The sequence below is a fragment of the Paenibacillus favisporus genome, from assembly GCF_040545415.1.
Classification (GTDB): Bacteria; Bacillota; Bacilli; order Paenibacillales; family Paenibacillaceae; genus Paenibacillus_AQ; species Paenibacillus_AQ favisporus.
Window position 1 is genome coordinate 115,343 of the sequence record NZ_JBEPLV010000001.1, and the last position, 115,343, is coordinate 230,685.

The 115,343-nt window shown below is 55.2% G+C and carries 99 protein-coding genes, 2 riboswitches and 1 other annotated feature (2 of these 102 running past the window's edge); of the genes, 75 read left to right on the forward strand and 24 right to left on the reverse strand.

Annotated features, from left to right (window positions below):
- A protein-coding gene (gcvPA, locus tag ABID47_RS00585; RefSeq protein ID WP_354494497.1) for an aminomethyl-transferring glycine dehydrogenase subunit GcvPA crosses the window boundary here: on the reverse strand, positions 1–1,135 show its 5' portion. It extends 218 nt beyond the left edge of the window; the window shows 1,135 of its 1,353 coding nt (coding positions 1–1,135); it begins with the start codon at positions 1,133–1,135; its stop codon lies off the left edge, out of view.
- A 57-nt stretch (positions 1,136–1,192) separates the two neighbouring features.
- A complete protein-coding gene (gene gcvT / locus ABID47_RS00590; RefSeq protein WP_354494499.1) occupies positions 1,193–2,299 on the reverse strand; it encodes a glycine cleavage system aminomethyltransferase GcvT in 1,107 nt (368 codons plus the stop codon).
- A 279-nt stretch (positions 2,300–2,578) separates the two neighbouring features.
- Positions 2,579–2,674: riboswitch (glycine riboswitch) on the reverse strand.
- A gap of 259 nt (positions 2,675–2,933) precedes the next feature.
- Here gcvT and ABID47_RS00595 point away from each other — a divergent pair.
- From ABID47_RS00595 to ABID47_RS00625, 7 genes are all read left to right on the forward strand, one after another.
- Positions 2,934–3,773, forward strand: a complete 840-nt coding sequence (locus ABID47_RS00595) for an ROK family protein (protein ID WP_354494501.1) — start codon at positions 2,934–2,936, stop codon at positions 3,771–3,773.
- A gap of 109 nt (positions 3,774–3,882) precedes the next feature.
- Positions 3,883–3,996, forward strand: a riboswitch (glycine riboswitch).
- 173 nt (positions 3,997–4,169) lie between these two features.
- A complete protein-coding gene (gene sdaAB / locus ABID47_RS00600; RefSeq protein ID WP_354494503.1) occupies positions 4,170–4,844 on the forward strand; it encodes an L-serine ammonia-lyase, iron-sulfur-dependent subunit beta in 675 nt (224 codons plus the stop codon).
- A gap of 7 nt (positions 4,845–4,851) precedes the next feature.
- Positions 4,852–5,772 carry an L-serine ammonia-lyase, iron-sulfur-dependent, subunit alpha gene (gene sdaAA, locus ABID47_RS00605; RefSeq protein WP_354494505.1) on the forward strand — a complete coding sequence of 307 codons (921 nt, stop codon included), beginning with the start codon at positions 4,852–4,854 and terminating at the stop codon, positions 5,770–5,772.
- A 48-nt stretch (positions 5,773–5,820) separates the two neighbouring features.
- The gene (gene gcvH, locus ABID47_RS00610) at positions 5,821–6,213 is read left to right on the forward strand and encodes a glycine cleavage system protein GcvH (protein WP_076169681.1); all 393 of its coding nucleotides are present in this window, start codon (positions 5,821–5,823) and stop codon (positions 6,211–6,213) included.
- A 443-nt stretch (positions 6,214–6,656) separates the two neighbouring features.
- A complete protein-coding gene (gene pulA, locus ABID47_RS00615) occupies positions 6,657–8,993 on the forward strand; it encodes a type I pullulanase (RefSeq protein ID WP_354494508.1) in 2,337 nt (778 codons plus the stop codon).
- A gap of 288 nt (positions 8,994–9,281) precedes the next feature.
- A complete protein-coding gene (locus ABID47_RS00620; protein ID WP_145023379.1) occupies positions 9,282–9,740 on the forward strand; it encodes a cupin domain-containing protein in 459 nt (152 codons plus the stop codon).
- Between the two features lie 368 nt (positions 9,741–10,108).
- On the forward strand, positions 10,109–10,741 hold the full coding sequence (locus tag ABID47_RS00625) for a 50S ribosomal protein L25 (protein WP_354494510.1): 633 nt from the start codon (positions 10,109–10,111) through the stop codon (positions 10,739–10,741).
- Between the two features lie 180 nt (positions 10,742–10,921).
- On the opposite strand, the gene abc-f is transcribed toward ABID47_RS00625, so the two are convergent.
- Together abc-f and ABID47_RS00635 are read right to left on the reverse strand one after the other, a co-directional pair.
- On the reverse strand, positions 10,922–12,895 hold the full coding sequence (abc-f, locus tag ABID47_RS00630; RefSeq protein WP_354494512.1) for a ribosomal protection-like ABC-F family protein: 1,974 nt from the start codon (positions 12,893–12,895) through the stop codon (positions 10,922–10,924).
- Positions 12,896–12,985: 90 nt separating this feature from the next.
- The gene (locus ABID47_RS00635) at positions 12,986–13,135 is read right to left on the reverse strand and encodes an RAxF-45 family protein (protein WP_279628456.1); all 150 of its coding nucleotides are present in this window, start codon (positions 13,133–13,135) and stop codon (positions 12,986–12,988) included.
- Between the two features lie 271 nt (positions 13,136–13,406).
- Here ABID47_RS00635 and ABID47_RS00640 point away from each other — a divergent pair, with 271 nt between their 5' ends.
- From ABID47_RS00640 to ABID47_RS00655, 4 genes are all read left to right on the forward strand, one after another.
- Positions 13,407–14,480: an undecaprenyldiphospho-muramoylpentapeptide beta-N-acetylglucosaminyltransferase gene (locus ABID47_RS00640; protein WP_354494515.1), complete on the forward strand. Its 1,074-nt coding sequence runs from the start codon at positions 13,407–13,409 to the stop codon at positions 14,478–14,480.
- Between the two features lie 144 nt (positions 14,481–14,624).
- Positions 14,625–17,945 (forward strand): DEAD/DEAH box helicase, encoded by a 3,321-nt coding sequence (locus tag ABID47_RS00645; RefSeq protein ID WP_354494517.1) that lies wholly within the window; start codon positions 14,625–14,627, stop codon positions 17,943–17,945.
- Positions 17,946–18,170: 225 nt separating this feature from the next.
- Complete coding sequence (locus tag ABID47_RS00650; protein ID WP_354494519.1) at positions 18,171–19,253, forward strand: hypothetical protein; 1,083 nt, start codon at positions 18,171–18,173, stop codon at positions 19,251–19,253.
- Positions 19,254–19,624: 371 nt separating this feature from the next.
- Entirely contained in the window at positions 19,625–21,565 is a 1,941-nt protein-coding gene (locus tag ABID47_RS00655) for a DUF2207 domain-containing protein (protein WP_354494521.1), read from the forward strand.
- Between the two features lie 219 nt (positions 21,566–21,784).
- Here ABID47_RS00655 and trhO read toward each other — a convergent pair whose 3' ends face one another.
- On the reverse strand, positions 21,785–22,687 hold the full coding sequence (trhO, locus tag ABID47_RS00660; RefSeq protein ID WP_116229425.1) for an oxygen-dependent tRNA uridine(34) hydroxylase TrhO: 903 nt from the start codon (positions 22,685–22,687) through the stop codon (positions 21,785–21,787).
- Positions 22,688–23,159: 472 nt separating this feature from the next.
- On the opposite strand from trhO, the gene ABID47_RS00665 reads away from it, so the two are divergent.
- Complete coding sequence (locus ABID47_RS00665) at positions 23,160–24,860, forward strand: DUF4127 family protein (protein ID WP_354494523.1); 1,701 nt, start codon at positions 23,160–23,162, stop codon at positions 24,858–24,860.
- 161 nt (positions 24,861–25,021) lie between these two features.
- On the opposite strand, the gene ABID47_RS00670 is transcribed toward ABID47_RS00665, so the two are convergent.
- The 7 genes from ABID47_RS00670 to ABID47_RS00700 form a co-directional block, all read right to left on the reverse strand.
- Positions 25,022–25,867, reverse strand: coding sequence for a carbohydrate ABC transporter permease (locus tag ABID47_RS00670; protein WP_076169692.1), 846 nt, complete (start codon positions 25,865–25,867; stop codon positions 25,022–25,024).
- Between the two features lie 27 nt (positions 25,868–25,894).
- Positions 25,895–26,797, reverse strand: a complete 903-nt coding sequence (locus tag ABID47_RS00675; protein ID WP_105444443.1) for a carbohydrate ABC transporter permease — start codon at positions 26,795–26,797, stop codon at positions 25,895–25,897.
- Positions 26,798–26,890: 93 nt separating this feature from the next.
- Positions 26,891–28,270: an ABC transporter substrate-binding protein gene (locus ABID47_RS00680; protein ID WP_354494526.1), complete on the reverse strand. Its 1,380-nt coding sequence runs from the start codon at positions 28,268–28,270 to the stop codon at positions 26,891–26,893.
- Positions 28,271–28,515: 245 nt separating this feature from the next.
- Positions 28,516–29,811, reverse strand: a complete 1,296-nt coding sequence (locus ABID47_RS00685) for an extracellular solute-binding protein (RefSeq protein WP_354494528.1) — start codon at positions 29,809–29,811, stop codon at positions 28,516–28,518.
- Between the two features lie 29 nt (positions 29,812–29,840).
- The gene (locus ABID47_RS00690) at positions 29,841–30,824 is read right to left on the reverse strand and encodes a substrate-binding domain-containing protein (RefSeq protein WP_354494530.1); all 984 of its coding nucleotides are present in this window, start codon (positions 30,822–30,824) and stop codon (positions 29,841–29,843) included.
- Positions 30,825–30,829: 5 nt separating this feature from the next.
- Positions 30,830–32,629 (reverse strand): cache domain-containing sensor histidine kinase, encoded by a 1,800-nt coding sequence (locus ABID47_RS00695; RefSeq protein ID WP_354494532.1) that lies wholly within the window; start codon positions 32,627–32,629, stop codon positions 30,830–30,832.
- Positions 32,626–34,242: a helix-turn-helix domain-containing protein gene (locus tag ABID47_RS00700; protein WP_354494534.1), complete on the reverse strand. Its 1,617-nt coding sequence runs from the start codon at positions 34,240–34,242 to the stop codon at positions 32,626–32,628. The genes ABID47_RS00695 and ABID47_RS00700 overlap by 4 nt, the downstream gene beginning before the upstream one ends.
- Positions 34,243–34,479: 237 nt before the next feature.
- Here ABID47_RS00700 and ABID47_RS00705 point away from each other — a divergent pair, with 237 nt between their 5' ends.
- The 6 genes from ABID47_RS00705 (at position 34,480) to ABID47_RS00730 (ending at position 42,042) form a co-directional block, all read left to right on the forward strand.
- The gene (locus ABID47_RS00705; protein WP_152398507.1) at positions 34,480–35,490 is read left to right on the forward strand and encodes a LacI family DNA-binding transcriptional regulator; all 1,011 of its coding nucleotides are present in this window, start codon (positions 34,480–34,482) and stop codon (positions 35,488–35,490) included.
- Between the two features lie 244 nt (positions 35,491–35,734).
- Positions 35,735–37,060 carry an ABC transporter substrate-binding protein gene (locus ABID47_RS00710; RefSeq protein WP_354494536.1) on the forward strand — a complete coding sequence of 442 codons (1,326 nt, stop codon included), beginning with the start codon at positions 35,735–35,737 and terminating at the stop codon, positions 37,058–37,060.
- Positions 37,061–37,180: 120 nt separating this feature from the next.
- Positions 37,181–38,077, forward strand: a complete 897-nt coding sequence (locus ABID47_RS00715) for a carbohydrate ABC transporter permease (protein WP_354494538.1) — start codon at positions 37,181–37,183, stop codon at positions 38,075–38,077.
- 15 nt (positions 38,078–38,092) lie between these two features.
- Positions 38,093–38,932 (forward strand): carbohydrate ABC transporter permease, encoded by an 840-nt coding sequence (locus ABID47_RS00720; RefSeq protein ID WP_076169701.1) that lies wholly within the window; start codon positions 38,093–38,095, stop codon positions 38,930–38,932.
- 43 nt (positions 38,933–38,975) lie between these two features.
- Positions 38,976–41,177 carry an alpha-L-rhamnosidase-related protein gene (locus ABID47_RS00725; protein ID WP_354494540.1) on the forward strand — a complete coding sequence of 734 codons (2,202 nt, stop codon included), beginning with the start codon at positions 38,976–38,978 and terminating at the stop codon, positions 41,175–41,177.
- A gap of 259 nt (positions 41,178–41,436) precedes the next feature.
- On the forward strand, positions 41,437–42,042 hold the full coding sequence (locus ABID47_RS00730) for a pentapeptide repeat-containing protein (protein WP_354494542.1): 606 nt from the start codon (positions 41,437–41,439) through the stop codon (positions 42,040–42,042).
- A 37-nt stretch (positions 42,043–42,079) separates the two neighbouring features.
- Here ABID47_RS00730 and ABID47_RS00735 read toward each other — a convergent pair whose 3' ends face one another.
- Both ABID47_RS00735 and ABID47_RS00740 read right to left on the reverse strand, forming a co-directional pair.
- Positions 42,080–42,490: a GNAT family N-acetyltransferase gene (locus ABID47_RS00735; protein ID WP_354494544.1), complete on the reverse strand. Its 411-nt coding sequence runs from the start codon at positions 42,488–42,490 to the stop codon at positions 42,080–42,082.
- Between the two features lie 144 nt (positions 42,491–42,634).
- Positions 42,635–43,384, reverse strand: coding sequence for an SDR family NAD(P)-dependent oxidoreductase (locus ABID47_RS00740; RefSeq protein ID WP_354494546.1), 750 nt, complete (start codon positions 43,382–43,384; stop codon positions 42,635–42,637).
- Between the two features lie 370 nt (positions 43,385–43,754).
- Between ABID47_RS00740 and ABID47_RS00745 the strand changes: the two genes are divergently transcribed.
- From ABID47_RS00745 to ABID47_RS00780, 8 genes are all read left to right on the forward strand, one after another.
- Positions 43,755–44,828 carry a lactonase family protein gene (locus tag ABID47_RS00745; protein ID WP_354494548.1) on the forward strand — a complete coding sequence of 358 codons (1,074 nt, stop codon included), beginning with the start codon at positions 43,755–43,757 and terminating at the stop codon, positions 44,826–44,828.
- 162 nt (positions 44,829–44,990) lie between these two features.
- Positions 44,991–45,308 (forward strand): metal-sensitive transcriptional regulator, encoded by a 318-nt coding sequence (locus tag ABID47_RS00750; RefSeq protein WP_089550326.1) that lies wholly within the window; start codon positions 44,991–44,993, stop codon positions 45,306–45,308.
- Between the two features lie 203 nt (positions 45,309–45,511).
- Positions 45,512–45,712 (forward strand): cation transporter, encoded by a 201-nt coding sequence (locus tag ABID47_RS00755; protein ID WP_145157913.1) that lies wholly within the window; start codon positions 45,512–45,514, stop codon positions 45,710–45,712.
- A 28-nt stretch (positions 45,713–45,740) separates the two neighbouring features.
- Positions 45,741–48,221 (forward strand): heavy metal translocating P-type ATPase, encoded by a 2,481-nt coding sequence (locus ABID47_RS00760; RefSeq protein ID WP_354494551.1) that lies wholly within the window; start codon positions 45,741–45,743, stop codon positions 48,219–48,221.
- Complete coding sequence (locus tag ABID47_RS00765; protein WP_354494553.1) at positions 48,218–49,111, forward strand: hypothetical protein; 894 nt, start codon at positions 48,218–48,220, stop codon at positions 49,109–49,111. Before ABID47_RS00760 ends, ABID47_RS00765 begins: the two co-directional genes overlap by 4 nt.
- A gap of 62 nt (positions 49,112–49,173) precedes the next feature.
- The gene (locus tag ABID47_RS00770) at positions 49,174–49,830 is read left to right on the forward strand and encodes a nitrite reductase (RefSeq protein WP_354494555.1); all 657 of its coding nucleotides are present in this window, start codon (positions 49,174–49,176) and stop codon (positions 49,828–49,830) included.
- A gap of 136 nt (positions 49,831–49,966) precedes the next feature.
- Positions 49,967–50,668: an RNA polymerase sporulation sigma factor SigK gene (gene sigK / locus ABID47_RS00775; protein WP_076169711.1), complete on the forward strand. Its 702-nt coding sequence runs from the start codon at positions 49,967–49,969 to the stop codon at positions 50,666–50,668.
- A 394-nt stretch (positions 50,669–51,062) separates the two neighbouring features.
- Complete coding sequence (locus tag ABID47_RS00780) at positions 51,063–52,295, forward strand: MFS transporter (RefSeq protein WP_354494557.1); 1,233 nt, start codon at positions 51,063–51,065, stop codon at positions 52,293–52,295.
- A 53-nt stretch (positions 52,296–52,348) separates the two neighbouring features.
- Here ABID47_RS00780 and ABID47_RS00785 read toward each other — a convergent pair whose 3' ends face one another.
- Entirely contained in the window at positions 52,349–52,711 is a 363-nt protein-coding gene (locus ABID47_RS00785; RefSeq protein WP_116229443.1) for a winged helix-turn-helix transcriptional regulator, read from the reverse strand.
- Between the two features lie 331 nt (positions 52,712–53,042).
- A complete protein-coding gene (locus tag ABID47_RS00790) occupies positions 53,043–54,059 on the reverse strand; it encodes a LacI family DNA-binding transcriptional regulator (RefSeq protein ID WP_354494560.1) in 1,017 nt (338 codons plus the stop codon).
- Positions 54,060–54,464: 405 nt separating this feature from the next.
- On the opposite strand from ABID47_RS00790, the gene ABID47_RS00795 reads away from it, so the two are divergent.
- The 8 genes from ABID47_RS00795 to ABID47_RS00830 all read left to right on the forward strand — a co-directional run bounded on the left by ABID47_RS00795 (position 54,465) and on the right by ABID47_RS00830 (position 63,844).
- Positions 54,465–55,601 (forward strand): ABC transporter substrate-binding protein, encoded by a 1,137-nt coding sequence (locus ABID47_RS00795; RefSeq protein ID WP_354494562.1) that lies wholly within the window; start codon positions 54,465–54,467, stop codon positions 55,599–55,601.
- Between the two features lie 16 nt (positions 55,602–55,617).
- Complete coding sequence (locus tag ABID47_RS00800; protein ID WP_116229445.1) at positions 55,618–56,559, forward strand: carbohydrate ABC transporter permease; 942 nt, start codon at positions 55,618–55,620, stop codon at positions 56,557–56,559.
- A 15-nt stretch (positions 56,560–56,574) separates the two neighbouring features.
- On the forward strand, positions 56,575–57,399 hold the full coding sequence (locus ABID47_RS00805) for a carbohydrate ABC transporter permease (protein ID WP_200631319.1): 825 nt from the start codon (positions 56,575–56,577) through the stop codon (positions 57,397–57,399).
- Positions 57,400–57,431: 32 nt separating this feature from the next.
- Positions 57,432–58,733, forward strand: coding sequence for an alpha-galactosidase (gene melA, locus ABID47_RS00810; protein WP_354494565.1), 1,302 nt, complete (start codon positions 57,432–57,434; stop codon positions 58,731–58,733).
- Positions 58,733–59,686 carry a carbohydrate kinase family protein gene (locus ABID47_RS00815; RefSeq protein WP_354494567.1) on the forward strand — a complete coding sequence of 318 codons (954 nt, stop codon included), beginning with the start codon at positions 58,733–58,735 and terminating at the stop codon, positions 59,684–59,686. The genes melA and ABID47_RS00815 overlap by 1 nt, the downstream gene beginning before the upstream one ends.
- Before the next feature lie 140 nt (positions 59,687–59,826).
- Complete coding sequence (locus ABID47_RS00820) at positions 59,827–61,365, forward strand: right-handed parallel beta-helix repeat-containing protein (protein ID WP_354494569.1); 1,539 nt, start codon at positions 59,827–59,829, stop codon at positions 61,363–61,365.
- Between the two features lie 256 nt (positions 61,366–61,621).
- Positions 61,622–62,593, forward strand: a complete 972-nt coding sequence (locus ABID47_RS00825) for a D-2-hydroxyacid dehydrogenase (protein ID WP_354494571.1) — start codon at positions 61,622–61,624, stop codon at positions 62,591–62,593.
- A gap of 114 nt (positions 62,594–62,707) precedes the next feature.
- Entirely contained in the window at positions 62,708–63,844 is a 1,137-nt protein-coding gene (locus ABID47_RS00830; protein WP_354494573.1) for a glycerate kinase, read from the forward strand.
- Positions 63,845–64,063: 219 nt separating this feature from the next.
- Here the strand turns inward: ABID47_RS00830 and ABID47_RS00835 are convergent, their stop codons facing one another.
- Positions 64,064–64,417, reverse strand: a complete 354-nt coding sequence (locus ABID47_RS00835; RefSeq protein ID WP_076169723.1) for a LytTR family transcriptional regulator DNA-binding domain-containing protein — start codon at positions 64,415–64,417, stop codon at positions 64,064–64,066.
- A 222-nt stretch (positions 64,418–64,639) separates the two neighbouring features.
- On the opposite strand from ABID47_RS00835, the gene ABID47_RS00840 reads away from it, so the two are divergent.
- Positions 64,640–65,221 (forward strand): NADPH-dependent FMN reductase, encoded by a 582-nt coding sequence (locus ABID47_RS00840; protein ID WP_354494575.1) that lies wholly within the window; start codon positions 64,640–64,642, stop codon positions 65,219–65,221.
- 158 nt (positions 65,222–65,379) lie between these two features.
- Here ABID47_RS00840 and ABID47_RS00845 read toward each other — a convergent pair whose 3' ends face one another.
- Positions 65,380–66,453, reverse strand: a complete 1,074-nt coding sequence (locus ABID47_RS00845) for a M42 family metallopeptidase (RefSeq protein WP_354494577.1) — start codon at positions 66,451–66,453, stop codon at positions 65,380–65,382.
- Between the two features lie 511 nt (positions 66,454–66,964).
- On the opposite strand from ABID47_RS00845, the gene spoVAC reads away from it, so the two are divergent.
- From spoVAC to ABID47_RS00995, 30 genes are all read left to right on the forward strand, one after another.
- The gene (gene spoVAC, locus ABID47_RS00850) at positions 66,965–67,468 is read left to right on the forward strand and encodes a stage V sporulation protein AC (RefSeq protein WP_076169727.1); all 504 of its coding nucleotides are present in this window, start codon (positions 66,965–66,967) and stop codon (positions 67,466–67,468) included.
- On the forward strand, positions 67,465–68,487 hold the full coding sequence (gene spoVAD, locus ABID47_RS00855; RefSeq protein WP_354494579.1) for a stage V sporulation protein AD: 1,023 nt from the start codon (positions 67,465–67,467) through the stop codon (positions 68,485–68,487). The genes spoVAC and spoVAD overlap by 4 nt, the downstream gene beginning before the upstream one ends.
- A 3-nt stretch (positions 68,488–68,490) precedes the next feature.
- On the forward strand, positions 68,491–68,841 hold the full coding sequence (spoVAE, locus tag ABID47_RS00860; RefSeq protein ID WP_076169729.1) for a stage V sporulation protein AE: 351 nt from the start codon (positions 68,491–68,493) through the stop codon (positions 68,839–68,841).
- Between the two features lie 285 nt (positions 68,842–69,126).
- Positions 69,127–70,083, forward strand: coding sequence for an AAA family ATPase (locus tag ABID47_RS00865; RefSeq protein ID WP_076169730.1), 957 nt, complete (start codon positions 69,127–69,129; stop codon positions 70,081–70,083).
- Positions 70,084–70,086: 3 nt separating this feature from the next.
- Complete coding sequence (locus ABID47_RS00870; protein WP_435530593.1) at positions 70,087–71,331, forward strand: DUF58 domain-containing protein; 1,245 nt, start codon at positions 70,087–70,089, stop codon at positions 71,329–71,331.
- A complete protein-coding gene (locus ABID47_RS00875; RefSeq protein WP_354494584.1) occupies positions 71,328–73,559 on the forward strand; it encodes a transglutaminase TgpA family protein in 2,232 nt (743 codons plus the stop codon). The genes ABID47_RS00870 and ABID47_RS00875 overlap by 4 nt, the downstream gene beginning before the upstream one ends.
- Before the next feature lie 119 nt (positions 73,560–73,678).
- The gene (locus tag ABID47_RS00880; protein ID WP_145023448.1) at positions 73,679–74,206 is read left to right on the forward strand and encodes a YqeG family HAD IIIA-type phosphatase; all 528 of its coding nucleotides are present in this window, start codon (positions 73,679–73,681) and stop codon (positions 74,204–74,206) included.
- Positions 74,203–75,330 (forward strand): ribosome biogenesis GTPase YqeH, encoded by a 1,128-nt coding sequence (gene yqeH, locus ABID47_RS00885; RefSeq protein WP_076169733.1) that lies wholly within the window; start codon positions 74,203–74,205, stop codon positions 75,328–75,330. The genes ABID47_RS00880 and yqeH overlap by 4 nt, the downstream gene beginning before the upstream one ends.
- A gap of 55 nt (positions 75,331–75,385) precedes the next feature.
- Positions 75,386–76,258, forward strand: a complete 873-nt coding sequence (locus ABID47_RS00890; RefSeq protein WP_251677281.1) for a shikimate dehydrogenase — start codon at positions 75,386–75,388, stop codon at positions 76,256–76,258.
- Between the two features lie 42 nt (positions 76,259–76,300).
- Positions 76,301–76,591, forward strand: a complete 291-nt coding sequence (gene yhbY / locus ABID47_RS00895) for a ribosome assembly RNA-binding protein YhbY (protein ID WP_076169735.1) — start codon at positions 76,301–76,303, stop codon at positions 76,589–76,591.
- 15 nt (positions 76,592–76,606) lie between these two features.
- A complete protein-coding gene (gene nadD / locus ABID47_RS00900; RefSeq protein WP_145157954.1) occupies positions 76,607–77,209 on the forward strand; it encodes a nicotinate-nucleotide adenylyltransferase in 603 nt (200 codons plus the stop codon).
- Complete coding sequence (yqeK, locus tag ABID47_RS00905; RefSeq protein ID WP_354494588.1) at positions 77,181–77,759, forward strand: bis(5'-nucleosyl)-tetraphosphatase (symmetrical) YqeK; 579 nt, start codon at positions 77,181–77,183, stop codon at positions 77,757–77,759. Before nadD ends, yqeK begins: the two co-directional genes overlap by 29 nt.
- Positions 77,756–78,103: a ribosome silencing factor gene (gene rsfS, locus ABID47_RS00910; RefSeq protein ID WP_116229461.1), complete on the forward strand. Its 348-nt coding sequence runs from the start codon at positions 77,756–77,758 to the stop codon at positions 78,101–78,103. Before yqeK ends, rsfS begins: the two co-directional genes overlap by 4 nt.
- The gene (locus ABID47_RS00915; protein ID WP_116229462.1) at positions 78,100–79,020 is read left to right on the forward strand and encodes a CvfB family protein; all 921 of its coding nucleotides are present in this window, start codon (positions 78,100–78,102) and stop codon (positions 79,018–79,020) included. The genes rsfS and ABID47_RS00915 overlap by 4 nt, the downstream gene beginning before the upstream one ends.
- Before the next feature lie 48 nt (positions 79,021–79,068).
- Positions 79,069–79,836 (forward strand): class I SAM-dependent DNA methyltransferase, encoded by a 768-nt coding sequence (locus ABID47_RS00920; protein WP_354494591.1) that lies wholly within the window; start codon positions 79,069–79,071, stop codon positions 79,834–79,836.
- Between the two features lie 181 nt (positions 79,837–80,017).
- On the forward strand, positions 80,018–80,737 hold the full coding sequence (locus tag ABID47_RS00925) for a 3-ketoacyl-ACP reductase (protein ID WP_076170139.1): 720 nt from the start codon (positions 80,018–80,020) through the stop codon (positions 80,735–80,737).
- A 346-nt stretch (positions 80,738–81,083) separates the two neighbouring features.
- Complete coding sequence (locus tag ABID47_RS00930) at positions 81,084–81,932, forward strand: PHP domain-containing protein (RefSeq protein ID WP_354495652.1); 849 nt, start codon at positions 81,084–81,086, stop codon at positions 81,930–81,932.
- Positions 81,933–81,945: 13 nt separating this feature from the next.
- On the forward strand, positions 81,946–82,587 hold the full coding sequence (locus ABID47_RS00935) for a DapH/DapD/GlmU-related protein (protein ID WP_354494593.1): 642 nt from the start codon (positions 81,946–81,948) through the stop codon (positions 82,585–82,587).
- Positions 82,588–82,609: 22 nt separating this feature from the next.
- On the forward strand, positions 82,610–83,311 hold the full coding sequence (locus tag ABID47_RS00940; protein WP_145947435.1) for a GntR family transcriptional regulator: 702 nt from the start codon (positions 82,610–82,612) through the stop codon (positions 83,309–83,311).
- A 59-nt stretch (positions 83,312–83,370) separates the two neighbouring features.
- Positions 83,371–83,796 (forward strand): phosphonate C-P lyase system protein PhnG, encoded by a 426-nt coding sequence (gene phnG / locus ABID47_RS00945; protein ID WP_354494594.1) that lies wholly within the window; start codon positions 83,371–83,373, stop codon positions 83,794–83,796.
- Positions 83,797–83,807: 11 nt separating this feature from the next.
- Positions 83,808–84,416, forward strand: a complete 609-nt coding sequence (gene phnH / locus ABID47_RS00950) for a phosphonate C-P lyase system protein PhnH (RefSeq protein WP_354494596.1) — start codon at positions 83,808–83,810, stop codon at positions 84,414–84,416.
- On the forward strand, positions 84,404–85,552 hold the full coding sequence (locus ABID47_RS00955) for a carbon-phosphorus lyase complex subunit PhnI (RefSeq protein ID WP_354494598.1): 1,149 nt from the start codon (positions 84,404–84,406) through the stop codon (positions 85,550–85,552). Before phnH ends, ABID47_RS00955 begins: the two co-directional genes overlap by 13 nt.
- Entirely contained in the window at positions 85,543–86,406 is an 864-nt protein-coding gene (locus ABID47_RS00960; protein WP_354494600.1) for an alpha-D-ribose 1-methylphosphonate 5-phosphate C-P-lyase PhnJ, read from the forward strand. The genes ABID47_RS00955 and ABID47_RS00960 overlap by 10 nt, the downstream gene beginning before the upstream one ends.
- Entirely contained in the window at positions 86,403–87,248 is an 846-nt protein-coding gene (locus ABID47_RS00965) for an ATP-binding cassette domain-containing protein (RefSeq protein WP_354494602.1), read from the forward strand. The genes ABID47_RS00960 and ABID47_RS00965 overlap by 4 nt, the downstream gene beginning before the upstream one ends.
- A complete protein-coding gene (gene phnM, locus ABID47_RS00970) occupies positions 87,235–88,521 on the forward strand; it encodes a phosphonate metabolism protein PhnM (RefSeq protein ID WP_354495654.1) in 1,287 nt (428 codons plus the stop codon). The genes ABID47_RS00965 and phnM overlap by 14 nt, the downstream gene beginning before the upstream one ends.
- Positions 88,469–89,215 carry a phosphonate C-P lyase system protein PhnL gene (locus ABID47_RS00975; protein ID WP_354494604.1) on the forward strand — a complete coding sequence of 249 codons (747 nt, stop codon included), beginning with the start codon at positions 88,469–88,471 and terminating at the stop codon, positions 89,213–89,215. The genes phnM and ABID47_RS00975 overlap by 53 nt, the downstream gene beginning before the upstream one ends.
- Positions 89,216–89,511: 296 nt before the next feature.
- The gene (locus tag ABID47_RS00980) at positions 89,512–90,570 is read left to right on the forward strand and encodes a phosphate/phosphite/phosphonate ABC transporter substrate-binding protein (protein ID WP_354494606.1); all 1,059 of its coding nucleotides are present in this window, start codon (positions 89,512–89,514) and stop codon (positions 90,568–90,570) included.
- A gap of 48 nt (positions 90,571–90,618) precedes the next feature.
- Positions 90,619–91,407: a phosphonate ABC transporter ATP-binding protein gene (gene phnC, locus ABID47_RS00985; RefSeq protein ID WP_354494608.1), complete on the forward strand. Its 789-nt coding sequence runs from the start codon at positions 90,619–90,621 to the stop codon at positions 91,405–91,407.
- Complete coding sequence (locus ABID47_RS00990; protein WP_354495656.1) at positions 91,379–92,185, forward strand: PhnE/PtxC family ABC transporter permease; 807 nt, start codon at positions 91,379–91,381, stop codon at positions 92,183–92,185. Before phnC ends, ABID47_RS00990 begins: the two co-directional genes overlap by 29 nt.
- Positions 92,182–93,054 carry a PhnE/PtxC family ABC transporter permease gene (locus ABID47_RS00995; protein ID WP_435530580.1) on the forward strand — a complete coding sequence of 291 codons (873 nt, stop codon included), beginning with the start codon at positions 92,182–92,184 and terminating at the stop codon, positions 93,052–93,054. Before ABID47_RS00990 ends, ABID47_RS00995 begins: the two co-directional genes overlap by 4 nt.
- Positions 93,055–93,182: 128 nt before the next feature.
- Here the strand turns inward: ABID47_RS00995 and ABID47_RS01000 are convergent, their stop codons facing one another.
- Entirely contained in the window at positions 93,183–93,341 is a 159-nt protein-coding gene (locus ABID47_RS01000) for an asparagine synthase (RefSeq protein WP_076169753.1), read from the reverse strand.
- 424 nt (positions 93,342–93,765) lie between these two features.
- Between ABID47_RS01000 and ABID47_RS01005 the strand changes: the two genes are divergently transcribed.
- Positions 93,766–95,379: a type 2 periplasmic-binding domain-containing protein gene (locus ABID47_RS01005; protein ID WP_354494610.1), complete on the forward strand. Its 1,614-nt coding sequence runs from the start codon at positions 93,766–93,768 to the stop codon at positions 95,377–95,379.
- A gap of 104 nt (positions 95,380–95,483) precedes the next feature.
- Here the strand turns inward: ABID47_RS01005 and ABID47_RS01010 are convergent, their stop codons facing one another.
- From ABID47_RS01010 to ABID47_RS01020, 3 genes are all read right to left on the reverse strand, one after another.
- Positions 95,484–96,458: a phosphotransferase enzyme family protein gene (locus ABID47_RS01010; protein WP_354494612.1), complete on the reverse strand. Its 975-nt coding sequence runs from the start codon at positions 96,456–96,458 to the stop codon at positions 95,484–95,486.
- A 73-nt stretch (positions 96,459–96,531) separates the two neighbouring features.
- Positions 96,532–97,395, reverse strand: a complete 864-nt coding sequence (locus ABID47_RS01015; protein ID WP_354494614.1) for an AraC family transcriptional regulator — start codon at positions 97,393–97,395, stop codon at positions 96,532–96,534.
- Positions 97,396–97,552: 157 nt separating this feature from the next.
- Complete coding sequence (locus ABID47_RS01020) at positions 97,553–99,853, reverse strand: helix-turn-helix domain-containing protein (RefSeq protein WP_354494616.1); 2,301 nt, start codon at positions 99,851–99,853, stop codon at positions 97,553–97,555.
- Positions 99,854–100,031: 178 nt separating this feature from the next.
- Positions 100,032–100,267, forward strand: a binding site (T-box leader).
- Between the two features lie 110 nt (positions 100,268–100,377).
- Here ABID47_RS01020 and leuS point away from each other — a divergent pair.
- Positions 100,378–102,822, forward strand: coding sequence for a leucine--tRNA ligase (gene leuS / locus ABID47_RS01025; protein ID WP_354494618.1), 2,445 nt, complete (start codon positions 100,378–100,380; stop codon positions 102,820–102,822).
- Here the strand turns inward: leuS and comER are convergent.
- Positions 102,819–103,652, reverse strand: a complete 834-nt coding sequence (gene comER, locus ABID47_RS01030; protein ID WP_354494620.1) for a late competence protein ComER — start codon at positions 103,650–103,652, stop codon at positions 102,819–102,821. The two genes, leuS and comER, sit on opposite strands and share 4 nt — an antisense overlap.
- A gap of 194 nt (positions 103,653–103,846) precedes the next feature.
- On the opposite strand from comER, the gene ABID47_RS01035 reads away from it, so the two are divergent.
- The 7 genes from ABID47_RS01035 to ABID47_RS01065 all read left to right on the forward strand — a co-directional run bounded on the left by ABID47_RS01035 (position 103,847) and on the right by ABID47_RS01065 (position 113,900).
- Positions 103,847–104,512: a ComEA family DNA-binding protein gene (locus ABID47_RS01035; RefSeq protein WP_354494622.1), complete on the forward strand. Its 666-nt coding sequence runs from the start codon at positions 103,847–103,849 to the stop codon at positions 104,510–104,512.
- A gap of 107 nt (positions 104,513–104,619) precedes the next feature.
- Complete coding sequence (locus ABID47_RS01040) at positions 104,620–105,138, forward strand: deoxycytidylate deaminase (RefSeq protein ID WP_076169763.1); 519 nt, start codon at positions 104,620–104,622, stop codon at positions 105,136–105,138.
- A 195-nt stretch (positions 105,139–105,333) separates the two neighbouring features.
- Complete coding sequence (locus ABID47_RS01045) at positions 105,334–108,033, forward strand: ComEC/Rec2 family competence protein (RefSeq protein WP_354494624.1); 2,700 nt, start codon at positions 105,334–105,336, stop codon at positions 108,031–108,033.
- Positions 108,034–108,396: 363 nt separating this feature from the next.
- The gene (locus ABID47_RS01050) at positions 108,397–108,945 is read left to right on the forward strand and encodes an RNA polymerase sigma factor (RefSeq protein ID WP_076169765.1); all 549 of its coding nucleotides are present in this window, start codon (positions 108,397–108,399) and stop codon (positions 108,943–108,945) included.
- The gene (locus tag ABID47_RS01055; protein WP_354494627.1) at positions 108,942–110,195 is read left to right on the forward strand and encodes a zf-HC2 domain-containing protein; all 1,254 of its coding nucleotides are present in this window, start codon (positions 108,942–108,944) and stop codon (positions 110,193–110,195) included. Before ABID47_RS01050 ends, ABID47_RS01055 begins: the two co-directional genes overlap by 4 nt.
- 377 nt (positions 110,196–110,572) lie before the next feature.
- On the forward strand, positions 110,573–111,592 hold the full coding sequence (gene holA, locus ABID47_RS01060) for a DNA polymerase III subunit delta (RefSeq protein WP_116229471.1): 1,020 nt from the start codon (positions 110,573–110,575) through the stop codon (positions 111,590–111,592).
- A 199-nt stretch (positions 111,593–111,791) separates the two neighbouring features.
- The gene (locus ABID47_RS01065) at positions 111,792–113,900 is read left to right on the forward strand and encodes a multicopper oxidase family protein (RefSeq protein WP_354494629.1); all 2,109 of its coding nucleotides are present in this window, start codon (positions 111,792–111,794) and stop codon (positions 113,898–113,900) included.
- 52 nt (positions 113,901–113,952) lie between these two features.
- On the opposite strand, the gene ABID47_RS01070 is transcribed toward ABID47_RS01065, so the two are convergent.
- The gene (locus ABID47_RS01070; protein ID WP_251677256.1) at positions 113,953–114,846 is read right to left on the reverse strand and encodes a LysR family transcriptional regulator; all 894 of its coding nucleotides are present in this window, start codon (positions 114,844–114,846) and stop codon (positions 113,953–113,955) included.
- 220 nt (positions 114,847–115,066) lie between these two features.
- Between ABID47_RS01070 and murA the strand changes: the two genes are divergently transcribed.
- Positions 115,067–115,343 carry the beginning of a UDP-N-acetylglucosamine 1-carboxyvinyltransferase gene (gene murA / locus ABID47_RS01075; RefSeq protein ID WP_145131641.1) on the forward strand. It continues 1,019 nt past the right edge of the window, so only the first 277 of its 1,296 coding nucleotides appear in the window; the start codon lies at positions 115,067–115,069; the stop codon falls past the right edge of the window.

Here is a 115,343-nt window from a genome sequence, read left to right on the forward strand (position 1 = left end):
AGGGCATGCTTACCCCTGAAATGCTACCCAGCCGGCGTGCGGCGTAATGGCTCTTCTGCAGATTCAGCTGGCCGACCTCGATCATGCCCTGCTTGCCCATGACCGACAGGTATACGGATGCGCAGAGGGCGAGCAGCGCCTGGTTGGAGCAGATGTTGGACGTCGCTTTCTCGCGGCGGATATGCTGCTCGCGGGCCTGCAGCGTCAGAACGAAGCCGCGCTTGCCGTTCCGGTCGACGGTCTGGCCTACGATCCGTCCGGGCATGCGGCGCATATGGTCCTGCGACACGGCAAAGAATCCGCAGGTTGGCCCGCCCAAGGAAGATGAGATGCCGAGCGGCTGCGCGTCGCCGACGACGATGTCGGCTCCGAGCTTGCCCGGCGCTTCGAGAATGCCGAGGGAGATCGGGTTGGTGCTGACGACCATCAGCCCTTTGCTGGCATGGATGAGGTCACCGATGGCGGCCAAATCCTCGATCGCTCCGAAGAAGTTCGGGCTCTGCACGAGTACGGCGGCCGTTTGATCGGTCACGGCTTCAGCCAGCTCGGTCAGGTTGGTGACGCCGTTTGCGGAAGGGACCTCCACGACGTCGAGACCGAGCCCTTTGGCATACGTGCGGACAACCTGACGGGCCTCCGGATGCACCGTGCTGGACACGAGCAGCTGCTTGCGCTTTGTGGCGGCGCTGGCCAGCGAGCCGGCTTCAGCGAGGGCGGTGGCCCCGTCATACATACTCGCATTGGCGACGGCCATGCCGGTCAGCTCGCAAATGTAAGACTGAAACTCGAAGATCGCCTGCAGCTCGCCTTGGCTGATTTCCGGCTGATACGGCGTGTAGGCCGTGTAAAATTCGGAACGGGACACGACATGGTTGATGACCGAAGGGATGTGGTGATCGTAAATTCCCGCGCCCAGAAAGCTGGCATATTGGTCCGTATTTGCATTTTTAGCGGCAAGCTCCGACAGGTGCGTCGTCAGCGCGTATTCATTCAGTCCCGGGGAGATGGGCAAGTCCCCTTTGAAACGGATTTCTTCAGGAATGTCCTTGAACAAGTCCTCCAGAGTGGAGACGCCGATCGTATCCAGCATTTCCTGCTGGTCCTGTTCGGTCATAGGCAGATAACGGTGTTTCAAGTGGAGTCAGCTCCTTTAGGTTAGGTTGAAAATCGTATCATGCTGTTAGCCTGCTATTTATTTGCGCTCGCGTTTGTAGAAAGGAGTACTTACGACCTTGGCTTTGAGCCGCTTGCCCCGGACGTCGACTTCCACTTCGGTTCCAAGGGCGGAATAGCCGCTTTGCACGAGCGCGAGCCCGAGATTGCGCTTCAGCGTCGGGGACTGGGTTCCCGTCGTCACTTCGCCGATCTGCTCATCTCCCGCATATACGGGATAATGGGAGCGGGGGATGCCCCGGTCGATCATTTCGATGCCGACCAGTTTGCGCGGCACGCCGGAGTCTTTTTGCTGCTGCAGGGCCGCCTTGCCGATAAAATCGGCCGCTTTGCCCAGCTTGACGAAGAAGCCGATGCCGCCTTCGAGCGGGGAGATGTCCTTGGACAGCTCCTGTCCGTACAGCGGCAGCTTCGCTTCAAAGCGAAGCGTGTCGCGGGCGCCGAGCCCTGCCGGAATCAGGCCCGCACTCTCGCCTTGCTCGAGCAAGCCGCTCCAGACTGCAGGAGCATCCTGTGCGGCAAGGTAGATCTCAAAGCCGTCTTCCCCCGTATAACCGGTGCGGGAAATCAACGTGCTAGCGCCGAACAGCTTCACATTTTGGATAAAATGAAACGGGGCGAGCTGCCCCAGATCAGCATCGACGAGCGGCTGCAGCACTGCTTCAGCCTTCGGCCCCTGGAGAGCCAGCAGTGCAGTTCCATCGGACTCGTTCACCATGTTCACGCCGTCCGGCCGGTGCTCCTGAAGCCAGGACCAATCCTTGTCGATATTGGAGGCGTTCACAACCAGCATGTAGGACTCCACACCCAGCTTGTAGACGAGCAGGTCGTCGACAACGCCCCCGTCCGGATAGCACAAAGCGCTGTACTGCGCCTGACCCGGCTCGAGAACCGAAACGTCATTGACGGTCACGAGCTGGAGAAAATCCTCCGATCCCGGGCCGTCCACCTTGAATTCGCCCATGTGGGAAACGTCGAAGAGCCCGGCGGCCTCGCGGACCGCCTCATGCTCTTTGTGGATGCCGCTGAACTGGACGGGAAGCTCCCAGCCGCCAAAATCTATGCAGCGGACGCCGGGAACCTGTGCATAGAGCGGAAAAAGCGGTGTTCTTTTCAATTCGGACATGAGTCACCTCGGTTTTCACGTGTTACCACGGATTGTTTAGGCTTTTCAACATAAAAGTTCTTTCAAGCAGCACAAAAAGGACAGGGCGAAAGAATAAGCATGCGTGCTCGCATACTTTCTTTCAAGCTCTGTCCTTGGTACCTGAGAGTTACCTTACGGATGCCGGTGAATGGAGCGGCCCGGGACTTCACATGCGAAATTCGGGCTCCACATCAACCCCGGGCAACAAGCAAGTTTCCCCTTGGGTGATTCTTACGTTCAGAATTCTCTCCAGAGATGCGTCCGGTAATCGTCCTTTTGCCTGAGAGATTCACCCGGGTCCGGGCTTACTCCTTCGGCGTTACTGCTCGCAGTAATCTCTCCCATTACCATCATCCGCTATACGATTGTTTGTTCACGACATCATAAAGCTCGAATCAAATGTTCGAGTTCGTTCTATATATTATTAATACTCAAAGTACAAACCGGTGTCAACAACATTATCATAATGCCTATTTACGAATATTACAATGAATTTATGATGATAATGTTCGATTTTGGGCATTTTGGTCCAAGCGGTACACTGAGGGGAATGTATCGTCCCAGAGCTGTCCGCCGAAGGTGAAGCGAATCAGGATGTTTGGAAGGAGCTGTGATGATGAAGAACGTAGTAGGTGTCGATATGGGATGTACGAAAATGCTGATGGTTGCCGAGGTGGATGGACAGCTTGTCGAGCACAAGGTCTCCACCGGGCTGGATTGTTCGCTGGAATATCTGGCGGGGGAGATTGACCGTTTTATAGCAGGGCTCCCGTATGAGCCGGAGGGGCTGGGAATCGCGCTTCCGGGACTCGTAGAGGGAGACCGCCGCCTGCAGTTTTCCGATATCCGCGCGCTGTGCGGGGTGACGGCTGACGATTTTGCCAAAGGGCGCTTTCGCTGCCGTCTGATCAATGACGTGAAAGCGGCGACGGTTGCCGAGGCGGCCAACTATCCGGAAAAGGATACGGTCGCGGTGATGATGGCCGGCTCGGGGCTGGCGCTCGGGGTCTACTCCAAACAGCGGATGTATACCGGCGCAGGCGGGTTTGCCGGGGAGCTGGGCTACACCGTCATTGCGACTGAAGCCGGGCCGCGCAAGGTGGACGAATTGGCGGGCGGCATTGGCATTCTCGATAAGGCTGGCTGCGATATCGACGCCTTCCTCGCCAAAATCCGGGATGGAGACGGCGATTCGTTGGCCTTGCTGGAACGTGCGGGTTTTTACTGCGGGCTGGCCATCACCAACGTGCTGCACCTGTTTAACCCGGACGTTCTGGTGATTGGCGGCAGTACCTCCACCTATCCGGGATATATGGACAACGCTTTGCGAACGGCCGAGAAGCATACGCTGCCGGACATGTTCCAAGCGTGCTCCTTCGCATCCCCGAAAGACGGCAAGCGGATCGCAGCGCTCGGAGCGATGCAATTTTTGCGTACAGGGATGGAGTTTTAGACGAGGCCGCATATGTTATATTGACACCCGTATTCGCTCTGCTTTATTCTTAGTTCAGAGTTTAGAAAAGTAGAGCGGATGCTTGGAAAGTAATTGAATATTCAGCGGATGAACGCGCGCGGGAGAGACCGCCCATCGTATAAGGGCGGCACCGAAGGAGCAAGCTGCAGGTAGGCACATGCAGGCAGCTAATCTCTCAGGTACAAGGAACCGCCGCTGGACGCGGCTCTGGAGAGAGCTATACGGCCACCCAAGGGGAACGCGGCGCACGATGCCGCACAAACTCTCAGGTACAAGGGACAGAGAAAAGGTGCTGACGCCTTTTTTGCTGTCCTTTTTTCTGTCTAATTCATCGCAAAGCGCGTCGAAAATAGCTAACGGGGAGCGTAGAACGAAGTGAGATTTAAAAATGTGTTTTCCATCATCGGTCCCTCCATGGTGGGGCCTTCCAGCTCGCACACTGCGGGAGCGGTACGCATCGGCAGAGTGGCGCGTCAGCTGCTGGGCAGCCAGCCGGAGACGGCCAAGATGACGCTGTTCGGTTCTTTTGCAGAGACGTATTGGGGACATGGAACCGATTTGGCGCTGACCGCCGGGCTGATGGATTATGAAACGGATGATCAGCGGATTCCGCAGGCGGACGTGCTGGCCGAAGAAGCCGGCATGACCCTGGAATGGGTTCAGGGCCGGGGCAACGGACCTCATCCGAACTCGGTCAAAATCCTGCTGACCGGAGGCGGCCGGACCGCTGAAATCGTAGCCGCCTCGATTGGCGGCGGGACGATCGCGGTATATTCGCTGAACGGTTTTGACGTGCAGATCACGGGCGAATACCCGACCCTGGCGGTGAAGCATTCCGACAGCCAGGGCGTTCTTGCCAACATGACCGCGCTGCTCAGCCGGGACGGATATAATATCGGATATATGGATGTGGATCGCAAGGGACGCAGCGGGGATGCGATGACCGTGTTCGAGCTGGATTCCGCTCCGGAGGAGAGCACGATTCAGGCCATCCGCAAGCTTCCCCACATCAAGGAAGTCACGATGATCGATTTGACCAAAAGGAGCTAACCATCATATGAGATTCGAGACCCTCGAACAGCTGGCGGACATTTGCCGCCAGGAGAACAAGACGATTGCCGAGGTTATGCTTGAGGATCAGGCGCGCGAAACGGGCGTCTCCCGAGAGGAAGTATTCCGGCAAATGGCCGAATATTACGGTGTGATGAAGGAAGCGGTGCGCCAGGGGCTCACCGGCAACACCAAGTCGCGGAGCGGGCTCACCGGCGGCGATGCCAAAAAGGTGTCCGATTATATGCAGCAGAGCGAAACATCGCTCGGCGGCCCTGCGGCCGAGGCGATGGCCTACGCGCTGGCGGTGTCGGAAGTGAACGCCTCGATGGGACGCATTATCGCGACGCCGACGGCTGGCTCGTGCGGAATCATCCCCGGCGTATTCGTCAGCGCCCAGGAACGCTTCGGCTGGGAAGACGAACATTTGGTCAAGGGCTTGTTCTGTGCCGGCGCCATAGGTTATGTTATAGCCAACAACGCCTCGATCTCGGGGGCAGAAGGCGGCTGCCAGGCGGAAGTCGGTTCGGCGATCGGCATGGCCGCGGGTGCGATGGTCGAGCTGCGCGGCGGCACGGCCCAGCAGGCTGTTCATGCTGTTGGCCTGGCGCTGAAGAACTGCCTCGGCCTGATCTGCGATCCGGTCGCCGGGCTGGTGGAAATTCCCTGCATCGTCCGGAACGGGCTGGGGGCCGTCACCGCCCTGGCGGCTTCGGACATGGCTCTTGCCGGCGTTGGCAGCGTTATCCCGGCCGATGAAGTGATCGGCGTCATGCTGGAGGTCGGAAGCGCCATGCCGGCCAAGCACCGCGAGACCGGGAAGGGCGGACTCGCCCAGACGCCAACTGGCCGCAAGCTGACCAAGGAACTGGTGGAACAGCGGCGCAGAAAGGCCAAAGAAGCCAAAGCGCCTGCCAAGGAAGACTAACCTATTAACGGCAGTCCCAAAATTGAAATCAAAGGAGACGCGAAATCGATGAGCAATGTGAAGGAGAACCGTTGGTACAGCAAGGATCATGAATGGGTGGAAAAGGCAGGCGGATCTGTGGTCCGCATCGGGATCAGCGACTTTGCCCAGCACCAGCTGGGGGACATCGTGTTTGTGGAGCTGCCGGAAGCCGGCGCCGACGTAGCGGCCGAAGAGAGCATCGGAACGATCGAGTCGGTCAAAACCGTGTCGGATCTGTTCAGTCCGGTGAGCGGCAAAGTGACCAAAATCAACGATGCGCTGGAAAGCGAGCCGGAGCTCGTCAACAGCGAGCCGTACGACGGAGGCTGGATGATCGAGGTAGAGGTTGAAGGAGATTTGGACGAGCAGCTGCAATCGCTGCTGACGGCAGAGCAATATGAGCAATTTTTGAACGAATAATAACGATATAAAAGTCAGGGGCTGGGGCACATCGTGCCGCAGCCTCTTTGATTTTATACGACGATTTTATACGACGGCCCGTTATCCCGGCACAGCTTATTGCACCTGCAGTGCGGGTTATTTTCTTAACTATTCCTTCAAGCCAGCTTATTTATGACCAGGGTTCGGTTTGTCGATAACAAGAATAAGAGGAGGGTACATACGCCGCTAAATGGAAGCTGCCATGCATCTATTATTCTATGAATTTGAAAGAACCGTGCAACTATGGGGTAAATGCTAGCGTACAAGCATATAATGATTTAACCATGCAGTCACAGCTGTCCCGTAAATTTGGGCAGGGAAAAGCTTATAGAACCCCTTACAAATGGCAAGAAAGTAACATAGGATGTAGTGAAAGCGATTTTTTGAGGCATTTATTCAGGTAAACCATGGTGGTGAGATGAATGATGATGAATAACGTGGAAATATATGAAGGCGGCGACCTGGGATGTCATTATACGCATCTTGAAAGTATATTCAAAGTTTGGGCGCCGACGGCGGCGAAGGTAACCCTCGCCTTGTACGACGACGCGGGAACTTATGACGGCGGAGCGCTTACCGATCACGCCGGAGGGTTCGAAATCGGCATGAGACGCGGGGAAGGCGGCGTATGGTCACTTCATTTCAGAGGCGATTTGGCCGGAAAATATTATATGTACAAGGTGGAGCACCCGGACGGACGGGAAGTTTATGCGGCCGATCCTTACGCCCGGGCGGTCAGTGCCAACGGGCAGCGGACGGCGATCGTCGACGTGAAGGCCGCAAGTCCGGAGGGCTGGGAAGAGGATGAAACTCCCGGTCTTCTGGGGGTGGAAGACTCGGTACTCTATGAACTGCATGTCAGGGATTTTTCGATCAGCCCGGATTCCGGGCTCCAGTATAAAGGCAAGTTCAAGGCGTTTACGGAGACAGGCGTGCAGGACGCAGCCGGCAGCCGGCTAGGTATCGATCATTTGGCTGAACTCGGCGTGACACATGTCCATCTGCTGCCGATTTTTGACTATGCGACGGTGAACGAGCTGACGGTCGATGATCCGGACTCGGCGGAACCGAAATTCAACTGGGGTTATGATCCCCAGCATTACAACGTACCGGAAGGCTCCTACGCGACCGACCCGTCAAGCCCCGAAGTCCGGATCCGGGAGTGCAAGGAGATGATCATGGCGCTTCACCGCAAAGGAATCCGGGTCGTGATGGATGTGGTGTACAATCATACCTACTCTGCGGGGGACGGCCTGTTTGAGAAGCTTGTGCCGGGTTATTTTTACCGGACCGATGCGTCAGGGCGGTTCAGCAACGGCTCCGGCGTCGGGAACGAGCTGGCAACCGAGCGCCCGATGGTCCGCAAATACATCAAGGATTCCCTGCGCTATTGGGCGGAAGAATACCATATCGACGGATTCCGTTTTGACCTGATGGGTCTGATCGACACGGACACGATCGCGCAGATCACCGAGGAGCTCCGCCGCGAGCATCCGGGACTGCTGATTTACGGGGAGCCTTGGACAGGCGGTGAAACGCCGCTGAAGCAGCAAACCTTGAAAGGATCCCAAAGGGGCAAAGGCTTTGCCGTTTTCAACGACAATTTCCGGGGGGCCATCAAGGGAGACAGCGACGGTGCAGGAAAGGGCTTTGCCACGGGGCAGCCTGGCAAGGAAGCGGCGGTATTGGCCGGCGTTCAAGGGGCGATCGACGATTTCACCGGATCACCTACGGAGACGATCAACTATGTGACGGTTCACGACAACCTTAACCTGTGGGATAAAGTACTGATAACGCAGGGACTGGGAGGTGATCTGATCCGGGGTATCGATAACGGCCAACTTGCCGGAGGGGGGAGCCTCGAAGAAGCTGTCGCAGCCACCGATCCTTACCGGAGCATCGACCAGGACCGGCTGCTGGAGAATGAAAGCGTCCGGAGAGCGCTGCTGGCCAACGGCATCGTGCTGACTTCTCAGGGGATTCCGCTCATTCATGCGGGTGACGAGATGCTCCGCAGCAAATTCGGCGACCACAACAGCTACCGGAGCGGGGATGCGATCAACGCCATCCGCTGGAGCAACAAGTCCCGGTTCCTGCCGGTATTCGAGTATTACCAGGGGCTGATCGCGCTTCGCCGTGCCCACCGGGCGTTCCGTATGACCGACAAGGAGCAGATCAAACGGAGCATGGAGGTCATGCGCTGCGACGGCAATGTCGTCGCTTACCGGCTGAAGGATCATGCCAACGGCGATACGTGGAAAAATATCATCGTCATCTATAACGGAAACGTTCGGGAGGCGCAGGTCGACATTCCGTTTTCCATCACCGGCTGGAAGGTGGCCGTCAAAAATCTTCAGGCCCGGAACGGGGCGCTGGAGATGATTGTCGACGAAACGGTGAGCGTTCCAGGCCTGTCGGTCATGGTTCTGTATGAGGAAGAAGGCGGCCGTCCGCGCCCGCTCAAGACGGTGGAGCTGCATTATGAGCGCCAGGACCGCAAATATGACGGCTGGAACTTATGGGTATGGGGCAGCGGCATGCGGGAACGCCGGGTCGATTTTGACCGGATGGAGGACGGTCGCGCTGTGGCGACGATATATGTCCCGCTGAACGTGCAGGAAATCGGATATATCGTGCGGCTGAACGAGTGGGAGGCGAAGGACTGCGACCAGGACCGGTTTATCAAGCTCGGATGGCATCACAGCAAGCTGAAGGTGCTTGTCCGGAGCGGATCGGACGACTGGAAGATGATCAGCTGACGCCCGGGTGCCGGGAGGAGTGCGGCCGGCTATGTAAGGGGGGCTGGCTGAAGCGTACGGCAACCTGGGAATGGGGCAGCTTCACAGGTTGGAAGGTTTGGCCGCTTTAGAAGCTTGCGAGGCTTAGAAGCCTAGAAGCTTGGGGCGACGGTATTACGGAAATATGGAGCTTTCTTTTTCTGTATCCGGGGATAGGGATGCATGCATTTTACAAAAACGGGTGATTCCTATAAAGTAAAGTGAGATTCCCTTGGATAGGGTGATATATACAGAGAAAGAAGGCTTACGATGACCGAGAAACTGCTGTCGCCTCTGGTGAAAACCTTTGACATGCTGCCCCATCCCGAGGGTGGGTGGTACAAGGAGTTATGGAAGGCGTCCTTTGAAATCCCCAAAGACGTGCTGGATCCCAAGTATTCGGGTTCGCGCCCTTCGGCGACTTCGATTTATTTCCTGCTGCATCCGGAGGAATCCTCCGCGTGGCACCGCGTTTATTCCGATGAATTGTGGCTGTGGCATTCCGGCAGTCCGCTCGAGCTGCTGCTCGGAGGCGATGGGGAACAGCCGGGCGGGGAGACCAAAATCATTTTGGGAATGGACGTCGAGAAAGGCCAGGTGCCGCAGGCGCTCGTTCCGGCCAATGTCTGGCAGGCGGCCAAGCCGCTGGGCGACGAGCCGGTGTTCGTCTCCTGCGTCGTTTCCCCAGGCTTTCATTTTGACGATTTTACGATGATATCCGGAAAATAAAACCTTCGGCAGCGGCATGTCCCGCTTCGCCGGGCCAGCCCAAATCCCGCACGGTTGCAATGACCGATGCGGGATTTTTGGTGTTATTGGAGACGATAACCTTCGGGAGCCGGGCATTTTTATAGCGTTAGAGTCAAGCTACAGTTAAAAACCGTCTAGCTTCCTTCAAAGGACGTTGCTAGACGTTTTTGTTTAGATACACTGCTCCTTCCTTCGGTGTACTCCGGGCTAAGCAGCGTACTCCGTTTGCCTCAAAAGCATCCGGCTGTTTTGCGCTGCAAGGTTTTGATTTCGCCAAAAATGGGTAATACATAGATATGCCTGTGTACTGCAGGGGACAGATTAAATATCAGAGGAGGTTGTAAAAGATGACATCTCATTCTCTTACAGCAGAACGAAGAACCGACACGAAGCATTCGAGCCTGCGCAGCTTGAGACAAAGCGGACGCATTCCGGCGGTGGTCTACGGGACACAGACCGAGAGCATGCCGGTCAGCGTCGATGCGAAGGAGCTGGCCAAAGTTGCCAGAACAGGCCGGTCCGAAGTGTTCAAGCTGAAGGTGGAAGGCTCGTCGGATCTGGACGTGATCATCAAGGATTACCAGCGCAAAGCCGGTGAGTGGATGCATGTGGACTTCATGCACATCTCCGCCAACAAGCCGATCAAGGTTCGCGTTCCGATCGACTTCCAAGGTACGGCTGCCGGCACCAAGATGGGCGGCGTGCTTCAGCATCAGGAGACCGAGCTTGAAGTCGAGGCGCTTCCTGCAAATCTGCCATCCGCTATTACGGTGGACGTATCGCATATGGAAATCGGCGACAAGCTGATAGCCGGAGACATCCAGCTGCCATCCGGCGTAACGCTCGTAGCCTCACCGGAAGAGCTGGTTGCTTCCGTAACGGCATCCCGCATGGCGACGGAGGCCCAGGCTGCGGACGAATCCGTGGCAGCGGAGGGCGAAGAAGCGGCGGAAACCGCTGCAGAAAACAACAACGAATAAAACATCTTATCATATACATGCTTGTACAGGAAACCCCCTGGTCGTTCACGACCAGGGGGTTTCGTTGCATGAGGCATGTGTGAGATGCACTGTCCGTACACCCACTTGTCGAAGTGGGTGTACGGTTGTTTTGTACTGCCAATCGCCTGTGTACGTTTCACTCGTAAACGTATCACCTGTTTACGCGTCCTGCAGCTCGAGCCACTGCTCATACGCCGCGTCCAGCTGTGCCTGGAGCTGCTCCCGCTCCGCATGAAGCTCCTGCAGGCGCTCCAGATCCGAGGCGGCGCTTTCCTCCAGCATGTCGGCGTCGATCTGCCTTAGCCGGGCCTCAAGCTCCTTGATCGACTGCTCGAGTGAAATGGAAGCAGAGGCGTCGCTTTTCCGGGAACGCCGCTCGCTGGTATTGGCGAGCGCAGCAGCCGGCTTGGAGACCGGCTCCTTGCCCTGGCTGCCGGCTTCCGCGGCCTTTGAGCCAGCCACCTCTGCCTTCCGCGTTTGCGCCGCCGTTTCGGCCTCGCTCAGCTTGCGGATTTCCTGTTTGTAATCCTCGAAGTTACCGATGAAGGAACGGACCTGCCCGTGATCCAGGCTCCAAATTCTGGCCGCCAGCCTGTTGATAAAATACCGGTCGTGGGATACGCCGAAGATGGTGCCGGGGAACTCCTCGAGCGCCTCTTCCAGCGCTTCCCTGGCGTCAATGTCCAGGTGGTTGGTCGGTTCGTCCAGAATCAGCAAATTCGGCTTCTGCTCCATCAGGATGGCGAAGCGCAGCCGCGTCCACTCCCCGCCGGAGAGGCTGCGGATGTCTTTGAATACATCGGCGCCGTAGAACAGGAATCGCGCCAGCCGGCCGCGGGCTTCACCTTCCTCGATGCCGGCCTGTTCCCGGTAGTACTGAAGCACGTTCTGCTTGACGGATTCCGGCGTTTCCTCCTGCGCGAGGTAACCGATGCTGACCCGCGAGCCGACGGCCACGCTCCCCTCCGTCGGTTCGAGCTCGCCCAGGGCCAGCTTGATCAGCGTACTCTTGCCGCTTCCGTTGCCGCCGAGCAGCATGACGGTTTCCCCGTACCGGAGCGTTTCGTTTACGCCTTTGAACAAGGTGCGTGTGCCGTACGATTTGCCCAGCTCCTCGAACACGAGCACCTGCTTGCCGGAGCGGTCTTCCTGCTGCAGCGACAAATCCATCGTCTTCCGTTCAAGCACCGGCCGCTTCAGCTTCACCATACGGTCGAGCGCCTTCTGCATGGAGGCGGCACGGCGGTGGAACCCGGCGTTCGGCGGGTTGGACCGGTTGCCCCACTCGATCAGCTGTTTGATGCTTTCCTGCATCTTTTTAATTTTTTTCTGCTGTTCCTGGTAATCGGCAAACTGCTGCATGAGCCGCTCTTCCTTTTCCTTCTGATAACCGCTGTAGTCGGTGTAGTAGGTAAAAGCTTCCCCGTCTTCAATCTCGACCACCTTGGTCACGAGCTTGTCGAGAAAGTAACGGTCATGCGATATCGTAAGCACGGTGCCGCGGTATTCCTTCAGGAACTGCTCCAGCCATTCGATCGCCGCCATGTCCAAGTGGTTGGTCGGTTCGTCCAGCAGCAGCACATCAGGCTGCTCAAGCAGCAGGGAGGCGAGCCCGATTTTGGTCTTCTCTCCGCCGGAGAGGGAGGCGAAGGGGCGGCTGTACTGGCCCGCGGGGATGCCAAGGCCGCCGGCGATGCGGTCAATGGTCGCTTCCATTTCATAACCGCCGGCCGCTTCAAAGCGTTCCTGCAGCCTGCCGTATTCGGCGAGCCACTGCTCCGGCTCTTTGCCGCCGGAAGAGGAGGAGCCGGACATCAGCGCCTCCAGCTCGCGCATCCGCCGCTGCCATTCAAGCGGCGCCGCAAAGGCGCGCAGCAGGATGTCATACACCGTTTCGCCGTCTCCAGCTTGGGGAATTTGGGCGAGGAAGCCAAGCTTGGCTCCCCGCGAAATGGAGATTTCGCCTTGGTCCGGCTTGTCTCCGCCGTTCAGCAAGTGGAGCATCGTCGTTTTTCCGCAGCCGTTGCGGCCGATCAGGGCGGCTTTTTCCCCTTCGCGGATTTCAAAGGATACATCGGACAGAACGAGCTGGGCACCATGGTATTTTTGTATGTTTTTGCATTGAATCATCATCGTATTTTCCTCCATAGATGCCGCATCTACAGAAAAAAACCGCAGGGAAATGTCCCTGCGGCTTGAACGTTCAACGCTTATCCGTTGAAGTTAAGGTAGGAGCGGCATTTCGCAATTTTGTAAAACAACCGGATTGTTAAAAATGGACAGACGAATCCCGTTAACGGGAACTCTGTAAAAAATGCCGGACAAAATCATCGGCAGTTGATTGATCCGGTCGTTTCCAAAATTGCGTACCACTTCTACCTCACCTCCCTGTTAAAAAAAGTTAGCTTTATTGTATCCACAACGAGTGCTAAAAGCAAGCAATGGATGAAACATTTTATGAAAATGGCCATATAACCCTGATCAGAACCCTCACCAGGCTTTGGATGTGTGGTCCCAATTCGGCTTCGGGCTGTCGAAAGGGTGTCGGTGTAACGGCTGATTTGTAATAGCGGGACGGGCATTTATCTCCAGACCGGCATTATAATACAATAAGATGCAGTGGTTGAAACGAGTGGAGGGCCCCATGAAGAAAAAAATAATGTTTACCGGCGGAGGGTCCGCCGGACATGTCACGGTCAACCTGGCGCTGATCCCGCTGTTCCGCCAGGAAGGCTGGGCGGTGGATTACATAGGCTCGGTCAATGGGATCGAGCGGGAGCTGGTGTCGCCGCTGCCGGACGTGGTGTATTTTCCGATATCGACAGGCAAGCTGCGCCGGTATTTGGACTGGCAAAACGCCAAGGATCCGTTCCGGATCGCCAAGGGCGTCTATCAGGCGTACCGTCTCATCCGCCGACGGAAACCGGATATTGTATTTTCCAAAGGCGGGTTTGTATCGGTGCCCGTCGTCATCGGTGCCTGGCTGAACCGGGTACCGGTTATCATTCACGAGTCGGACATCACGCCGGGGCTGGCCAACCGGATTGCCATCCCGATGGCTGAAGCGGTGTGCACGACGTTCCCGGAAGCGGCTGCCCATATCAGCAAGGGCAAGGGCCGCCATGTCGGCGCCGTCATCCGGAATGAGCTGACACAGGGCAGCGCTGCCGCCGGGCGGAAGCTGTGCGGGTTCACCCCGGGGAAGCCCGTTCTGCTGGTGATGGGCGGCAGTCTTGGCGCCCAGAGCATTAACCGGGCGGTGCGCCAGGCGCTGCCTGAGCTGACGGAAGCTTTTCAAGTCGTGCACTTATGCGGGAAAGGCCAGCTCGATCCGGCGCGGACGGTTCCCGGCTATTGTCAATTCGAATACATTCGCGATGAACTGCCGGATGTGCTGGCGATGTCGGACCTGGTGATCACCCGTGCCGGCTCCAATTCGATCTTTGAGTTCCTTTCCTTGCGCAAGCCGATGCTTCTCATTCCATTGACCCGGCAGCAAAGCCGGGGCGATCAAATCCTTAACGCGCATTCGTTCGAAAAAGCGGGTTATGCCGAAGTGCTGGAAGAGGAAGGTCTGTCTCCGCAAACGCTGCTCGAGCGGGTTCGGGCATTGCATGCCCATCGGGATGCCTACGTATCGGCCATGGCGAGCGGCCAAAAGACGGACGCGCTTGCGGAAGTATTCAAGCTGATCAAAGAAACGGCAAAAGGCCGTTAAAGATCGTCTGCACCAAGAAAAGGGACCTTATTTTACCTGAACGGATAGAGAACAAGAGTTCCTAATTTTTCGCTTTCCTGAGCCGAACTATGGTATATTGAGTACACGAGATTTTGGGACAGGAGACCGGAAAGGACGGAAGACATGCTGGCTTTTACTTCACAAAGAATCAGATCATTATGCGGCGCATCCGCCTTTAAACGGGGTGAGGAATACTGCGCCTACGGTCAGGTCATGATCGTGGAACGCGATGATGACAACCGTTACATTGAGGCGGTAGTGCAGGACGAGGATATATACCGGGTGGAGGTCGATATCGACGGAGCGGACTTCAGCGCAACCTGCCACTGTGCGGGCTTCGGCGGATATTATCCTTACTGCAAACATATCGCCGGCGTCTTGATCTATCTGCTGGAAGAAGAAAAGGGCGGGGCGGACCGGCTGCAGCCGCGGGGGGAGGTCGTCCCGATTCCGACGCCCGCGGTTTCCTCCAGGGACGTGCGGCTCACCAGCGGACTGATCGAGCTGTTTGAGCAGATGGCGGACAGCGAACGGCTGAAGACAGGTCAGAAAGCGGCGAGCGTGCTTAAGGAAACGCTGGCTGTGGAATGGATCTGCAAAGTGACGGACGAGTATCAGCCGGAACCGAAGTTCCGGATCGAGATGAAGGTCGGACCGAACCGACTGTACGTCGTGCAAAATATCAGGCAGTTTCTGCTTCACATCGAGGAAGGGAGAAGCCTGCCCTTTACCAAGCTGTTCACATACAGCCCGAAGCAGCACACGTTCCGGCCCGAGGACTGGGCGGTCATCGACATGCTGATCCGGATTTGCGGCAGCGAGTTCGCGTATGATGAAGCAGGCCGCTCCATTCCCGGCTACGCAGCCTCGGGCAGCCAGCGGATGCTGACGATCCCGCCGCTGGGCTGGAACGAGCTGCTGCCTTTGCTGGTCAAGGCCGGGGCCGCGATGGAGCGCGAGTATGCTTCGCCTCAGCCGATTCAGCTGGGTGAAGGCCAGATACCGCTGTCGTTCCATGTGGGCAGCATCGATAGCGGCGACGCCTATCACCTGGAAATCAACGGGCTGAAGCGGGTCGTCGTGATGACCGCGTACGGCTGCGCAGCTGTTGACGGCACGATATACCGGCTGCCGGTGCGCGACCTGCTCCTGCTGTCAGAGATGAAAACCTTGATATACCGCTATGACCATAAGCGGATTAACATATCACCGCATCAGATGGACGCACTGATAGAGAAGGTGGTTCCCGGCCTGCGGCGCATTGGGAAGGTCGACATGGACGCCAGCGTCCGGGATCAGCTGGTGCAGCCGGACCTCGTGGCCAAGCTGTATTTGGACCGGGACGAAACCGAGCTGACCGCAAGGCTGGAATTCGTGTACGACGGGGTTGTGATCGATGCATTTGCCGATACAGATGCCCGGAAAGACGGCGATTTTATTCTGGTCCGGGATACGGATAAGGAGCGGCGGATGATCGAGGCGTTAAAAGGGACAGACTTTGTACAGAGCGGACGCGAAATGGTGCTGGACCTGTCGGAAGAAGACAGCGTATACGACGTCCTGTTTCATTTGCTGCCGAGGCTGGAGAAATGGGTCCAAGTATACGCCACTCCCGCCGTCAAGCAGCTGATGCACAATCCGAACAAGCCTCCGAAAATCAAGGCCGACACGGACCATACGACCAACTGGCTCGAGATCAACTTTGAGCTGGACCATGTGAGCGACAAAGAAATCCGCAAGCTGCTGCTGAGCGTGATCGAGAAGCGGAAGTATTACCGTCTTCCCGGCGGTGCGTATGTGTCCCTGGAAAAGGAAGCTTTCCAAACTTTCGGCGAGCTGTATGACGAGCTCGGGATGAAAAAAGGCGATATTACCGGCAGCCGCATCCATCTTCCTCTGGTCAAGGGTCTGCAGCTTCGTGACAAGGAAGGCCGGGCTTATGGGGTCCAGATGGGGAAATCGTTGCGCCAGCTGATTGATCATATGACGCATCCCGAGCAGATGGACTTCGATGTTCCTGAGGAGCTAGCCGACGTGCTCAGGGATTACCAGCGGGACGGCTTCCAGTGGCTGAAGACGCTCGGCCATTACCGGTTCGGCGGGATTCTGGCCGACGACATGGGGCTTGGCAAAACGCTGCAAAGCATTGCCTACATTGTATCCGAACGAAGGCAGAAGGAAGGCGGGCACCTTCCGGTCCTGATCGTATCCCCCGCATCGCTAGTATATAACTGGGAGAGCGAGTTCCAGAAATTCGCTCCGTCCGTTCAGGTTCATGTGGCCCTTGGCGCGCGGAAGGAGCGCAGTGATTCCCTGCTTCGCATAGCGGCTGCGGGCGCAGAAACCGAATCTCCTAACAGCCTTTCTGCGCAGCAGGCGGACGTAATTATCACCTCCTATCCGTCCCTGCGCAAGGATATCCGGCTGTACCGGGAGATGGGCTTCAGCACCCTGTTTCTTGACGAAGCCCAGATGATCAAAAATTACGCGACGCAGACCGCTCAAGCGGTGCGGGAAATCCGTGCGGAGCGGCGGTTTGCGCTGACGGGCACGCCGATCGAAAACGCGGTGGATGAGCTGTGGTCGATTTTCGAGGCGGTATTCCCGGGTCTTTTTACGGGTCAGAAAGCTTTCCGCGGCCTGACCCGCGGCCAGATCTCCCGGATTGTGCAGCCGTTCATTTTACGCCGGTTAAGGGCCGATGTGCTGGACGAGCTGCCGGAACGGATCGAGACGGTTCAGCGCTCGGAGCTCAGCCTTGAGCAGAAGAAGCTGTACGCCGCTTACCTCGAGGAATTCAAGGAAGAGACGATCCGTGACCTGGAGATGGAGGGGTTCCAGAAGAGCCGGATGAAAATATTGGCCGGCATCACGAGGCTCCGTCAGCTGTGCTGCCATCCCTCGCTGTTTGTGGACGGGTACGAAGGCCCGGCCGGCAAGCTCTCCCAGCTGCTGGACGTGGTCGACGAATGCCTCAGCAGCGGGCGGCGGATCCTGATCTTTTCCCAGTTTACGAGCATGCTCCGGATCATCCGCAGCGAGCTGGCCAAGCGGGGGATTCCGGTCTTTTATCTGGACGGGCAGACTCCGGCCAAGGAGAGGGTGGACACCTGCTCGCGGTTTAACCAGGGAGAGAACGACGTATTCCTGATCTCGCTCAAAGCGGGCGGGACAGGGCTGAACTTGACCGGAGCGGACACGGTCATCCTGTACGACTTATGGTGGAATCCGGCGGTGGAAGAGCAGGCCGCGGGACGCGCCCACCGGATGGGGCAGAAAAACGTGGTCCAGGTGATTCGCCTGGTGACGAAGGGCACCGTGGAGGAAAAGATGCTGGAGCTGCAGCAGCGGAAGAAGGATCTGATCCGCGAAGTGATGGAGTCGGCGGATGATTCGGTCACGACCTTGACTGAGCAGGAAATCCGCGAGCTGCTTGCCTTATAGAGAGTCATTATTATTCATGGAAGTACCATGAACCGGACCTGGGAGGGGCCGGTTTTTTTCTTGTCCAGCTGCGAGAACCGGCTGAGCTCCTTTTGATCCCGATAAATTTTCATGAAGAGGATGCAGGAATATGAACGGCAATGGCGAAATTTACCTCTATGGTTTAGTATAAATGACCTATTACTTGTGATCCATTCACGGACTTGGGAATGAGGAGAAGAATGTATGCGAAATCGATACAATTACGGTATCCTAACCAATTCAGGGCCTCATCTGTACAGCATGGATACAGGGGGAAGCCGCGAACAGGGCACAGATTCGCCGCCTGTCAGCGGATATATGCCTCGTGACGAACATGCGGCTGCGTCAGCGGCAGCAGACTCTATAGCCTCTCTTTTTTCTACCACACCGACCTACAGCAGCGCTTATCTTAAGCGCCGTGAACTTATAAACCGGCAGCAGGGGCAGACCGCCTGGAACGAGGCGGAAAAATTAGCGTTTGAGGCCGATTGGTACGACAATCAGCTGGAGTGGATCGCGACGATCGATCAAACTTACGGGGAGCCGGTATTCTGGGATGTTCTTGCTGCCATGGCTCCTCCGTTCCCGAGAGGGGAACAGGGACCGAAAGAGAAGCTGGCTGAGGAGAATTTAGCTGCGTTCCAGCCGACCCGCATCCAGAAGCTCCTCAAGCAGGACGCCATGATCCGGGAGGAGCTCGAAAGGCAGGTTCAGCTGGCCCGGGAAGAGGATCGTAAAGACTATCTGGCATGGAAAGCAGCCAACGATTTTGCACACGACATCCTGGACGGCAACCGTACCGCCTATTTGCGTGTTCTGGAAGAGATGGCCCCGCTGCAGGAATTGACGATGCTGGGGAGCGGCCTCGAGTTCAGCGTCCGAAGCAGCTCCGAGGTGGAAGTGGAACTGGATGTCAATTCCCAGCAGGTGATCCCGCGCGAGGCGAAAGTCCGCACCGAGGCAGGAGTCGCTTCGCCTGAACTGTCCGTCCCCGAACGCAATGACCTGGAGCTGAAATACATCTGCGGCTCCGTCCTCCGGATTGCAGGCGAGCTGTTTGCCCTGCTCCCGCTGGAGTCGATCGTCGTGCAGGCGAGGGACACCAAACTGAACGGAAAGACCGGGCAGGAGGAGTACATTACGGTGCTGTCGATCCGCATCGAGCGGAAATTTTTTGCCGGCTATCATGCAGGACGTGAACGCTGCCTGGAAGCACTGGTGCACTGCTCTCACCGGATGGAGTACGATCCCGGTACCGGTTTTGAACCGGTTGACGACCTTCTGTAATCAGCATGTTCATTTACTGTAGGCTGCCTTTGGGTGACCGACCTTTTGTGTCGGTTGATCATCCGGGGGCAGTTTTTTTTAGGTTATAACGCATAAAATGATGCCTTTGTCCTCCAATGAACACATACCGGAAGACGCTGAAAGTATGCGACGGAAGACGTATATTCCAACAATAAATGGCGAAAAAACTCATATTTTGGTACCATATGCACTTGTTTTCCACTAGGGGGCATTTGTTAATATAATAGAAAACGTCTATGGCAGCCGCTGTAACCCGAAGAATACAGTTCTTTGAATGACAGGGAAGCGGCATTTTGAATCTATGCATAGTCAGTAGAGAGAGTAAGAAGTATGGAGATGGGAGTGAGCGCATGAGGAGATGGTGGCTACTGCTGGGCAGCCTAGTTCTGGTCCTTGGGATAACCGGCTGCGGAGACAAGAAGAGCTACTCGATGGACCGCGTGGAATCCAGGGCTTACCTCGGGCCGGATGGAGACTTGTATGTCGAAGAACTGTTTACGTATACCTTTAAGGGCAGCTTTAACGGAATGACGCGTGCGATTGATCGGGCGGATCAGAAGGGGGTTGAATTCTTTGAAGCTTATGTACCCCCGGAACATCCGAAGCTAGGCAGTTTCTCCTACGAAAACTTGCAGCGGCTGGATGTCCAATGGGACGACGACAATGATACGTATTACATATACGATGCCGCGCAGAACGAAACGAAACAGGTCTATTACCGCTACCGGATTGACCATGCGGCGGTCAGGTATGGCGAAACGGGCAAGCTGGAATGGAGCTTCTTCAAAAATAACCAAGAGGATCTTCACCAGGTGTCCGTCGACTTGTTTATGCCCGGCGATTATAAGAACGGAGACGTTCATGCCTATTTGCATGACCGTTCGGGCGGGAAGATTACAAGCGAAGGCCCGCCAGCGGTTCACTATGAAACCGATGATTTGAAGAGTGACGGCACGGCGCATATGGTGGTCTATTTTCCACCGGATCAGCTATCCCAAATGACGGCTTCCGAGGAACAGGTTTCTTTGCAAAAGCAGCTGTCTGCCGAGCAGAAATACCAGGACCGGCTTGCCGCCCGTGACGATCGAATGAACGCCATCCGTCCGGTTGTGCAAGTCGGCATGGCTGTTTTCATTGTAGGTGCGCTGCTGTACGCTTTGTCGTGGAGAAAAATTTCGGCCTGGCTGCGGCGCGGGGATGTCACCCGGCAGGACATCGATGAAGCGGATCCGCTGCTTCTCATGTATATGCTGCGCAAAGGCCGGTTAAAAAGGGAAGACTTCATGGCCGGATTGTTATCGCTGCGGCAGAAGGGTTACGTGACCGTGAAGCAGGTCCCGGCTTCCAAACGCTTCCAGGAAGAGCCGACGGCTCCCGAATTCACGCTGCTGTTCACCTTTACGGGCAGGATGGATCAGCTCAACCCGGCGGAGAAGCATCTTGTCGGCTGGCTGTTCGAAGAACTCAACGGCAGTCTGATCTTCAAGCTGGATTCCTTGGCGGGACCAACGTTTAAGGAGCGGCAGAGCGCAAGGATCGTCAAGCAGTACCGGGCAAAGTCGGTTAAGCATGCCGACCGGCTGATGAAGTGGATCAGGCTGCTGTCGCGTACCCAGCCATATTCGGGGCAGGTCCGGCCCAATCCGCTGCTGAAGCTGTTCATTCCGCTGACGGCTGCGGTGAATTACGGCCTGCTGCTGTATCTGCTGTACACCGACGCGGCGTCCACGCTCATGATCGTGCTAACCGCCGTGCTGCTTGGTGCAGGAGGGGTATGGGCGTCCATCCGTTTCCGGAATAAGCTGTGGATCTTCCTGTATCTGCTCGCATGCTTTATTATGGGCTCCCAAATCGTGCATGATATTTCGGGCGACTATCTGATCCTGACGGTATGTTCCGCTCTGTTTGTATGGAGCATTCCCATTCATGTGCTGTCCTGGGAGACGCATCGCTATCGTTATGCACTCAAGGCACTTCGGAGTACGCTCGGAAAAGGAGAGATGTCCTACGCAGGCAAACCGCTGGAAACAGAGCAGGCCGCGGAGTATGCCGCCCTGCTTGGGACCGTTCCGCGGTACATTAAACACCGTAAGCAGACCGGAACGTCAGGCGCCGCCTTGGCCGCAGCCGTGCCCGCATTATTCAGCATGGAAATTATGGAATCCTTGAATTATACGCAAAATCACCTGCTTCTGAAGCCGATGGGCATCGGAGGAAGCAGCAGCAGTTCCTCGTCCAGCTTCAGTGACGGCGGGGGAGGAGGCGGAGGCGGGGGAACCGGCGCGTTCTAGCATACGCCAAATCGTCCAACTGCACCGCCCAAGGAATAATGATAACGATTGAGTTTATCACGTAAACCGCAGCAGCCCGTTCCCTGGCTTTCGAGGGACGGGCTGTTTTTATGCCTGGAGGATGGAAGAAAGCGGCTTTCCGCCCGCCACGTATTAATAAAAAAACGGCAAGCTCCTCTCAAAGAGAGGAACTGCCGTTTATTTGGATAGTGTACCCGATCAGTTGGTCTTGGCCGCCATGATGACGTCCCGGCACTCGTCGGAGCAGAAGGACTGATGGATCTCTTCGCACTCTTCGCAGCAAACATGCTGTTTGTTGCAGGTCGGGTTGGCGCAGTTGATATAGCGGTCATGCGTTTTGCCGCAGTGGATGCACTTGGCGATCACGACATCTTCTTCCGTACGGTTGATCGGCACCGAAATGCGCTCGTCAAAGACGTAGCATTTTCCGTCCCACAAATGTCCTTTGACTTTAGGGTCCTTGCCGTATGTTACGATGCCGCCCTCAAGCTGGGCAACATCCTGAAAGCCTTCTTTGATCATGAAGCCGGTCAGCTTCTCGCAGCGGATGCCGCCAGTGCAGTAGGTCAGAATTTTCTTGTCCTTGAACTGGCTCATATTGTTGCGAATCCATTCCGGAAATTCGCGGAACGACTCGACATCCGGACGGATGGCGCCACGGAAATGCCCGATTTCGTATTCATAGCTGTTGCGGCCGTCCAGGACGATGACGTCATCCTGCTGAAGCAGCTCATGGAACTCTTCCGGAGACAGACGCTTCCCGCCGATGACGTTGGGATCAAGCGGCTCCTCGTAACGGAACGTGACGAGCTCTTTCTTGTGACGGACAAAAATTTTCTTGAACGCATGGCCTTCCGACTCATCGATCTTGAAGACGATATCAGAGAACAGCGGATTCGCTTTCAGGTCGTTCATATACTTCTCGGTTTGTTCCACGGTGCCGGACAGCGTGCCGTTGATGCCTTCAGAGGCGATCAGAATGCGGCCTTTGACGCCCAGATCTTTGCAATACTGCAGATGCTCCGCAGTGAACTGCTCAGGATCAGGGATGTTGACGAATTTATAATATAACAAAATACGGTATTCTTGCTTCGTTGTCATTGCTTCTTCACCTGTTCTTGTAAATTTACCTTATATATTGTAGATGAATAGGGCATACATAGTCAACTTGAAAGTATAGTAAGTAACCGGAGGATTCCTAATAGCTTAGCTGAAAGAGGCAATTTCGATGCGGACTATAGATGAGAATGAATCGGAGAAATACTGGAAAATGCTCCGTCTGCTTGCGCAAATTTAGAGGTTGGCTATCCTTCTCGGAGGAGGAATAAAAAACCAAATATTATATTGCGTATCGTAACGGTATATGATATTATAGATTCACGGATCCGAATCAGCCGAAGATGAAAGGTGCCTACCCTTAAAGAACAACGCGGCAGCGTCGGATATCCGGAAATCCGATACGGCTGTCCATGGAGTAAGCTTTCCTTCGGCATGATAAGCCATCTTGAGTTTAACCGTATTCAGCAGCGCCGCGTAATACGACAAATCAAGCATGCAAAGGAGATGTTCTCTTATGAAAAAAGTGCTTTATGTGCCGCTGGACGACCGTCCTGCCAATTTGGATGATGTGATCGTGCAGGGGAGATCCGCCGGGATCCAGCTGATAGTCCCTGACCGGGAGGATATTGCCAATCGCCTCGATTCCAAGGCCGTGGCCGAAGACGGCCAGCTGGTGAGCACCTCATCGCCGACGTACGGAAAGACGCGGAATATCCGCCGATTTATCAGGGAACACGCCGCTCAGGCAGACGGATTTATCATTTCGACGGATATGCTAGCCTACGGCGGGTTAATCGGCAGCAGACGGCTTCGTTCAAGCGCTGGCGGCGACTACCCTGATTACGACCCCGAGACTACCAAACTGCTGGACGTCGTTCGGGAAGTGAAGCGGGCTTACCCGGATAAGCCGGTCTATGTGCTGGATACGATTATGCGGCTGGCGACCACCGTGTTTGTGGAAGGCCTGACCCAGGCTGCATACGATGAAGCCAGAGCCTTTGCCCAGCAGCCGCGGGCGGTCGCAACCACGTTCGAGGGCATTTTGGAAGGCTATGACACGAAACCCGACGGCACTTCGTTCGGAGAGCCAACCCTTTTTGACAAAGAGCAGTACTATAATGCCAGAAGGCATAAATTCAAGACCAACCGATATATCATTGAACGGCTCGTCCGTGAAGGATACGTGGATTTTCTCGCAGTGGGGGTGGATGACTCCTATACCCAGGGAGTACAGGCCAACGAAATTGCTTACCTGGAAGCCTTTGTGAATGAGCATTTGGGCGGCACCGGCGGCCAGAATCCGGACAAAGCGATCATTCTTCCTGATGCCGATGCGCTGGGATATTCACTGCTGGGCCGGATGGCGAAGGAGCTTCACCGGTACGGTCCCCGTCCGAAATACGGCGTCAAATATTTTGGGCCGGACGGGTCGACCATCGTCAATCCTTACGAGTATATGAGCGTGCACGATAATATCCGGCATCATGTGGACATCGTCGGCGGGGAGTTCGTTGACACGGCAGCCTATGACATCGAAATCGTGGCGGTTACCAGTGCCAGCGAGATCGGCGCCGCCGTGAGCCGGATGGAAGCGAACAACGCCGGCCGGATCCCGACGCTGGTGATTGATTTTGTCGGGGGAGGCGCCGCCGATACGACCGTAACCGAAGCGCTGCTCGACAGCGTGTCCACCGGACAGCTTCTGGGATACAGCGCATGGAACACGGCCGGCAACAAAATCGGCATGGCCCTCGGCATGGCCCAGGCCCGATTTGTATACCTTGGCACGGAGAAGTGGCCGCCGGCGCTGCAGGAGGCAGTGAATGCACACGGATCGCTGCTGTTCAAGCGATTCCTCAAGGACTACTACTATAAGAAGATCACGATTGCCGAAATTCGGACGTACTCGCGGGCGCACACTCTATACTCCAACGTACCGTATGCGGACCAAAACATTCGCCTGTTTAACTCGTCCGAAGACTATGAAGTTCTGGTCGAGATGCTTCGTGAACGAATGCAGGCGAACACGAAGGCGCTGGCTGCCAGAAAGGCATTCGAGCTCGGCGTGTCGCAGAACGTGTGGCGGATCAAGCCGTCCGGATGGTCGTATGCGACGTATGCTTGCGCGTCTCTGGACTACGACAATCCGGCATTCATTTGGGAGCGGGCGTTTGAGATTACGCTGGGGCCGGAAGTGACGCTGAAAGAGTGCTAGGGCGGGAAGCGACTGGCGGCTCGTGGTGGCTGCCGGCATCCGGTGCCAGCGCGAGCACGGATACAACCGCATAGCTTGCTGACGTGCAGGACAAAAACAAAGCCCGGGATCCCGGGCTTTTTTGTGTACGTCTGTGAGCGATGTAACCCGGCAACCTGTGATCACTTGATGGCCCCGGCCGTTATTCCGCTGGCGATCTGCCGCTGGAAGAACATGTACATGATCAGGACGGGGACGATGGTGATGAGCAGACCGGCGAAAAGGGGGCCCCATTCGGTACGGTACTGCATCTGGGCCTGCATCATTGCGATGCCGACGGGTAGGGTATAGTGCTTCGGATCGTTGACCAGAATCGTGCCGATAATGTATTCGTTCCAGATGTTCAGGACGTTGACGATGCCCACGGTAATGAGCCCCGGCTGCGAGAGCGGCAGCATGACCCGGAAAAAGATGCCGAAGTAGGACGCCCCGTCCATGGCGGCGGCTTCCTCCAGCTCTTTGGGCAGGCTTTTGAAAAATCCGACGAGCACGAAAATGCCAAACGCAATCAGCGTAGAGGCATACACCAGGATCAGCCCCAAAGACGAATTCGTCAGATGCATGGAGTTCATCAGGAAAAAGAGCGGGATGAGCGCCAGGCTGAACGGGATCATCATGGAGGCAATGTAAAGCAGGAACAGCGCCGTGCTTCCCCGGAACGGGTAGCGGGCCAGAACGTAAGCGGTGGTGGCCGACAGCAGCAGTCCGAGCAGCGTGGAACCGATCGTCACCACGACGGAGTTCAGGAAGTAATCGCCGAAGCTGAACTCCCGCCATACGTAGCTGAAGTTGCTCCACAGCAGCGGAAAGTCGGGCAGGGACCAGGGCATTTTGCGGAAAAATTGATCGTTGTTTTTCAGCGAGTCCAGCAGGGTCCACAGCAGCGGATATATCACCGATATGCCCCACAGGATCAGGATGGCGTAAAACACGATTTTGACCATCGGATTGGAAAGGCCTGATTTCATTATTTGTTCCTCCTGTGCCTAGAAAAATCAGCTGATTTCGATCGTTTCCTGGCGCATGAGCCGCTGCAGGATGACCGTCGTGATCATCGATAAGACCAGAATCAGCACGCCAATGGCCGCACCATAGCCAAAGTGGTATTGCGTGAAGGCCATTTGATACAAGTAGGACCCCATGACCTGGGTGGTGTTGTCCGGCCCGCCGTTCGTCATAATCATCACGATGACAAAAGAGCCATTGAGCGTAGTCATCATAATGTTGAGGATGGACACCTTCATCTGTTCCCAGATCAGCGGCAGCGTGATATGGCGGAATTGGTGCCACTGGCCAGCGCCTTCAAGGCTTGAGGCCTCGTAGTAGGATTCTGGTATCCCCTGGATCGCGGCAATCAGGAGAATCATATAAAAGCCGATGCCGGCCCAGATGGCGGGCGGAAGCAGCATCCAGATCGTGTGGCTGGTGAAGCCGAGCCACGTAATGTCCACTTTGTCTTTGGTGAACAAGGACAGGAAGGAGTTCAGAAAGCCGATTTGCGGATTATAGATAAAATTCCAGAGGACGCCGATGACGACGACGGAAATGACGTTCGGAATGAAAAAAATCGAGCGAAAGAAATTGGCGAGCCGAAATTTGAAGCGGGTCAGAGCGACCGCAAAAAACGTCGCCAGAATCATGATGCCGATAATTTTGCCCGCGACGAGAAAATAGTCGTTGCCCATCCCGATCCAGATGATGGGGTCGTGAAGCATCTCCTTGAAATTGTCCAGGCCGATAAACGTTTTATTGTCCGAGGAGCCGGACCAGTCATACAGCGAGTAATACATCGCCTGCAGTACGGGGTATACCGTAAACACGCAGAAGAACAGGAACGTGGGAATGATGAAGGTTGCGATAAACAGGTTGCGCTGCCAGGCGTTCGTCCCCAATTTCATCTTCGTTCTCCCTGCCTTTCACCTAAAATGTACAGAGGATAACAGAGAGCGTTCATCCCTGTCATCCTCCGCGTTTCCTGCCGGTCTATCGCATTATTTTTTCACTTTCTTGGCGACGTCCACGACGCGCTGTACCCACTCTTCCGGCGTGATTTTGCCGATGGTCAGGGCATCCGTGGCATCCTGCATCGCCTTATCCACGTCCGCGTTAAAGGTAATGGACGGAACGACGACAGTGTTGGAATCGGTTAAATACCGCGCTGCATCTTTCACATGGCTTGGCGCGCTGGAGCTGCTGATGTCGCCCTTGATGTTGGACGGAGCGCCGCTCAGCTCGGCCCACTGCGAAGCTTGGGCTTCTGAGAAGATGAACTGCAGGAATGCTTTGGCCGCTTCCTTGTTTTTGGCGTTCTTGGCGATCGCCACGTTGGCGGTGGAAGTGTTGGCGACGACCTTGCCGCCTGAATCCTGCGTCACCGATGGAATGAAGCCGAAGGAGAATCCGCCCGGAACGTCTTTGGCCATTTCGTTTGGCAGCCAGAGGCCGTTCGGGATGAAGGCGTCTTTGTGCTGCAGGAACAGCATTTGCGAATCCGTGTGGTTGATCTGGATGGAGGCTTTGTCGATAAAGCCTTTGTCGCGAAGTTCGACGATTTTGTTCAGTGCGGTCAGCACGGCGGGCTGCTGGAAGGCTTCCACTTTGGAATCGGCCATGTCCTGCAGAATGGAAATATCGTTGTTGTTGGCGGATACGATCGCCGGGTACAAAATCGCTCCGTTGATGTAGTACGGATATTTGCCGGTATGGATAAACGGAGTCACGCCCGCCGCTTTGATTTTGTCGCTGACGGCCAAGAAGGACTGCCAGTCTTTGGGCTCTTCCCAGCCTTTTTCCTGGAAGAGGGCTTTGTCCCAGAACACGCCCCAGGAGTTCAAAACGAGCGGGATGTCGTAGACCTTGCCGTCAAACAGCTGCGGCGGCTGCGCCAGAATGTCGCTGATTTTGGTTCCGTCGATGTTCGTGGCGTCCTTCATCCAGTCCGTCAGGTCCTCCAGCTGGCCGTCCTCCACCATTTGACGGTCGTTCAGGTTCGGTCCGTCAATATACACGAAGTCCGGCGGATTGCCGCCGACCCAGCGGGGCTTCATCTGGTCGTTGATTTTCGGCCCGCCGCTTTCTTTAACGTTCAAATCGGGGTTGGCCGCTTTAAAGTCGGCGATGACCTTTTTCCACCACTTGTCGCCGTAGCCGCCGACGAAGTACTGGATTTCAAAGTCTCCGGTCAGTTTTTTGGTGCTGTCATCGGTCGTCGTGTTCGAGCTGGAATCGGTGTTGGTCGTTGTGGTGGTTGAGGAGGACGCGTCTTCGGTTTTCGTCGAAGTGGACGAGTCCTTGGAGCCGCATCCGGCCAGCGGGGCGACGATCATCAAAGCCGCAAGGCTCAGTGCCGCCAAATGTCTCTTGAACATCATAAAAGCTAACCCTCCTTAAGTGATTGTGCAACGCCATAGTGGTTGTCTATTTTGGATTACAGCGCCTAAAACCATCATAAAGATTCGGGGGGAGAGGCTCTATTGAATATCTTCCATGAATTCTTTGTTATTTTCTGTTCGTGGGGAAAAAAGGAGGGATAATCTTCTACTTGGGATGAGGCGGGAAAATGTGAGGCTGTGGAGCGGCCCCGTCGCAGTGCTGCTGCGCCGCTGCCGCTTTCCCCTTACTCCGTTCCATGAACCTCCTTCTGCACCTTCTCGGCGTAACGCTGCAGCTCGTCCAGCGCCTCCTTAGGCGAGACGTGGTCGTGCAGGACTGCGTCGCCCATTTTACGTGCGGTATCCATGATCGACTGCCATTCCGGCTGCTGGATCGGATAAAAGCTGGATTTCCGCAGCTCCGCCAGACGCTGCTTCACCATGGGATCCGCTGCCGACAGCTTGGCCCCGGCCTCCTCCGTCACGGGCAGGAAGCCTTCCTGCGCGATGATTTCCTCATACACCGGGCTGGAATACAGATAATCCAGGAACGCGGAGAGCGCCTCCTTGTTGGTATGGTCTGTTTTGAACGAGACCAGGTTATCATGCACGCCGAACAGGAGCGGCTTGTGGCCGTCCTTGACGGGAATAGGGCCGGTGCCCCACTTTAGATTCGGGAACTCCCTCGGCATGACGGTGCCGAAATAATTGCCCGAAATCATCATCCCCAGCTTCCCGTCCCCGACGATGCGCTGCTTCTCGTCCCGGGTGGTGACGGTCGGCTCGGGATCGGTTAGTCCTTCGTCGTACAGGTCCTTCAGAAAGGCAAGGCCCTCGACGTTTTCCGGCGAATTGATCGTCCAATTCCCGTCACGGAACCATCCGCCGCCTGCCCCCAGGAAGAAATAAGAGAGATAGGCCTGGATTTCGTTATCGCTCAAATCGACGCCGAAGCCGTGGGCCTTGCCGGTGTTTTTGATTTTGAGGGCGTCCTTTTTCAGCTCCGACCATGTGGCCGGTGCTTCGGATATGCCAGCCGACTCGAAAAGGTCCCGATTGTAATACATATTCCGGGTGGACGAAACGTACGGAATGGCATACTGCTTGCCGTCCCACTGGTCGAGCTTCATCAGGTCCGGATAAAATTTCCGCTTCAGCTCCGGCGAAATGATCTCGTCCATGTCGTTCAGGAGGCCGTCCTTCGCAAAATGTGTGTACACGTTCGTGTTCAGCAGGTCCGGCGGCTGATTTTTACTGATCATCGTAGTATAGATGCCGTCGAGGATGTCCCAGTTGGCCACCTGCAAATTGATGACGATTGACGGGTTCTTCAGCATGAAGTCCTGCACCAGGCTTTCGAGCAGGGGCCGCGTCTCCGAGCTGTACTCGGAGGCGACAAAATTGATGAGCGCAGTCTGCTCCTCCGGCGGCTTCATCACCGGTTTGGCATCTTGCGGGCCGGAGCAGGAGAGAAGGAGCGCCGGAATGCCCAGCAGGCAGAGGGAGATCCCGGCAAGCCGGGCCAGAAAACGGGAAGTCATCGGCTCTCGCACCTTTCGATGGGTATTGTTTATTTATCGATAAATGGAAAGAGGAGTTTCTGATTTTCCGGGGAATACATGTTGGCCTTGGTGACGACGATTGAATTGGTGTAGGTTTCCGGCTTGACCTTTTTGCCGTTGATGAGGTCGAGCACGGTCTGTACGCCCAAATATCCGATGTTAAAAGGCTGCTGCACGACGGTCGCGTTCAGGGTGCCTTCCTCGAGCAGCCGGATTTCGCTTGCCGACGTGTCGAAGCCGATCAGCTGGACGAGCCCGGTCCGATGGGCTTCCTTGACCGCTTTGGCGGCGCCGAGGGCCGCGGATTCGTTCAGCGCGATGATGGCGTTCATGTCGCGATGGTTCCGGATCAGCGTCTTGGCGATCAGGTACGAACGATCCTCGGAATCGGAGCAGTAAAACGTGCCATAGATCGCCGAGGACGAGGCCTCAAGCGCTTGGCGGATGCCCTTTTCCCGCTCGGCCGATACGCCGGACGTCACGAAATCGCTGATGATCACCGCCCTTAGCGAACCGCCGGTTTGCTCCAGCGCCACCTTGCCGGCCTGGACGCCGGCAGTGACATGATCGTTCGACACGAAGGCCGGCGGCGATTTCAGGCTGAGGGGCGTATCGATAATGACGAGCGGGATGTCCTCATCCTGGATGTTCTTGAGCTCGTCCATGATGCGGTCGTCGTTGATCGGGGCGACGACGACGGCCTGCGGCTTCTGCTTGAGGACGCCCTTCAGCAGCTGGAGCTGCGAATCGGCGTCCGTCTCCTGCAGCGGGCCGGTGATGCTGATGCTGGCCCCGGCCTCCTTGGCGGCCGCTTCGGCCCCGGCGCTCACCGTCTGCCAGAATTCGGAGCGGATGTTGTGCTCCTTGAGGATCACCGTCACGCTTCGCTCCTGAGGGGGCGTCGGAATAAACAGCTTGAAGTACAGGATGATGTAGACGCAGGATATGACAAAAATGATGGCCAACAGCAGCGTGGCACGTTGTATGCGCATGGGTGCTACTCCTTCATTTTGGGGATGGTGATGGTGACGCAGGTCCCTTCTTCCAGCTCGCTGCGGATTTGGATGCCGTAGACGTCGCCGAAGTACAGCTTCACGCGCTCGTTGACGTTGGCAATCCCGATGCCGCTGGATTTCGTCGGGCCGGACGTCTTGCCCTCCGGCGGGTTCCAGATCTGCCCGATTTGCTCCTCCGTCATGCCCAGCCCGTCGTCCTCCACTTCAAATTGGATCATCTGGCCCAGGTCGCGGGCCCTTATGACGATTTTTCCCGGTTCGGGCTTGTTGCGGATGCCGTGATAAATGGCGTTTTCCACAAAGGGCTGCAGCAAAATTTTGAGCGTCATGAAACCTCTGATTTCCTCCGGCACGTCGATGTCGTATTCCAGCTGCTCGTTGTACCTCATCTTCTGTATAAGCAGGTAATTGGTGATATGCTCGACCTCCACCTTGATCGGCACCAGCTCCTTGTCCTTCGTAATGCTGGCGCGGAACAGCTTGGCCAAGGCAGAGGTCATCAGGACGACTTCCTCGTGCTTCTTTTGCTCGCCCATCCATACGATCGAATCGAGCGTGTTGTACAGGAAATGCGGATTGATCTGTGATTGGAGCAGCATCAGCTCGCTTTTTCGTTTGTTCTCCTGGCTGTGGATGATTTCCTGCATCAGGTTCTTGATCTGGGCAAGCATCAGATTAAACGACCGTCCGAGCTGGCCGATTTCGTTCGGCTGGTCGATCTTCGTGCGGATATTGAAGTTGCCGCGCTCGACCTTTTTCATATCCCGCTGCAGAATGCGGATTGGCTTGGACATGCGGTATGACAGCACGAGCGACAGCAGCAGGGAGAAGAGGATGCCCATGATGGCGTACAGCAGGATGGACCTGCGGATCGTGCCTTCGTTCGCGATCAGGTCGTCCGCGTAGGCCACGCCGACGATTTTCCAGCCGAAGTTCGTGTCATGAACCGAGTAGACGCGCTTGCCCTTGTCGTCGTTGATCGTGAAGGAGGTACCACTCTTGGCACCGGTGACCTTGGCGATCTGCTCCGTTTGCAGGTTGCTGTAGATCAGCTGCTGCTGCGGGTGGTATATGATGTTCCCGTTCTGGTCGACGATAAACACGTAGCCCTTTTTGCCCAGGTTAATTTTGCTGCAAATATCGTTGATGATGCTCAGGTTCAGGTCCACGAGAAAAATGCCCTCGCCCCGGATCCCGTCCGTGCTCTTCAATTCGCGGCTGAGGGAGACGACCCACCGGTATTCGTTCTGGATGACGTTCTGCACGTGAGGCGGCGAAATGACGGATTGCCCGCCCTTGCTCTTCGCTTCCTTGTACCAGGACTGGTCCTCCAGCTTGGTGTTCGGGTTGAGCAGGGTAATCCGGCGGTCGGACACGTAATGGCCGTTATAGCCGAACACCATGATGGCCGAGATGTCCTTGCGCGAGTACAGGATGGCCTGGAACAGGTCGGAGATGCGCTTTTCGTACGGCCGCCGGTCGCTTGTGCTGATAAACGTGTTGTTGGAGATGTAATACTTGACGTCTTTGTTGGTCATGGCCAAGAGGCTGATATTTTCCATGTTGTCGATGTAAGACTGGATGTTGGAGTTGACCTGCGTGATGATTTCCTGGACGTAGCTCTCCGAATTGGTCTCCATCGCGGCGACCGACAGGTTGTAGCTGTTCAGGCTGATGACCAGGACGGTAATCAGGATCAGGCAGGAGAAGGTGAAAAAGATGCTCGACTGAATGCTTTTAAACGGCAAAAAAGGAAGGAGGGAGGCACGCTGTCTGGTCATGGCTGCGGGTGCTCCTTGGCCTGCCTGTCGCGGAATTCCCGCGGCGTCATGCCCGCATGCTTCTTGAACAGGATACTGAAATAGTTCGGGTCGTTGTAGCCGACCTGACCGGCGATTTCGTAAAATTTGAGTCCGGTGTGTGCCAGCAGCTCCTTGGCTTTGTCCATTCGGGTCCGGGTCAGGTACTCGACGAAGGTTTCGCCTGTATGCTGCTTGAAGACGAGGCTGAAGTAGCTGGTGCTCATCAGGACGTGGCGGCACAGGTGCTGCAGCGAGATGTCTTCGTCGGCATAATGTGTCTCAATGTAGTCGACGGCCTTGCGGATCTGCATACGGGTCAAATGATGGCGGTTTTCGGCAACGGCGTTCATGATGGAGGTGACCGTCTGCGTGAGCCAGGCTTCGATTTCGTCGAGCGTTTTGTATTTGTAGACGTCGGTCAGCAGGATCGAGCGCGGTTCGTGCAAGCCCAGCTCCTGAATGGTGTTCATGAGGGAAAGGATGACCTTTTGGATGTGAAAAATGCACGAATCCATCGGTGCCATGCCCTGTTTCAGGTCGCAGACGAATTCCCGGATCAGCTGGCGGATTTCCTCCAGGGAGCCGGTCTTGACGGCGGATGCCAATTGGCGGTCCCAATCCGGGCGGAGCGTCTCGGCGAGGGCGGGCCGGCTCTCCATGTCCAGCAGGCTGATCACCCGGTTTTTGCCGAGCAAAAAGCGGTAATCCAGCGCGGAAAGGGCGCTTGTGTACGATGCGGGAAGCTGCTGCGCTGCCTGTACAGCTTGTCCGACGCCGATGGAAACGGTGAACTTTAAATATTTGTGAATGTAGAAGCGGGCTTCTTCGGCGACACGGAACGCCTTTTCGTACACATCGGTATCCTCGGCGCCGTCCGAGACGACCAGGGCGATGCGCTCCTCGCGTGTGCGGAACAGCAGCAGGTCCTCGCGGAGGGCGATTTCCTCGAACAGGTTGTAAGCGGCGTAGCGTAGAATTTCCGTGTCCTGCCCGCTCTCACTTTGCAGGGGGCGGGAGCCGAAATCGTCGATATCTGCCACCATGGCCAGGCATGGCGAAGCCAGCGGTGTCAGGCCGAAATAGCGGAAGCGCTCCTGTGCTTCCTCGGCTTTCATCCCGGTAACGACGAGCCGCTCCAGGAAGCGCTCCTTCAGGAGAGGCAGGCTCTGCTTTAGCTGGCTGTAGAGCCGGCTGAAATCCTCGCGCCTGCGGGTCTCTTCGTCCATCTCGGCCTTGACCTTCAGAAGCAGCTCGCGGATTTCCTGGGCAGTAATCGGTTTCAAAATAAAATCGGAAACCTTGAGGCGAATGGCCTGCTGCGCGTATTCGAACTCGTCGTAACCGGTCAGGATGATCATTTTGATATGCGGATATTTGGAGCCTGCAGCGGCCGTCAGCGCAAGACCGTCCATAAACGGCATGGAGATGTCCGAAATGATGAGATCCGGCATGTTCAGATCGATCGCCTCCAGCGCCTCGCGGCCGTTGGCGTAATCGCCGATCAGCTCGAAGCCGAGCTCCTGCCAGCCGATCGTTCGCTTCAGCCCGTCGCGGACAACCGCTTCATCGTCGACGATGAATACTTTGTACATGGTATGCCCCCTGTCTTTTGTTCGATGCCGTAAGGCTTCCGGACCCAGGGTCCTTGTTCATAAAAACGTAATAATTCTGGAATAATTATACTGTAAAAGCGGATTTGTGGATATGGGGAATGTACGTGGGGAATGTGCGAGTCAAAGATGGAACGTCCGAATTGCCGGATTTTGACATGATCCCGGCTCTATGCTTTAATATGAAAATATTAAGCCGGGACGGGAGGTGAGAGAAACATGGCAACGATCAAGGATGTGGCCAAGCATGCCAACGTATCGACGACGGTCGTCTCCAAGGCGCTGAACGGGTATTCGGACGTGAGCGAGGAGACGCGGAAAAAGGTGCTGAAGGCGGTCGAGGAGCTGAACTACTCCCCCAACATGCTGGCCAAAAATTTGAAGCAAAAAGTCACGAAATCGATCGCGCTGATCTTCTCCAATTTTGAGGGTTCGAGCGGCAAGGACGGCGTGCTGTTTCAGATGATGACAGGGATTTTCGAGGCGGCGTCGCATTACAATTACGAGGTGCTGCTGTACACACGGAACCTGTCGGAGCAGCAGGACAAGTCCTATTGGCAGTTCTGCAAGGAGCACAAGGTATCGGGCGCGGTCATAACGGGACTTAAGACGACCGATCCGTATTTTCAGGAAATCGTGGACAGTAATTTTCCGTGCGTCGTGATCGACGCCGACATTACGGGAAGCCACACCAGCTCGGTGATGACGGATAACGTCGGGGCGGCCCAGGCGGCCATCCAGCATCTGGTCGATCTCGGACACCGCCGGATCGGCATGGTCAACGGGCATAATTTTGCCGTGGTCAGCAACGAGCGTTTGAAGGGTTACCGACAGGCATTGAAAGCAAACGGCATCGAATTCGATCCAGCGCTGGTCGTTAACGGCGATTATACGGAGGAGTATGCCTATGGTTCGGCAGAGTCCTATTTGCAGGATCACCCGGACGTGACGGCCGTTTTCTTCGCAAGCGATCTGATGGCGATCGGCTTCATGAACCGCTGCCGTGAGCTGAACGTCCGCATACCGGAGCAGCTGTCCGTGATCGGGTTTGACGATATCGTGCTGTCCAGCTACACGTCCCCTAAGCTGACAACGGTAAGGCAGGATTTTAAGCGGATGGCTATGACGGCATTCGAGCAGGTCATTCATCTGCTGGAGCACAACGGCACCGGAAAACATTTGAAAATTCCATTTCAGGTGGTTGACAGGGAAACGACGTCGATGCTATAATTTGCACGGAAGCGCTTTCAAATTTTCATATTTTTTTACGGGGATCGAAATCGATTTCGGTTCAAGGGTACCAATGCATTTCACCTTCATGCCAACAAGGAGCCGACAGGCCAACCTGCAGGGAGGGTGAATATTTTTTTCAAGGTTCCGAAATCGATTTGGGACCGCATCAGTACTCATTTTTTAGGTGATTGGGTTGCATGGCTTTCATCGTTTCCAGCGAAAAAAAAGGGAGGTCTATCCAATGAAAAAATGGTCTGCAAGTGTAGCGTTTGTTCTGCTGTTCAGCGTCATCCTGAGCGCCTGCTCATCCGGCTCGGGTTCCAAGGGGAACGACAGCGACCAGGGGAGCGGTTCCTCTGATGGCGGCGGGTCCGGCAAGGTGGTTGAGCTTAAATTTACGACCTGGGGAGAGCTGTCGGCCGATTCGGTAGAGAAAAAGCTGGCCGACGAGTTCAATGCATCCCACCCGGGCATCAAGGTTACGTTTGAACCAGTTCCGGGAGACGGCTATGCCACGAAGCTGACGACTTCGCTGGCGGCGGGGCAGGCACCGGACGTCTTTTTGATCGGGGAAGGGGATTATTTCAAATACGTCGACAAGGGCGTGGTGGAGCCTCTGGATGAGTACATCAGCCAGGACAGCTCCTTCAAGACGGATATGTTCCAGCAGGATCTGCTGAACATGGGCAAGATCGGCGGTAAGCTGTACTACCTTCCGAAAGACTTCAATCCGCTCGCTTTATGGTACAACAAGCGCATGTTCGACGCCGCCAAGATCCCTTATCCGACCGACGACTGGACCTGGGACGACATGATCAGCGCGGCCAAGAAGCTGACCCAGAAGGACGGCAGCGGCAAAATCAAGGAATTTGGCTTTAACGCAACCAAGTGGGAATATCCGATTTACATATACCTGTGGCTGAACGGAACCGACATCGGCAATGAAGACGGCACGAAAGCGGAAGGTTTCATGAACAGCGAGAAGACGGTGGCAGCCATGGAAAAATACGTGGCGCTGGCACAGGGTGACGACCGCGTATCCCCGACGCCGCAGGACACCGAGACGCTGGGTGGGGACTCGTCTATGTTCATGACCGACAAGCTGGCCATGATGATTACCGGACGTTGGGTCAAGGGCGATCTCGACAAATCCGACGTGCAGTACGGTTCGGCATTGATCCCGAAAGGGGCAAACGGAGAACGCGCAAGCATTATTGCCGCCGCCGGCTGGGCGATGAACGCAAACGGCAAGCACAAGAAGGAAGCGTATGAGCTGATGAAATGGCTGTCCGGCACCGAGGCGCAAAAGGCCCGCTCCGAAAAGGGCCAGGTGCTTCCAGCTACCGTTGCGGAGCTGGATCAGGTCAAGAGCACGGAAGTGGTCGACAAACCGGTCATCGAAATGATGGATTATGCCAAAAAGCCGATTTCCATGCGTTCAGCGAATGCGCCGACCTTTACGGAGGAATTCAATAAGGCGGTTGAAAAGGTGCTGCTGAATAAATCCACGGTGAAGGACGCCCTGGATGAGGCGGCCAAAAATGTGGACAGCAAGATCGCGAAGTAAGGATGACACTGGAAGCCATGAGTCCCCGATTCATGGCTTCCTCCTTCGTCGAACATCCGGATGCAACAGCCCGTGCTAAATCAGCCGGGCGGCCATCCGTACCATCAAGGAGGTTACTTTATGCGGAATTCACGATCGGAAAGGGCGGGATACCTGTTTATTCTTCCTTGGTTTCTGGGCCTGCTGCTGTTTACGCTGGGTCCGATGCTTTTCTCGTTTGTCCTGTCCTTCAGCAAATGGGACATCATTACGGGCATCGGATCGATCGAATTCGTCGGCCTGGACAACTTCAAGGCGATTTTTCACGATGAACTGTTCTACCAGTCGCTGAAAGTCACCTTCATCTTTGCCCTCGTCTCCGTCCCTTTATATCAGATTTTCTCTCTTCTCATCGCGCTGCTGCTGAACATGCGGACCCGGGGCATGAAGCTGTTCCGCCTGATCTATTTCATGCCGTCGGTCATTCCGGCCGTCGCCGTGTCGATGATGTGGATCATGATTTTCAATCCGGAATACGGCATATTGAACCGGGCGCTGGGATGGTTCGGCATTCAGGGACCGGCCTGGCTGCAGGATCCGAGCTATGCGCTTGGGGCGCTGATCGTCATGGGCATCTGGGGCGTCGGCAACACGATCATTATTTACCTGTCCGGGCTGCAGGGCGTTCCCGAGGAGCTGCATGAGGCGGCGCAATTGGACGGTGCGGGAAGCATCCGCCGCTTTTTCAGCGTGACGATGCCGATGATTTCCCCGACGATTTTTTTCAATTTGATCATGGGGATCATCGGGGGCTTTCAGTACTTCACCCAGGCCTTTGTTATGACAAATGGAGGCCCGCTCAACTCAACGCTGTTCTACAACCTGTATTTATATAACAAGGCGTTCGTGAACTACGAAATGGGCTATGCTTCAGCTTTATCCTGGATTTTATTTGCGATCATCCTGTTCTTCACGCTGATTGTCATCCGCAGCTCCTCCATGTGGGTGTACTACAACGGCGATGACGACCGGGATTAAAAGGAGGGATCGCGTATGCATACGGCAATTCGAAAATGGAGTTTGTCCCGGATCCTGACGCTGCTGCTGCTGACTGCGGGCGCTGCGATCGTACTGGTGCCACTGCTCTGGACCGTATCCACCTCGCTGAAAACGCCGGCCGAGGTCTTTCAGGATTCGTTCTTCCCCAAAACGTGGAAATGGGGGAACTACCGGGACGCAGTGACCGCGGTGCCGTTTTTTCTGTTCCTGAAAAACACGGTGCTGATCCTGATTCCGGTCATGATCGGAACGGTGTTCACCTCGGCCCTGTGCGCATACGGCTTCGCCCGGTTCAAATTCAAGGGCAAGCGCTGGCTGTTTCTCGTGCTGCTGGCGACGATGATGCTTCCGGGCCAGGTGACGATGATTCCGATGTTCATCATGTTCAAGGAGGCGGGCTGGGTCGATACGTTCCTGCCGCTGATCGTTCCGTCCTTTTTTGGCGGGGGCGCCTTCAACATCTTTTTGATCCGGCAGTTTATGCGGGGGATCCCCCGGGACCTCGATGAAGCCGCGTATATGGACGGGGCTAACCGGTGGAGCATTTTTACGCGGATCATGCTTCCGCTGAGCAAACCGCCGCTCATCGCGGTATCGATTTTTACCTTTATGGGCGTGTGGAACGATTTCCAGGGTCCGCTGATTTATTTAAATTCGAACGAAAAATATACGCTGGCCCTGGGGCTGTCCATGTTCAAGGGGCTTTATAACGTCGAATGGAACATGCTGATGGCCGCTACCGTGCTGATCATGCTGCCGGCGATCATCGTGTTTTTCTTCCTGCAGAAGTATTTCATCGAGGGGATTTCCCTCTCGTCTGCGATGAAGGGCTAGCCTTCGCGAAAGACCAATACCCAAGAAGAAGAGGAGATTCCGAATGATAATGCAAAGCAGCAGGCATCCATTCCCGATTTATTTGACGGCGGGTGAATATATCAAGGCGGTTGGTACACAGGACGGCTATTTCCCGGACTTTGGACATCACGTTGCCGGTGAAATGGGAGGAGTATGGCTTCATCCTATCAAGCTGCTGGACGGCTTCTGGCTCCGGCTGACCGATCACCGCCGGAACATTTCCGTCTGGTCCAAGGCGGACGAGTTCATCAATCATCCTTGGGGCGCGGAATTCCGCTACGATCATGGCCTGGGTCATATCCCGGTATCGATGAAGCGCGTCCAGTTCGCGCCTGAAGAAGAAAAGGGCATGGTCGTCCGGTACGAAATCGTGAACTATGCGGCAGAGGAAACGGTGCTGGAGCTGGAAATGCTCTTTCGCTCCGATCTTCGCCCGGTGTGGTATTCGGAGCAAATCGGTATCGAGGACGGGGAGGAGGACCGGTTTGAAGCAGTGTCGGAGTCGGCCTTGATCGCCAAAGACAGCGGCAGCGAATGGTACGTGATGGTGGGAGCTGAAATGCCCGGCATAGGACCGGTCCAGATGACCACAGACCGTTCCCTGTTCGGCCCGGAGCGGACCACAGGCGGCGGTTCCGGGGCTTCGCTCACCGCTTCTCTGAAGCTGGCGCCAGGCGAAACCTTTGCTTTTCACGCCTTTATCGCAGGCTCTTACACATCCAGGGACGAATGCATCGCCACGTTCGACCGTCTCAAGCAGGAGCATGAACGGCTGTTTGAACAAAAGCTGCGCCTGCTGGAGAGCATCGATCAGAAGTCCAAGCTGAGCATCGAGGGGGAAGACGAGCTGAATGAAATCTTCTCCTGGACCAAATGGAATACGCAGTGGCTCGTGCAAAAGGTCGATTTTATCGGGCGCGGCCTGACCGCGGGCTCCCCGCATTATCCGTGGTGGTTCGGCTGCGACAACTCCTACACGGTGCAGGGACTTGCCGCTGTGGGGGATTTTCGGCTCGCCAAGGATACGGTAGATATCCTCCGCAGCATTTCGCAGGAAGCCAACGGTAACGGACGCATCGTTCACGAAATTACGACGATGGGCGTGGTTGCCAACCCGGGGAATACGCAGGAAACCGCCCACTTCATCACGATGATCTGGGATCTGTTCACCTGGACCGGTGACCTGGAGATGCTCAGAGAGAACTACAACATTTGCGTGCAGGGCATGGATTGGCTGCTGCATGAAATGGACCCGGACGGCGATCTATTCCCATCCGGCTACGGAATCATTGAAATTTCCGGCCTGAATATGGAATTGATCGATACCGCGGTGTATTCGGCTCAGGCGGCCGGAGCTCTCGCCAGCATGAGCGTGGCGCTGGGCGAAAGGCAGCGGGCGGAGGCGTACGAAGCGCTGGCGGACCGGATGAAGAAAGCCATCAACCGGGTATACTGGTCCGAGGAGGACGGCCTATACGCCGATGCGGTCGCTCCGAAGAGCGACATTATGCCGAAGGTCGACCATCTGGTGTCCGTTGCGGAGAAGCACGGTGTCCAGGGTTACCGGGACGTTCTGAACCGGGTGCTGAACCGGGTGCAGGATGAGCAGGAAGACCGCGGCTGGCTGCTGAACAAAAACTGGGTGATCGTGACCCCGATGGAAACCGGGATCGCGGAGCGGGAGAAGGCGGTCCGGGCTCTCGGCAACATGAGAACGGAGGAATTCATCGGTCCGTACGGCACATACCTCTCGGGGGTATACCGGACCGAAACGATGACGATATCTACGGGCGTGCACGCCGTGGCAGAGGCGGTATACGGCTTTGCCGATGAGTCGCTTGATCTGCTCCGGCGGATGATGCGAACGTTCTCGATGGCGCTCCCGGGCTCGATGAACGAGATGTCGCCGGATTACGGCTGCGCAGTCCAGGCATGGACGCTGTATGCGATGGCCGTTCCGCTGATCCGCCACTTCTTCGGCGTCAAGCCGCATGCGCATCTGAACACCGTGCATATTGCGCCGCTCATTCCGTCTGTCTGGGACGGAAAAAAGATGACGCTTCAGCAGCTGCATATCGGCCAGGCAGTGATCGACCTGGAGCTCCGCTCCGAGGCGGGCCGGCTGCATGCCGACATCGCGAATCCCGGCGGCCTGAAAGTCATCCTCGAATGGGCCGGCCAGACGGTGATCCGTGATGAGCCGCATATCCGGGTGACGCTGTAAGTAGGCGGCAGCACCTCAGAGCGCTGTACAGAGGATTAGAAGCAGACCATTCCCAGCAATGGTTGCGTAGGGGAAAAGAACAGAAGACCCGGGATATGACCGGGGCCTTCTGTTTTTGTTTTTTTTCAGGGGAGGGCATCGGAATGGTGCACCATAAGGCTTCACAACAATTGAGAAAGGAACATATGTTTGATAGGATAGAACATAAACCGTCTAAACAAACTTAAGGGTTATCGAATAAAACGTGGGGGATGAGCGGATGTATCAGTACATAGATGAGGAATACGTAAAGGTGGACTTTGGGCAAACCGATCTGAAGGAAGGGGAGCTGAAAGGATGCACCTTCCATCAGTGCAGTTTTCGCGGAGCCGCGCTGGATGAGGTCTGGACGACCGGCTGCCGGTTTATCGAATGCAACTTTGGGGGAGCGACGCTGAACGCTTCTGTCCATGCCCGGTCGGCGTTTACAAACTGCCGCTTTGCGGGAGCCAATTTGTTCGTAAGCAAGTTTGAGGATTGCAAAATGACGGGCAGCGACTTCTCCGGCGCATCGCTGGACGGCATCACAATCCAGGGCGGGGACTGGTCGTACACGAACCTGCGGCACGCCAATCTCGTCAAGCAGCAGCTGCGGGGCATCCGCTTTGTAGAGGCGGACTTGTCCGAATGCAATCTGCAAAAAGCGGATCTCCGCGAGGCGGATTTGAGCGGCGTCCGGCTGGCAAAGGCCGCATTGAACGGTGCGGATCTCCGGGGCGCGAAGCTGGACCGCTTTGATTTCCGGTCGATCGACCTCACCGGAGTGCGGATCGACCTGGAGCAGGCGGTCGGCGTAGCCCGGGCCTACGGCGCCAAGGTGGACTAAGACCATGGCCGGGACTGCCGCCGATGGCCGCTCCGCCCTAGAACCGCCTGTACATGCCGACCGATGCCGGCGCCGTTTCCTCGAAGCCGAACTGCCGGTACAGCCGGTCGGCCGGCACATCGGCGATCAGGCTGACATAGGCGGTGGACGGAGCGTTATGGTCCAGGTAGCCGGTGATTTCGGCCATGATCCGCTTGCCCAGGCCCTGGCCTTGATGATCGGGATCAACGGCGATGTCCACGACGTGGTACATGCAGCCGCCATCCCCGATGACTCGGCCCATGCCGATCAGTTTCCCTTCCAGGCGGAGGGTCACGATGAAGAGGGAGCCCTGAAGTCCCCTGCGGGAGGCTTCGATGTCCTTGGGACTGAGGCCGGCCTTTACCCGCAGCATGTTGTACTCCTCTGCTTCCGGGACATCGTGTCCTAGCTGAATGTGTGAATTCATTATCTTCACTCCTTTGCTCCCAAGTATATCTGAAGCTATGGAAGGCGTCACGGCTCAACGGGCAAGCAGGCGACCTGCTTAACAACGCCGTGCTTGCAGCCTCCAAGCGCCGTACCGGGATGCTGCTGCCCTCGAGCTTGAACACTACCGCAGCATCATGGTGCCTCCGTCAACCATGATGGTTTGCCCGGTCATAAATTTGGCGTCCCTGCTTAGCAGGAAGCAGACGACCCGGCCGACGTCATGCTCGCAGTCGCCAAGCCGCCGCAAAGGGATGTTGTTGACCATTTTCTCGTAAGCTTCGGGCATCTTCTCTTTCCATTCCAGCACGCCATCGGAGGCTGCGATCGGGCAGACGATGTTGACATTGATCTGATCCGGCCCCCATTCCTTGGCCGCCACGCGGGAAATGCCGCGCAGGGCTTCCTTGGCGGCTGCATAGGAGGTTTGCGTGGGCATGCCTTCGAGCGCCGCTCCGGACGCAAAGTTCACGATTGAGCCCTGCGTTTCTTTTAAATAGGGGTAGCTCCATTTCATCAGATGAAAAGCAGGCAGAAAACCTGTATGCAGCGCCAGTCTGAGCTCTTCTTCAGTCGTATCCAGAAAGGGCACGTTCCTTGAAGCCTGTGCGCAGTTCACCAATCCGTGGAGCGTTTTGAACCTTCCGATAACCTGCTTGAAGCCTTGAGCGACCTCATCTTTATCGAGCAGGTTGACTTTCACAAACATGCATTCCGCCCTTTCGCTAACCTCCTTCTCCGTGATGCGTCCCTTTTCTTCGCTGCTGTCGAAAAAGGCGACCTTGGCGCCCTCTTTGGCGAGAGCCATAACGACCCCCCTGCCGATGCCCGCCGCGCCCCCATTGACGAGAATCGTATGATCCGCTAATTTCATAGGTTTGATCAGCCTCCTGATGTTGGATTTGTTTGCGTTCGATCGTTCTATCTGAAGTGGCGAAATGATTTTTACGTCCGGCTGGAATCCCTGATTTTCCTTATGTTTAAGGATGATGTCGCCCGTACCATAATGACTGTATGACGTTTGAACAGATCCGCCAGTGATGCAGCAATCGCCGCTACACGCATCCGCCAATAACACCGACCGTATTACTATGTTCCTTCCCGAGGATAATTACACCATGGACCCGATGATCCGTCCGTTTCCCTTATGGATGGGTGAAAAAGAAGGCTGAGCCCCTTTTGCCGTATTCCACTAACAATGATACAATCATTTATACAAACACAAAGAGAGAGGCGAAATGATCATGACAGCAAACGATCGCATGCTGGTGTTCGTCGGTTCATATGCCGAAGCGGCATCCGACGGAATCTACGTATACGAATTGAATGAAGGGAAAGGCGAGCTGACGCTGCTCGACAAGGTGGACGGCAACAAAAATCCGACGTTTCTGAACGTGGATCAGGCGGGAAACCTGCTGTACGCGATCAGTGAAACGGCAGCCGAAGACGGAACGAAGACGAGCGACGCCGCAGCTTATACGATCGATCCGGTAACAGGCAAGCTGACCGAAGCCAGCCGGGCGTACGCACTGAACGGTCCGGCATGCCACATTCAGCGGAGCGCAAGCAACAAATATTTGACGCTGACCAGCTATCATAAAGGCACGATCAGCCTGGTGGAGCTTGCCGCCGGCGGCAAGGTAGGAAGCGTGCTGGACATCCAGCAGCACGTCGGACAAGGCGACTACAGCGGAGTGGCTCCGCATCTGCATTCCTCGTTCTACAGCCCGGATCAGCGCTTTTTGCTCGCGTGCGACCTTGGTCTGGATCTCATCCGTACATACCGGATCGACGAAGCCGAAGGCAAGCTTGTGCCCGTGAGCGACGCCCGGGTGGAGAAAGGCGCCGGCCCGCGCCATCTGACTTTCCATCCGAACGGAAAATTCGCGTATGTCATCAATGAATTGAATTCGACGGTTACGGCCTTTCACTACGATGCGGAACACGGAACGCTCGAGACGCTGGAAACCGTGCCGACGCTGCCTGCTGAGTGGACGGGGGCTAACGGCTGCGCGGAAATTACGATTTCTGCCGACGGCCGGTTCCTGTACGGCTCGAACCGCGGTCATGACAGCATTGTCGTCTATGCGGTCGATCCGGAATCCGGCAAGCTGACAACGGTGCAGCACGTGTCGACGGAAGGCCAGCACCCGCGCCATTTTTCCATCGTTCCCGGCGGTAAGCATGTGATCGCGGCTAACCGGGATACGAATAATCTGACGCTCTTCACCGTAGACCAGGAGACCGGCAAATTAACGTATACAGGCCATTCGGTGGAAGTGTCCAAACCGGTTTGCGTGTGGGCTGTCCGCTTCTAAAACCATATTCCCCTGATGGTCCGGCCGGCTTTCGATGCCCGGCTGATCAAGGATCTTTACGAATCCAGGCACCGGATGCACGATCCGGACTCATCAATCGGGGAAACGGATGGTACAATAGAGATAGCCAGTAAGAAAGGATGGATGCGTGTGGAAGAGACCATGGAAGAATCCGTCAAGCACGAGTCTTGCGGAACAGGCGAACGGAAGAGCCACCATTCCCCCAAAACGAAAAACAACCTGATCAGCCGCTTGAACCGGATCGAGGGGCAGATCCGAGGCATTAAAGGCTTAATCGAAAAGGATACGTACTGCGACGACGTGCTGAACCAGATTTCGTCGGTCCAATCCGCTTTGAACGGGGTCAGCAAGCTTCTGCTCGAGCATCACATGAAGAGCTGCCTGATCGAACGCATTCAGGACGGGGAGAATGAAGTAATAGACGAGCTGCTCATAACGATTAATAAATTGATGAAATAATCGGATACGGCTCGGATGACCTAAGGATTCGAAAGAATCCTTTTTTTTGTAGGCAAAAATATAGATTAGGGGGGTATAGTAAAATAATGGTTGACTTATTATAGGGTAGGGGGGTATACTTCATGACAAGGAGATGGTGATCAATGATTCGGGCTCATGCCAATACCATCTTCCAACTAAAACGATCCGAGGAGAGATGATATATGAACCAAGTTACACTACAGGTTAACGGCATGTCCTGCATGCACTGCGTCAATTCCATCGAAGGCGCGATGAAGGCGCTGGGTGCGGATGGCAAGGTCAACTTGGCCGACGGGACCGTCACGGTCGCGTATGACAGCGGAAAGCTGTCGCTTCAATCCATTAAGGAAGCCATTGAAGATCAAGGCTATGAGGTCGCCTAACGAATAAATGAAACGGGGTGTCGTTGCAATGGAAACTTACGGTAGGGAGCAGGAGCAGCTGAAGCAGCAGGAGCAAGCGTCTTTGCAGATCACAGGCATGACTTGTGCCGCATGTGCCAACCGGATTGAGAAGGGGCTGAAAAAGCTGGATGGCGTGTCTGAGGCCAATGTGAATTTTGCGATGGAACGCGCCACGGTTACGTATGATCCGGAACGGACCAGCACGGATCATATGGAGGAAGCCGTCAAGAAGCTGGGGTACGATACGGCCAAAGAAGTGGTCGATCTGGATATTACCGGGATGTACTGCGCGGCCTGTGCGGTCAAAATTGAAAAAACGCTTAACAAGATGCCTGGGGTAAAGAGCGCCAACGTCAATTTTGCGATGGAGACGGCCAGAGTGGAATTTAACCCGCTGGAAGTCAATGCGGGCGACATGGAGAAGCGGATCGACAAGCTGGGGTACAAGGCGACTCCCAAGCGGGAACAGACCGCCGATCCGGCGGAGCAGCGCAGCCGGGTAATCACGCAGCAGAAGCGCAAGCTGCTGATCTCCGCTCTCCTGTCTCTGCCGCTGCTGTGGTCCATGGTCAGCCACTTCTCCTTCCTGTCCTGGATCTGGATGCCGGAGCTGTTCATGAATCCGTGGTTCCAGCTCGCACTCGCCACCCCGGTGCAGTTTTATATCGGAAGGCAGTTTTATAAAGGGGCGTTCAACGCCCTACGCAACAAAAGCGCCAATATGGACGTTCTGGTCAGCCTGGGCACATCGGCCGCTTACTTTTACAGCCTATATCTAACCATCGAGTGGGCTGCCGGAGGCGGAAGCCTTCATCACGGTCCGGAAATGTATTATGAAACAAGCGCCGTGCTGATCACGCTGGTCATTATGGGTAAGCTGTTCGAGCTGCTTGCGAAAGGACGGACGTCCGAAGCGATCAAAACGCTGATGGGGTTGCAGGCGAAGAACGCCGTCGTCATCAGAAACGGCGAAGAGCTTACCATTCCGGTCGAAGAGGTTCTGGCCGGGGACATCGTCCTTGTGAAGCCGGGCGAAAAAATCCCGGTGGACGGACTCGTGCTCGAAGGGGCGTCGGCTGTCAACGAATCGATGCTGACCGGCGAGAGCATACCGGTTGAGAAAAAGGCCGGGGATTCCGTATTCGGAGCGACCGTGAACAAAAATGGGCGGCTGAAAATTCAGGCGACGAAGGTCGGCCGGGACACGGCCCTCGCGCAAATTATCAAAGTGGTGGAGGAAGCGCAGGGCTCGAAGGCGCCGATCCAGCGGGTGGCCGACGTCATCTCCGGTATCTTCGTCCCGATCGTGGTCGGCATTGCCCTTCTGACGTTCGTCGTCTGGTACTTCTGGGTTGCCCCGTACGACTTTGCCAGTGCGTTGGAGAAGGCGATTGCGGTTCTGGTTATCGCCTGCCCGTGTGCCCTCGGACTCGCGACACCGACGTCGATCATGGCCGGGTCGGGCCGCGCCGCCGAGCTGGGCGTCCTGTTTAAGGGCGGGGAGTATCTGGAGTCGACGCACCACATCAATACGGTCATCCTGGACAAAACGGGCACGGTCACGAAAGGGAAGCCGGAGCTGACCGATGTGCTGACCGCATCGATTGATGAGCGAGAGTTTCTGCGGTTGGCTGGCTCGGCGGAGAAGCCTTCGGAGCATCCGCTTGCTGAGGCCATCGTAGACGGCATCAAGGCCCGCGGCATTGCGCTTACCGAAGCCGGGGAATTCGAGGCGATCCCGGGTTACGGCATCCGGGCCGTCGTGGACGGCCGTGAGGTGCTCGCCGGAACCCGCAAGCTGATGGAGAAGCATGGCATCCTTGCCCGGGATGCCGAGAGCAGCATGACGAAGCTGGAGGAAGAGGGCAAAACGGCGATGCTCATCGCAGTAGACGGCCGGTACGCCGGACTGATCGCCGTTGCGGATACGATCAAGGAAAGCTCCAAGGCGGCGGTGGGCCGGTTGAAGGGCTTAGGCATTCAAGTGGTCATGATCACCGGGGACAATGAACGCACCGCCCAAGCGATCGCCCGGCAGGCGGGCATTGACGAGGTGCTTGCGGAGGTTCTGCCGGAAGGGAAAGCCGCTGAAGTTAAAAGGCTGCAGTCGCTTGGCAAAAAAGTGGCGATGGTCGGCGACGGCATCAACGATGCACCGGCCTTGGCGCAAGCCGACATCGGCATGGCTATCGGAACAGGGACGGACGTCGCCATGGAAGCGGCGGACGTGACGCTGATGCGCGGTGATTTGAACAGCATTGCCGATTCCATCGAAATGAGCCGGAAAACGATGCGCAACATCCGCCAAAACCTGTTCTGGGCGCTCGGCTACAACACGCTGGGTATTCCGGTCGCGGCCCTCGGACTGCTCGCTCCCTGGATTGCAGGTGCGGCGATGGCTCTGAGCTCAGTCTCGGTCGTCTTGAACGCACTTAGACTGCAGCGGATGAAACTGCAGACGAACCTGAAAGGAGAGCGGGCCGTATGAAACGTTCATTGGGACTCGCCGCACTGCTCGGACTCGCGGTGCTGACCGCCTGCGATTCCGAAACAAAAGCCATAAAAGGAGATGGAGAACAAATGAACATGTCGCATGATCATCACTCGGCCCATGGGCCGGCAAAGACGAACGGCGCAGAAGGTAGTACGCATAACCACGGCGGCGGCCAAACAGGAGGGCTTCAGGAAAAGGACGTGAACGTCAGCTGGACGTACGCAGATGGCCAAGCGCCGGAAGCCGGCGTGGATACGAAGATCACCATGGCATTTACGCATGACGGCAAGGCGATTGAATCCTTCGAAACGACGCATGAACAAAAAGAGCATCTCATTATCGTCAGCAAAGATCTGTCATACTTTCACCATATTCATCCCGAGTACCGGGGAGGCGGCGTGTTTGAAGTGAACAACCGCTTCCCTGCAGGCGGAGATTACAAGCTGATCGCCGACTTTGTTCCGGAAGGCGGAGGCGCGATGAATAAATCGGCGTGGCTGCAGGTCAAGGGTGCACCGCTGCCGGCTGCTCCCGTGAAGCCGGACGGGGAGCGGGTCAAAACGGTGGACGGACTGCGGGTGACCCTGGATTTTGACCGACTTGCGGCAGGGAAGGAGCTGATGCTCACGTATACGATCGAGGATGCCGGGACCGGCGCACCGGTCACCGACCTGCAGCCGTACCTGGGCGCCGTCGGACACGTGGTCATCCTGTCTGAAGATGCGGAGCAGTATCTGCACGTCCATCCGATGGATGAGAAAGGCTCCGGGCCAAAGGCCGAGTTTATGACGACCTTCCCGCACGCCGGCATCTATAAAATATGGGGGCAGTTCCAGCGCGACGGACGCGTTATTACCGTTCCCTTCGTCGTGAACGTGCCGTAATCTGCTGCGGGCTGTCACCAGGTACCAGGTATATTCATCGAAGCGATAAGGAGTGAGGAAGGTTGGGTCAGCGCAAATTTGCGGTTACCCCCGGCTTCGGGGTCGGGGGAACCGTGTTCTCCCCGAAACAGCTAGCAGCGATCGGCGGCATTGCCGACAGAGTCGTCGACGTGGAAATGACCGGCTTCAAACAGCTGTACGTGACGGCAGAAGAAGAACGTCTGAGTGAGGTTCAGGAGGAACTCAGGGCCGCCGGGCTTCAAATTCACCCGGCGGGTTTTGTGACCAAGAGCCTGATCGCCTGCCAATTTTGCCGCGGAGCAGAAGAGGCCGGTTTGGAAGTGGCGAGGGCTCTGGATCTGGCGATCGCGGGCATAGCGGTACCGAGTCCGCTGAGGATCGGGTACGCCGGCTGCGCACTCGGAACCAGCGAACCGCTGCTGAAGGATATCGCCGTCGTCAAGATGAAAGACAGCTACGATCTCTATGTCGGAGGTGAGCCGAAAGGGATCAAGGCCGAATTGGCCAAGCTGCTCTTGACGGGGCTTCAGGCGGAACAGCTGATCCCGGCCGTCACCCGGCTCATTGCCCAGTTTCAGGAGCATGGAAAAAGGAAGGAGTCCTACCGCCGCTTTGTCCAGCGGTTTACCTTCGAGAAGCTGCGTGAAGCCGCAGAGGGCGCCGCCGGGGAAACATTCTCGCAAGCAAGGCAGGCCTAAAGCGGCAGGATTTTCTTTTCTACGTACAGGCACAGATGGGCCTTCGCCCACATAGAATGAACAGACCGCAGCCTAACAGCAGGAAGCAGCAGCCATGTTTTCGCGGTGCCCAGTCATTCAGCAGGAGGTGTCATCTTTGCCCGGACTTTTCAGCTTTATCGCCCTTTTCATTAAAGAATTAACACTGCTGGTATCGTACGTCAAAAACAACGCCTTTCCGCAGCCGCTGACAGAGAAAGAGGAAAGTAAGTACCTTCAATTGATGGCGGAAGGAGACGCCCACGCCCGCAATATGCTGATCGAGCATAATCTGCGGCTGGTGGCGCACATTGTGAAAAAATTCGATAATACCGGCGAGGATCTGGAGGATCTGATCTCGATCGGTACCATCGGGCTCATCAAAGCTATTGAGAGCTTTCAGGCAAATAAAGGCACGAAGCTGGCCACGTTCGCAGCCCGCTGCATCGAAAATGAAATACTGATGCATTTGCGTTCCTTGAAGAAAACGAGGAAGGACGTTTCCCTGCACGATCCGATCGGAACCGATAAAGAGGGAAATGAAATCACGTTGATTGATATTTTGGGCAGTGAGGCGGACGACGTGGCCGACATGGTCCAGCTCAAGATCGAGAAGAGCAAAATCTACCGGAACCTGGACATTCTCGATGAGCGCGAGCAGGAGGTCATCAAAGGCCGCTTCGGCCTGGAGCACGGCGGAGAAGAGCGGACACAGCGCGAAATCGCCAGGGAGCTGGGTATCAGCCGCAGCTACGTGTCGCGGATTGAGAAGCGTGCCCTGATGAAGCTGTACCATGAATTTTATAAATCCAAGCAATAGCTTGCAGCGCAGGAAACACCGATGCTTTTGTCTAATTGACATGGGAAGCAGTGAGTTTGAGTAGATAAAGTAATGATTGAAAGTCCGAAGGCTCGTGGCGTTTAACGTCACGGGCCTTTTTCTTTTTCTCGCCGATGGTCTTTGATGACTCCCATAATCCAGTATCAAAAAGTATCCTACCTTACAAAAATGATCGGACCATACAAAAAAGTGCGTACTATTCAGGCGTAGTGGAACTTGATAATCTTACATATAGAACGATCGATCCAGATTTCGCCGAGCGGTACGGTCGTTTAAATCACAGGTGAGGTGCAAAGGTATGCAGAAATATTAGCTTACTTTGAAAGATAAGAACGTCACTGTCCATAGAGATAGGAGTAGGAGGGGATTTATATTGACTAGACAACATAAGCTTCTGACTTTGAATTTATTTTTATTGACTTTTGTCCTGGGAACCAGTGAATTTGTGATGGTCGGATTGTTAACCGAAGTGGCCTCGGACATGAAGATCGCCATATCGATCGCAGGCTCCTTGGTGTCGGCCTTTGCCCTGTCTTTTGCCATCGGTACCCCGATCTTCACGGCGTTATTCAGCCGATTCTCCAAGCGCCCGCTCATCCTTGCTTTGATCGGCGTATTTATTATCGGGAATATGATCACGGCGATATCCGGCTCCTATGGTTTGCTTCTGTTTTCCAGAGTGATTACCGCCGTGGTTACTGGCGTCCTGATTGCACTTGCGATGGCTGTGGCCAGTGAAGCGCTGCCACCGGAAAAAAGAGGGCCTGTGATCTCGATCATCTTTACGGGCTTCACCGTGGCCAGCGTTCTTGGCGTCCCCCTTGGCACTTTCATCGGGCAATGGGGCGGGTGGCACATGTCTTACTGGTTTACGACGCTATTGGGGATTGTTTCACTGATAGCAAGCTTTGCAACGATACCCACGGGACTGAAGGGGGCGCGGAGTTCACTCAAAAACCAACTTCGATTATTTACCTATCCCAGAATTGTGCTTGCTTTCTTTATTCCTGCATTTAGCATTGCGGCAACGTATAGCGTCTATACGTATTTAGCCCCTATGCTCGAGGATGTGCTTTTTGTGCCGGCACGGTATATTAGCCTAGTCTTTTTGCTGTATGGTATCGTGTCCATCTTTAGCACTTTAATCGGGGGGAAGCTGGCTGTCGGTGGCGGGATGGGAAAAATTCGCTATATTTTCCTGGCCCAGGCTGTCATTCTCGCATCGCTTTATGTATCTTCCGGCTCGCTTGCCGGGGGGCTCGTCAGCATCTCATTGATCGCCCTCGCAGTATACCTTATGAACTCGACGATGCAGCTGTATTTCATGAATTGGGCCGATCGGCACGTTCCTGAGGCCAAAGACTTGGCTTCCTCCTTAACTTCCGTATCCATCAATGTCGGGATCGCGATGGGATCCGCTTTGGGAGGTTTCGTCACGAAGAATATGGAGCTCATTGATCTTTCCTGGTCCGGGGGAATGATAGCTGTTTTAGCAGCCGTGCTGGCTTGGATCACCTATCGTTTAGATCGTGGAACACGCAGCGTATCTAGAGAGAAGCATGGGCTGCGCACCAATACGAAGGAAGTCCGTGATCAGGTATTATAAGATGAAGAGGTACCCGCCCAGGGTACCTCTGTTTTCACATTCGAAGCGGCTGTTTAGGCATGCTTTTGGCTGGTGTAGGATACTTCATCGGGATAACTTTCGATATAGGTAGTGCCAAAATCGCACAACATCGTGAGCATGGGAGCAAATTGTTCACCCAGCTCGGACAAGCCGTATTCCACTTTTGGTGGCGAAACCGGGTAAACCTTGCGAATAATGAGTCCGTCGTTTTCCAGCATCCGCAGCTGCATCGTAAGCATGCGTTGGGTCGCTTCGGGAAGCAGCCGCTGCAGCTGATTAAACCGTACCGGGCCATTAGCTAATTCGTTTAATATGGATATCTTCCATTTACCGCTAACTAAGCTTAGTATAATTTCCGAGGTACAGCGATATGTTTTGTCTCTAAAGGTTATCATCTGTCGACACATCCTCTACAGAAGAATAGAAAAACCATCGGTTTTCCAGTTCAGTCAAATTATAGATCAGTCATTCCATATATTATGTTGAACCATGCCCCTTGTCAAGAACTTCTGGATCGACTAGTACATAAATTAATGAAGGTGGTCGTCAAAAGGTATGGCAAAAAAACATTGGAAGTTTTCGCCGAGTGATTTTGTGCAGCGAACAAGGATCAGTTGACTTGGGATTTTTTAAATTGCCCAGGAAGCCCCGCACCCGAAAAAAGGCCTCTCTTACCGCCTGAAGTTCATTTCTTCAGAACGGAAAGAGGGGCCTTTTGCGCAGCGACTACACCTGCCAGATGCTGGATTGGCGGAAAATCGGTTCATACGGCAGCACGATTTCGACCGGCAGCGGGAAGGGATCCCCGGTGATCTGCAGAATCGTTCGCGCGGCCATGACGCCGATCTCAAACGTCGGAATATGAATGGTGGAGAGCGGAGGAACGGTATAGCGTGACGGTTCGTTGTCGTCGAAGCCGACGACGGCGAAGTCCTGGGGCATGCGGTAGCCTTTCTCGGAAATGGCCCGCATGGCGGCCATCGCCATGATGTCACTGGCCGCGAAGACCGCCGTCGGGAGCTTACCCTGATGCTCCTCCAAAAAGGTCAGCATAAGGCGGTAGGCCCGGTCGGGCTCCCATTCGGCATTCAGCACATACTCCGGCTGAACCGGCAAGCCGGCCTGCTCCAGAGCCTGCTTGTACCCCCGGTACCTTTTCTCCCGGTCGAACTGGCCGGACAAGCCCGTACCTCCGATAAACATAATCTCGCGGTGGCCCTGTCCGGTCAAATGCTTGACGGCAATCGACGCCGCTTCGACGCGGTCGTACGAAATGGTCGGGATGCTCGGGTCGGAAACGTCGATTCCGACGACATGCGGAACGTGTTTTTTGAGATAGCTGTATAATTTGGGCTCAATGCCCTCGATCACGATTAAACCGTCGATTGAATCTTTGCCGGAGATTTGCTGCAAAATTTCATTTTTTTGCAAATCTTCTTGCGTGTAGGTAAAAGCGATCTGGTATCCGTGACGAGCCAGTTCCTTCTCAATTCCCTCAAAAATAACCGAAAAATAGGGGTGGTAGCGCCGTCCCTGCATGGTGGACACGACGCATCCGATTTTTTTGACTGCGGCTTGGTCCTGGGGCGGCACCTTCGCCATGTATCCGAGCTCCTGCGCCGCGTCCCAGATCTTCCTCTTGGTCCCGCTGCTTGAGGAGCGGTTCGAATCGTCGGCCAGTACGCGGGAAACGGTTGATATGGAGACGCCGACGCGTTCGGCAATATCTTTTAATGTGGGCATGTCATGACCTGCCTTTAATGTCAGATGAGGATTCTGCAAAACCTGTCTTTTGGATTGCTTACTCTATATGTTAAGTAAAATAAAATCACAGGTCAACTGAAAAACGATGATAATGTTTTGCAAATTATAATAAAATTGTTGCAAAATAATTGCAAAAATTGATTGACTAACTTTTTCATCAGAGGTATGATTTTCATGAGATTGAGGTGATATAAGCAAAAAAGTAAAGGGAAAGGGGTTATGTCATTGCGATATTTCAAAAGTTTCTCTGTTTTTGCTCTAATTTGCATGTTATTTTTGCTGATTGGTTGCGCAAAGAATGACGGCTCTGATGCTTCCGCCACCTCTGCCGGTTCAACAGGCAAAACCAAACTTGTGTTTTGGAGTCATCAGGAAGATGCCATTATGAACGCTTATAAAGCGCTGATCGCCAAATATCAATCCCTGCATCCCGACATTGAGATCGCCTACCAGACTTTCCCTTACGACGTGTACAATCAGAAGCTCAAGGCATCCTTCTCCGCCAAAAATCCGCCCGATATCGCAGAAATGTTCGGCACCTGGGTACCGGAATATTCGAAAAACGGGGCGCTTGTGGAGATCCCGGGGGCCGAGCAGCTGCGGCAGGAGTATTACGAAGCCCCGCTCGGAGGGTACACGTTGAACGACAAGCTGTATGGACTGCCGCTCGAATTTAACATCGAGAACGGCGGAATGCTGATTCACCCGCAAATGCTGAAGGATCAGGGCATCGCGGCCCCTCCGGCCACATGGGACGAACTGGTCGAAGACGCCAAGAAGCTGACGGTGCGGGACGCGAACGGCATCAAAGTTAAGGGATTCGATTTCGTCTCCAGCGACAATATTACTTTCACGTTCCTCTCCTTGATTCTGCAGCAAAACGGCAAGTATTGGGGCGATAACGACCATGTGAACTTTCAAACCCCTGAAGCACAAAAGGCGATGACCGCCTTAACCTCTTTGATCGCTACCGATAAAGTGGCGGACCTCACCACGTTTGGCGGTGAACTTGACACCTCAGACTATTTCTTTCAAGGCAGCTCGGCGATGACCTACCGGGGCCCATGGACGATTGCTGCAGGGCTGAATACATACAAGGTGAAAGACTTTGAGTATGTGCCCGTTCCTTCCTTTACGACGAATCCACCTTCTTATGCGGCCGAATCTGGCTGGGGCCTTGTAGCGTCCCAGAAGGGCAAGCATCAGGAAGCGGCCGTCGATTTTATCAAATTCATGTCATCCGACGATAATCTGCTCGAGTGGAACCAGGGCACGTTTACGGTTCCGGCCAAAAAAGCGGTGGCGCAAAATCCCGATTACGTCAAAGCGAATCCTTATATGAAAACATCGCTGGATATTTTGGAGCTGGGTCAGTGGATCGGGCCCATTGCCGACCGGGACTTTTTCTTTAAAACGATCAATGATCATTTCCAATTGATGGCGACCGGCCAGGAATCGGTGGAAAGCGGTCTGCAGCAGATCGAAAAAACCATCAACGACAGTCAGGATCAACATAAATGATCGGAGTGGTGTTCGCATGAAGCATGATGCTGCAGCAAGCAGCAGTCCAGGGATCGTCCCCGGTATCCCGAACCGCAGAGGGGAGAAAGGAAGGGGCCGCTGGTTCATCTATTTATCGCTGGCGCCGATCCTGCTGCTATTTGGTGTATTCGCTTTCATTCCTATTGGATGGAGTTTGGGACTATCGGTATTTAAGTATAATCCGCTCAGCGCAAGCGCGCTGTTCGTCGGGGCGGACAATTATATCCGCATGCTGGGCGATTCCATTTTTATCAAGTCGCTGTGGGTCACCTTTAAGTTCGTCGTCATTGCCGTTGCGGTCAATATCCTTATCACCTTGATGTTTGCCGTCGCGATCCAGCGGATCCGTACGGGCTGGCTGCGGAACCTGATGCGCACCGTCTTTTTTCTGCCGACGATCGCGCCGCTGGCGGGAACGGCAATCGTATGGAGCACGATGTTCAATTACAATCACGGTCTGTTTAATATCGTGCTGACCCAGCTCCACATGGCTCCCGTGCAGTGGCTGAGCGATCCTCATTATGCGCTGTACTCGGTAATTCTGATGACGCTGTGGGCCGATATCGGGTATAACATCGTGCTCTTTATCGCCGGTCTGGATTCCATTCCGGATATGTATTATGAAGCGGCCATTCTGGACGGGGCGAGTCGCTGGCATTCGTTCTGGCATGTGACGCTGCCGCTGCTCCGGCGCACGATGCTGTTTGTTTCGGTGACGACGGTCGTCTCCTATTTTCAGGCTTTCGCCCAGTTCCAGATCATGACCAAGGGGGAGCCGTTTAACGAGACCCGGGTGCTGGCCCTCCATATATACGAGCAGGCATTCTCCAATTCCAACATGGGATATGCGTCCGCAATGGCCACTGTGTTTCTGATCATTATTTTAGTGGTGACCCTGCTGCAGCTGAAGTGGGGGCGCACCGAGTGGGAGTACTGACAAGGGGGACTTTCGATGCACCGCAGGAATAGATGGTTTGACGGCATCGTCATGCTCGTGCTGATCGCAGCCGGATGCCTGATGCTGCTGCCGTATTTGTGGATGGTTTTGTCTTCTTTAAAAAGCAACATGGAAATCGTGTCCGGCTCGCATGCGCTTCTGCCGCAGCATCCCAGTCTGGAGGGGTACCGGACCGTCCTTGAGGACGCGCCGTTCGGAAGGTGGTTTTTGAACAGCGCGATGACGTCGGTTGTCATTACGGCCGCGACGTTATTTACGAGCGCCCTGGCAGGGTATATTTTCGCCAAGCATCAATTCAAGGGACAGAAGCTGCTGTTCATCCTGATCTTGGCAACGATGATGATTCCGTTTCAGGTGGTCATGATTCCGACGTATTTGATTACGGCCAAACTGGGGCTGGTCAATCATTTGCTGGCGATTATCCTGCCCAATCTGGTCAGCTCCTATGGAGTGTTTCTGGCGAAGCAGTTCATCGAGGACATTCCCCAGGATCTGCTCGATGCCGCAAGGATCGACGGGGCGGGCGAGCTGCGGCTGATGGTCCGGATCATTGCGCCTCTGATTCTGCCGATGCTGTCGGCGCTTGGTATTTTTACGTTCATGAATGCCTGGAACAACTATTTATGGCCGCTCATTATTTTGAACGACGAGAGCAAAATGACCGTGCCGCTCGCCCTTGTTTATTTTAACGGAACCCATATGGTCAACTATAACGTCGTCATGTCGGCGGCTGTGCTCATCACCCTGCCGGTGATTGCGGTGTTCCTGATTTTCCAGAAGCAGTTTATAAAAGGACTTACAATGACAGGCATGAAATAAAAAGAGAAGAGACCATGAGGAGGAGAAACTGCATGACTAAAATATCGATTATCGGCGCAGGAAGCGCCTTTACGCAGGACATCGCCACAGACATTTTACTGATTGAAGGCATTGAGGGCGGGACGATCGCTTTGGTGGATATCGACGCGGAGCGGCTGGAGATCGCCCGCAAGCTGGTCGAGAAAATCATTGAGCTGTCCGGCAAGCGCTGGAACGTTATCGCTTCGACCGATCGCAGGGAGGTCATCGGGGGCTCGCAGTTCGTCATCAACCAAATCGAAGTGGGCGGGCTGCAAACGGTCCGCTATGAGTATGAGATTCCTCTGAAATACGGGGTCAATCAATGCATCGGCGATACGCTGGGGCCGGGCGGACTGTTTAAAACGCTGCGCACGCTTCCGAGCTGGATGGACATCATCCGCGATGTGGAGGATTTGTGCCCGGATTCGACTATTCTGAACTATACGAATCCGATGTCGGCGGTGACCCTGCTGACGTCGCGGGTGAGCTCCATTCCGGTCGTCGGCCTGTGCCATTCCATCCAGAATACATCCCGGCAGTTAGCCAAATACGCTGGCGTACCTTACGAAGATATGCAGTGGCGGGCCGGAGGAATCAACCATATGTCCTGGTTTGTGGAGCTGACCCACGAGGGAAAAGATCTGTATCCTGTGCTTCGGGAAAAGATCCAGAATCCCGACCTGCTGAAAAAGGACCCTGTGCGCTTTGACGCCATGAAGTACCTGGGCGCTTTTGTCTCGGAGTCCAGCGGGCACTTCTCGGAGTACATTCCGTACTACCGCAAACGGCAGTCCTTAATCGACAAGCACTGCAGCACCGGGTATAATGGCGCGACAGGCTACTATGCGGATAACTGGCCGATCTGGCGCAAGGAAAACGACGAAAAAATCGTCAAGCAGCTGGAAGGCTCCCTCCCGATCGAGCTTGCGCCAAGCAATGAATACGCGGCTATCATTATTGAAGCGATGCTGAAAAATGAACCGAAGGTGATTTACGGAAACGTGCCGAACGAAGGGCTGATTCACAATCTTCCCGGGGACGGGATCGTCGAAGTAGCCTGCATGGTCGACCGCAATGGCGTCAATCCATGCCGTTTCGGCAGCCTGCCTGAGCATCTGGCCGCGCTGTGCCGGTCCAACATGGCGTTCTTTGACCTGGCCGTCGGCGCTGTGCTGAATAACGACAAGGAAATGGCCCGCCATGCCCTGATGGTCGATCCGCTGTCCGCCGCCGTCTGCTCGCTGGATGAGATCAGCGACATGTTCGAGGAGCTGTATGAAGCGGAGCGCGACTTCATACCGGTGCTGAAATGATGAGAGCGGACAAGAATAAACCGATTGTCGTTGTAGCCGGTGAGCTGAACGTGGATATCATTGTTTCAGGAACGGACGTGATCCCGGAATGGAACCGGGAGAAAATCGTCGACGGTTTTGACGTCGTTCTCGGCTCCTCTTCGGCGATTACCGCGAGCGCGCTGTCCAGCCTCGGCCTGGACGTGCGGTTCGTCAGCGTGGTGGGGGCGGATGACTTCGGCCGCTTCTGCCTGGGCGAGCTGCAGCGGCTGGGGGTGAACACCGATCATGTAGCGGTGCTGCCGGAGGTCACAACGGGGGTTACCCTCTCGTTTACGACGCCTTCCGACCGCGGTTTGATCACGTACCCGGGAAGTATTCCGCTGTTGACGCCTGGTCATATTCCCGATGCTTTGATTCAGGAGGCGGATCATTTGCATTTTGGCTCCTACTATTTGCAGGACGGCATGCGGCCGCATTGGAAGGAGCTGTTCGGGAAGGCGCAGGACTTAGGGGTCAGCACATCTTTTGATACCGGATGGGACATCCGTGGCCGGTGGGATGCTGCCGGGATCCGCGCGCTGCTGGCCGTTACCGATTTGTTTATCCCCAGCGAGGAGGAGGCGCTGCATATTTTTGAGCAGGACAGCGTAGAAACGGTATTCGGCCAATTGGCGGCCGTTCCCGGTCTGATCGCCGTCAAACAAGGCTCAAAGGGTGCATCGCTCCGGTCTCCTGATGGTTCTGTCGTGTCGGCGCCCCCTTATCCGGTTACCCCCGTAGACACGACAGGAGCTGGGGATTGTTTCAATGCCGGCTTGATTTGCGGTTTCCTCCAAGGCTTGACCGGCAGAGAGCTGCTTGAGTACGCCAACGCCTGCGGCGCGTTATCCACGCTGGGTGTGGGGGGAACCGGCCATTTGCCGACGGCAGCGGCGGTATCGGCACTGCAGGGAAGGCGGCCGTTCCAGTAAGCGCCTCGGCGGTGGAAGCTCAGGCAAAGGTTCATGAGAGTCCGGGCAAAGGGGGTGATCGACACATTATATAGCAAGTCTAAATCGGATCCTTTTCATTTCAGTTCAGTTCAAACTTTAATCGTGGGAGTTGATATTTCGTGAAATTCGGTAAAACACTGATTGCAGGTATCAGTCTGGCTGTATTAGGGCTTGGAATCGGGTATACGGCGTCACAGACCGTTGAGGCTTCGGGCGCCGAGTACTACGTTGCTGTTAACGGAAGCGATTCGAATGCGGGTACGAGCGCCGCACCGTGGAAAACGCTGCAGCATGCGGCGGACACAGCCGGGCCAGGAAGCACGGTCTATGTCCGGGGCGGGGTGTATAACCAAAAGCTGAAGATCACCAAGTCCGGTTCCGCGGACCAAGGGCCGATCACCTTTGCCAATTACAGCGGCGAGACGCCGGTTATTGACGGTACGGGACTTCCCGTAAGCGGAACGGAAGGCATCGTTGACCTTGCCGACGTCAACTATGTGACCATTCAAGGTTTCGAAATTCGCAATTATACGACGACTGCCAGCAACGTCATGCCCGTCGGGATTTATGTTCACGGCGCAGGCGGCAACATTACCTTGTCCAAAAACAAGATCCATGATATCAAAAACACGTCGACTCCTGCCGGCATCGACCTGCTGGGCCGGGATGCGCACGGCATCGCCGTGTACGGAACCAAGGCGCCGGAATCCATTCATGACGTGACAATCGACGGCAATGAGCTGTACAATCTGGTGCTGGGGTCCAGCGAAACGCTCGTTCTTAACGGAAATGTGGATACTTTTGCCGTGACGAACAATATCATTCACGACAACGACAACATCGGTATCGACGTGATCGGATTCGAAGGGAAGTCGCCGAACTCCGCCTACGACCAGGCACGAAACGGAATCATCAGCGGCAATAAAGTGTACAATATCACCTCCAATAACAATCCTTCCTACGGCAAAAAGCTTCCAAACAACAGCAATTCGGCGGACGGCATTTATGTCGATGGAGGCAAGGACAGCATTATCGAGCGTAACTACAGCTATAACAACGATATCGGGGTGGAAATCGCCTCCGAGCATGCCGGCAAGGCGACCAGCAACATTACGATCCGCAGCAACTTCATTTACAACAACCGTTTGACGGGCATCGCCATGGGCGGATACGACACAGATCGCGGCTCGACGGTAGGCTGCCACATCGTCAACAATACGCTGTACAAAAATGACACCATTGGCGACGGCAGCGGTCAGCTCTACGTGCAGTATGACACCCAGAACAACGTCATCCGTAACAACATTTTTGTGGCCAGTTCTACCGATGTGCTCATTTATAATGAATACACGAAAAATTCCGGCAACGTCGTGGATTACAATCTGTACTTCGCTCCCGGCGGAAGCTCGGATGCCAGCTGGACCTGGAAAAACAAAGAATACACCGGCTTTGCCGCTTATAAAAATGGAACGGGCAATGATGCCCATTCCGTATTCGCCGATCCACTCCTTGTGAACCCCGCTGCCGGCGATTTACATCTGAAGGCGGGATCGCCCGCCATTGATAAGGGCTTGACGGGTTCGGATATCGGGTCGCTCGATATCGACGGGCAGCCCCGCATTCAAGGGGCAAGCGTCAATATCGGCGCGGACGAATAGCGTTCGTTCATCGTCATCGCAAGCCTAATTAGCGGCCTCCTTTCGTGGGGGGCTGCTTTTATTTTATGAGGAAAAGTCTAGTTCTCAGTAAAGGTTTCCCATCCAAATCTTAAAACGATTTCCTGTTTGGCGGGACTGATGTCGAAACGGACTTGTTCACCCGGTACTGCCTGAATGGTATAGTAGATGTAACTATCCTGCTGCTAGCTGAAGATGGGGGATTCGATTACACTTTCAGGAACAGGAGTTGACTGTAATGAACATCGTCGTGCTGGACGGACAAACGCTGAACCCGGGGGATTTAAGCTGGGACGAGCTGGGAAAGCTCGGTTCCGTGACGGTCTACGAGCGCACCCCTGCCGGGCTGATTCAGGAGCGGATCGGGAACGCCGAAATGGTGCTGACGAATAAAACCCCGCTAACGCGGGAGGTGCTGGAGGCGGCAGAGAACCTCCGCTACGTCGGCGTGCTTGCGACCGGCTACAATGTGGTTGACATTGAAGCCGCTGCTGCGCGCGGGATTACGGTGACGAATGTGCCGGCATACGGAACCGAGTCTGTGGCGCAGTTTGTGTTCGCGCTGCTGCTTGAGCTCTGCCACCAGATCGGGCGGCATGGAGACAGCGTACGCTCGGGAGATTGGGCGAAGGCGGTAGATTTCTCCTACACGCTGACTCCGCAAATCGAGCTCTGGGGGAAGACGATGGGGATCGTCGGCTATGGCCGGATCGGCCGCCAGGTCGCGCGGCTGGCGGAGGCTTTCGGCATGCGCGTACTGGTATCCGGCAGACCGGGCAAGGCGGACGGGGACGAAGACAGCGGCGTCCGGCGTGTCCCGCTCGAGCAGCTGCTGGCCGAGTCGGACGTGGTGAGCCTGCATTGTCCGCTCACGGCGGAAACCGAGGGGCTCATCAACCGCGAACGCCTGGCGCTGATGAAGCCTTCGGCCTTCCTGATCAATACCGCCCGCGGCGGGCTGCTGCAGGAGCAGGATGTGGCCGATGCGCTGAACGAAGGCCGGCTTGCGGGCGCGGCACTTGACGTGCTTGCGGCGGAGCCTCCCGCCGCAGACCATCCGCTTGTGCATGCCCCGCGATGCATCATCACCCCGCATATGGCATGGGCGGCGGTGGAAGCGCGGGAGCGGCTGATGAGCATTGCTGCGGGCAACGTGGCCGCGTTTCTGGAAGGCCGGCCGGTGAACACGGTTGGGCCGCACAACCGCTGAGAACGGCGTACTGCTTTAAGGGGCATGGAGGCTCTATTGAATGTGCTGGTTGAATCGGTGCATGGAAGGCATAAACATAGGGCAAGAAGAGACTACAAAAGGAGGATGGACCGCATGAAAATCGTGATCGCTCCGGATTCGTTCAAAGGCAGCATCCGTGCCGCCGACGCGGCGGCCGCCATTGACAGGGGCATAAGACGCGCACTGCCTGGCGCGGAAACGGTGCTTGTCCCCATGGCGGACGGCGGAGAGGGGACGTTGGACAGCTTGACCCGCTTTGGCGGTACCAAGGCCAAAGTGCAGGTGTCCGATCCGCTGGGAAGGCCGGTCGACGCCGAGTATGGCCTCATCCACGGAGGGGCCACCTGCGTGGTGGAGCTGGCCAGCGCGTCCGGGCTTGAGCTGATCGCCGCTGAGGAGCGGGACCCGCTGCATACGACGACGTACGGGACCGGCGAGGTGATCCGCCGCGCGCTCGATGCGGGCTGCCGCCAATTTATTATGGCGATCGGCGGCAGCGCCACAAACGACGGAGGCGCCGGTATCCTGCAGGCGCTTGGCGTGCGGCTGCTGGATGAGGCCGGGCAGCCGGTCGGACGTGGGGGCCTGGAGCTTCAGCGCGTGGCGGCGATCGACATGGGCGGAATGGATGCACGGCTTGCCGAATCGACCTTCGTAATCGCTTCCGACGTGCAGAACCCGCTGCTCGGCCCAAACGGCGCGTCCCATGTGTATGGCCCGCAGAAGGGCGCGACGCCCGAGATGGTCGCGGTGCTGGAACAGGGGATGCGCGTATGGGCGGACCGCATCCTGGAGGCGACGGGCCTGCGCGTGCATGACCTGCCGGGAGCGGGCGCAGCCGGCGGCGTAGGAGCGGCGCTGCTCGCTTTTTTCAAAGCCGGGATGAGGAGCGGCATCGATCTCGTGATCGAGCATTCGGGATTCATGGCGCACCTGGAAGGCGCGGACCTCGTCATCACCGGCGAAGGCCGGATAGACGCGCAGACCGCATCCGGCAAGACGCCGATGGGCGTCGCCAAGGAAGCGCGGCGGCACGGGGTTCCGGTCATCGCCCTGGCCGGATCAGTGGGGCCGGGGATCGAGCCGCTGTATGATGCGGGAATCCTCAGCGTGCACAGCATCGTGAACGGACCGATGGCGCTGGAGGAAGCGGTGGCCCGTGCCGGAGAGCTGCTGGAGATGTCGGCCGAGCAGGTGATTCGGACTTTTGCCGGAAGCGTCCGTGGATAGAATTATGCCGTCAACGAATCGTCTTTTTAAAGGGCAATAACATAACGTCTATCGACGTACTTTCCAAGAAGCCGGCCCGCGTTTAGCGGAACATTTTTTGCGAGATCAGGATGTTTAGCCTAGGGAGTTTATACATTCGGATATAAAAAAAGCGGCAGTGTCCGGAAAGCCCGGCCAACTGCTGCTTTTTCTGTGATGACCCCTTGATTTTGGTTTGTGTTATTTCTTCAGCGTCATATCCGTCAGCGGGCTGGACATCCGTTTCTTAATCTGCTCCAAAATGCGTTTGGAAACGGAAATGGTGCGGGGGTAAGCAAAATCATCGCGGAAGTGAAGGACGTTGCCTTCAAAGGAAGTAATTTTATTCACGTTGACATGGATGTTGGATGCGGCTCGGACAAAATTGGGCTGCGAGATCAAAGCGGAGATTTCCTGGCTGGTTAACCGTTTCTTGATAATATAGTTTCTGCCGTGGAAAATAACCTGTCCCTGACCGCCGACCTTAAAGAAAAACGCGTCCGTCACCGGATCAAATTGATGATATTCCTGCAGCACCTTGTCGGATGAAGTCATCTTACCAAAGCCCCCTTTTAGAAGATGATAAAGTGTTAGCGCTTTCATTCTACCACACTTTTTCGTCCTGCATAAGAGTAAATTTGTGAATTTTATGATTTTTTTTGTGAACTTGGACAAAAGCGCTCGCGGTATTGACCAAATTTTCCATTACGGCCACAATGGTCATAGACGGCTGCGATAAGCGCGGTCGCCCGCCAATGTCAAACCGAGAAAGGACGAATGCCTTTGAATTCAAGTCTTATAAAGATCACGGCGATTTCCGGAAGCCTCCGGAGACAATCGTCCAATACGAGCCTGATTCACGCCCTCTATCCGCTGGCGCCGGAAACGATGGAGATTTCGATATTTGAAGGCATCGGAGACCTGCCCCATTTTAACCCGGATCTGGATGGAGACGACCCGGCCCCTTCGGTGGCGCGGCTTCGTGACACGATCCGTCAGGCGGACGGCGTGATCATCAGCACCCCCGAATATGCCCATGGCGTGCCCGGCGTGCTGAAGAATGCGCTCGACTGGCTGGTATCGTCCGGAGAATTCGTCTACAAGCCCGTCGCTGTTGTCAGCGGATCGCCGATGGAAACCGGTGGAGAGAAGGCGCATGAGTCCCTTCAGATGACCCTTAGGATGATGACGGCTGACCTGGTGGAGGGCGGGTCTTTTACGGTTCCTTTCCTCAATCAGAAGCTTCGGGGCGGAGAGATTAAGGATGAGGAGCTGAACGAGAAGCTGAAGGGCATGCTCGGGAAGCTGGAAGAGGCTGTACGAGAGGCAGCTGCAAATGGCATGAACGGGTTCAGGTAAGTTAGATAACCGGGTTTCCTAATACAAAAGCCTGCGTCGCTCCAACTCTGAGATTTGGAGCGCGCAGGCTTTTTCGTGTTGCCGTGTCGGAACTTCGGACGGGGAAGCATGCTGTTTAGCAAGCAATGAGCTTTCGCCGCCGGAGGGAAGACCATGCTTCAGGCATTTTCGATAATGGTGTTCAGCGTCGTGCGGTCGAGGCCTTTGACCAGCTTGGTCAGCAGCTCCTTGGCTGCATCGTAATCGTCGGTATGGATAATCGACGAAGACGTATGAATGTAGCGGGCACAAATGCCGATGACGGTAGACGGCACGCCGATTCCGCTCAAATGCACCTGCCCGGCGTCCGTGCCGCCAGGGGATACGAAATACTGATACTTAATGTTGTGGGTATCCGCCGTATCCTGCACATATTCCACGAGTCCGCGGTGGGTAATCATCGTCGGGTCGAATATGCGCAGCAGCGCTCCCTGTCCGATATGGCCAAAGGCACTCTTGTCGCCGGTCATATCGTTGGCTGCGCTCGCATCCAGCGCGAAGAAAATATCAGGCTGGATGAGGTTGGCCGACGTGCGCGCGCCGCGCAGTCCCAGCTCTTCCTGAACCGTTGCGCCGCAGTACAGCGTATTCGGCAGCTTCTCCTGGTGGAGCGCCTCCAGCAGTTCGATGGCAAGGCCGACCCCGTAGCGGTTGTCCCAGGCTTTGGCCATGATTTTCTTCGGATTGGCCAGCGGCGTAAATTCGCAGACCGGCAGCACCTGAAGCCCCGGACGGATGCCGAAGGATTCGGCTTCCTCGCGGTTATCCGCGCCGATATCGATGTACATGGCTTTGATGTCCACCGGTTTGCTGCGCTGCGATTCGTCCAGCAGGTGGGTCGGCGTCGATCCGACAACCCCGAATACCGGACCGTTTGGCGTTATGATTTGCAGCCGCTGGGAGAGCACGGCTTGGCTCCACCAGCCGCCGAGCGGCTGAAAGCGCACCATTCCGGCTTCGGTAATGCCGGTGACCAGGAAACCGACCTCGTCAAAATGGCCGGCCACCATGACCTTCGGGCCGGTCTCATCCCTGCGGAGAACGCCGAACAGACTGCCGAGGCGATCCTGTACGAACTCGTTCGTGAACGGGGTCACCGCCTCCTTGAAATATGCGCGCAGGTCTTTTTCAAATCCGGAAGCCGCGGGGAATTCCGTCAGCTTGCGGAACATATCTTTCGTCTTTTGATCCATCGTACCTTATCTCCTTTATCATGAATGTGGTTATGTATATAGATTGAACCAAAGTTTTGCATTGAACTTCCTGTTATTACGGCCTATAGAGGCTAATAATATTCATTTCTTTAGTTCATTCTATGCAGTTGACTTCAATCCTTAGTATGAACCCACTTGATCCGAATGTCCACGTCCGGCGGGCAGAAGCACAAATGGCGACCCTGATGAATAGGATATCCTGGACGGATGCCCTGAAGTCAGCCGGAAGGAGCCTGGTTATGGAACCGATACACATGGATCGCCGCCAAGAAAACATCCTGATCCTCGTATTGTTGATTTTGCTGGTCATTGTGCTTCTCTTCTTATTATAATCCGCCTGCCATGGATAGCCCTCATTAAACAGCCGCCAGGTTTCAAATATTAGCGCCCGGCTGCCTGGCGCTGTTTGCTGCCCGCCTCTGCTTGACATACATAACTCTCCTGCAAATGACAAATAATGAAAAGGAATGATGAATAGGAGGTGCCTGTAATGCCTGCCAATACGAAGAACAGGGGAACCGGATTCAAGATCGATTCCTTGACGCCCGAGGAATACAAATCGATCAGCAAAAAGCATTCTCCTTCGCGCAGCACATTCAAAAACTGCGTAAGTGCTTTTGTGGTCGGCGGCCTGATCTGTTTAATCGGACAAGCGATTCAGCGGGCGTTCATGAGCTGGTTTGACATGACGGTCAAAGAAGCGGGCAATCCGACCGTTGCGGTGCTCATTATTATATCGGTCATCCTGACCAGCTTTGGCGTGTACGACAAAATCGCCCAATGGGCCGGAGCGGGCACGGCGGTACCGGTTACGGGCTTCGCCAACTCCATGTGCTCGGCGGCGCTTGAGCATAAAGCGGAAGGCTACGTCCTTGGCGTCGGGGCCAACATGTTCAAGCTCGCCGGCTCCGTGATCGTGTTCGGAACCGTCGCCGCCTTCGTCGTAGGACTCGTCTACGCCATCTTCGGCATCCAGGGAGTGCATCAGCCATGAAGCTGACCGGCCAGACCTGGGAGTTTGACTCCAGGCCCGTTCTGATCGGAAGCGCCGCCGTCGTCGGTCCTGATGAGGGACAAGGCCCGCTGTCTCCCGATTTCGATTATGTGTACGACAATCTCGAAATCAATGAGAAAACATGGGAGAAAGCGGAGCGGAGGCTGCTGGAGCAGGCCGCCCAGCTTGCCGTCATCAAGTCGGGACTGGACAAGGAACAGATCCAGTTCTATGTAGGCGGGGATCTGATGAACCAGATCATCAGCAGCACGTTCTCCGCCCGCAAGCTTGGCGTGCCATACCTGGGCGTATTCGGGGCCTGCTCGACGTCCATGGAAAGCCTGGCGATTTCCGCCCTGATGGTCGACACGGGGGCCGCGGAACGGGTGATGGCCGGAACGGGCAGCCATAACTGCACGGCCGAAAAGCAGTTCCGGTATCCGACCGAATACGGCTCGCAGAAGCCGCCGACCGCCCAATACACGGTCACCGGGGCGGGCTGCGGCGTCATCGCCAAAGGCGGACAGGGCCAAGCCGGCCCGAGGATCGCCCGGGCGACCATCGGCAGGATCATGGACCTTGGGGTCAAAGATCCGTTCAATATGGGCGCCGCGATGGCGCCGGCCGCTGCCGATACGATCGCCGCGCATTTCCGGGATACGGGGCTGTCTCCCGATTATTATGACTTGATTGTGACCGGCGATCTCGCTTCGGTCGGTCTGCCGATTGCGAAGGAGCTGCTGGAGAAGGAAGGCTACCAGATGGACGAGACGAAATTCGGCGATTGCGGGCTCATGATTTATAACCGTGAGAAGCAGAAGGCCGTCCTGGCCGGAGGGAGCGGATGCGGCTGCTCGGCGGCGGTGACCTACGGCCATTTGGTCAAACGGATGTTACAACGCGAATTACATAAAGTGCTGGTCGTGGCGACCGGCTCGCTGCACTCCCCCTTGTCGGTTCAGCAGGGAGAGAGCATTCCGTGCATCGCCCACGCCGTAGCGCTGGAAATGGAGGATTAACCAATGCAGTTTTTATGGGCGTTTATTATCGGCGGTCTGATTTGTGTCATCGGCCAGCTCATGATGGACTTGTTCAAGATGACGCCGGCGCATACGATGAGCACGCTGGTGGTGGCGGGAGCGGTGGCTGACGGTCTCGGCTGGTACGATCCCCTCGTCAAATTTGCCGGTGCCGGCGCTTCCGTTCCCATCACCAGCTTCGGCAGCTCGCTTGTTCACGGAGCGCTGTCGGAGCTTCAGAGGGACGGCTGGATCGGGGTTGTGACAGGCATCTTCGAGGTCACCAGCGCGGGGATATCGGCGGCGATTATCTTTTCGTTTATCGCCGCGCTGTTCGTCCGTCCCCGCGGGTAATTCCACCAATCCGCCGTTTGCATTTCCTTGCTTGAACTGAAAATGGGATGCCCGAATAAACACCCCGGAATTGTGTATTCCGGGGTGTTTTGCCGTTCATTTCGGCGGGTATGTGGGGGTATACGACGATTTTAGGAAATGTGCCCAATATACTTTCTGTTCTTCCTTCATGTACAATGTAAAATATATACTTATATGTATCCAGCTATTTTACGATGTTATCGATTTACCAGTGAACGCATCTGCGAGCATGTTCATTGATTACGAATTCTAGGAGGAACTGATATGCCCGTACGCAGCGAATTTCTTCACATTATTGCAGCAGTAAGATCCAATCTCGAATCTTGCATATTGGGAAAATCATTTGAAATACAGCTCCTTCTAACTGCTCTGCTGGCCGAAGGGCATGTTTTGATCGAAGATGTACCCGGAACGGGGAAGACGCAGCTCATCAAGGCGCTCGCCCGGTCCATGAGCGGTGATTACCGGCGTGTCCAGTGCAACCCGGACATTCTGCCGAGCGATATTACCGGCGTTTCCGTATTTCATCCGCGCGAGGAGCGGTTCTACTTCCGTCCGGGTCCGGTGATGACCAACATTCTTCTGGCTGACGAAATTAACCGGGCCACGACGAAGACCCAGTCGGCCCTGCTTGAGGTCATGGAAGAGCGCAACGTGACGGTGGACGGCGAAACGTATGAGCTTCCCCGTCCGTTTATGCTGTGCGCCACCCAGAATCCGATCGACTTTGAAGGCACTTACATGCTGCCCGAAGCGCAGCTTGACCGTTTTATGATGAAGATCAGCCTCGGCTACCCCGACGCGGCCACGGAAAAAAGCCTGCTGTACCAGCACAAGCAGGGCCAGCCGGTCGACCGGCTGACTCCGGTGACCAACATGGAACAGATCGCGGAGATGCAGCATGAAATCCGCAGCATTTATATCGACGAGGCGGTGACGGACTATCTGCTGAGCATCGTCCGCCGTACCCGGGAGCATGCCTCCGTCCTGCTCGGAGCCAGCCCGCGCGCATCCCTGTCGTTCCTGAACGCGGTTAAGGCGTTTGCTTTCCTGCAGCAGCGGGAGTACGTCCTTCCGGACGATATTAAGACGCTTGCTCCTTATGTTCTCGCCCACCGCATCATTCTTCGTCCGGAATCCCGGCTGGACAACGTCAGTCCGGAATCCGTGCTGAAAAACATCCTTCAGCAGGTGCATGTGCCTGTAGCGATGGAGCGATAAATGATGACAAGGCTGTTAACCGGTATCCGATCCGGACTCAAAACCCCGAGGTATTGGGCCGTACTGCTCGTATGGGTCGCCAGCCTGTTCTATGTTCTGTTTCAGGGGGGCAAGACGTCCCTGATGTTGTTTGTCATGATCAGCGTCATCGTGCTGTATTTGATCGTGCTTGGCATCAGCGGCGTCCGGCTGACGCGGGGAACGCGCCAGCTGTCCACCGAAAGGGGACAAGGCACCGTGCTTCACGCCGGCGAGCAGATTAAGGTCAGGCTCCATTTTTCGATTCCGGGATTTCTGCCGATGCCCTATATCATTATCCGTGAAGTCATGAAGCGGCATAACGGAGATTCCTGGTCGTTTGAGGAAAGCGTCATTCCCAATTACAGAGGCAGCGGTACGCTGATGTTCCAGACGCCGCCGCTGGAGCGGGGAAGATACTATTTTACGGAGACGGAATGCGTCAGTGAGGATATTTTCGGCTTTATCGAGCATAAAGGCCGTTTTCATGTGCCCGGCCAGTTTCGCGTGATGCCCCGAACCGTGTTTATCCCCACATGGAAGCTGTTCGACCGGAATTCCCCGCTTGCGGGGCCTCAAACCGCCTCGGCAGCTTCACGCAAAGAGACGACCCAGATTAACGGCGTCCGCGATTACGTGTACGGGGACCGGATTTCCCGGATTCACTGGAACGCTACCGCGAAGACCGGACAGTGGAAATCCAAGGAATTCGAATACGATTCCGTTCCGAAAACGATGCTTCTGCTGGACGCCACGAAGGCTCACTACGGCTCCGACGCGCAGTTTGAGCTGGCTGTTTCCACAGCGGCTTCCCTGCTCGAGTATGGCGGGCGCGGCAGAATGAACATGGGCCTCGCTACCCTCGGCGACGTATTCAAATTGTTTCCGCCAAGCAGCGTGCAGGGAGACCGCCAGCGGATGATGCATCATCTGGTGGACCTGTCCGCCGACGGTTACGGTAAGCTGCTCCCGAAGCTGGAGCAGAACGCACGGTTTCTTCCGGCGGGGGCCTTCCTCGTTTTCATTTCACCGGCCAGCGGCCAGCAGGTGCTTGACATTCTGCGCTGGGCCGAGACCCGGGGCATGAGCTCTTCGCACATCCGGATCAGTTCCGGGCGAGAGAAGGGCGTAGAAGGCTGGGGAGCGATGCTCGCTTCCCGCGGAACCTTTGCGTGCAGCATTCAATCGCTGAGTGAGCTGCCGGCCGCATTAGGGGGTGGAAGGGTTTGATCAACTGGCTGTATTCGCTGCGCACTTCGTTTTTTCGCACCTTATCCCTGGTGTGGTTGTGGATTATGGCGCTGCAGTGGATTTACTTTATGAACAACATTTGGTACAGCGAGACGACGGCCATCGTCATCATCAGCGTGACGGTCATCACGGCGATCGAAATTTTGCTGCCAATCAAAAGTATTTACCGGTACGTGCTGGAAGGCATCGCCGTGCTGTACATCATTCACCGGGAGATGATCGCGTACTGGATTTATTTTCCGGCAGGAAGCCTGCCGAACCGGATTCAGCAGTTTACGGGCAACGCGCTGCCGTACCTCGGTTTTGCCGTAGGCGCTTGGATTTTGCTGCTGCTCAGTGCCAAGCTGGTCAATAATCAGCGCAGAATCCTCGTGTTCTCAGGCATGCTGATCGTGGGGTTCTCCATACTGGATTCTTTCACCGTGTACGATTTATGGAAGGAAGTCGCCTGGACGGTGTTTGCGGCGCTCGGCTGGCTGGTCAGCGAGCACTTCCGCCGCTTCCAGCAGAAATACCCGCATGGCTGGCGCTATCTTCGGCAGTACCCGCTAAAAATGCTGCTGAACGTGGCGGTCATTTTTTCGCTCGTGTTTGCGGTCGGTGTCAACATGCCGGAAGTGCCGCCGTCCCTGACCGATCCCTACACGGCTTGGGTCGTCCAAGGTGAGACGGCTGCCACGGCCGGCGTTGACGGGGATCCGGCTGACTCGGTGCTGCGGACTTCCTCGGGATACAGCCGCAACGACACCAAGCTTGGCGGCGGCTTCAACTTCGACTACACGCCGGTGATGGAAATCAGCTCGGACCAGCGAAGCTATTGGCGCGGGGAGACCCGCAGGCTGTATACCGGCAGCGGCTGGGGGGACGAGCGCAATTCCGGCAGGGAGACCGATGAGGTGACGGCGGATACGAAGCTTTCCGGTGATGAACCAACCGCCGGCGATTCGGTGACGGTAAGACAGACGGTTACGATGCTGAGCGAAAATCAGTACCCCGTTTTGTTTGGTGCGTATAACCTGTCCAAAGTAGAGCTTATCGATGACGGGAAAAATACAGGCAGCCTCCGCTGGAACAGTTCCCAGTCGGAGCTTCGCTGGACCGCCGAGTCAAAGCGGGACCGTTATCCGAAAACCTACACGGTGGTGTCCGAGGTTCCGGTCGTTTCGGAGGATGAAATCCGCCAGAAGTCGTTTGCCGACCTGTACGGCTCCCAAGGGACTGAGGATGCCTATCTGCAGGTGCCGAACGATTTTCCGAAGCGGGCCCGCGACCTTGCGGAAGAAGTGACGGCTTCCGGAGCAACGCCTTATGAAAAAATCGGTCTGCTTCAAAACTATTTAACAACGAATTACACATATACGAACGAGCCCGACTTGTCCAAAAAGGTCAGCGACGATTTCGTGGACAGCTTCCTGTTTGAGATCAAGGAAGGATACTGCGATTATTTCTCGACTTCGATGGTGATGATGGCCCGTTCCCTCGGCATCCCGGCGCGGTGGGTCAAAGGGTACGCTCCCGGCCAGGTGCAGGGAAGCAGCTCCGACGTGCAGGTCCAAGGCGTGCAGGGCACCTCGGACTCCGGCGTGTATACGGTGACCAATGCCGATGCGCATTCGTGGGCCGAGGTCTATTTCGGGCCGTACGGCTGGATTCCGGTGGAAGCGACCCCCGGCTTCAGCATGCCGCTGCTCACGCATGACGCCCAGGCGCAAGATCCGGCCGAGCCGGAAGCACAGCCGGAAGTGGAGGAAGACCAGCCTGAGCAGGCGCCGCAACAGGCAGCGCAGAGCCAGGATCGCGGACCCGTGGTGCAAATCGTATACGGCGCTTCCCTCCTCATCCTCGCAGCGTTTGCAGTGTATGTGCTGTGGAGGTATCGGCTCCAGCTCCGGTTCGGATGGCTCCGGCTTCGTACGGGACAAAAGCTGTCTCCCGACCAGAAGGTCATTGTCATGACCGAACGGTGGATCAAGCAGCTGCGCCGAAGAGGACTCAAACGCGGCGCGGACGAAACGCTCCGGGAGTCGGTCAGCCGCTGGGAAGGACGGTCCCCGGCGCTCGGATCCTTCCTGGAGCCGCTGCTGCATCTGTTCGAGAAGGCGCGCTACAGTCCTTCATCGGTGTCGGAATCGGAATGGAGAAGCGTCCATGCCCATGCGAAGGAATTGAAAGCTGCGATGAAAAAGATACCGAAGAATGCAGCGTGATGGACTTTTTAGAAGGCGCCCTTCGGGCGTTTTCTTTTTTGTTTCGCCCGAACATAAGTTTTTTACTAACTACGCAGATTATGGTATAGTTTGTCCTATGAAACTGAGGTGACATCAATTTGTTTGAAATGCTTATCCCGAAAATGAGGGTAAAAACGGTGTTTGATCTGGATTTGGAGCGGCTGTATTCGCAGGGATTCCGTGGAATCATCACGGATCTGGACAATACGCTGGTCGGTGCCAAGGCTCCCTTGGCCACCCCCGAGCTGATCGCCTGGTTCGAAAAGGTGAAAAAGGCGGGGTTTCAGCTTGTCATCGTGTCCAATAACCAAATGGCGAGGGTATCAACTTTTGCCACCCCGCTGGATATCCGGTTTGTCCATGAAGCCCGCAAGCCGTCGAACGCGCCTTTCCGGAAAGCCATGCAGATGATGGGCCTGAAGAGCGAGGAGACGATCGTGGTCGGCGACCAGATGCTGACCGATGTGTACGGCGGCAACCGGCTCGGCCTGTTTACCGTGCTGGTGCTCCCGATATCCATTCAGGATGAAGGCTGGGGTACGCGCATGAACCGGCGTCTGGAGAAAATTGCGCTCGCACGATTGCGGAAAAAGGGATTATGGCTGGAGGAGGAACACCAACAATGAAAGACCCGATAGACGGCAGTCAAGCCGTAAAATGCAGCGGCTGCGGCATTGCCATCCAAACGGAGCAGCCCGAGCTTCCGGGGTATACCCCGGAGAAAGCGATGGACCGGGATCCGGTCATCTGCCAGCGCTGCTTCCGGATTAAAAACTACAACGAGGCTTCTTCCGTTGCCGTCGACCAGGATGAATTCCTGCGTCTGCTCAGCCAAATCGGCGGGAAGAACGCGCTCGTTATTCATATTGTAGACCTGTTCGATTTTGAAGGAAGCCTCATTTCAGGCTTGCAGCGGTTTGTCGGCAACAATCCGGTCATTCTCGCCGTGAACAAAATCGACCTTCTCCCTAAAGTGACGAACTGGAACAAGGTCCTTAACTGGGTGCAGAAACAATGCAAGGAGCACGGCCTCAAGACGGAAGAAATCGTCCTGTGCAGCGCCAAGAAAAATCAGGGCTTCGACCGCCTGCTGGACACGGTTGCCTCGTATCGCGGGGACCGCGACGTCTATGTGGTGGGGGCGACCAATGTCGGCAAATCGACGCTGATCAACCGGCTGATCCGGGATTACAGCGATTTGGAGCAGGAGCTGACCGTATCGCGTTACCCGGGAACGACCCTGGATATGGTCAACATTCCGCTCGACGACGGCCGCTTTATTATCGACACGCCGGGGATCGTATACCCTTGGCGCTACAGTGAGCTCGTCACTCGGGAGGACCTGGGCGCCGTCATGCCGGACAACCCGTTGAAGCCGGCCGTGTACCAGCTGAACGAAGGACAGACACTGTTTTTCGGAGCCATGGCACGGTTTGACTTTATTCAGGGCGAGCGCCAGTCGTTTACCTGCTTTGTCGGCAGCCGCGTAGGCATACACCGCACCAAGCTGGAGCGTGCCGATGAGCTGTACGCGGAGCATGCCGGAGAATTGCTGTCCCCACCGAACCGGGAGAACATCGGGAAGCTGCCGGAATGGACAAGGCATGAATTCCGCATCAAGCGCGGTATGCGCATGGATCTGTTCGTCTCCGGATTGGGCTGGGTTAAAGTGAACAGCGATCAGGGAGCCCTGTGCGCTATTCATGCGCCGCGGGGAGTCAAGGTGCTGGCAAGACCTTCTTTAATCTGAGTCTGCCTTTGAACGTTGCAAGAGCTGACAGGTGAGCGCAGGGAAAGGGGAAACCATGAATTTGGCTAAACCGGAGTTACTGAAACATACAGGGGAGCTGCTGCTGGGCGTCATCGGGGATCCGATCGCCCATTCCAAATCGCCCGTGATGCATAAGGCGGCGCTGGCCGCGCTCGGCATCCCGGGCGCCTATGTTCCGATGCGCGTATCGCGGGAGCAGGTCGGAACGGCGCTGGAAGGCATCAAGGCGCTTGGCTTTCGGGGAATCAACGTCACGATTCCGCACAAGCTGGAGGTTATTCCGTTCCTGAACGAGCTGGACGAAACGGCCTTGAAGATCGGAGCCGTCAACACGATCGTGAATGACGGAGGCTACCTCACGGGGTATAATACAGACGGTATAGGTTATGTCCGTTCCCTGAAGGAAGAAGCGATTGCCGAGCTGAAAGGCAAAAGCATTCTGGTGCTCGGAGCCGGAGGTGCCGCTCGCGGTATCGTATACGCCCTGACGCTGGAGCATCCGGACCGGATTTATGTCGCCAACCGGACGGCCGATAAAGCCGAGGCGCTGGCGGCTGAATGGAAAGCGCTGGCGGACATTCGCGGGATGGCGATGGACGACATTCCGGCCATTCTAGGCGAAGTGGACGTGATCATTAATACGACTTCGGTCGGCATGCATCCGCAAACGGACGGAACACCGCTAGATTCCGAGCGGATTCCCCCGGGAATCGTGGTCAGCGACCTCATCTATAATCCGCTGAAGACCCGGCTGCTCGCCGACAGCGAGAAGAAGGGCTGCGTCATTCACGGCGGTCTCGGGATGTTTGTAAATCAGGGAGCCTTTGCCCTGGAGTATTGGACCGGACTGCCCGCCCCGGTGGAGGCGATGCGCAGCGCGGTTCTGGCCAGTATGAAGGAATCATGATTATTGAATTGTACATTGAAGATTAAGGAGTTTTGACATTTTATGTTAACAGGTAAGCAAAAACGCTATCTCCGGTCCCAGGCGCATCATTTGGACCCGATTTTTCAAGTCGGCAAGGGCGGAACCAACGACCAGTTAATCCGTCATATCGTCGAGGCCATTGAGAAGAGGGAGCTGATGAAGGTCAGCATTCTCAACAACTGCTTGGAAGACAAGCACGAAATTGCCGAGGAATTGGCCGAAAAATCGGGCTCTGAACTGGTGCAGGTGATCGGCAGTACGATTATTTTATATAAAGAATCCAAAGATCATAAGCAGATTGAATTGCCATAAGCGGGAGGGATCAGCATGAAGGTAGGTATCATGGGAGGTACCTTTGATCCGATCCACATCGGACATCTGCTCGCTGCCGAAGCGGCCCGGGACACGTTCGGGCTGGACGAGGTTTGGTTTATGCCCAGTCATATTCCTCCCCATAAGGAACAGGCGGGAGCTACCGGTGAACAGCGTCTCGGCATGGTCGCTGAAGCGATTGCGGACCATCCCTGCTTTCGGACCCTCGATATCGAAATCAGAAGAGGCGGGGTTTCTTATACGATCGACACGGTCAAGGAAATCCGCAGCTCGTTTGAAAACATCGATTTTCATTTCATCATCGGGGCCGATATGGTCAATTATTTGCCAAAGTGGGAGGGCATCGAGGAACTGGTGGAGCTGATGAGCTTTATCGGTGTCGGGCGTCCGGGCTCCACGCTGAACTTGGACGCGCTCCCCGCTTATTTGAAGGGAAAAATTCTACTGGCCGACATGCCCCAGGTGGACATCTCGTCGACCGAAATCCGGGAAAGGCTGGCCACCGGACACTCCATTCGTTATATGGTGACAGACAGTGTCTACGACTATATCAGAAGGAGGGGAATGTATGGCATTCAGCCGCGAAGAACTGATTAAAGCCGTGTCCGGACAAATGCCGGCCATGCGCTGGAAGCACACAGAAGGCGTGATGCAATCCGCCGTCATGCTTGCGGAGCGTTACGGAGCGGACCCTGTTAAGGCCGAAACGGCGGCGATTCTGCACGACGTGGCCAAATACTGGCCTGTGAAGCAATTGGAAGCGATCATTAAGGAAAACGATTTGTCCAAGGATCTGCTGTTTTACGATAAGCCGCTCTGGCATGCCGAAGTCGGTGCTTTTGTAGCGGAACGGGATTACGGGATTACCGATCCTGAAATTTTGGATGCGATCCGGTATCATACCTCCGGCCGCATTGGCATGACCCTGCTGGACAAGGTCGTGTGCCTGGCGGATTACATCGAACCGGGAAGGGATTTTCCGGGCGTGAATAATATCCGGGAACTGGCCAACCATAGCCTTGAAGAGGGATTGATCGCCGGACTGGACTCCACGATCAGCCTGCTCATCTCCCGCCGTCAGATCATTTACCCGCTGACCGTATTTGCCCGCAATGATCTTATTAAACAGTTGGAGGCGAATGTATGACCTTGAAACCTGAAGAATTGTTAAATCTGGCCGTAGCTGCCGCTGAAGATAAAAAGGCCATGAACGTCGTGGCGCTCGACCTGCGGGGGATTTCCCTCATTTCCGACTATTTCGTCATCTGTCACGGGAATTCGGATACCCAGGTCCAATCGATCGCGACCGAAATCCGCAAGCGCGTGCATGAGGCCGGCCTCGAAATCCGCGGTGTGGAAGGATTGGATTCCGCACGCTGGGTGCTGATGGACCTGGGCGACGTGATCGTGCACATTTTCCACCGGGATGAACGGGATTATTACAACATCGAACGCCTGTGGTCGGATGCCAAGGTCGTGGAAACCGTATGAGTCCGATAGCAGGAACGATTCAAACCTATGAGGTGATGCGCGAAGTATCGCCTTACGGCTATTTTCTCGATGCCGGTGGACAAGATGTGCTGCTCCATTACACGGAACTGACCCGGAAAATCGAGCCGGGCGAACGTGTGGAAGTGTTTATTTTTTACGATACGGAAGATCGGCTGGCGGCAACGATGAAAAAGCCGTATTTGACCTTGGGCGAGATGGCGAAGCTGGTTGTGGCGGATGTGCATCCGAGACTGGGATGCTTCCTCGAAATGGGGCTAGGCCGTCAACTGCTGCTGCCGATTCGCGAGCTTCCGGAATTGAAGGAGCTGCATCCTCGGGTCGGTGACTCGGTGTTCGTCATCATGGAGCATGACAAGCAGGGACGGCTGCGCGCGAAGCTGGCCGGCGAACAGGAGCTATCGCAGCATACGTTCCAGGCGCCGCAGTCCTGGGTAAACCAGTGGTTCACCGCGACGGTGTACCGCCCGCTGCAGATGGGAACATTCGTGATCGTGGACGGGGGAGTGCTCGGCTTCGGCGCCATCGGCATGATCCACTCCTCGGAGCGAACCCGCATGCTGCGTTTAGGCGAAGAGCTGCAGGTGCGGGTCAGCCACATTCGTGAGGACGGACGCGTCAACCTGTCCATGGCCCAGCGCAAGGAAGTGGGCCGGGATTTGGATGCCGACCGCCTGCTGGCGTTCTTGAAGGAACGTCCGAACGGAGGCATGCCGTATTCGGATGCGACGCCTCCGGACATTATCAAGCAGCGCTTCGGCATCAGCAAGTCGGCTTTCAAGCGCGCAATCGGCAAATTGATGAAGGAAGGTCTTATCACACAGAAGGAGAACTGGACTTATCTGGTTCAGCCGGAAAGTTCCAAACCGGAAACGGGCGGGAACGCCGATCCGTCCTAACAGGGCTGGGAGGATTTTCGGAACGTTAACAGAAAGTGCGGTGTCATCATGTCCTCTTACAGAAAATTTGCATACGTTTACGATGAACTGATGGAAGATATGCCGTATCCCGATTGGCTTCGGTTTGCAAGACAGGCCTGGGAAAAATACGGCATGCCGAAAAGTGTGGTAGAACTGGGATGCGGCACGGGCAGCATCACGATTCCGCTTGTGAACTCGGGGTTCGAAGTGACAGGGATCGACCTGTCGGCGGACATGCTGTCCGTAGCAAGACGGAAGATGGAAAAGACGCCGCAGGGCAGCCGCCTGTTCCGGGAAGGCTCCATCCGCTGGGTGCAGCAGGATATGCGCTCCTGGGAGCTGCCCGAGCCCGTCGATGCGGTCATTTCATTTTGCGACTGCATCAGTTACCTGCTGGAAGAAGCCGATATCGTCGCGACCTTTAGACAGACCTATAATGGGCTGAAGGAAAAGGGGATCTTCGTGTTTGACGTGCATCATCCGAATACGATCATCCGCTATGACGAGGAGCAGCCGTTCGTATGGGACGACAAGTCGGTTTCGTACATCTGGACCTGCGACCTGGACGCGCCGCGGTGCGAAATCGAGCATCATTTGAGTATCTTTGCGAAGGAAGAAGACAGCGATTTGTACCGCCGCTTTGAAGAAGTGCACGTGCAGCGGGGCTATGATCCGAAATGGATGAAGAGCGAACTGCTCAAGGCCGGATTCCGGGACGTGCAGACGTATGCCGACTTTGAGTGGGTGGAAGCGGACGACGAGGCGCAGCGGCTGTTTTTTGTCGCGGTCAAATAGGCTGAGAATATCATGTCCTTGCAGAGCATCTGGTCTATATTTGGAGAGGATGCTTTGCGGGATTTTGCCTCGGAACAAAGGTTCCGGGGCTATTTGCGGCTAATAGTATAATGGGAGATGCCTAATTGAGGCATCGTCTTCAACAAATTCAAACAGAAACGGAGAGAACATGATGAGTTTGATGGATCTACAAGGAAAAACGGCGGTTATTACCGGAGCGGGCAAAGGAATCGGCTTGGCGATCGCTGAGCTGCTGGCCAAAGAAGGCGTGAATCTGGGCCTCATTTCCCGCACGGCCTCCGATTTGGATGCGCTGAAGGCTTCGCTGGCCGGCGAACACGGCATCCGTGTTGCGACCGCAGCGGCGGACGTATCAAAGCGGGAGGAAGCGGAAAGCGCGGTGAGTGCGCTGAAAGCAGAGCTCGGCACGATCGATATTCTGATCAATAACGCGGGCATCGCTTCGTTCGGGACCGTACTCGAAATGGATCCGGCGCAGTGGGAACAAATCATTCAGGTGAATCTGATGGGTACATATTACATGTCCCGGGCCGTCCTGCCGGACATGGTGGGGCAAAACAGCGGCAGCATCATCAACATCTCCTCCACAGCCGGGGAAAAAGGCTTTGCCACGGGCTCGGCATACTGCGCGTCTAAATTTGCGGTCATGGGGCTGACGGAGTCTTTGCTTCAGGAAGTGCGCAAGAACAACATCCGCGTCGTTGCCTTGACGCCAAGCACCGTCAATACGGCGCTGGCTCGCGACAACAACCTGAAGATCGGCGATGAGGACCGCATGATGCAGCCGGAAGACGTGGCTGAGCTGGCGCTCGCCACGCTGAAGCTGCCGCAGCGCGTATTTGTGAAATCGGCCGGCATCTGGACGACCAACCCGCAATAACCATATTGTACGGACTGTAAGCCTGTCTCTTATGGATCGGAACCCGATCTGCTAAGAGGCAGGCTTTTTTCGGCAGGAACCGATTTCGATGTACCGCAAAGTACCTGAATATGAATATTGCAGCACAGTCCCACCAATGTGGGGATTTTTTTGTGCGAAAAACCTTGAGACGAGGCAAAATTTACGGTTGCGGCGTTTTTTTTACAGAAGCTTTACCGTGCCTTAACCCTTGCAACTTGGCACCAAGTTAGACTGTCACTACAGACAGCCGAAGCGATACAGCGGGCGTGAATCGTCGGTTGTGGCGGCGGTTGTCTGCTTATCCAAGATAAGGTGGTGCTGAGTGATCAAGACGGAACTGCATTGTCATACAACCATTTCGGACGGTTCGTATTCATTTGAGGAATTAGCCGGGGCGGCATTGAATGAGAACATTGGCGTGCTGGCGGTCACAAACCACGATACGACAAAGGGCCTTGTCGCCATGCTGGAACGGGGAAGAGACCTTGGCCTTGAAATGATCCCGGGGATCGAAATATCCGCCTATGACATGGAAAGAAGCAGGAGGGTTCATATCCTGGGCTATTTCATTGAGCCGGGACATCCGGCTCTGGAGCAGGTATGCACCCCGATGATCCACAAGCGGCATGAAGCTGCCCGTGTGATGGTCGAACGCCTGATTGAGGCGGGGTACAGCATTACCTGGGACCAGGTTCTGCGGTATGCGGATGGGGGAACCGGCGTTTACAAGCAGCACATTATGCACGCGCTGATCGACAATGGCTATGCCAAATCCATATATGGTGAGCTGTACAAAAAGTTGTTTTCCCGCGGAGGAAACGGAGAGGAGCCCGGCATGGCTTACGTCCGGCTGGACTACCTTCACGCCCGTGACGCCATTGAGGCCGTCATTCAGGCTGGCGGGGTGCCTGTTCTCGCCCATCCGGGCCAATATGGCAACTTTGAATATGTCCGGGAGCTGGTGGGCATGGGACTTCAGGGTATTGAAGTGTGGCACTCGCTGCATGGTGCCGATGATGAGGAGCGGGCCATGGAATATGCGCGCCGTTACGATCTCGTCATGACCGGGGGTTCTGACTTCCATGGGTTTTACGGGGAGAAGGAGGTCCGGTTGGGAAGCAAAGATCCGGGCATTTCCTGCGTCCAAGAGCTCAAGAAGCGCAGACCGAACTAAAGGGGGAACATTCATGGAAAAGCATTCGGTTCATCGCCCTGCGGAAAGTAAACGGTTGAGCCCGGATCCTGATATCCACGAAAGCGCGCATATTCTTCACAGCACGTTCGGATTCTGGACCTCCGTCGGACCAGGCAATCAAATTATCGAATCCGACATCGGGGACTACACCTACACCATGGACGACGTGACGATTAACTACACGGAAGTCGGTAAATATACTTCGATTGCCTCGCATGTATGCATCAACCCGGTGGATCATCCCATGGAGCGGGTTACGCAGCATCATATGACTTACCGGAGAAGGGATTACGGTTTTGCCGCCACCGATGACGAGGTTATTTTCAATCGGAGGCGGGGTAACCGGGTAACGATTGGGCACGATGTCTGGATTGGTCACGGCGCGATCATCATGAAGGGGGTCCATATCGGCACCGGAGCGGTGATTGGATCCGGAGCTATCGTCACCAAAGACGTCGAACCGTATGCCATCGTCGTCGGCGTCACCGCCAAACCGGTCCGAAAGAGATTTTCGGAGGATGTCGTCGCGAAGCTCCTGCAGATCGCCTGGTGGGATTGGCCACGGGAGGTCATCCAGGAGCGGTTCGAGGAACTGAACGATACGGCTTCCTTTATCCGGAAGTACGGGGTTTAAAAGAGGAGGGTGAGCATAAGGGATGCATGACGAAATGGAGATCATGGATAAGCTCATAGCCGATATGGAGGCAGGCATCTATGAGCCGGATGACAAGCTGCCGTCGGAGAACGATTTGGCCAGGCTGTTCAAAGTGCCCCGTATGACTGCCCGGAAAGCTTACGAGAAGCTGCAGGACCTGGGGTATGTGTACTCCAGGCAGGGAAAGGGCAGCTTTGTCCGCGACCAGCATCAGCGCATCCCGCTCCTCTTTTCGGGCAACGAAAGCTTCAGCCGGAAGATGATCCACATGGGGTATGATTATCAGTCACGCAACATTTTTTGCGATCCCATCGAGTATAACCACAAAGTGTATAAAGCGCTTGAAGCACAGCCGGAAGAGCGGGTGTTCCGGATCGGCAGGCTCCGTCTCATCGACAACCGTCCGATTGCGATTCACGCGTCGTATGTGGCGGAGTCGATGTTTCCGGACATCGGACGGACAGGCAGGGACATTACCTCGATGTTCGATTTCTACCGGGGAAAAGGGTATACGGGGTTCGAGTCGATGAAGACGCTGCTCAGCGTAACTTATCCCGGCAGGAAAGAAAGGGAGCTGCTCGCCTGCACCAGCCTCATTCCACTGCTTGTCGTGGAGACCGGCTGTCTGGACAGCCAGACGAACAAGCCGCTGGAATATACGAGAATTATGTACCGGAGCGACTACTTTACGTACGAGCTCTAAAAGTGCGTGTTCAAAAGCGGACTTTTTGAACAACCTCAAAACAGGGAGGCCGGGAATGGATGAAACGAAGACAACGGACTGAAATTCTGGTTGAAGGCTCCAGGGAACTCGCCGCCCGTATGGCGCAGGCTATTGCTGACCGTTATGAAGTGAAGCTGGTCGAGCAGCCAAGCCAGGGACTGGTCATGGTCAAAGTGAGAGAGACCGCCAGGCGTAGCTTGTTCTATCTGGGGGAAGTGCTGGTGAGCGAATGCAAGGTGCAGGTCGAAGGCAGCATGGGCATCGGCGTGGTCAAAGGGCATGACCATGAGCTGGCCTATCAGCTCGCCCTCATCGACGCGGCGTATCAGGCCGGACTGCAGGAGACCAGGGCATGGGATCAGATGCTGCTGGACGAAGAAGCCCGGATCGCTGCTGCGCGCAGCCAGGCTTTCGCCGAGATCGCCAAAACGAAGGTCGATTTTGAAACGATGGATGTGGATTAGGGGGAGAGAGGATGAACTTCGACGCAGTTCATGATATACAGCGCGCCTACCGCAAAGTGGTGGATTCCATGTCGAGACCCGGCTTGATCTCGGATCTGACGGCGGAAGCGGCCAAGGCCGATGGCCAGTGGGGAGGTTTACCCGTCACCTGGGTGCTCGCATTGTTGCTGCTGGACACGGAGGTTACGTTCTGCATCTGCTCGCAGCGGGAACCGGAGCTTACGCGGCTCCTGAACCAGCTGACCTTCGCTGCCCGGACTGAGCCGGAGAAAGCGGATTACATTTTTGTCCTGCACGACGCGAAGGAAGGGGATTTGCTGAAGGCTCTGCAGGGCGCCAAAGTCGGTACGCTGGCCGATCCGCATGCCTCTGCCACCGTGATCGTGGAGTCGGGGGAGCTGTCCGGAGACTTTGAGCTGAGCCTCAAAGGGCCAGGCATCGAGGATGAAAGCTTTGTCCGGATTCCGCTGGCTTCCGGTTGGCTAGAGGCGCGGGCGGAGAAAAACGCGGAGTATCCCATGGGAATTGACATGCTGGTCGTCGACAAAAACAACAAGCTGCTGTGCCTGCCCCGGATGACGCAAATCGAGGAGAGGGAGGTGCTTCTATGGGATATGTAGCGGTAAAAGGCGGAACGCTTGCGATCGAGGAATCCTTGAAGCGGATCAAATTCGAACGGATCAAGCAGGGAAAGGTACTGGACGTCACCCGCATCGAAGGCGGGATGAGAGGGCTGATCGACCAGATCATGTCGGAAAGCAGCCTGTACGACGAAACGCTGGCGGCGCTGGCGATCAAGCAGGCGGAAGGAAGCCCGGAAGAAGCGGTGTTTCTGCTGAGGGCCTACCGCTCCACGCTTCCCCGGAAGCATTATTCGCGAGCGGTGCACACCCGCGAGATGAGGGTGGAGCGGCGGATCTCCGCCAGCTTCAAGGACATTCCGGGCGGGCAAATTCTCGGCGCATCGGTCGATTACAGCCACCGGCTGCTGGACTTTGACCTGATGCATGAAACGGACGAAGATGCCGCCCAGTGGCTGGAGGCTTTTGCGGGTGAACTCGGAAGCTTGCCGGAGGCAGGCCGCCCGCCGGAACTGATGAAAGTCATGGACTATTTGATCGAGCAGGGGCTCATGATCAGCCCTGCGGACGACAACACCGAACCGGATGATGTGACGCGCCGAAGCATCACGTTTCCGGCCAGCCGCAGCCAGAAGCTGCAGGTGCTGACCCGGGGCCAGACCGGGACGGTTACCTCGCTGGCTTACGCGGTCATCCGCGGATACGGTGTATCGCATCCCACCGTCGGCGAACTGCGGGTCGGGCGCGTGCCGGTGTGCATCGACGATCCGCTCGGAACCGATGCAGATGCTGAGGACAGCTATTACATCGGCGAAATCAAGGTAACGGAGGCGGAAATGCTCATGTCTGCCGCGGTGGTGAAGGAGCAGGGCGGGAAGGAATTGTCCTTTGAGATCGGCTACGGGCTCTGTTACGGGCAAAACGAAACGAAGGCGATTGCCATGGGTATTCTGGATCACAGCCTGGAGCAGGGAGACAGCCGTTTTCCGACCCAGGATCAGGAGTTTGTACTGTACCATATCGATTCCGTGGAATCGACCGGCTTCATGTCCCACTTGAAGCTGCCGCATTACGTCACATTCCAGTCCAAAATGAACGACGTGCGGAAAACGAAGACGACAGCGGCGACGCCTGAGGCGGAAGAAACGAAGGAGGTGGAGGAGCTGTGCAAATAAACTACAATTTCGCGTTTTTCGACGAAGGCTCCAAAAGGGAAATCCGCCGAGCGACACTGAAGGCGATCGCCATTCCGGGGTACCAGGTTCCTTTTGCCTCCAGGGAAATGCCGATTGCCAGGGGATGGGGAACCGGCGGGCTGCAGCTCACCCTGTCATTGGTAGGTAGAGACGATATAGTCAAGGTAATTGACCAGGGTTCCGATGAATCCGTCAATGCCGTCAGCATCAAGAAGCTAGTCCAGAACACGACGGATATCCGTATCACGGATGAAACGGCGCAGGCGACGCTGATTCAATCCAGACACCGCGTTCCGGAGATTCCGCTTCGGGCGGGTCAAATTTTGGTGCTGCAGGTGCCCATGCCGGAACCGCTGCGGATGTATGAACCGCGGGAAGCCGAGACGAAGAAGCTGCACGCCGAAAAAGAATACAGCGGCGCCTGGCTCATGCTGTTCGAGCAAATCATGAATTATGGCAGCATGACGACCGGCGCCGACCACCCGGTGATGGTCCATGACCGGTATGTGATGGCACCAAGCCCGATCCCCAAATTCGACAATGCCAAGCTGAATGCCTCTGAAGCGCTCATTCTGCTCGGGGCCGGACGGGAAAAGAAGATCTACGCGGTGCCGCCTTACACCAAGGTCGTATCTCTTGATTTTGAAGACTACCCGTTTGAAACGGAGTCTTTTGAAGACCGGTCCTGCAGGCTATGCGGAGCTACCGGCGTGTTTATGGATGAATTGTACGATGACGCCAGCGGCACGGCTTATTTTCAGTGTAATGATACGAGCTACTGTTTGGAACGGATGAATGAACAATCCTGGCGGGAAGGTGCTGAGAGCCGATGATCCAGACGGAACAACCGATGATTTCCGTACAACATTTAAACAAGCAGTTCGGGCCCGGCTGTCCGCACTGCATGAATCCGGGCAGCCGGAAGCTTACCAAAAACTATTGCACCGTCTGCCATACCGTGTATTCCTGCCAAGACGTGTCGTTTGACCTGTACCCGGGCGAAATCATCGGGGTGGTGGGGGAAAGCGGCAGCGGAAAGTCCACCATGATGAGATGCCTCTATTTTGATCAGGAGGTGACGAGCGGCGAAGTTTATCTCCAGGCTTACAAAGACGGTGCGCGAAACCTGTTTGCAGAGTCGACGCAGCAGAAGCGTTATATCCGGAATCACCTCATGGGAAAAGTGTACCAGAACCCGATGCTCGGTCTGCGGATGGATTTCACCTCCATCGGCAATATTGCGGAGAAAATGATTGCGGCGGGCAGCCGGCGCGTCTCCGAAATGGAAGAACGCGGCATGGAGCTGCTGGAAAAGGTCCATATTCCGCTTCACCGCATCAAGGAAGCGCCCAAGCATTTTTCCGGAGGAATGCAGCAGCGGGTCCAGATTGCCAAAGCGTTGTCGAACCGTCCTCCGGTGCTGCTGCTCGATGAGGTGACCACCGGCCTCGACCTGTCCGTTCAGGCCAGCGTGCTGGATCTGATCAAGGCGCTGCAAAGGGAGCTTGGCATCAGCATTGTGCTCGTCTCCCATGACCTCGGCGTGGTCCGGATGCTAGCCGACCGGACGCTGGTCATGCTTGACGGGAAAGTCGTGGAGAAAGGCTTGACCGATCAAATTTTGGAGGACCCGCAGGAAGCTTATACCCAGCAGCTGGTCCATTCCCTGCTCTAGCTTATTTTCGAAGGAGGAGTCGCCTTTGTATCTCATTACGAACGCACGCATCATTACGGAGGAAGGGGTTCTGAGCGGATACGACCTGCTCATTCAGGGAGACCGCATCGGCACAATCGCCCCGCATGGCATCATTGCTGTGGATACGCAAACGGAGGTCTTGGATGCCGCAGGCGGGTATCTGTCCCCGGGATTCATCGACATCCATTCCGATTACATCGAGCATATGGCTGCCCCGAGGCCGACATCGCTAATGGATTTTCGTTTGAGCCTCCGGGAAACGGAAAAGGAGCTGATCACGCACGGCATTACGACGATGTTTCATTCCTTGTCCATTTTCAGGGGGTCGGAGTACAAATACCGCCCGATCCGCGAGCCGGATAACGTGCGCAAGCTGCTGGAGCTGATCGAGGAATCGCATACGAGCCAGCATTTGGTACGCCACCGATTCCATGCAAGATTTGAAATCGATAACCTGCTGGAGGTAGACAATCTCAGAAACTACATTGCCGAAAAGAAGGTTCACCTCGTTTCGTTTATGGATCATACCCCCGGCCAAGGGCAATACCGGGATCTGGAGATTTACAAGGCCACGGTGAAGGGCTATGACGATATGACCGACGAGGGGATCGACGAGCTGATCCGGAAGCACCAGAGCAAGGAGAAAATGACGATCGAAGGCATCCGCGAAATTGCCGAACTGGCACGGGAAGCCGGAATCGCGGTCGCTTCGCATGATGACGACTCTCTCGACAAGCTGGAGCTCGTCCAGGGCTTCGGCGCAACGATCAGCGAGTTTCCGATTACGCTGGAGATTGCCCGGCGGGCCAAACAGCAGGGCATGTACACCGTGGCCGGTGCGCCGAACGTCATCCTTGGCGGCTCGCACAGCGGGAACTTGTCCGCAGCCGAGGCGATTCAGGAGAAGAGCATCGACATTTTGTGCAGCGATTATTATCCGGCGGCGCTGCTTCACGCGGTATTTTACCTCGTGGACCGCTGCGGGCAGGATCTGGCTGACATGTTCCGCCTGGTGACGCTTCATCCCGCGCGGGCCGTCAATCTGGATCATGAAATCGGCTCGGTGCGCGAGGGGAAAAAAGCAGATCTGATCCTGATCGAGAAAATCGACGGGGATTTCCCGGTCATTACGGCCGTATTTGTGGACGGGAAGCTCATTCAGAGAACCCATTACAGGGATCATGAAGGGGGTAAAGGGATTGAACAGTCTGCTCATGATCGAACACTTGTCCAAAACGTTCACACTGTATAACCTGGATCAGCAGATCGAGGCTGCCGCAGACGTCAGCCTGCATGTGAACGAAGGCGAATTTATCGGCATTACAGGCAAAAGCGGGAGCGGGAAGTCCACCGTCCTACGCTGTATTTACCGGACCTATCTCCCCCAGAAAGGGACCATCCGGTACCAATCGGCAGCGTACGGTGAAATCGATCTGGCTTCCGCGCCGGACCGGGTGATGATCGACCTGCGAAAGCGGGAGATTGGCTACGTCTCGCAGTTTCTGAACGTCATGCCGCGGACGACGGCCCGGGAGCTGGTCACGCAGGCTCTGCTGGAAATGGGCACGGATCCGCATCAGGCAGCCCGGGAGACAGAACGCATGCTGGATCATTTTGAGCTGGATTCCAAGCTTCGCGACAGCTATCCCGCCACGTTCTCCGGAGGGGAAAAGCTGCGCCTCAACATCGCCAGAGCAATGGTGAAGCGGCCCCGACTGCTCCTTCTTGACGAGCCTACCGCCAGTCTGGACCATGCCTCCAAGGTCAAGGTGAAAACGCTGATCGAGCAGCTGATGCAGGAGGGAACGACGATGCTTGGGATCTTTCACGACCTGGAATTTATGGAGGGCCTGTGCAGCCGCCAATACCACATGCAGGACGGCCGGTTTCATGAAGGCGGCAGACCGGAAGCCGCAGGTCGTTTCTTAAGAGATCAGAAAGTATAAGTTTTGGAGCCATTGCTTCCTGATATTGCAAGAAAAATCACCTTTAAACGCGGTCTGTCTACTTTGAAGGTACGGCGATAGACGTTTTTCTTATAATATCAGAACGTATAAACTCCAGAGCCATTGCTTCCTGATATTGCAAGAAAAACCTCCTTTAGACGCGGTCTGTCTACTTTGAAGGTGCAGCGATAGACGTTTTTCTTACACAAACATGTTCCCCCGTTAATCTTCTTCTGACCGTTCATCTTCATCATTAAATTGTATCCCATTATCCCAGGAAAAAGGGGCGCTGAACCATGAAAAGATCGATTTCACTTCTCTTGATGCTGATATTGGCTGTGGCCGTTGCCGGATGTTCTTCAGGAGCGGCTTCATTAGGCCTGAACGTTGGCGGCTCGAAGAACAAGGACACCCTGACGATCGTGTGGTATCCGAACGAATCCGCTGCGGATTTGAAGGATGCGCGCGACGAGGTCGGAAAGATCGTGGAGCAGGCTACAGGCAAAAAAGTGGAGCATAAGATGACGACCGATTACAACATCGCCATCGAGGCGATTGCAAGCGGAAGCGCGGACCTGGCCTATATGGGCCCTCAGGGTTATGTGGAAGCAAGAAACAAGACCGAGGACGTGAAGCCGCTCTTCACCAACAGCGGGGAATCGGGCACGCTGGATGACGCCGTATATTATTCCTGGCTGAACGTTCGAAAAGGCGACGAAGGCGAGTTCAAAAGCGGGGACGGTTTTACCCTTGACCCTCTTCCCGGGAAAAAATTCTCCTTTGTATCGAACAGCTCGACTTCGGGATTCAAGGTGCCGTCTGCAGGCATCATCAGCTATTTTGGAAAGATGGACAAGTACAAGGATTTAAAGGAAGACGATTTGATGCAGGGCGGCAAAGATAAATTTTTCAGCGATGTCCTGTTTGGCGGCTCCCACCAGGGTTCGGCGGTGAATCTGCTGACCGGCAAGGCGGACGTTGCTGCTTTTTGCGATACTTGCGTATCCAATTACGTCGAGCTGGCGGACGGAACGGCCAACAAACCCGGGGCTGTCTATAAAGTCAAGGATGGCGCCGCTGAGCCTTTCAATACGCTCTCCGGAAAAGAGTTTGTCGTGATTTCGGTGACGCCGGTTCTCAATTCCCCGTTTGTGGCGAATACCAAAACGGTCAGCGAAGAAGATCAGAAGAAGATTACCGAGGCGTTTACTTCCGATGACGTGACGCATAATCCGAAAATTTTCCTCCCCAAAGATTCCAAAGACAGCGGGCTGTTCAAGCAAAAAAGCGGGAATGAACGGTTCCTGCCGGTCGACGACGCCTGGTTCGAACCGATCCGCGAGCTGTCCAAATAACCGGCAGCCGGCATATGAACTCCATACCAAACCGCCTGGAGGTGTACGATGACTGCGTTATTGGAATTCAAGCATGTGTCCAAGCAGTATGGGTCTGAGACACGGGCATTAACGGATGTAAGCTTTTCGGTGAGGAGCGGGGAATTTGTATCGATCATCGGCCCCTCGGGAGCCGGGAAATCGACGCTGCTCCGGTGCGTTAACCGGATGATCGATGCCAGCAGCGGCGAAATATGCATCGAAGGCAAAAATGTGCTGGAATTTCGCAAGAAAGAGCTGAAGCGGATGCGGACGAGCATCGGTATGATTTTTCAGCACTACAATCTGGTAGACCGGCTGAGCGTGATGGAAAATGTCCTGCACGGCAGGCTCGGCTACAAATCGACGCTTGCCGGCATGCTGGGGCTGTACCGTGAAGAGGAGAAGCAGCAGGCTTACCAAATTCTTGGCATTCTTGGCCTGGAAGAGCAGGTCTACAAGCGCTGCGACCAGCTCAGCGGGGGACAAAAACAGCGGGTTGGCATCGCTAGGGCGCTGATCCAGGGGCCCAAAATGCTCCTCTGCGATGAGCCGATCGCTTCTCTGGACCCAAATGCATCCAAGGTGATCATGGATCATTTAAGGCACATCTCCACGAATTTGGGCATCACCGTGATCGTCAACCTGCACCAGGTGGAGACGGCCCTGAAATATTCCGATCGCATCATCGGGGTCAATCAAGGGAAAATCGTCTATAACGGAACACCGGGACAGATGACATCCGAAGAACTCCAGCGAATTTACGGAAGCGAGAGGAGAGAGCCGCGTGCTGATCAAGGCGAGACGCAAGCAGGTTGATTACTTCACGGCCAAACGAAGGCATGCGTATTTGTTTTGGGGGCTGCTTCTGCTTGTAACCCATGCTGCGGCCGTGCTGACCCAGTATGATTTCGTCCAGGGGCTGAGCTCCATCCCGGGCGCACTGGTTTGGGGCGTCACCCATTTTTATCCCAATGCCGAATCTCTGGCCAAGTTTCCCGACGTTCTCCGCACGCTCGTGGAAACGCTGCTGATGTCCATCGCCGCTTCAACCGTTGCTTCGGTGTTTGCGCTCGTATTCGCCCTTCTGGGCTCCCAGACGATCGGCGTCCATGCCGGGATTAAGCTGGCCAGCCGTTCGATCGCGACCATATTCCGGAATATCGATGTCACTGCATGGTCGATGATCCTTCTGTTTTCCTTCGGACAAAACGTGATGACTGGTTATTTCGCCTTATTCTTCGGCTCGTTCGGCTTTTTGACCCGCGCTTTCCTGGAGTCCATCGATGAGACGGGAAGCCATTCGGCGGAAGCGCTGCGGGCAACCGGGGCCGGTTATATCTCCGTCATTTGCCAATCCGTCATCCCGGCGGCGCTGCCCCAGCTCATCAGCTGGATCCTGTTCATGATCGAAACGAACATCCGCAATGCGACGCTGATCGGCATTCTGACCGGCACCGGGGTGGGGTTCCTGTTCAATCTGTACTATAAGAATCTCGATTACAACGCGGCCAGCCTGATTGTACTCGTGATCGTGATCTCCATATTGGTTATTGAATTCACCTCGAATTATATCCGAAAGGTGATGATCGGATGAGCACCGAGGCCGTCGACAAGATGATTGCCGCTGAGCTCCATCTCCGTCCGGAGCGAAGACTTCCGGGCATCCCGCTTAAGAAGCCTTTTAGCAAGACCGCTTTAACGATCAGGCTGACCTTAATTGGGCTAAGCCTGCTGACCGTGCTCGCTTTCGTCAGCTTTGACTATAAAGGGATCCAGGTCTTTCAAGGCATCTACGCCACGCTGTTGAACCTGAAGACGATGTTTCTGCAGCCCCGTTTGCACCATTTCACCTTTGCCGCGGCTTTGTTCGAAGTGCTGATTACGCTGGGGCTTGCTTTTCTTGCCACCTTGTTCGGAGCGGTTATTGCGCTGTTTCTCGGCCTGTTCTCGGCCCGCAACCTGTCCTCGCCGATCGTGTCCGCTGTCATTAAAGGCCTAGTCGCGTTCATCCGCGCGGTGCCTACGGTCATGTGGGTGCTGATTTTTGCCGTCGCAGCAGGTCTTGGCAGCGTCGCCGCCGTCATCGGCATGACCTTTCACTCCATCGGTTATTTGATCAAAGCCTACTCGGAAGCCTTTGAGGAGATGGACAAGGGCACGATCGAAGCGTTGAAGTCCAGCGGTGCGAACTGGTGGCAAATTGTGTTCCAAGCCGTCATTCCGTCCTCCTTATCCTATTTGATGTCCTGGACGCTGCTCCGGTTCGAAATCAACTTCTCCGTGGCGGTTGCAATGGGAGCGGCCGCGGGGGCAGGGGGGATCGGCTATGATATGTTTATGGCCATCGGCTTTTACTTTGATCTGCAGGAAATCGGAGCGATCACCTATTTTATTCTGGGCTTTGCCATTCTGCTCGAAATCGCCGCAAACCGTGCAAAGCGGAAGCTGATGCAGGGAAAATAACAGCAGCCGCAAGGCGTGCGTCCCATTTGGGATCGGCCGCTTGCATAAATAAAGAACCTTGGACAGGGGATGTCCAAGGTTCTTTGTGTCCGAAGCGCGTAACGCTTGCGGACGGTCCTCCAAACGGATTACCGGTGTTCGATCAGATCGATCGCACCCAGTACGATGTGGGCCAGACCGAATCCGACAATCCCCGTGGCGGCAAGCTTATACTTGCTGCCCAGCAGTGCGGCGCCGGAAGCGGTAACTACAGTTCCAAGAACGGCAGGAATCATTCCTTCACGCATGACGACACTCCTTTGGCTGTTGGTTTGGATAGACAAGGGTTATTTTTGTTTACCGTTCGGCGAATTATTCACCGTTGGCTAACATGGTGGGGGTGGAATTCAGGCCGATATGTAGATTTTCCCAATGGCATATTTGACATACTTGCTATACAATGGCTTAGCACTGTTATTTTCCGCATCCCTGTTAAACATTGGAGTTTGTATACATATTCAACATATCAAAAATAACATATTTACGCGAAACCGGCCTGTTACTACACTTTTTGTAAACGCTAACAAACAAAGCGCAGCAGCAGCCGATACCATCCTTCACCCAGAGCTGCGGAGAAAAAGCGTGGAGTAGGCTTTAGTCCGAATTCAAGGGGGGAAACTCCGAAGGGCCAACGTAAAGCCGCGCACAACAATGAACAGGAGGAATCATCTGATGAGAAAAAATCTAAAGCCTTGGGCCATCGTACTGTGCCTGTCCATGGTCGTCTCGCTGCTGGCCGCATGCGGTTCCGGCTCGAAGGATAGCGGGGACGGCGGTCAAGCCTCCGGCTCGGCGGATAGTGTACACAAGGAGGGCTTCCCGATCGTCGACAAGCCGATCACGCTGTCGGTATTTGCGCCTGACGTGGGCAGCGCCAAGTGGGATACGATGCAGGTATTTAAAGACATGGAGAAAATGACGAACATCAAGCTCACCTTCCAGACGGTTCCGGTCGACAGCTTCGAGACCAAGAAAAATCTGATTTTTGCGAGCGGCGACCTGCCGGATATTTTCTACGCTTCGGCTTTGACGCCGGCTGAGCAGGTGACGTACGGAAGTCAGGGAACGCTGATTCCGCTGGAAAAGCTGATTGATGAATATGCGCCGAACATCAAGAAGCTGCTGGACGAAAATCCGGACGTGCGGAAGTCGATCACAACCCCCGACGGTCATATTTACGCCCTGCCTTACGTGGATAAGGGTGCAGTATGGTACAAGAGCCCGCTGTACTATAACGGCAGCTTCCTCAAGAAGCTCGGTGTCACCAAGCTCCCGGAAACGCCGGACGAGCTGTACGATTACCTGAAACGGGTCAAGACCGAGGATCCGAACGGCAACGGCAAGGCGGACGAAATTCCGCTTACGTCGACCAAGCTGAAGGATATCCGTGTGCAGATGCTGGGCTTCTGGGGCATCTATGACGAGGTGTATTATGCCGACAAGCAGGGGAAAGTTCACTACACCCCGCAGGAGGAAGGGTTCAAGGAGTATCTGACCTTCCTGAACCGGCTGTGGAAGGACGATCTGCTTGACCATGAAACGTTCTCCCAGACCGACGACCAGAAGAAGGCCAAGGGCAAAAACAATCAGGTGGCTTTGTTCAACGACTGGCTGCCGTACTTTATGCTGGGCGGTGAGCCGAACACCGACAACCCGTTCATGGAGCCGCTGAAAACGGGCTTCCCGGACTCTCCGGTGGTCGCCAAGTCTTCGGGAATTTCCAAAAACGGAACATTTGCCATTTCGAGCACCAATCCCGCTCCGGAGGCAACGATGCGCTGGGTTGACTACCAGTACAGCTATGAAGGTTCTACGCTGTTCAACCAGGGGCCGGAAGGCGTGCTGTGGAAATACAAAGACGAGGCAAACCACGTCAAAGAATGGCTTCCGGTACCGGATGGAGGCGACCGCGAAAACTACCGCGGCAAGCTGACTCCGAACTACGGCATCACAACGCCGGGCGTCAGCCTTCCGGAAGTGAGCAAGGGACTGCGTTCCGACATCGACGAGTGGGTCGAAAAGGAGAACCAGGAGAAAATTTTGCCGTATGCCAAAGTGCCGTATCCGAACGTATTCTTGACGGAAGAGGAACAAACCGAGGTCACTTCGCTGCTGTCGGACCTGAACAACTACGTCGAGCAGATGGAAGCCAAGTTTGTGACCGGACAGGAGCCGCTGTCGAACTGGGACAAGTATAAAGCCCAGGTGAAGAAAATGGGCGGAGACCGCATCGTAGAAATCTACCAGGCCGCCTACGACCGCTGGGACGGTCAAGAGTCCAAGTAGATCAGCAGTGCGCGTGATGCAAGGGATGGAAAAAAGGTCGCCGATATGGCGGCCTTTTTTTGTTGAAGGACGAATTGAACTAAAATGACGACAACCATTGCGTTTCATTCCCAACATGGCGTGCCTGTAAATAAAAAACCTTCCCCATTTACATACCTGCCAAATTCGCGAGAAGCACACTTTTTCGCATACGTCGGCAATCCATGCTTCGATTCAGGCATACCAAGAGCGTTCCTCATCCCGATGAGTATGAGCGAAATAAATAATGCTTCGATTTGGGCCACATACTCATTGGGCAGCGGAAAGTGCTCGCCGTACCAATTGATGTACTGTTGTCTGGCAGTGGGATGAATAAAGGTACATGTGATGGCCAGATCAGTGAGAAAAGGACCGAATCCGCACGCGCCAAAGTCAATGGGATGGGCAGCCCCGTCTGCAAACACGATATTGGGAGGAACGATATCTCCGTGCAATACACCCCAAGTCAACCTGTTTTTAGGGAGTGTGTCCAGCAAAGCCATCGCTTTTTCCCCGGCGGCTTCAAGAATCTGAACATCATGTGCATCTAATAACCCTTCCCGCACCTGCTGCTTGAGCAGATCCAGAGCATTCTGTATGCGTTCACGATGAACCGTTGGACGGATAAAAGACGAAGGAGGCTGCCACATACTGGCATGCCGATGCAAAGCTGACGTCATTTCAGCGGTGGACTTCAATTCCTGATCGCTGGTAAAGTATTGTTTTTGCTCGCCTTCCACCCAACGGAGCATCGTACAACTTATATCGTCCACTTGTGTAACATAAGAACCCAGCCGATTACGTTTTGGCACAGCGAGGGTGAGATGGGTATCACGGTTAAGCGCGTCCAGCCATACCAGCTCAGATTCCAGCACATCCCGGCGCGTCCACATGGTTTCAAGCGTACTGATTTTAGATTTGTGAACACGCAGGCTGTACAGCAGCCCATGATGATCTTTAATTTTGAAAACCGCGGCACCGCTTTGTGCTACGGGCGACACGGATACAGCATTTATATCGTACTGAGCAAGCGCATGCTGCGCGATGATGGCAAGATCCATTCGATTCACACCTTCTAAAGGAAATAGCCCCTAACACCGGGGGATTGATAGGATACTGCGCTTTAGAGCTGAGCTACAGCTTAACGACAGGAATCCAAACCTCCATTTCGTACAGGTTGTTACCGCGATCGTAAGTCATTTCAAATTCGGGACCGTTTGCCGCTTCGTAATGAGAGCTAGGAAACCACTCGCCCCAGATCCGCCTCCACAAACCATGAATGTCATTTTGTCCACTCGGATTGATTCCGGTTGAAAAAATCGCATAAGACTGAGGGGGAATTTGAAGCTTTTCAAATCCTTCAGGCAAGCCGCTTTGGGGTAAAAAGTAACCGATCATGTACGAAAGTTGTTCTCCTTGCTTGTTGTATAAAGCCGCATGGAGCTGGCCGTGTTCGCCTAAACCTGCGGCAGCACGGATTCGTTTGACGGTTCCATCGGAAATACACTTTTGCCAAAACGCGGGTATTTCGATAAACGGATTCTCACCGTCGGCATGGATCACAGTCGAAACACCGAACATTTCAAAGGCAGGCTTTTCTTCCATTCTGTAGTTCATCTCGACATCTCCGCGAATCGAAATGTGAAAGGATAACCGAGGATAAGCCTTAAGCGACACACCGTTGTCGCGCGCAGCTTTTGGCATGACTCCGTGCATTTTTTTGAACGCCCTGGAAAATGCCTCGGGTGATTCGTAACCATACTTCAGTGCAATATCGATCACCTTTACACCACCGGATTGCAGTTCAAAAGCGGCTAGGGTAAGCCGTCTGCGCCGAATATACTCGGACAGCGAAACGTTTGTGATGAACGAAAACATGCGTTGAAAATGGTAAGCCGAGCAGCAGGCCGTTCCGGCCACTTGGTCATAGTCAATCTCTTCCGATAGATGCGTTTCGATGTATTCCAACGCATGATTCATGCGTTTCAGCCAATCCATACAGATCATCCCTTCAACATTAATTATATGGAGTACCGAAAATAAAGCCTTGCATTCCATGCACAGAAATATCAGGTATTCCGACTTGCCTTACCACACACGCATCGCATCTTCCTAAAAGAAAAAACGAACAGCTGAACAAATCAGCTGTTCGTTGTCAGTCCTGGAGCATTTCGCCGAGCAACACGCCGTCCGGATGGTTCAGCTTGCGGAATTGTCCCGGCGTGCAGCCGGTTTCCTTTTTAAACTTGCGGATAAAATTCGGGGTGTCGGCATACCCGACCCGGCCGATGATTTCCTTGAGCGGTTCCTGGGTCGTCACGAGCAGCCGCTTGACCTCCTCCATCCTTTTCTGCCAGATGTACTGGGTAAAGTTCAGCCCCACGTTGTCCTTAAACGTCCGGCTGAAATGCGAAGGAGAAATTTCAAACAGATCCGCCAGGCTCTCCAGGCTCAGGCTGTGATCCATAAAGTGCTGGTCAATATAGCCGAGCATCTGGTCCTTCAGCGAGCTCTCCTTATGCTTGGTCTCCTGCTGTACCTGCGTGCAGATATGGGAGGCGAGCTTCCTGAGCTGCCCCTCGAATTCATCCAGGGACTGAAAAGCGCTGCTGGTCGGAATCTCCTGCGTAATATGGTGGATGCCAAGCTCCGATGCGGTCTTCAGCATCGTATTGAGAATGTCAAAGCAGATGCAGCGGGAGAGCAGCGGTGATGGGCTGCCCTCTTTCAGGCTCGTCATCGCTTCGCCGATCATGTGGGCAGAGACGTCATGGCTGCCCTGTTTCAAGCTTTGGGACAGCTTCAGCAGCACGTTTTTCGGAATCCAGAAGGCTTCCTCGCTCGCCGGCGCCAGTTTTTCAAAGAACGTAATACCGCCTTTCTCCGACGGAGTATGGAACTCCAGCGCCGAGCAGGCTTCGATAAACGACTGATTAAGCTGCCCCGCATGTGAATATCCGGTGCCGACGCCCATGATGGGGTTAAAGTCGAACGCCTCAAGAATATTGCTGCGGACGGCATCGACGATCCGGCTCATATGGATGAAGCTCTCCATCGCCGGGTGCGGGTCAAAGCAGACGATGAGGGCCATCTGGTCCCGGCGCGGCAGCTCTACGCTGTAAGCGGATGCCCGGAGCCCGGGGATGTCCACTTCGGCTAGGAGGGAAGCGAGCGTCTGCCAATCCTGGTAATCCTGGGAAGGGTCAGCAAGCTCGCCTCGTTCCATGGCGATGACAAAAAACTGCGAACGGTCAAACCGGATATTAAAGGCTTCCAGCAGATCCGGCTCGAGCTCCCGGTCTTCTCCCTGCTGGAGCAGTTTCAGCAGGAGATGGTTCCGTGCGTACGGTTCCTGCAGGTCGGCACGGGAGCTGTATTCCTGCAGTGCGGAGCGGATATGCTCCAGTTCATTGCCCGGCAGGAGCGCATCTCCCGTTCCCCGGTCGTTTCTGGACTTCGAATTGGCGAAATCGACCAGGGCCGAAATCGGGTGATATTGTCTGCGGGCCAGAAGCAGGGCGATGCCGATGCCTGCCAGCACCACGATGCTGAACAGCATGATGATAAAGCTACGGATGTGCAGCACGCTGCTGAAAAACTGATCGCTTGGCATCAGCGTCACATACGTCCAGCCGTTCATGTCCGATTTGGTGGACACGACGGAATGTGCTTTTCCGCCCAGCTCCACGCTGTGAATGCCCGGATCGAGGGAAAACAGATGTCCCGTGTCCAGGCCGTTGATCGTTTCGCCGTGATTGTTGGCGGCCAGCACCTGTCCGTGGTTGTCGAAAATGTACGCCAGCCCCTTGTAGCTGCCCAAAATGGAATCGATCAGACCCGTGAGCTCCGACTCGTCGATCAAATACATGACCGTTGCGTGGGGATTCGGGCTGTTCGGCGTAATCGGCACCAGGTAGGCAAGCAGCGACTGCTGCCTGTAAGTGCCCCGGATCACCCGGTCCGCCGGACGCATTGTGGGAAAGGACACGTCGTTTAAATCGCCCATCAGGCTGTCTTTGGACCAATTCTGGAATATGTACTTCTCGCTGAACACGTCCAGGCTGCTAAGCCCCTGCGAGGAGTAAATCCGGTCATCATGATGAAAATATAAAAATACATCTCCGATGATGGAGCTGGTTGACTTATATTGATCCAGAGCGTCGATCGCCTCGCGGGAATAGAACGGATCATGGACCCTGTAAGAGATCAGGCGGTCGTCGTAGGCGATCCTTGAGGCGATGTCGCCGAGCTCCTTCATCCGTCCGTCGACGATGCTTTCCGCCTGCGTCAGCTGGTTCAGATGGCTTTGTTCGATTTCCTCCCGGAGGTTGCCCGCGGCGCTTTGATAGATGAAGACGGTTACAAAAACGAGAGGAAGCAGCAAAATAAACAGATAAGACCATATATATTTCAAAAACAGCTTCGATTTCAAGTACCTTCTGAGGTTACGCTTCAAACTTTCCGCCTCCCTTTGGTTTAATCATAACAAAAAATTCCCTATCGGACATGGAATAATTCCGGCTGGCGGGTTTTTTGGCGGGAAAAGTAGGGCTTGTCCACCAGGCTGGATACGTTGACTCGATGGATTTTTTTATATATAATATGTTTCAATGTTTCAACCATGAAAAACTGCAAATGAAGCGATGATAAGGGGTATTAGTTCCAGGGATGTCATGCAGAGAGCCGGCGGTGGGTGCAAGCCGGTTGACGATTTGGGATGAACTCGCCTTTGAGCTATGATGTGAAGCGCGTGCAGAACGCGTCAAGGATCATCGATTCACCCGCGTTAAGGGTGCAAAGGGAGCGGGGATAAAGCATGTCCTCCGCTAACTAGGGTGGTACCACGGGAATCAAACCTCTCGTCCCTAGCGATGATACGCTATGGATGAGAGGTTTTTTTGTTGCAAACATGAAAGACGAGCGCCGTGCCGTCCAGGACTAACGGGCGGGCAGCGGGCGCATTTTAGGAGGCAAATGAGCATGAGTAACCAAGAGCAGGTTCAAGGCCAGGGCTACCAGCACAAGGTGATTGAACCGAAATGGCAGAAGTATTGGGATGAGCATCACACATTCAAGACGACAGAGGATCCTGAAAAGCCGAAATTTTACGCGCTGGATATGTTTCCTTACCCGTCCGGAGCCGGGCTTCATGTCGGCCATCCGGAAGGGTACACGGCGACGGACATCGTCTCCCGCTTCAAACGGATGAAGGGCTATAACGTGCTGCATCCGATGGGTTGGGACGCATTCGGCCTGCCGGCGGAGCAGCATGCGATGGATAAGGGCGAGCACCCTCGGGAAATCACGATCAAGAACATTAACACGTTCCGGCGTCAGATCAAGTCGCTCGGCTTCTCTTATGACTGGGACCGCGAGATCAGCACGACCGATCCGGAATATTATAAATGGACGCAGTGGATTTTTATCCAGCTGTACAAACGCGGCCTCGCCTATGTTGCCGAAGTGCCTGTGAACTGGTGTGAAGCCCTCGGGACCGTACTGGCCAACGAGGAAGTCATCGACGGGAAGAGCGAGCGCGGCGGCCATCCGGTCGTCCGCAAGCCGATGCGCCAATGGATTCTGAAGATTACCGAGTATGCCGACCGGCTGCTGGAAGATCTGGATGACCTGGATTGGAGCGAAAGCCTGAAGGATATGCAGCGCAACTGGATCGGCAGATCGAAGGGCGCTGAAGTGCAGTTCGACATCGAGGGGCATGACGCCAAGCTGACGGTATTTACGACCCGTCCCGACACGCTGTTTGGAGCCACTTACTGCGTGCTCGCTCCGGAACAGGAGCTGGTAGAGCGCATTACGACGCCTGAACAGAAGGATGCGGTGAAGGCCTACCAGGAGCAGGCAGCCCGCAAGAGCGATCTGGAGCGCACCGATTTGGCCAAAGACAAAACCGGTGTGTTTACCGGAGCCTATGCCGTCAATCCAGTGAGCGGCGAGAAGCTGCCGATCTGGATCGCGGATTACGTGCTGGCAGGTTACGGAACCGGAGCTATTATGGCGGTGCCGGGGCATGATTCCCGCGACTGGGAATTCGCCAAGAAATTCGGCCTGAACATCGTGGAAGTGGTCAAAGGCGGAAACGTGCAGGAGGAAGCTTATACCGGGGACGGGGAGCATGTGAACTCGGGCCCGCTGAACGGACTGCACACCGAAGAAGCCATCGCTGCAATGATCGCGTGGCTTGAGGAGAACGGCAAAGGCCAGGGCAAGGTAACCTACCGCCTGCGTGACTGGCTGTTCAGCCGCCAGCGCTATTGGGGCGAGCCGATTCCGATTCTGCATCTGGAGGACGGCACGATGAAGACCGTTCCGGAGGATCAGCTTCCGCTGCTGCTGCCGGAGGTGGATCAAATCAAGCCGTCGGGTACAGGGGAGTCGCCGCTGGCCAACGTCACCGAATGGGTGGAGACGATCGACCCCGAGACGGGCATGAAAGCCCGCCGCGAGACCAATACGATGCCGCAATGGGCCGGCAGCTGCTGGTATTACCTGCGCTACATCGATCCGCATAATGCGGATGAGCTGTGCTCGACGGAGAAGCAGGAGGCATGGCTGCCTGTCGATCTGTACATCGGCGGAGCCGAGCATGCGGTGCTTCACCTGCTGTATGCCCGTTTCTGGCATAAATTCCTGTACGACCTCGGTGTCGTCACGACCAAGGAACCGTTCCAGAAGCTGATCAACCAAGGCATGATTCTGGGAACAAACAATGAGAAGATGAGCAAATCGCGCGGCAATGTCATTAACCCGGACGAAATCGTCGAGCAGTTCGGTGCCGACACACTTCGCGTGTACGAAATGTTTATGGGGCCTCTGGAAGCGACGAAACCTTGGAACGAGAACGGCGTGGAAGGCGCGCACCGCTTCCTCTCCCGCGTGTGGCGCCTGATCGTCAGCGAGGACGGCAGCCTCAGCAGCAAAATTATTGACGGCGATGGCAGCGATGAGTTCAAGCGGACATGGCATAAAACGATCAAGAAAGTGACCGACGACCTGGAGAATCTGCGCTTCAACACCGCGATCAGCCAGCTGATGATTTTCATCAACGAAGCCTACAAAGCGGATGCGCTGCCGCGTCTGGCGATCGAGAACTTCGTGCAGATGCTGTCGCCGCTCGCTCCGCACATCGCGGAAGAGCTTTGGGAGCGTCTGGGCCATCAGGAGAGCATTACTTACGTACCGTGGCCGTCCTATGACGAATCTTGGACCGTGGAATCGGAAGTCGAAATCGTCATTCAGGTCAACGGCAAAATCGTTCAGCGGGCGATGATCGCCAAAGATATGAGCCAGGAAGCCATGCAGGAACACGCCATGTCGCTGCAGAACGTGCAGCAGGCCATTGACGGGAAAACCGTACGTAAGGTCATTGCGGTACCGGGTAAGCTTGTAAACATCGTTGCGAACTAATCGGCACCGGGGCCGCCGAACTGGGCGTCACACTTTTCCAGATCCTCTTTGTATTTGCCGTGGGTTGTGGCGATCAGACGGTGAAAGACGCCGGTTAAGCTGCTGTCCAGCAGGGCAAGCGCCTCGGCGGTAATGCCGCCGGGAACGGTTACCCGCTTCTGCAGCTCATGGGGCGTAAAGCCTCCCTGCGTCAGCAGTTTACCCGTACCGAGGAGCATTTCCCCGGCGATCCACGTCAGTTCGCCGCGGTCCATGCCGGTCGTTTCTACGGCGGCGTTGATCCACTGATCCAGAAAAAAGCTTAAAAAGGCAGGCCCGCAGCTGGATAAATCCGATGTGATCCTGACAAAGGATTCATCGATGAGGATGGGCTTGCTGATGGGAGACAGGAGATGCTCGATGAGCTGCCTGTCTTCCTCTTTTATCCGGCTGCCATACATACATAGACAGACGCCGCTTTGAACGCGGTGGGCCACGCTCGGAATGATCTTGGCCACCTTACAGCACAAAGCCGACTCCAGGTGATGGATCTGCACCGGACTCGTGATGGATACCACCATTTGATCGGGCCGAAGCGTACTCCCGATTTCATCCAGAATTGCTTTAAATTGAAGCGGCTTCACGCATAAAAAGATCAGATCGCTGTTGTGCGCGGTTTCCGCGTTGCTGGTGCATACATGCAGACCGGGGTGTCGCTGCTGGAGCCGGATAACCTTCTCGGGGGTACGGTTGCTGGCATAGACCTGGTTTGGAGCGAGCGAACCCGAATCAATCAGGGCCTCAAGCAGCAGGCTGCCCATGCTGCCGGTTCCGATAAATCCTACCTTCATATAGGTTCCCTCCTTTCGTGCTTCGCAGTAACGACATGATCGTTCCCATTAGTGTATGCGCTATAACTTGGCCACCATGACGGCTAATTCAGGATTATAGAGTTATAAATTTTCAGTGTATGTTATTCTGTACTTCATCTATGGACCGACAGCGAGTCATTTCAAGTCATTTCATAGAATCGGGGTGTCATGTTGTGAAAAGAATATCGGCAGTCGTCAGCATCGTTTGTGCCGTGCTGGGAAGCGGGGCCATTCTGCTGTCAGGAGTTCATACAAGCAGCGGCATGGAGCAGTGGCAGCCGCTCAACGGCAGGGTAGAAAGCGTGCTGAACGAAAAAGCGGGTGGTTCGGCAGGCGAATTACCTAAAGGCGCCGCGGCAGCGGATGACAAACAAAAGCAGGAGCAAGGTTCTAAGCAGGACGCCAAGCAGGACGCCGTACCCTCGGGATCCGCGCAGGCGAATGAAAGCCGAAATACGGCAGATCGAGCGCAGAGTTCGGGGGATGAATTGGCGGCGGGCCAAGCGGCAAACGGAAGCACCCATTCTGACGCTGGACTGGCGGCGAATGAGGATTCAGGGCCGGCAGGAACTTCGTCCAAGCAACCACCGGCTGGAGGTTCGGCTGACACGGTGTCCGGTTCGCAGACAGATGCCGGAGGGCAGGGCAAAAAGGTCAACGTCAATACCGCAGGACTAACGGAGTTGACCGATCTTCCGGGGATCGGTGAGGCCAAGGCCAAAGCCATTCTGGAATACCGCAATCAGCACGGACCGTTCAAATCGGTTGCGGATTTGGACAAGGTCAAAGGCATCGGACCCAAAATGCTGGAAAAAATGAAGCCGTACATCCAGCTGTAGGTTATCCGTTAGGCGCTAAATGCGTTGTCTCCCATGTAGGTATATCGGTAAACGTTTTTCTTGTGATACAATATGTACACATTCTACGGAAATCAGGTGATGGATTCATGACGGTTGATACCCGAAAAGACTGGGACACTTACTTTATGGATATTGCATATATGGTATCGACGCGTTCCCGCTGTTCCCGGCGCCATGTCGGAGCCGTGCTCGTTCAAGGGAAGAAGCTGCTGGGCACCGCGTATAACGGAGCGCCGATGGGCGTACCGGACTGCTCGGAAGCGGGGTGCATGATCGCTGAGGAGTACGAGCTTGTGGACGTGGACGGGAAGCAGGAAATGGTGAAAAAGCAGCGCTGCGTCCGGACGATTCATGCCGAGCAAAACCTGCTGCTGTTCACCGACCGCATCGACCGGGAAGGCAGCTCCGTCTATGTTACGGACGAGCCCTGTTGGACCTGCGCCAACATGCTGGCGAACAGCGGCGTGACCGAGATCGTGTATCACCGTCCGTATCCTAAGGATACGGAGAAGGTTACGGAAATGATGCGGCAGAAGGGCATTACCTTCCGCCGGCTGCCCGTCTATGAGCCGCCACGGGAAACGGTGATGACGGTGGCGGATTAATTGACAGAAAGACTAAACATACGGTTACACAGGAATATTCGGGAATATGGAATAAACCATCATTAGGGGAAGGACCTCTGTCCGCAGCACGGCTGCCGGCAGGGGTCCTTTTTTGGTTTTCGTAAAAGAAGGCGCAGGCGAAGTGCGCATGAGAAACCGTCGGAAGCCTATATGTAAAGAAGGGAAGTGTATGATATGAAACAAAGACCGCTGATCGTATTCACGGTAAGCTGGATCGCCGGCAGCAGCGCAGCCTATGCTTGTTCGGGTCCAAGGCTGCTTCTCCTGATCGCAGGCGCATCGCTGCTGCTGGCAGCGCTCGGTATGTACCGGAGAGACTTCCTCCGGACCGTGATCATCATCTGGTGCGCCTTAGCGGCGTCGGGAGCGTATTGGGAGCTGCAGGAAGCCGCAAATGTATCCAAGCTCCCCGAAGCCCTCCAGGCGGCTGATGCTGCCCAAATCGACGGAGCCAGTGTCCGAATGACAGGCATGATCGCCTCCGCCGTCGAAGTCGACGGGGACCGAGCCGATTTTGTCATGAGCGTTCGGCAAGCGGTACCTATCGACGGGAACACAGCCAGCAGAGAACCCAACTCACGGGATGCCGGAACGAGTACGGGCAGCGAGCGTACGGTGTCCGAAAAGGTCATGGTGCAGGTCAAGCTAAAAAGCCGGCAGGAGCAGGAAGCTGCCCGCCAATGGCAGCGGGGGGACCGGGTCCGGATTTCCGGCAGCCTCGCGCAGCCGCAGAGCGCCCGGAACTTCGGCGGCTTCGATTACCGTCAGTACCTGGTGACCCAGAAAATTCACTGGTTGTTTAAAGCCGCCGGTGCCTCCAATGTCCAGGCTTCAGCTCCGTCCGGCCTTGGCATGACCCTTCTTCTGCGCTGGAACGATCAGGCGAGGAACAGCTTGAGCGGAATGATCGACCGGATTTTCCAGGAACCCCATGCCGGTTATATGAAGGGGCTGATCATCGGGCTTCAAGACGACCTGGATCCCGAAACCTACGCAGAATTCTCCCAACTGGGCCTGACCCATATTTTGGCGATCTCGGGTATGCACGTCGCCGTGTACGTTGGCTGTTTGCTCTATATTTTTTCCCTGCTGCGCCTCTCCCGTGAAAAATCGCTGCTGCTTGTCATGCTGCTCGTGCCCCTGTACGTTCTTCTGTCCGGTGTCAGTCCGTCCGTCGTGAGGGCGGGGATTATGAGTATGATCGGGCTGTATGCAGCCCGAAAGGGGATGCTGAAGGACGGATTGAACATCCTCAGCGCGGCGGCGCTGCTCATGCTGCTCTGGAATCCATATTATCTGCTGAGCGTAAGCTTCCAGTTGTCGTTTCTCGTGACGGCAGGCCTGATGGTCTATGTTCCGTTGATACATCCGCAGCTGTCCTTTCTGCCGTCCAAAATCGCCGGTGCGGTCGGCGTTACCCTTATTGCCCAACTCGTGTCTTTTCCGCTGACGATCTATTATTTCAATCAGTTCTCTTTACTATCGTTTGCGGCCAATTTTGTGCTCGTTCCCTTCATTACCTTTCTCGTTCTCCCTGTGGGGACGGCAGCGCTGCTCATCGGCTCGTTATGGCTGTCCGGGGGCAAGATGCTGGCAGCGGCAGCCGAGTGGCTGGACGATCTGTCTTTCTGGCTGGTGAAATGGATGAACGGGTATCCGCAGTTCGTGACGATCTGGAAGTCACCTTCGCCGGTTTGGATTGCTTCCTATTTTATAGCGCTGTATGGGCTGCTCTATTTCGGAAAAGGGTGGTCGCTCAGCCGGCGGCAGATGGCGGTGGAGCCGGACGCGACCGTGCCGCTGGAGGTGCCGCCTGCAGCCCGCCGCCCTGAAGCGGCTTTGCAGTCAAAGACGAAAACCCGGCTTGCCGCTGGAGCGCTTGGGGGACTATGCATACTCATCGTTCTTCTGTACGCGGGATACCAGCCGGAGCACTTCCGCGGGGCAGGAGCAGTGCAGGTGCTGGACGTGGGGCAGGGTGACAGCATTTTGATCACGACTCCGCAAGGAAAGCACCTTCTGGTCGACGGGGGCGGTACCGTCAGCTTCCGCAAGGCGGAGGACGGGTGGAAGGAGCGGAAGCAGCCGTTTGAGGTCGGCGCCAAGGTTCTCGTTCCATTATTAAAGAAGCGGGGAATCCATAGGCTGGACGCGGTCATCGTAACGCACGGGGACCAGGATCACGCCGGTGGCATGCAGGCGGTGCTGGATCAGATTCCGGTCGGGGCGTTTTTATTCAATGGGACGATGGCCGGCACGGCTGCCTTTGATCGGCTGATGGCTGCCGCCGTAGACAAGCATATTCCGATTTATGCCATTCACCAAGGAATGAACTATGCCCCGGACGGCCGGACGCAGCTGGTTTTTCTCGGCCCGATCCTGTCGCAGACCGATCAGGAGGCGCTGCCGGTCGTCAAGGACCAGAACCATGACTCGGTCGTGTTCATGCTCGAAATGAACGGGGGACGCTTCCTGTTCACCGGAGATATGGACAAGGCGTCCGAGGAGCAGATTCTTGAGACACTGGACTCTGGCCGGCTTGATGAGGCGGTGGCGGATAATGGGCAAGGCGTCCATGAGCCGGCGCTGCAAACCGCGGGCGAAATGCTGGAAGCACCCGTGGATGTGATCAAAATCGCGCACCACGGCAGCAAGACAGCCAGTTCGGCGGAATGGCTGAGCCGGTGGAAGCCCGCAGCAGCCGTTATTTCGGCCGGCGTGAACAATCTGTACGGCCATCCGCATGCCGATGTGCTGCAGCGGATTTCCGAGGAAGGAGCGGCCGTTTACAGGACCGATCTGCAGGGGGAAATCCAATTTTCGGTAAAATCCGGGAAAATCCGTGTCAGAACCAAGCTGATAACAAAATCGTAATGATTTGTCTATGAAAAACGCTTAGAATAATGAGGTTGGCCGCAGAATCTTCAGGTGACTCCGCCTCTGGAATTTGGTATTCTTAATTGTGGTTTTCATCAGCAGAGATGAAGTAAAACGGTGGTGTCACCCTTGACGTACATACCTTCCGGATTTTTACGGGAAGCAGATTTAACAAAACGATTACGGGTGGATCGAAGCAGAAGAAAAAACCGCTTTCGGTTGAAGGTTATATCCGGTTTTTTAGGAATGGCAAGCACTCCCGGGGCCTGCCTTTTCAGCAACTTTAAAAATGTGGTTACAAATTGCAACAATTTGCTGGTCTTACACGTCTGTAAGATTGCAGGGAGAGGGGGATCCTTTGTGGTAGAGCAGGGACTCATCAGAGCCGCTCAATCGGGCGATCGCGACGCTCTAATCACCCTATTAAGAGAAATTGAACAACATGTTTACAGGACAGCTTTTTATATTCTGAATAATGAGCAGGATGCGCTCGACGCTTCCCAGGAAGCATTGATTCGGATTTATACCAAAATCGATTCCTATGAAGAGAAGGCACAGTTTAAAACGTGGATACAGCGGATCGTCACGAACATCTGTATCGACAAGTTCCGGCGGACGAAGCCTACGGTTTCGATCGACGAACATGAGCTCGTTTTTCAGGACAAACAGAATGTTGAGAAAGAGGTTTTATCCTCTTATTTGGCCCAGGACATCCAGGAGGCCATCAATCAACTGCCGGATCATCACCGGACTGTGATCGTCCTTAGATATTTGCAGGATTTCTCCTACAATGAAATCGCTGACTGTCTCAACCTGCCGCTGAATACGGTGAAATCCTATTTATTCAGGGCCAGACAGCAGCTGCAGAACATGCTCCAAGAGCATCAGAAAGGTGGTGTATCAGGATGAAGTGTCCAGAGGTGGTGGAGTGGATGCACCGTTACTTGGATTACGACTTGGACGAAGAGGAAACCGTCAAGCTCTATGAACATTTGAAGACATGCCCTGAGTGTGCGGATACCTTTCGGCTGCTGAAATCGTTGTCCAGAGACCTCGAAGATTTGCCAAAAGTAACGCCTAAGTTCAGTCTCGTCGATGCCATCATGCCTCAGCTGGATGCGATCGATCAGGCGCGCCACGAGAAGAGCGCATCGCTCGAAGAAATGCCGGCGCCAGCCGAAATGGTACCTGTTCCGTCCCGTCCGGCCCGCAAGGGCAAGTTCTGGAATACGGTAGCTGGACGTACAGCGCTCGGAGGCGCTGCGGCTGTAGTCATTCTTGGGGTGGCGGTGCTGAATTACAATCCGAAGCAACTATCTACGGCGGAAGAGCCGCCTGTTAATACGGCAGCCTCCAACGAGGCAGGCAGCATGGACGCGGCGGCGACCTCAGGCGCAGAACAATCGAAGAGCAACGTTGTCGAACAAGATACAGGTTCTTCCGAGCCCGCACAGGGTCCTTCAGAAGAGAAAACGCCGGCATCATCGGATCCTTCGCAGCTCAGCGAGAGCCAAGTTGGCGGCAGCGACACAGCGTCTAGCGACAAGGCCGCCGGCCAGGAGGCCCAGACCTATGCGCAGCATCAGGACTCGTCCAACACTCCGGCCCAGGATGCGGAGACCAGCCGGAAAGCGGACACCGGCAGCCAGGACAATGCCGGCAAAGCCGGATCCACTGAATCGGCTGACAATGGCACCGGCAAGCAGGAAGGGGATGATGGCCAGGCGACGCTAAGCGCTCCAACCGACACGGAGAGCCCGCCTCCGAAAGGGGATGAGGTTCAGAAGGACATCGTTCCTCCGGATGGAGACGGCGGTCAAGCGGCGGATAGCTCCACTCCTGAGGTTAACGGATCTCAAGAAGGCGACACGTCGGGACAAATGGGCATTATGGCCATTAAGCCTAAAGCAGATTCGAACAAGTTCTATTCTCCTGACGGTCAGTATGCGGCCTCTGTCGAAAACAAAAAGCTGGTCATCTACAGCGTAACTTCGGACGGAAGCTCCAAGCAGGTAAGCTCCCTTGATCTGCCGGGAACGTGGGTATCGGGCGTGTGGTCTGCCGACAGCACCGTGTTTACGTACCAGACCACGGATGCCAGCGGCTCGACGGTAAGCCAGACGTATCAGGTGGGCAAACAGGACGGCTCCACACCGTAAGCCGCCTGATGACAAAGCATAAAAAAATGTGCTGCTCATGATGCACACATGATAGAGATATGGAATAGGTTATATTACGCAGGATCCAAAACGTCGTATGACCACCGGCGGTTAAGTTTCTAGAGCTTTTCACGCCGGTGTTTATAATAGATGTGCTGGAACAAAGGGACCTTATGCGAACAGCAGGGGTCCTTTTGTTGTTGCGCGACCCGTAATTCGGCCTGCCGGGGGGAGGCCTGTTTTTCTTCCCCGCCGTTTTTGGTAAAATGGGTGTAGCGCTTTTTTTGGCCGGATGGACGGGGCATCGGAATGATGTACCTTGCGGAACGGGATTAGCAGATATCAATGGGCATGGATAGAGAGAAGGGGGAGCAACAATGGATGTAAAGGCGGCGGTGAAAGCGATCAGGCAGGGTGATGTATCGCCGGTCTACCTCCTGTACGGAACCGAGAAATACCAGATGAATGAATTTACCTCACTGATGGAGGACCAGCTGCTGCAGAAGGAGGAGCGGGATTTTGCGATCGTACACTATGATCTGGCCGACACCCCGATCCAGGAAGTCGTGGAAGAGGCCGAGATGATTCCTTTTATGGTGCAGCGAAAGCTTATTTTTGTCCGGGATGCTTCCGTTTTTACTGCAGGAAAGGATTCAGGCAAAGTCGAACACCGCATGGAATCGCTGCTCGAATACATAGGTAATCCGGCGGAATACAGCGTGCTGATCTTCCTGGTGAACAACGAGAAGCTGGACGAGCGCAAAAAGGTCGTTAAGGCGGTGAAAAGCGCCGGCACGGTGCTTTCCTTTATGCCGATGGGCAGCGACGAGCTGCTGCGGTGGATCGAGAAGAAGGCCAAGCAGCGCGAATGCAGCTTCGCCCCGGGGGCGGCGGAGATGCTGGTCCGCAACGCGGGCACACAGCTGCAGACGCTTGCAGCCGAAGTGGACAAGCTGTGCCTGTATGCCGGCAGCGGCGGCACCGTGACGACGGACATCGTGGACAGGCTGGTGGCGCGGAGCACGGAGCAGAACGTATTTGCCCTCGTTGAGGAGATCGCCAATCTGCGGCTGGATCAGGCGCTGGGCATCTTCTATGAGCTGCTGAAGCAGAAGGAGGAGCCGATCAAAATCGCGGCGCTGATCGCCCGCCAATTCCGCATTATTTTGCAGGTGAAGGACCTCGGCGGCCAAAGCTATTCGCAGCAGCAAATCGCTTCCCAACTGGGACTGCATCCTTATGCGGTCAAGATTGCCGGGGAGCAGGCGCGCAAGTTTCAGCCGAACCAGCTGAAGGCGATCCTCAGCAGGCTCGGAGATCTCGATTACCAGATGAAGACCGGGGCGATTGATAAAGTGCTCGGCCTGGAGCTGTTCCTGCTCAGACTGGCGGGGTAGCGAAACAATTGAATAGATGTGAAAGAGGCACCGTTTTTACGCTTTGGAGCGTAAGGGCGGTGTTTTTTATTTTATTATTCATTCCTTGGAGTCAATACTTCCATGGATTTAAATGCGTTGGAATAAATGAATGAATTTTTTTATGATGGGTTTGACATCAATGAATGTTCTCGGCTTTTAGAGAAAGGAGCTTGTTATCATGTTCAAACTGATCTATCTGATTGATTTTATCGTCTTGTTTCTCTTGATTGGGATGTGGGCGGTGATAGCGAATCGTTTGAGCCGTCTTCCCTACCGATCCACAAAAAAGGAGCTGCAGCGAAGTATCGTGCGGTTCATGATCCCTTTCTTTATCGCTCAAGGTCTGGTCATTGCCGAAGTCGTCATCCTGTTTTTATTAGGGACGTATGGATGGGAATTTATAAAAGAGAAGGTCCTCCTTACCATGCCGCTGTTCATTCCTTCGGCAATCTCTACGATAGTACCCCTCTCGATGCTGCGCAAGATCACCAGCCGAATATCGGAAAATCTACAATCCACTGTAGACGAAACGGATCGGAAGGTCCTGACCTCACCCGGGCTTATGCTTCCCGTGCAAGCGGCTCTGATCAGTTCGATCGCAGGCTGTTACTTTTCCTATGTTGTTTACCCGTTTGAGTTAAATGTGTTACATGCCGTTATTCTATGGCTGTCCTTCGCTGCGGTTATCGTTGTTTTGTGGTTTCGGCAACAACGCCTCAGCCGAAAACGAGTCAAAGCCAATTATGCGATGACGGTATCTACAAGACTTCAGCATGCGGTAATCTCCAGTGCCTGCCTTGCGATTCTCATTGGCGGCTGGTACGCCTTATCGATGAAAGCGTCCGTACTGCCTGACCATATGAATATGGGCAGCATGGATCACGAAATGGATATGCAGGCGATGAATCATTCCATGAACCATTCCATGAGTAATACCATACGTAATACCATGAAAGTTAAAGAAATAAGCGTAACCGCATTAACAGGTCCTCAAACCGAGAAAGCAGACCGCCATTTCGAATTGGTCGCCCAGAAGAAGCAAGTGAAATTAAGTTCCGGCAAGACGATGGAGGCCTGGACCTTTAACGGGATTGCTCCGGGGCCGGAATTACGCGTGAAACAAGGGCAGATTGTTGAAGTTGTTTTGAAAAATAAAGATATTGAAGAGGGGGTGACGATTCACTGGCATGGCTATAATGTGCCGAATGCAGAAGACGGCGTTGCCGGGGTGACCCAAGATTCTGTGCCGCCCGGTGGAACGCATGTATACCGTTTCGAAGCCAAACAAGCGGGAACGTATTGGTACCACTCCCATCAACAATCGGCCAAACAAGTGATCAAAGGGCTGTTCGGTTCGCTCATCGTTGAACCAAACGATCTTCCCCAGCTCAATACGAAGGACATCACCGTACTAAGCCACGCTTGGCAATTGTCGGACGGCAGCGCATTAACCCCGACGTATGGGCTAAAGGACACGCTGGATCGTCAAACGATTCCAGCCGGCACCCAGGTCAAATTGCGCCTGATTAACGCCCAGAACTACCCGCAAACGTTCCAACTATCGGGAGTCCCGTTCGAAGTGACGGCAATTGACGGCAACGAGATTCACTCGCCCACCGACATAAAGGATCAGAAGCTAATGATCGCCGGCGGAGGACGATATGATATTTTATTCACCATGCCCAAAACGCCTGTAAGATTGAGCAGCCGAAGTGAGGCAGGCGTCACTCCGGGGATCGTTTTTAGTGAGGCGGTCACCCATTCAACCCCGGCTATAAATGAAAAAAATGCTGTCTTTGATCCGGGGACTTACGGGGAGAAGCAACCGACTCCTTTCGGCATCCACAGCAAGTTTGACCGTACCTTCAACATCGTTTTGGATTCGCGCCTCGGGTTCTACAATGGTAAAATATACGCTTTATATACCATTAACGGACGCGTCTTTCCGGACACACCTATGTTAACGGTCAAAGAAGGTGATCTGGTAAAAACAACTTTTATTAACCGCGGGTGGGATCATCATCCGATGCATCTTCATGGGCATACGATGCTCGTCCTCAGCCGGAACGGAAAACCAACGACAGGGAGCCCTTGGTGGACCGATTCGCTGGATGTCGCTCCCGGTGAAGTCTATGAAGTTGCGTTTCAGGCAGATAATCCGGGGATCTGGATGGATCATTGCCATAATTTATGGCATGCCGAAAAGGGAATGACGATGCACTTGTCCTATGAAGGGATCACCACACCGTTTGAGGTCGGAAAGAAAACATCCAACCAGCCGGAATAAGTCATGGGTTCACCCTGAGCTATATTTTAACTAGACACAGCGGGTCGCGAAGTTAAATCTCGGTTTGAGCCATGTTCCGGAAGTGCTCGATGATGACTTGGCGGAATTCCTTGGCTGCACTTGTAAAATAGCGGCTCTGGTGTCTTGTCAGCCCAATTTCCCGTGTGCACACCGGATCCTCGATTTGCAGGCAAGCCACGTTGGCACGGGATCCCGCTTGTAATGCGGATTCGGGTATAAAGGCAATGCCAAGCCCGGTTAGGACCAAAGGGCCCAAGGTTGCGGGCTCATCGCCTTCATAAGCGTTACTGGGTACAAATCCGGCCTGTTCGCAATAACGATCCATCAAGTCGCGGATCCCGTAACCCTTTTTTAAACTGACGAACCGTTCCTCCTTAAGTTCGGATAAACGAATTCGGCTTCTGCCCGCCAGCCGGTGGGTTGCTGGAACGGTCACATAGATCTGCTCTTGGAAAACGACATCGCATACGAGTTCGCTGCCCAGAATGGGTGGGGAAGACAAACAAAAATCAACCTCACCCTTCTTTACCCGGGTTTCCATTTCATGGGTTCCCAGCTGCTCTACATGGAACTGAACCTGCGGCCGAATTTCACGAAATCGGTTAAGAATATCGGGCAGCATGTAAGCCGTGTTCACGGCCAGCGTCAGTGTTCCGTAATCAGCACTGGTCATATCCGCGATTTCGCGTTTACCTTCCTCCAATTCAAACAAAGCCCGCTCGACACGTTGATAAAAAGAACGGCCAAACGCATTTAGCCGTAGATTGCGGCCGCTTCGGTCGAATAAAGGGGCGCCCAGGTCTTCTTCCAACCGCTGAATCGTCTTACTGAGCGAAGACTGGGTAACATGTAATTCCCCCGCAGCCTCGGTCATATGTTCCAAACGAGCTACCGTACGAAAGTACTCAAGCTGAAGCAGTTCCAAAGTATATGCACCTCACATTCCTGTGGATCTATTTTATTATAGATAAAAATAGACTCATGTGAATCAATAAATGATGAAGAGGGAAAGGAGGCATATGATTGTGCCTTAACCGGGGTGCGAGGCTATTTCTCCAATTCAGATTGTCCTCCGGCAAGTGTGCAGCATATTCTACCTTATGATTGTTCAAGACCAAAAACTATATAGAAATGGTGGAGTTCGCATGCGCTGGTTAGAAGTGAAGCAGAGAGGCCCGCTCGACGGGAGCGTGATCATTCCAGGGTCCAAGAATAGTTCCCTCGCCCTCATCGCCGCTGCCGTTCTTGGAGACACACCGACAATACTGGAGGGCATACCGGATATTAACGATATCCGCGCCATTGGAGAAATTGGAAGCCGCATCGGCCTGCAGGTGAGCAAAAATGATGACGGCCATTTTGTTGTGGATTCATCCCGGATTCATTCATCCGTCCTCGATCAGGCGCTGACGTCTTCGTTCC

What these genes read in the sequence shown, in the direction of transcription:
- ABID47_RS00940 (WP_145947435.1), top strand. Translation starts at nt 82,610, where the DNA reads ATGCATGACGAAATGGAGATCATGGATAAGCTCATAGCCGATATGGAG.
- ABID47_RS00670 (WP_076169692.1), bottom strand. Translation starts at nt 25,867, where the DNA reads ATGAAATCAGGCCTTTCCAATCCGATGGTCAAAATCGTGTTTTACGCC.
- ABID47_RS00965 (WP_354494602.1), top strand. Translation starts at nt 86,403, where the DNA reads ATGATCCAGACGGAACAACCGATGATTTCCGTACAACATTTAAACAAG.
- ABID47_RS00705 (WP_152398507.1), top strand. Translation starts at nt 34,480, where the DNA reads ATGGCAACGATCAAGGATGTGGCCAAGCATGCCAACGTATCGACGACG.
- ABID47_RS00865 (WP_076169730.1), top strand. Translation starts at nt 69,127, where the DNA reads ATGCCCGTACGCAGCGAATTTCTTCACATTATTGCAGCAGTAAGATCC.
- ABID47_RS00720 (WP_076169701.1), top strand. Translation starts at nt 38,093, where the DNA reads ATGCATACGGCAATTCGAAAATGGAGTTTGTCCCGGATCCTGACGCTG.
- ABID47_RS00815 (WP_354494567.1), top strand. Translation starts at nt 58,733, where the DNA reads ATGAGAGCGGACAAGAATAAACCGATTGTCGTTGTAGCCGGTGAGCTG.
- comER (WP_354494620.1), bottom strand. Translation starts at nt 103,652, where the DNA reads ATGAAGGTAGGATTTATCGGAACCGGCAGCATGGGCAGCCTGCTGCTT.
- phnH (WP_354494596.1), top strand. Translation starts at nt 83,808, where the DNA reads ATGAACTTCGACGCAGTTCATGATATACAGCGCGCCTACCGCAAAGTG.
- gcvH (WP_076169681.1), top strand. Translation starts at nt 5,821, where the DNA reads ATGAGCAATGTGAAGGAGAACCGTTGGTACAGCAAGGATCATGAATGG.
- ABID47_RS00690 (WP_354494530.1), bottom strand. Translation starts at nt 30,824, where the DNA reads ATGCGCATACAACGTGCCACGCTGCTGTTGGCCATCATTTTTGTCATA.
- ABID47_RS00765 (WP_354494553.1), top strand. Translation starts at nt 48,218, where the DNA reads ATGAAACGTTCATTGGGACTCGCCGCACTGCTCGGACTCGCGGTGCTG.
- ABID47_RS00685 (WP_354494528.1), bottom strand. Translation starts at nt 29,811, where the DNA reads ATGACTTCCCGTTTTCTGGCCCGGCTTGCCGGGATCTCCCTCTGCCTG.
- ABID47_RS00935 (WP_354494593.1), top strand. Translation starts at nt 81,946, where the DNA reads ATGGAAAAGCATTCGGTTCATCGCCCTGCGGAAAGTAAACGGTTGAGC.
- ABID47_RS00595 (WP_354494501.1), top strand. Translation starts at nt 2,934, where the DNA reads ATGATGAAGAACGTAGTAGGTGTCGATATGGGATGTACGAAAATGCTG.
- yqeH (WP_076169733.1), top strand. Translation starts at nt 74,203, where the DNA reads ATGAAAGACCCGATAGACGGCAGTCAAGCCGTAAAATGCAGCGGCTGC.
- ABID47_RS00710 (WP_354494536.1), top strand. Translation starts at nt 35,735, where the DNA reads ATGAAAAAATGGTCTGCAAGTGTAGCGTTTGTTCTGCTGTTCAGCGTC.
- ABID47_RS00795 (WP_354494562.1), top strand. Translation starts at nt 54,465, where the DNA reads ATGAACGCTTATAAAGCGCTGATCGCCAAATATCAATCCCTGCATCCC.
- ABID47_RS00840 (WP_354494575.1), top strand. Translation starts at nt 64,640, where the DNA reads ATGCCTTTGAATTCAAGTCTTATAAAGATCACGGCGATTTCCGGAAGC.
- ABID47_RS00800 (WP_116229445.1), top strand. Translation starts at nt 55,618, where the DNA reads ATGAAGCATGATGCTGCAGCAAGCAGCAGTCCAGGGATCGTCCCCGGT.
- ABID47_RS00870 (WP_435530593.1), top strand. Translation starts at nt 70,087, where the DNA reads ATGACAAGGCTGTTAACCGGTATCCGATCCGGACTCAAAACCCCGAGG.
- nadD (WP_145157954.1), top strand. Translation starts at nt 76,607, where the DNA reads ATGAAGGTAGGTATCATGGGAGGTACCTTTGATCCGATCCACATCGGA.
- ABID47_RS00725 (WP_354494540.1), top strand. Translation starts at nt 38,976, where the DNA reads ATGATAATGCAAAGCAGCAGGCATCCATTCCCGATTTATTTGACGGCG.
- spoVAC (WP_076169727.1), top strand. Translation starts at nt 66,965, where the DNA reads ATGCCTGCCAATACGAAGAACAGGGGAACCGGATTCAAGATCGATTCC.
- ABID47_RS00680 (WP_354494526.1), bottom strand. Translation starts at nt 28,270, where the DNA reads ATGATGTTCAAGAGACATTTGGCGGCACTGAGCCTTGCGGCTTTGATG.
- ABID47_RS01065 (WP_354494629.1), top strand. Translation starts at nt 111,792, where the DNA reads ATGTTCAAACTGATCTATCTGATTGATTTTATCGTCTTGTTTCTCTTG.
- ABID47_RS00845 (WP_354494577.1), bottom strand. Translation starts at nt 66,453, where the DNA reads ATGGATCAAAAGACGAAAGATATGTTCCGCAAGCTGACGGAATTCCCC.
- ABID47_RS00625 (WP_354494510.1), top strand. Translation starts at nt 10,109, where the DNA reads ATGACATCTCATTCTCTTACAGCAGAACGAAGAACCGACACGAAGCAT.
- ABID47_RS00735 (WP_354494544.1), bottom strand. Translation starts at nt 42,490, where the DNA reads ATGAATTCACACATTCAGCTAGGACACGATGTCCCGGAAGCAGAGGAG.
- ABID47_RS01055 (WP_354494627.1), top strand. Translation starts at nt 108,942, where the DNA reads ATGAAGTGTCCAGAGGTGGTGGAGTGGATGCACCGTTACTTGGATTAC.
- spoVAD (WP_354494579.1), top strand. Translation starts at nt 67,465, where the DNA reads ATGAAGCTGACCGGCCAGACCTGGGAGTTTGACTCCAGGCCCGTTCTG.
- ABID47_RS01005 (WP_354494610.1), top strand. Translation starts at nt 93,766, where the DNA reads ATGAGAAAAAATCTAAAGCCTTGGGCCATCGTACTGTGCCTGTCCATG.
- ABID47_RS00995 (WP_435530580.1), top strand. Translation starts at nt 92,182, where the DNA reads ATGAGCACCGAGGCCGTCGACAAGATGATTGCCGCTGAGCTCCATCTC.
- phnC (WP_354494608.1), top strand. Translation starts at nt 90,619, where the DNA reads ATGACTGCGTTATTGGAATTCAAGCATGTGTCCAAGCAGTATGGGTCT.
- ABID47_RS00890 (WP_251677281.1), top strand. Translation starts at nt 75,386, where the DNA reads ATGAATTTGGCTAAACCGGAGTTACTGAAACATACAGGGGAGCTGCTG.
- gcvT (WP_354494499.1), bottom strand. Translation starts at nt 2,299, where the DNA reads ATGTCCGAATTGAAAAGAACACCGCTTTTTCCGCTCTATGCACAGGTT.
- yhbY (WP_076169735.1), top strand. Translation starts at nt 76,301, where the DNA reads ATGTTAACAGGTAAGCAAAAACGCTATCTCCGGTCCCAGGCGCATCAT.
- rsfS (WP_116229461.1), top strand. Translation starts at nt 77,756, where the DNA reads ATGACCTTGAAACCTGAAGAATTGTTAAATCTGGCCGTAGCTGCCGCT.
- ABID47_RS00750 (WP_089550326.1), top strand. Translation starts at nt 44,991, where the DNA reads ATGGAAGAATCCGTCAAGCACGAGTCTTGCGGAACAGGCGAACGGAAG.
- leuS (WP_354494618.1), top strand. Translation starts at nt 100,378, where the DNA reads ATGAGTAACCAAGAGCAGGTTCAAGGCCAGGGCTACCAGCACAAGGTG.
- ABID47_RS00665 (WP_354494523.1), top strand. Translation starts at nt 23,160, where the DNA reads ATGAAAAAAGTGCTTTATGTGCCGCTGGACGACCGTCCTGCCAATTTG.
- pulA (WP_354494508.1), top strand. Translation starts at nt 6,657, where the DNA reads ATGATGATGAATAACGTGGAAATATATGAAGGCGGCGACCTGGGATGT.
- ABID47_RS01040 (WP_076169763.1), top strand. Translation starts at nt 104,620, where the DNA reads ATGACGGTTGATACCCGAAAAGACTGGGACACTTACTTTATGGATATT.
- ABID47_RS01000 (WP_076169753.1), bottom strand. Translation starts at nt 93,341, where the DNA reads ATGCGTGAAGGAATGATTCCTGCCGTTCTTGGAACTGTAGTTACCGCT.
- ABID47_RS00790 (WP_354494560.1), bottom strand. Translation starts at nt 54,059, where the DNA reads ATGCCCACATTAAAAGATATTGCCGAACGCGTCGGCGTCTCCATATCA.
- ABID47_RS00835 (WP_076169723.1), bottom strand. Translation starts at nt 64,417, where the DNA reads ATGACTTCATCCGACAAGGTGCTGCAGGAATATCATCAATTTGATCCG.
- ABID47_RS00755 (WP_145157913.1), top strand. Translation starts at nt 45,512, where the DNA reads ATGAACCAAGTTACACTACAGGTTAACGGCATGTCCTGCATGCACTGC.
- ABID47_RS00650 (WP_354494519.1), top strand. Translation starts at nt 18,171, where the DNA reads ATGCGAAATCGATACAATTACGGTATCCTAACCAATTCAGGGCCTCAT.
- ABID47_RS00730 (WP_354494542.1), top strand. Translation starts at nt 41,437, where the DNA reads ATGTATCAGTACATAGATGAGGAATACGTAAAGGTGGACTTTGGGCAA.
- ABID47_RS00620 (WP_145023379.1), top strand. Translation starts at nt 9,282, where the DNA reads ATGACCGAGAAACTGCTGTCGCCTCTGGTGAAAACCTTTGACATGCTG.
- ABID47_RS00785 (WP_116229443.1), bottom strand. Translation starts at nt 52,711, where the DNA reads ATGATAACCTTTAGAGACAAAACATATCGCTGTACCTCGGAAATTATA.
- melA (WP_354494565.1), top strand. Translation starts at nt 57,432, where the DNA reads ATGACTAAAATATCGATTATCGGCGCAGGAAGCGCCTTTACGCAGGAC.
- ABID47_RS00920 (WP_354494591.1), top strand. Translation starts at nt 79,069, where the DNA reads ATGTCCTCTTACAGAAAATTTGCATACGTTTACGATGAACTGATGGAA.
- ABID47_RS01010 (WP_354494612.1), bottom strand. Translation starts at nt 96,458, where the DNA reads ATGGATCTTGCCATCATCGCGCAGCATGCGCTTGCTCAGTACGATATA.
- ABID47_RS00925 (WP_076170139.1), top strand. Translation starts at nt 80,018, where the DNA reads ATGGATCTACAAGGAAAAACGGCGGTTATTACCGGAGCGGGCAAAGGA.
- phnG (WP_354494594.1), top strand. Translation starts at nt 83,371, where the DNA reads ATGAAACGAAGACAACGGACTGAAATTCTGGTTGAAGGCTCCAGGGAA.
- ABID47_RS00915 (WP_116229462.1), top strand. Translation starts at nt 78,100, where the DNA reads ATGAGTCCGATAGCAGGAACGATTCAAACCTATGAGGTGATGCGCGAA.
- ABID47_RS00640 (WP_354494515.1), top strand. Translation starts at nt 13,407, where the DNA reads ATGAAGAAAAAAATAATGTTTACCGGCGGAGGGTCCGCCGGACATGTC.
- trhO (WP_116229425.1), bottom strand. Translation starts at nt 22,687, where the DNA reads ATGACAACGAAGCAAGAATACCGTATTTTGTTATATTATAAATTCGTC.
- ABID47_RS00825 (WP_354494571.1), top strand. Translation starts at nt 61,622, where the DNA reads ATGAACATCGTCGTGCTGGACGGACAAACGCTGAACCCGGGGGATTTA.
- ABID47_RS00645 (WP_354494517.1), top strand. Translation starts at nt 14,625, where the DNA reads ATGCTGGCTTTTACTTCACAAAGAATCAGATCATTATGCGGCGCATCC.
- ABID47_RS00980 (WP_354494606.1), top strand. Translation starts at nt 89,512, where the DNA reads ATGAAAAGATCGATTTCACTTCTCTTGATGCTGATATTGGCTGTGGCC.
- spoVAE (WP_076169729.1), top strand. Translation starts at nt 68,491, where the DNA reads ATGCAGTTTTTATGGGCGTTTATTATCGGCGGTCTGATTTGTGTCATC.
- abc-f (WP_354494512.1), bottom strand. Translation starts at nt 12,895, where the DNA reads ATGATGATTCAATGCAAAAACATACAAAAATACCATGGTGCCCAGCTC.
- ABID47_RS00700 (WP_354494534.1), bottom strand. Translation starts at nt 34,242, where the DNA reads ATGTACAAAGTATTCATCGTCGACGATGAAGCGGTTGTCCGCGACGGG.
- ABID47_RS01045 (WP_354494624.1), top strand. Translation starts at nt 105,334, where the DNA reads ATGAAACAAAGACCGCTGATCGTATTCACGGTAAGCTGGATCGCCGGC.
- sdaAA (WP_354494505.1), top strand. Translation starts at nt 4,852, where the DNA reads ATGAGATTCGAGACCCTCGAACAGCTGGCGGACATTTGCCGCCAGGAG.
- ABID47_RS00805 (WP_200631319.1), top strand. Translation starts at nt 56,575, where the DNA reads ATGCACCGCAGGAATAGATGGTTTGACGGCATCGTCATGCTCGTGCTG.
- ABID47_RS00760 (WP_354494551.1), top strand. Translation starts at nt 45,741, where the DNA reads ATGGAAACTTACGGTAGGGAGCAGGAGCAGCTGAAGCAGCAGGAGCAA.
- ABID47_RS00955 (WP_354494598.1), top strand. Translation starts at nt 84,404, where the DNA reads ATGGGATATGTAGCGGTAAAAGGCGGAACGCTTGCGATCGAGGAATCC.
- ABID47_RS00745 (WP_354494548.1), top strand. Translation starts at nt 43,755, where the DNA reads ATGACAGCAAACGATCGCATGCTGGTGTTCGTCGGTTCATATGCCGAA.
- ABID47_RS00675 (WP_105444443.1), bottom strand. Translation starts at nt 26,797, where the DNA reads ATGAAATTGGGGACGAACGCCTGGCAGCGCAACCTGTTTATCGCAACC.
- ABID47_RS01015 (WP_354494614.1), bottom strand. Translation starts at nt 97,395, where the DNA reads ATGGATTGGCTGAAACGCATGAATCATGCGTTGGAATACATCGAAACG.
- holA (WP_116229471.1), top strand. Translation starts at nt 110,573, where the DNA reads ATGGATGTAAAGGCGGCGGTGAAAGCGATCAGGCAGGGTGATGTATCG.
- ABID47_RS00715 (WP_354494538.1), top strand. Translation starts at nt 37,181, where the DNA reads ATGCGGAATTCACGATCGGAAAGGGCGGGATACCTGTTTATTCTTCCT.
- ABID47_RS00695 (WP_354494532.1), bottom strand. Translation starts at nt 32,629, where the DNA reads ATGACCAGACAGCGTGCCTCCCTCCTTCCTTTTTTGCCGTTTAAAAGC.
- ABID47_RS00740 (WP_354494546.1), bottom strand. Translation starts at nt 43,384, where the DNA reads ATGAAATTAGCGGATCATACGATTCTCGTCAATGGGGGCGCGGCGGGC.
- ABID47_RS00830 (WP_354494573.1), top strand. Translation starts at nt 62,708, where the DNA reads ATGAAAATCGTGATCGCTCCGGATTCGTTCAAAGGCAGCATCCGTGCC.
- ABID47_RS00655 (WP_354494521.1), top strand. Translation starts at nt 19,625, where the DNA reads ATGAGGAGATGGTGGCTACTGCTGGGCAGCCTAGTTCTGGTCCTTGGG.
- yqeK (WP_354494588.1), top strand. Translation starts at nt 77,181, where the DNA reads ATGGCATTCAGCCGCGAAGAACTGATTAAAGCCGTGTCCGGACAAATG.